Consider the following 112990-nt stretch of genomic DNA (forward strand, 5'->3'; position numbering starts at 1 on the left):
GAGCCGCCTCACGACACGCGGACCGCCGGATGTGCCAACTTGAGTAGCGGACCGGTCAGCGCTGAGTAGCGGCCGGGCTGCCGCACGCCCTCTCGGACCAATACCGTTCCGATGCGCGGATGACGCGTTCGTCGTGGGAGGCGTTTGATGACGGCAGCAGTGGGCGCGGTGGACTCGGTGGGGGCCGAGCCGGGCGCCGGGGGTCGGCGCGGGATCCGGCTCCGTGTCGACCCGGTGGACCCGGTGCCGGACGAGCCGACGGCGGTAGTGGTGGCCGGCAGCGGCCGGCACGCCCTCCTCGACGCGCTGCTGGGCGCGTCCGGACCCGCGCCGGACGTTCCGGAGAGCGCATATCTGGTGATCCATCCGGGGCTGCGGGTGGCCGCCTGGGCCTATGTGCCCGGTGCTCGCCTTCCCCAGCCGTTCGACCTGGCGGGCCCGAGGTCGGGCGGCTTCGTCCGGCCACCGCGGCGGGTGGAGCTGGCGCTGGCCGACCCGTTGCTGCGGCACTTCACGCTGATCCGGGCGCCCGACATGTCCACACTGGACGTGGCCGGCAGCCGGATTCTGCTGGACGTCGTGCGCCGCGCCGGTGCCCTTGTCCACGCCGGCGACGGCGGGCAGGACCTGGTCACGCGCGTCGCCGAGTCCGGTGCGGCGGTGTTCCAGGCGGCACCGCGCGGAGGTGACGGAGGCAGAGTGTTCGACGTCGGTCCCGACATGGCCGATGTCGCGCAGCTGCGCCGGGCGCTGGTCGAGTGGGCGGGCGCGGAGGCGCTGGCGCGAGCCAGCGTCAACCCGCCGATGCTCCCGGGCGCGTTCGGGACCGTCCGGGTCGCCGCCGGCGCGCACGAGTCCGGGTGGGCCGAGCGGCTCGACCGTGCCTGCGTGTCGGCCGCGCACACCGTGCGGCAGCGCCTCGCGATCGAGCTGGCAAACGTGCACCTGCGCGGGGTCCAGGAGATCGTCTTCGGGGTCGGCGCGGCCGGCCTGCCCGACGCGCTCGACCGCGAGATGCACGCGGTGTCGCTGCGGGCCGTCGCCGAGTGCGACGCCGCCGTCGACCGCATCCTCGACGACGCACTCACCCAGGTCCTCGGCGAGATTCCACCCGAGGGGGTACGCCGGCGTGTGGCGCTCGCCGTCCGCCGGGAGATCGCCGGCGAGGGCGACGCGTCCGACCCGGCCCGCGTCCTGCTGGTCACGAGCACGGCCGGCGTCGCCACGATCACGGGCGCGGGAGCCGTCACGGCGCTCGGTGCGTACCGCGACGAGCCCGACCGCGCGGTCCTGCCGCCGCTCGGTGTCGGCCTCTCCGGCGCCTGCTACCAGTACTGGGCCGCGCCCGACCGGGCCGACCAGGCGCACACCCGCTCGTGGCTGCAGCAGGCGGTGCGTGGTGTGGAGCTGGAGCTGCTGTCGGAGGTGACGCGGCGGTTCGAGACGGTGCGGCGGTCGCTGGGCGGCCTGCTCGCCGACGCGGTCGACCACGGAATCCTGCTGGCCTGAGGCGGCATCCGTCCGACTTGGGACGACTAAACTTGCTCATTCAGCGCAAAGCAGGACGTTGGCGTTCCTCGCTTCCGCGATCGCGGTGGCACGATGGGGGGCATGGCGGCTCCACAGGTTGCGCCGGTCGAGACTCCGGACATTGACGAGGTGCCGGTCGCGGACCGGGCATGGGTGACGATCGTGTGGGACGATCCGGTCAACCTGATGTCGTATGTCACCTGGGTCTTCCAGAAGCTGTTCGGCTACAGCAAGGACAAGGCCGAAAAGCTCATGCTCGACGTGCACCACAAGGGCAAGGCGGTCGTGTCGAGCGGCGCGCGGGAGCGGATGGAGCACGACGCCTCGCAGCTCCATGCGTACGGTTTGTGGGCCACGGTCGACCAAGCCTGAAGGGCTGTTGCGCGGACCCGCCAAGCGAGGACCGGCGCTGAACGAGGGGTAATTCGTGAGCATGTTCCGCCGGCACGGAGAGCACTGCGTGGCGACGTTCGCCCCGGACGAGGTGCGCGTGCTGCGCAAGGTGGCCTCGGAGGTCGTGGGGCTGCTCAGCGAGGGCTTCGACCACGAGGACCCGGTGGTCGAGCGGCTCTTCCCGGACATCTACCCGGAGGATCCGCACAACTCGGCCGAGTTCCGGCGGTACACCGAGGGCGACCTGAAGACCAGCAAGATCGACCAGGCCGGCGCGATCCTGGCCGTCCTCCCCTCCGACGGGGGCGGCGAGGTGCGGCTCGACTGGGACACCGCCGAGGCCTGGCTGCGGGCTCTCAACGACGCCCGGCTCGCGATGGGCGTGCGCCTGGAGATCAAAGCCGAGACAGACCTGGGCGAAGAGCTGGACGAGGCCGTCCTGCGCGACCCGACCTCGTCCCGCGTCTTCCAGCTCTCGGTGTACGCATACCTCGGCTACCTGCAGGAATCCCTGCTCAACGCCCTCACCGACTAGTCACACGCGCCGCGCTTCGCTTGAGAGGCAACTCGCGGCCGGACCCGCCTCCCGGCGGCGGCGTCAGCCGAGCAGGGCCAGCTCGCCGGCGGTCAGCCGCAGGTCGACGGCGGCCGCCGAGTCCTGGATGCTCGCCGGGCGGGAGGCCCCCGGGATCGGGACGACGACCGGCGACTTCGCCAGCATCCAGGCAAGGCACACCCGCTGCGGGCTGACCCCGTGCGCGGCCGCCACCTCGGCGAACGGGGCGAAGCGGCTGCCCAGCTCGCCGGCCTGGGTGATGCCACCCAGCGGGGACCAGGGCAGGAACGCGATGCCGAGCTCGTCGCAGAGGTCCAGCTCCGGCTCCGAGCTGCGGAAGGCGGGCGAGAACTGGTTCTGCACCGAGACGAGCCGGCCGCCGAGGATCTCCTGGGAGAGGCGGATCTGATCGGGGTTCGCGTTCGAGATGCCGGCCATCTGGATCTTGCCGGCGTCGAGCAGGTCGCGGATCGCGCCGACCGACTCCTCGTAGGGGGTCTCCGGGTCGGGGCGGTGGAACTGGTACAGCCCGATCGCGTCCACACCCAGCCGCTTGAGCGACGCCTCGCACGCCTCCCGGAGGTACTCCGGCCGCCCGTCGAGCGTCCAGCTGCCGTCGCCGGGGCGCAGGTGGCCGCCCTTCGTGGCGACCAGCACGTGCGACGTGTCCCCGCCGTAGCTGGCCAGCGCGCGGGCGATCACCGTCTCGTTGTGGCCGACGTCGTGCGCGTACAGGTGGTAGGCGTCCGCGGTGTCGATCAGGTTCACGCCGGCGTCGAGGGCGGCGTGGATCGTGCGGACGGAACGCTCCTCGTCGGGGCGCCCCTCGATGGACATCGGCATGCCGCCGAGCCCGATCGCGCTGACCTCGACGTCTCCGATACGGCGAAACTCCATGACACCCACCCTGGACCGGCTGCCGCGCGCGATCCAACAGAAGAAACTGCTGAGATTAAGCGCATAGACTGCTTAATCGTGGAGCTGCGGCATCTGGAGTACTTCGTCGCGGTCGCGGAGGAGCAGCATTTCACCCGGGCGGCCGAGCGTATGCGCGTGGCCCAGTCGGGGCTCTCGGCGTCGATCCGGTCGCTGGAGCGGGAGCTGGGCGCGCCGCTGTTCGTCCGGTCGACCCGGCGCGTGGAGCTCACCGAGGCCGGCCGGGCGCTGCTGGCCGAGGCGCGGCGCACGCTCGCCAGCGCCGACGCGGCCCGGCAGGCGGTGGCCGCGGTCAAGGGACTGCTGCGCGGCACGATCGCAGTCGGGGCGGAGCAGTGCCTGGGCGTGGTCGACGTGGCACGCCTGCTCGCCGACTTCCGCGACCGGCACCCCAACGTCGAGATCATGCTGCGCCAGGGCGCCTCGGCCGACCTCTGCGCCGACCTGCGGTCCGGCCGGCTCGACATGGGGTTCGTCGCCACCGACGGCAAGCCGCCGGAGCAGCTGGACCTGATCCCGCTCGCCGCCGAGCCGATGATGGTGGTTTGCCACCCCGCGCACCGTTTCGCGGACAGCGCGGCGGTCGACTGGGACGAGCTGGAAAAGGAGATCTTCGTCGACTTCCACCGCGGGTTCGGCGCCCGGGAGGTGACCGAGGAGGAGTGCGCCGCCCGGCGGCTCTCTCGGCGCGTGGCGGTCGAGGTCAACGACGTGCACAGCCTGCTCGACTTCGTCGGCGCGGGGCTGGGAGTGGCCGTCGTGCCGCGCCCGATCGCCCGCAAGCGGCCGGCCCAGGTGCGTGCCGTGCCGCTGACCGCCGCTTCCGCGTACACCTGGCGGGTCTGGGTGGCACTGCCCGCCGGCCGCCCGGCCAGCCCGCCCGCGGCGGAGCTGTTGCGCCAAGCACAGCTCGGCGATTGAGGGTCCCGACGCAAGGTATTCTGTGGGACGTGCTGACCATCGATCGGGCGATCGTCGACGCGATCTTCGCCCACGCCCGCCGGGACCACCCGGACGAGGCGTGCGGCGTCGTCGCCGGCCCGGTGGGCAGCGACAAGCCGGTCCGGCACATCCCGATGCAAAACGCGGCCCGTTCGATGACCTTCTACGAGTTCGACTCGATGGAGTACCTGAAGGTGTGGCGGGAGATGGACGACCGTGACGAGGAAGCGGTGGTGATCTACCACTCGCACACCGCCACGGAGGCATACCCGTCCCGCAGCGACGCGTCGATCGCCGGCTGGCCCGAGGCGCACTATTTATTGGTCTCCACGCGCGACCCGGCGGTGGAGGAGATCCGGTCGTTCCGCATCGTGGACGGGGCCGTAACCGAGGAGCCGGTCCGCATCGTTGATGCGACCGTGGATCCGCATGCCGTCCAGACGTACATGTTCGGGCAGAGCCCGGCGACGGTCGACTACGAGTGTTCCGGCCGCTGAGCACCCGCGCCGTTCACCGTTGTCGATCTTTCTCCGAGGAGTTTCCGTCATGGCCATCGAGGTTCGCATCCCCACCATCCTGCGCAGCTACACCGGCGGCGCGAAGGTCGTCGAGGGCAGTGGAGACACGCTCACCGAGCTGCTTTCCGACCTTGACTCGCGCCACTCCGGCCTGCGCGGCCGGCTCGTCACCGAAGAGGGTGGCCTGCACCGCTTCGTAAATGTGTATGTCAACGACGAGGACGTCCGTTTCCTCGGCGCGCTGGACACCAAGCTGTCCGACGGCGACACCGTGACCATCCTGCCGGCGGTCGCCGGTGGCGCGTTCGGCTTCGCGGCGGCGGCCGCGATGCTCGGCAACCCCCTCTAGGCGGCGCGCTGTGGCGCGGTACGACAGCCTGCTGGACGCGTGTGGGGGCACCCCGCTGGTCGGCCTGCCCCGGCTGTCGCCGGTGGTGCCCGACGGGGCGCCACCGGTGCGCCTGTGGGCCAAGCTCGAAGATCGAAACCCGACCGGCTCGGTCAAGGACCGCGCGGCGCTCTTCATGGTGCGCGCGGCCGAGGAGGCCGGCCGCCTCCGCCCGGGCGACACGATCCTCGAGCCCACGAGCGGCAACACCGGCATATCGCTGGCGATGGTGGCCAAGCTCCGGGGATACCGGATTGTCTGCGTGATGCCGGAAAACGTCTCCACCGAGCGGATCCAGCTGCTCCGGATGTACGGCGCTGAGATCATCTTCTCGCCGGCGGCGGGCGGCTCCAACCAGGCGGTGGCCACGGCCAAGCAGATCTCGGCCGAGCATCCCGACTGGGTGATGCTCTTCCAGTACGGCAACGAGGCCAACGCCCGCGCCCACTACGAGACCACCGGTCCCGAGCTGCTGCGCGACCTGCCGTCGATCACGCACTTCGTCGCGGGGCTGGGCACCACCGGCACACTGATGGGCACCGGTCGGTACCTGCGGGAGAAGGTCGAGAGCATCGACATCGTCGCCGCCGAGCCGCGGTACGGCGAGCTTGTCTACGGCCTGCGCAACATCGACGAGGGCTACGTCCCGGAGCTGTACGACGCTACGGTGCTCACCCGCCGCTTCTCGGTGGGCACCCGCGACGCCGTGCTCCGCACCCGCCAGCTCGTCGAGGTCGAGGGGCTGTTCGTGGGCTTCTCCACGGGCGCGGTGCTGCACGCCGCGCTCGCGATGGCCCACGAGGCGGTCAAGGCGGGCCGCCGCGCCGACGTGGCTTTCGTCGTCGCCGACGCGGGCTGGAAATACCTGTCCACGGGCGCCTACGGCGGCACGCTCGCCGACGCCGAAGACGCCCTCGAAGGTCAGCTCTGGGCTTGAGGCCGGCACCCGTTCCGGTGCCGGCCGGCCCGGCCGAACCTGGGCATCGTGCCGATCAGATCGCGCGTACCGTAAGCACGATCGAGGCGATCAGAGGGATCGTGGCGAGAGCCAGCATGATCCAGGGGAGGCGACGGCGCTGGATGGACATGAACGCGCCCACCGTCAGCCCGATGCCGGCCAGACCCACGGCGATGAACGACGGCTCGTACCAGCTGGCTGGATCGCCCCGCCACATGGCGAGCACCGCCCGCGTCGCCACCAGCAGGCCGATCAGGCCGAGGCCGCTCGCCCAGGCGCACATCGCGATGAGCTTGCTGGTCGGCGGTGCGGGGTCGTCGGAGCCGGGGAGGCGGAAGGCCCGAGACGTGGCGGCCGGGGGCGAGACGGGCTCCGGCCGGGCTTCGCGCTGGATGCGCAGGCCGAGGCCCTCGACGAAGGAACGTTCCGAATTCGACTCGTCGGCCTGGGTCGACACGTGGCTACCGTCCTGTCGCGGGGTAGGGATGCGGGCTCACCCAGTGCAACGGGCCCGTATCACTCCGCGTAACGGTGACGGTCCACAACCACAGGAATCTCATGATCCCCACGCGCAATGTCACCTTGGCGACATGTTGTATCAGTTCTTTCTGTCGCGCCCTGGTCACGGCGTAGGCTGCCCAGCGTGAACGACTCGACGGTAAGGATCTTCGGGCCAACCGCCGAGGGCCTCTCGATAGCCCAGCGTGAAGTCGGGACCGCAGGATGCGACTGACGGTGCTCGGCTGCGCCGGCAGTTTTCCGGGCCCCGAGTCCGCCTGCTCGGCTTACCTCGTCGAGGAGGACGACTTCCGGTTGCTGATCGACTTTGGTTCGGGCTCGCTCACCGCCCTCCAGCGGTACGCCGGACTGCACGCGGTCGACGCGATCCTCCTGACCCACCTGCACTGCGACCACATGCTCGACGCGTGTACCTACGTCGTGGTGCGGCGGTACGACCCGGCCGGCCCGCTGCCGCCCATCCCCGTGTACGCGCCGGCAGGTGCGCCCGACCGCATCGCCGCCGCGTACAGCCAGGAGGAGGGCCCGGTCGACGACGTGTACACGTTCTACGGCCTGCAGCCGGGCACGTTTCCGATCGGGCCGTTCACGGTCACGGTCGACCGCGTCAACCACCCCGTCGAGACGTACGGCGTGCGGCTGGAGTCCAAGGGGCGGGTCCTCGCGTACTCGTCGGACACGGCACCGTGCGAGCCGCTCGTGCGGCTCGCGCTCGGCGCCGACCTGTTCCTCTGCGAAGCGAGCTACCTCGATGGCATGGACAACCCGCCGGATCTGCACCTGACCGGTGGCGAGGCCGGTGAAGCGGCCACCAAAGCCGGGGTTGGCCAGCTGTTGCTGACGCATCTTGTACCCGCGTGGGGCAGCGAGGCGGACACGTTCGAGGCCGCCTCGGCCGCCTTCAGCGGCCCGGTAGAGATCGTCAGACCTGGATCTCGGTACGACATCTGAAGTTTGCACCACTGTTCGCCGATGCGTCAGTTGGGTGTCGCCTCCCGCACCGGCGCAAACCCCACGGTGAGCGCATGCGTATCGCGATCATCGCGGAGTCGTTCCCCCCGGACGTCAACGGCGTCGCGCACTCCGTCGTCCGCATCGCTGAGCACCTGGTCAGGCGCGGTCACGCACCCCTGGTCATAGCTCCGGCCCCGTCATCGTCGACCCGAGGCCTCACCGGCATGCACCCGTTTCCGGTGATCCGGGTACCGAGCATGCCGCTGCCGCGGTACCGCAGCCTGCGGCTCGGCCTGCCCGGCCCCAAGCTCACCGAGGCGCTGGTTTCGCACGCCCCGGACATGGTCCACCTCGCCTGCCCGTTCCTGCTCGGCGCGCGTGGCGTCGCCCTCGCCCAGCAGCGGCGGATGCCCTGCCTCGCCGTGTACCAGACCGATGTGGCCGCCTACGCGCGCACGTACGTCGGCTGGGGCGAGGCCGCGGTGTGGAAGTGGATGCGTACGGTCCACAACGGCGCCGACCGCACGCTCGCCCCCTCCACCCGCTCGGCCGCCGACCTTGTCGCACACGGGATCCAGCGGGTGTGGCTGTGGAAGCGGGGCGTCGACACCGTGCGGTTCGACCCGGCCAAGCGCAACGAGCTGGTACGCAAGGCGCTGGCCCCGAACGGAGAGGTGCTCGTCGGGTACGTCGGGCGCCTCGCCCCCGAGAAGCGGGTGGACCTGCTGGCCAAGACCTGTGACCTGCCCGGCGTGCGCGTGGTGGTCGTCGGCGACGGCCCGGCCCGCCGCGACCTGGAAAGGGCGCTGCCGAAGGCCCTTTTCCTCGGCGCCCGGCAGGGTGGCCAGCTCGCCCGGCTCTTCGCGAGCTTCGACATCTTCGCGCACACGGGACCGCACGAGACGTTCGGCCAGACGATCCAGGAGGCGTTCGCCAGCGGGCTGCCCGTGGTCGCCCCGTCCTCGGGCGGGCCGGTCGACCTGGTGACGCCCGGGGAGAACGGCACGCTCGTGCCGCCCGAGGACGGCGACGCCCTCGCGGGCGCTGTCGCCGAGCTCGCGACGGATGCCGAGCTGCGCCGCCAGTACGGCATCAACGCCCGCGCGGGCGTCGAGGGCCGCACCTGGAGCGCGGTCGGGGACGAGCTGATCGCCCACTACGAGTCGATCCTGGCCAGCCCCGGAGTCACCCGCCACGTCCGAGTCGCGGCATGAGGATCGTCAGGCTGGCGAACTTTGTCATGCCCCGCTCCGGTGGCCTCCGTACCGCCCTCCGCTGCCTCGGTGAGGGCTACCTCGCGGCGGGACACGAGCCGATCATGATCGTGCCGGGGCCCGAGATGTCCGACGAGATGACGCCGCACGGCCGGGTGATCACGCTGCCGGGTCCGGAGGTGCCGGGCAGCGGCGGGTACCGCCTGCTGATCACCGGGCGGCGGCGGCTCTCCAAGCTGCTCGACCGCCTGGAGCCCGACCACATCGAGGTATCCGACCGCTCGACGCTGCGCTGGACCGGGCGGTGGGCCCGCGACCGGGGCGTGCCGTCGATGATGGTGTCGCACGAGAGCCTCGCCGGCCTGCTGACCGTGTGGGGCGTGCCGGAGTCGATCCGCGTGGGCTTCGCCGACCTGGCGAACAAGCGCACCGCGCGGGCGTACGACAAGATCGTCTGTACGACCGCGTGGGCCGCCGCCGAGTTTCGCCGGCTGGGCGTGGAAAACCTCGTCGAGGTGCCGCTCGGCGTCGACCTGGAGACGTTCCACCCGACCCGGCGCGACCACGAGGTGCGCGCCCGGTACGCGGCCGACGGCGAGGTGCTGCTCGTGCACTGCAGCCGCCTCTCCGGCGAGAAGCACCCGGAGATCGCCGTGGACACGGTGGCCGCGTTGCGCGCCGCGGGCGTACCGGCGGTGCTCGTGGTGGTCGGCGACGGGCCGCGGCGCGAGGCGCTGGAGCAGCGCGCGGCCGGGCTGCCGGTGCGCTTCCTCGGCTTCGTCGCCGACCGCAACGACGTGGCGAACCTGCTCGCCTGCGCCGATGTGGTGGTGGCGCCGGGCCCGGTGGAGACGTTCGGCCTCGCGGCGCTGGAGTCGCTCGCCTGCGGCAGCCCGGTCGTCGTCAACGCCGCCAGCGCGCTCCCCGAGGTGGTCGGTGCCGCCGGGATCGCCGCACCCGGTACCGGCGCCGCGTTCGGCGAGGCGGTCATCCAGCTGCTGGATCGCCCGGAGAGCCAGCGGCGGGCGGCGGCGCGGGCGCGGGCCGAGCAGTTTTCGTGGCCCGCCGCGGTGGAAGGCTTCCTTCGCGCACACGGCGCCGAGGTCCGCGAGCTGGCAAGGTCCGAGGCGAGGAGCGGGGCGGCGGGTCCGGGGAGCGCGCTGTGTTGACCTTCGTCGCACTCGGCGACTCGACGACCGCGGGCTTCGGCGACCCGATGCCCGACGGCAGCTGGCGCGGCTGGGCGGCGCTGCTGGCCGACGGCCTTGCACCGCCCGGGCAGGTGGCCTTCCACAACCTCGCGGTCAGCGGCGCGCTCGCCGCCGACGTGGCCCGTGACCAGCTGCCGGCGGCGCTGGACCACAAGCCGGACGTCGCGGCGGTGCTGGTGGGCGTCAACGACACGCTCCGGCGGGGTTTCGACGTGTCCGCGATCGGCAACACGATGGACCATACGATCGGCGCGCTCCACCGGGCCGGCGCGCTCGTGCTCAGCGCCTGCTTCCCCGACCCGGGTCAGCTCTTCGGGCTACCCGCGCCGCTGGCCCGCCCGCTGTCGCGCCGGATAGCCGCGGTCAACGCGGTCACGCACGCGGTCGCGGCCCGAGTGCCCGGCGTGCACCTTGACCTCAACCTGCTTCCGCAGGCGTACGACGCTCGCATGTGGAGCGTCGACCGGCTGCATCCGGGCGAGCGCGGGCACCGGCTGCTGGCGGGCTCGTTCTTCGACCTGCTCGCCCACCGGGGCGGCCCCGCGCACCGGCGCCCCGACCCCGAGCCGGGCAACCCGCTGCCGTCCCGCGCCGCCAGCGTGTGGTGGATGGCGACGCAGGGCAGCGCCTGGCTGTACCGCCGCTCGCGCGACCTGGTCCCCTCGCTGGCCCGCATGGCCATCGCCGAGTGGTGGTACGACCTGCGTGGCATCGCCAGCCACATGGACGAGGCGATCCAGAGCGAGATCAGCACGGCGCTGGCGATGTTTTCCGACGGCGCGACCACCGGCAAGCCTGGCTGACCGCTCCCCCGCCGAGGCATGGGGCGGACGGCAGAGCGGTCGGAGTGGCACATAAGGTGTGCGCATGGGACGACCGGACGGGCGCGCGCCCGACGAACTGCGGCCGGTGAAGCTGACCCGCCAGTGGAGCATCCATCCCGAGGGCTCGGTGCTGGTGGAGTTCGGTGCGACGCGGGTGCTCTGCACCGCGAGCGTGACCGAAGGGGTGCCGCGCTGGCGCAAGGGTTCCGGCCTCGGCTGGGTCACCTCGGAGTACTCGATGCTGCCCCGCGCGACCACCACCCGCTCCGACCGGGAGAGCATCAAGGGGCGGGTCGGCGGGCGCACCCATGAGATCTCTCGCCTGATCGGTCGCAGCCTGCGCGCCTGCATCGACCTCAAGGCCCTGGGGGAAAACTCCATCGTGCTCGACTGCGACGTGCTCCAGGCCGACGGCGGCACGCGCACGGCGGCGATCACCGGGGCGTACGTGGCGCTCCACGACGCGGTGAGCTGGATGGCCAAGCGCGGGCTGCTCGCCGGCAAGCCGGCCGACGCGGTACACCGGTCGGTCGCCGCGGTGAGCGTCGGCGTGATCGACGGCCAGCCCCGCCTCGACCTCTGCTACGAGGAAGACGTCGCGGCCGAAGTGGACATGAACATCGTCTGCACCGGCGCGGGTGACTTCGTCGAGGTGCAGGGGACCGGCGAGTCCGGTGTGTTCGACCGGGCCCAGCTGGACGCACTGCTCGACCTCGGCGTCGCCGGGTGCGGCCAGCTCGCCGACCTCCAGAAGGCCGCGCTTTCGTGACCGAGCCGCTGTCCAACCGGGAGGCCGCCCACTCATGACCAAGCTGCTGCTGGCCACACGCAACGCGAAGAAGCTGCAGGAGCTGCAGCGGATCCTGGACAAGGCGCTCGGTCCACACGCGATCGAGCTGGTCGGCCTGGCCGACGTCCCGGAATACCCGGAGGCGCCCGAGACCGGCCTCACCTTCGGTGAGAACGCGTTGCTCAAGGCGCGCGAAGGCGTCAAGTACACCGGCCTGCCCACGGTCGCCGACGACTCGGGCCTCGCGGTCGACGCGCTCTCCGGCATGCCTGGTGTCTTCAGCGCCCGCTGGTCCGGCCGGCACGGTGACGACAAGGCCAACCTCGACCTCGTGCTGGCCCAGATCGGCGACGTGCCCGACGAGCACCGTGGCGCGGCGTTCGTCTGCGCGGCCGCGCTCGTGCTGCCCGGCGGCAAGGAGCACCTCGTCGAGGGGCGCCAGGCCGGCCGGCTGATCCGCACCCCGCGCGGCGACGGTGGCTTCGGCTACGACCCGATCTTCCTGGCCGACGGGCAGGACCGGACCAACGCCGAGCTGACCGCCGAGGAAAAGGACGCGATCAGCCACCGGGGTAAGGCGTTCCGCGCACTGGCAAAGGTCGTCGCGAAGACGCTCCCCGTCTCCCCCCGATAACCACCGAGGACGGCGGCACCGGCGGCGAAAGGTCCACCGCTGGTGGTTGAAGGCGAGGTTGGTGCCGCCGGCCACGATCCGGCGACGGTGAGGTTGAGGCCGATCGCCTGCAGCGCGAGCACCGCGGTAAGCGTCAGCACGTAGTCGCCGAGCCCCTGCGGCAGGAAGCGGGCCAGCTGCGGCCCGACGGCGCGGCCGTGCGCCCGGAAGGCGATGCGCCGGTTGAGCGCGAAGTTCAGCGCTTAGGTCACCCAGAACGCGACCATGACCGCGACGGCTTTGGGCAGCGGCGTCAGCCGGTGCAGGAGTGTCGGCAGCGCCAAGCCGAAGGTGAAGCCCACGGCCGCGAGGAGCAGAAACCTCGGCAGCGAATCACGTGACACAGCGGCGACGCCTCCGCGCCAGGGAAAATCCAAGAGAGGCCACCCCAGCCGCTGAAAGCTAGAGACCTTCGCGGTCAGGGTGAGCCCTTCTGGAAAGTTCAATCCGAAGGAGATGTGAGCTGCCGCGATGTCCGCGGTGGTCCGGACCGTTGCTCCCGCGGCCTCACCCTCCGCGGTGGCCGGCTTACGGGGTCAGGCATTTGACCAGGAAGGCGCAAGATCCACCTGCCTGATCTCGCCGTCGGTGACTGCCGATCAGGTGCCGGCGGCGTGAGCTTCGAGATCTTGGTGAGTTGGCGCGTTATTGGCGGGGTCAACCGGTGGTTGCAACGCCTAGGAGCTGGGCCATCTTCTCACTGGGGGTGGCCCAGGCCAAGGTTTGGCGGGGGCGGCTGTTGAGTTCGTCGGCGACGGTGTCCAGGTCGGTTTGGCTGATGGTGGTGAAGTCGGTACGGCCTTTGGGGAAGTATTGGCGTAGTAGGCCGTTGGTGTTCTCGTTGCTGCCGCGTTGCCACGGTGATCGGGGGTCGCAGAAGTAGACCGGGCAGCCGGTAGCCGTCGTGAATTGCAGGTGGCGGGCCATCTCCGTGCCTTGGTCCCAGGTCAGTGAGGCCCGCAGCCGCTCGGGTAGCCAGCTCATCGCGGTGGCCAACTGGGCGATGACATGCTCGGAGACCTTGCCGTCGGGTAACCCGACCAGGATCACGAACCGGGTATGCCGCTCCACCAGCGTCGCGATCGCTGAACCGCCGGCACCGCGGCCGCCTTCGAGCAGATCACCTTCCCAATGCCCGGGCACCGCCCGATCACCGGCCTCGGCCGGACGGGCGGAGATATTCAACCCCAGCCAGGGCCGCTGCGAGCGGACCGGCCCACCATCGACCGGCCGAGCCCGACGCCGGGCCCGCCCGGACCGTAACGCCACCTGCCGAGCCAACTCCCCGCGTAGGTTCCCCCGCGCCTGCAGATAGATCGCCTGGTAGATCGTCTCGTGCGACACCCACATCTCCGGCTCGTCCGGGAACTCCACCCGTAACCGGGCCGCGATCTGCTGCGGTGACCAACGCCGCCGCAACCACCCCAGCACCACCTCCCGCAACCGACCCGACCCGACCAGCCTGGCCCGCTTCGGCCGCCGCGACCGCAGATAACACCGGTAATCAGCCACGCTGGCTCGATACCGCTGACCGTACTGCTCATCCGCACGAACCTCCCGCGACACCGTCGAACGATGCCGCCCCAACCGCCGCGCGATCGACCCGATCGACTCACCACCAGCCCGACCCAACGCAATCTGCTCACGCTCAGCAAAAACTCAACCGCGCCGCCACCACACCACCCACCAAGATCATCAAAGAGTGTCGCAACCACCGATTGAAACCGCCATTTCGACGCTAACTTGCCAAGATCTGCCGGAGTGGGCTCCTGGGTTGAGCTGGGCGACCGCGCAGGGTGAGGCGGCACCCGCGGGCACAGCGGCAGCTCACAGCTAACTCGGGTCGGACTCTGAGAACGCTCACCCTGACCGCGAAAAGTCTCTAGATACCTTATGGGGTCGAGGCGGGCGAATCCGTCTACAACCGAGGGGCGACCACCCTCTCCCCGAAGTCTCTACAGATCCGCCGGAGCCAGCACGCGGGGTTGGGGTGAGGTGGGCGTCCGCGGAGGGTGAGGCCGCGGAACGCACCCCAAGAAAACGCTCCGCTGCGCTCCACGTTTCCCCGGGGGCCCCGCGCAACCGTCCGGACCACGACGGACAGAGAGCGGTAGCCCGGATCTGTTTCGAATTGGATCTTCTGAAACGGCTACCAGGCCGGGCCTAGGCGAGCGGGCCGATGGCCGCTTCGACCGCGGTGAGCAGGGCCCGGCCGCGCACCGTGGCGCGGGCCTGCTCCAGCACCGGGGCGAGGAACGTGTCCGGTCCCGGCTCGCCGGCGAAGTCGCGCACCATCGTGATCGCGATCTCGCCGGCCGGTGAGGGGCGGAGCGGCTGGCGCAGCTGCAGGCCGCGCACCGCGGAGAGCAGCTCGACGGCGAGCAGGCTGGTCAGGTTGTCGAGCACCCGGCGCAGCTTGACCGCGGCCGCCCAGCCCATCGATACATGGTCCTCCTGCATGCCCGAGGTCGGCACCGAGTCGACCGAGGCGGGCGAGGCGAGCCGCCGGTTTTCCGCGACGATGCCGGCGGCCGTGTACTGAGCGATCATCAGGCCGGAGTTGACGCCCGGGTCCGGTGACAGGAACGCCGGCAGGTCGCGGGACCGGCACACGTCGAGCAGCCGGTCGACCCGCCGCTCGGAGATCGCACCCACCTCGGCCGCGGCGATCGCCATGAAGTCGGCGGCGAAGCCGAGCGGTGCGCCGTGGAAGTTTCCGGTCGACTCGACGCGCCCGTCCGGGAGCACCACCGGGTTGTCCACCACGCTGGCCAGCTCGCGCTCGGCCACCTGCGCCGCGAACACCAGCGTGTCGCGGGCCGCGCCGGCGACCTGGGGGGCGCAGCGCATCGAGTACGCGTCCTGCACCGCGTGCACCATGTCGTTGCGGTGCGAATCCATGATCCGCGAGTCCTGGAGGAGCCGGTAGATGTTGGCCGCGGACACCGCCTGACCGGGGTGCGGGCGGATCGCGTGCAGCTCGGGCAGGAACGGGCGGTCGGTGCCCAGCATCACCTCGATCGCGAGCGCGGCGGTCAGGTCGGCCATCGTGAAGAGGTGGCCCGCGTCCTCGATCGCCAGCAGCAGCATGCCGAGCATGCCGTCGGTGCCGTTGACCAGCGCGAGCCCTTCCTTCGAGGAGAGAGTCACCGGCCGCAGGCCGGCGCGGTGCAGCGCCTCGCCGCCGTCGACCCGGGCGCCCGACTTGTCCAGCACCCAGCCCTCGCCGAGCAGAACCAGCGCGCAGTGGGCCAGCGGCGCCAGGTCGCCGGAGGCGCCGAGCGAGCCGTGCTCGGGCACCCACGGCGTGACGTCGTGGTTGAGCAGGTCGACCAGCGCCTGCGCGATCAGCGGCCGCACGCCGGAGCGGCCCAGCGCCAGCGACCGCACCCGCAGCAGCATCATCGCCCGCACGACCTCGCGCGGCATCGGCGCGCCGACGCCGGCCGCGTGCGAGCGGATCAGCGCGTGCTGCAGCTCGGCCCGGCGCTCCGGCGCCACGAACGTGTTGGCGAGCGCGCCGAAGCCGGTCGAGACGCCGTAGACAGGCCGGCCCTCACGCTCGATACCGTCGACGATCGCGCGGCTGCGCTCCATCGCCTCGATGGTGGACGGCGCGAGGCGGACGGGAGCCTGCGCGCGGGCGACGTCGGCGACGTCGGTGGCGGTGACGCCGGTGGGCTGGACGGTGACGGTCATCGCGAAGGCACTCCATTGTGCACGGTGTGGCGGACGAGTGGCACGCCCGGCCGGTAGGCCAGGTGCAGGTGGGACGGTGCGTCGAGCACCACAAGGTCGGCCCGCGCGCCGGGCCGCAGGACGCCGATGTCCGTGCGGCGCAAGGCTCGCGCGCCACCCGCGGTGGCGGCCCAGACCGCCTCCGCCGGGGTCATGCCCATCTCGCGTACCGCGAGGGCGATGCAGAAGGGCATCGATGTGGTGTACGAGGAGCCGGGGTTGCAGTCGGTGGCGAGCGCGACGGTCACGCGGGCGTCAAGGAGGCGCCGCGCGTCGGGGTACGCCGAGCGGGTGGAGAACTCCGCGCCTGGCAGGAGCGTGGCGACGGTCGCCGAGCCGGCGAGCGCGTCCACATCGGACTTGTCGAGATGCGTGCAGTGATCCGCGCTGGCCGCGCCGAGCTCCACCGCCAGCCGCACGCCCGGGCCGGTGCCGAGCTGGTTGGCGTGTACCCGCACGCCGAGCCCGGCCGCCTGGCCGACGGTCAGGATCGCGCGGGAGTGGTCGGCGTCGAACGCACCCCGCTCGCAGAAGACGTCGATCCACCGCGCGTGCGGTGCGGCGGCGCGGAGCATCGGCCCGCACACCAGGCCGACGTAGTCGTCCGGGCGGTTGGCGTACTCGGCCGGCACGACATGCGCGCCGAGGAACGTCGTCTCCTCCGTGAACTCGCGGGCGATGCGCAGGGAGCGTGCCTCGTCGGTGACGCTCAGCCCGTACCCACTCTTGATCTCGATCGTGGTGGTGCCCTGCCGCAGCGCCTCGCGGTGCAGGCGCTCGACGGTGTCGCGGAGATCGTCGTCGCTGGCCGCCCTGGTGGCCGCGACGGTCGTGCGGATGCCGCCGCCGGTGTACGCCTCGCCGGCCATGCGGGCCGCGAACTCGGCCGCCCGGTCGCCGGCGAAGACCAGGTGGGCGTGGCTGTCGACAAAGCCGGGGAGCACGGCGGCGCCCTCGGCGTCGAGGCGGCGGTCGGCCGGCTGTGCGTACGCGGCGCGCCCCAACCAGGCGATCCTGCCGTCCTCGATCAGCACGGCGGCGCGCTGGACGACGCCGAGCGGCCCGCGCCCGAGCGCCGGGTCGTTGGTGACCAGCTCGCCGATGTTGTCGATAAGAAGATTCATGCGATGGCGTCCTCGAGAGCCGCGGCCACGTCCAGCCACAGATGCCGTCCATCATGGACAACTTGGCGACCGTCCACGATGACGTGTGCCACGTCGGCGGCGGTGGCGGCGTAAAGGGCGCCGTGCGGGCCGGTGCCCGCCGTGCGGACGGTGTCCAGCCGCACGGTCACCAGGTCGGCGCGCCGGCCGGCGGCGATCGTGCCGGCGTCGCTCCAGCCCAGGGCCGCGTGTCCGGCCTCGGTGGCGGCGGCGACGAGCTCGGTGGCGGAGAAGTGGCCGCGCCGCTCGGTGCGCAGCCGCTCGTCCATCTCGACCGCCCGCGCCTCCTCGAAGATGTCGACCACCGCGTGGCTGTCGCTGCCGAGGCACAGCGGGCTGCCGCCATCGACGAGAGCCCGGGCGGGGCCGATGCCGTCGGCGAGGTCACGCTCAGTGGTGGGGCAGAGGCACACGGCCGTGTCGGTGTCGCCCAGCTCGGTGCGGTCGGAGTCGCTGAGGTGGGTGGCGTGCACCGCCGTCGTCTGCGGCCCGAGCGCACCCGCGTCAGCGAGCAGCTCGGTCGGGGTGCGGCGGTAACGGGCGAGGCAGGCGGCGTTTTCGGCCCGCTGCTCGGAGAGGTGTACGTGCAGCGGCGCTCCCCGCGCGGCCGCCCACTCGACCACGGTCGGGATCTGCTCGGCCGGCACCGCGCGTACGGAGTGGACGGCCGCGCCGACCCGGGCGTGCTCGGCGGGCGTGAACGCGGACACCCGCTCGGCCCAGCGTGCCGCGTCGCCGTCGCCGAAGCGCCGCTGCACACCGGCGAGCGGCTCGCCATCCACAGTGGACGTGAGGTAGCAGGTGTCGAGCAGCGTGATCCGGATGCCCGCCTCGGCGGCCGCCTCGACAAGGGCGGCGGACATCTCGTTGGGGTCGGCGTAGCGGGCGCCCTCGCTGTCGTGGTGCAGGTAGTGGAACTCGCCGACGCAGGTGATGCCGGCGAGGGCCATCTCCGCGTAAGCGGCGCGGGCGAGGGCGCGGTAGCTGTCCGGGGTGAGCCGGCCGGCGACCGCGTACATGGTGTCGCGCCAGCTCCAGAACGTGCCACGGGCCTGCGTGTGCCCGCGCAGCGCGCGGTGGAAGGCGTGCGAGTGCGCGTTGGCGAGGCCGGGCAGCGTGAGCCCGGCCAGCCTCGCCGCACCGGGGGGTGCCGCCACGCCGGGCGTGAGGCCGGTGAAGCGGCCGCCCTCCACCTCGATGAGCACGCTGGGTGCCGGCCCGCCGTCCAGCCAGGCCCACTCGGCGTGGTAGGCGGTCATGCCAGCTCGCCCAGCACCCGGGCCAGCGCGTCGATGCCGGCCTCGCAGTCGGCGTCGGTGGCGTACTCAGCGGGGGAGTGTGAGACGCCGGTCGGGTTGCGGACGAAGAGCATCGCGGTCGGCACGTACGCCGACAGCACGCCCGCGTCGTGCCCGGCGCCGGTCGGGAGCACACTCGCCGCCAGGATCTCGGCGAGACGGCCCACGAGTCCGCTGTCGAAGGCCACCTCGGGCGTGACTGACTCCTCAGTCAGGGTCACGGCCGTGCCGTCCCGCGCCGCCCGCTCGACGGCCCGCTTGTGTACCGCCTCCACGAGGGCCTGCAGGGCACCGGCTTCGGCCGCGCGTGCGTCGAGCCACCCGCGCACCAGCGTGGGCACCGCGTTGGTGGCGTTGGGCTCCACGTCGACGCGACCCATCGTCGCGTGGGCGCCGCGCAGCCGTGCCTCCTTGTTCGCGGCCAGGACCGTGTACGCGTACGTGAGCATCGGGTCGCGCCGGTCAGCCATGCGCGTGGTCCCGGCGTGGTTACCCTCGCCGGCGAAGTCCAGCCGCCACCGGCCGTGCGGCCAGATGGCACTGCCGACACCGACCGGTTGGTCGAGCGCGCGCCCCTGCTCGACGTGCAGCTCGACGAAGCAGCTGACCCGGTCGAGCAGTTCGGTGCGCCCCACCGGAGTCCGCCCCAGCGCCTCGGCCAGCGTCGTGCCTGAGCGGTCGGTCAGCGCGGCGGCCCGCTCCGGGTCGAGCACCCCGGCGAGCAGCCGCGAGCCGAGGCACGGCACGCCGAAGCGGGCCCCTTCCTCCTCGGCGAAGGCGGCGACGCCGATCCTCCCTCGGGGCTCGGCGGGCAGCCGGTCGAGCGCGAGGAAGGCGCTGACTATCCCCAGTGGACCGTCGTACGCCCCGCCGTGCGGCACCGAGTCGAAGTGGCTGCCGGTCAGGACCGCGGGACCGTCGCCGCCGCCGCGCCACGCGACGAGGTTGCCGTTGCCGTCCTCTTCGACCGGCATGTCCCGGGCGTCCGCCTGAGCCCTGAACCAGTCGCGGCAGGCCAGCTCGGCCGGCTCCCACGCGTACCGCAGGTAGCCGCCGCTGTCCGGGTCGCGCCCGATCGGGGCGAGCTGGTCCCACAGCTGACGGAAGTCGCTCATGCCCGTCCTCGCTTCGCTGCGGGCGGGCACGAGGCTCCAGACGCGCTGAGTCCCATGGTTCGCTCGCTGCGCTCGCTCACGATTCACCCATCGGGACGCGCACGCCCTTGTCCGCCGCCACGTCCGCAGCGAGTTCATAGCCCGCGTCGACGTGCCGTATCACGCCCATCCCCGGGTCGTTGGTGAGCACACGCTCGATCTTCTGGCCGGCGAGCGCGCTTCCGTCGGCGACACACACCTGGCCGGCGTGGATCGACCGGCCGATGCCCACGCCACCGCCGTGGTGGATGGAGACCCACGAGGCGCCGGACGCCGTGTTGACGAGCGCGTTGAGCAGTGGCCAGTCGGCGATCGCGTCGGAGCCGTCGGCCATGGCCTCGGTCTCCCGGTACGGCGAGGCGACCGAGCCGCAGTCGAGGTGGTCGCGCCCGATCACGATGGGCGCCTTGAGCGTGCCGTCGGCCACCATCTCGTTGAACCGCACACCGGCGCGGTCCCGCTCGCCGTAGCCAAGCCAGCAGATGCGGGCCGGCAGCCCTTGGAAGGCAACCCGCTCGCCGGCCAGCTTGATCCATCGGGCGAGGGCCTCGTTCTCCGGAAAGAGGTCGAGCACCGCGCGGTCGGTGGCGGCGATGTCGGCCGGGTCGCCGGAGAGCGCCGCCCACCGGAACGGGCCTTTGCCCTCGCAGAAGAGCGGCCGGATGTACGCCGGCACGAAGCCGGGGAACGCGAACGCGCGCGGGTAACCGCCGAGCTGCGCCTCGCCGCGGATCGAGTTGCCGTAGTCGAAGACCTCGGCGCCGGCGTCGAGGAAGCCCACCATCGCCTCCACGTGCGTCGCCATCGAGGCGCGGGCGCGGTCGGTGAACTCCTCCGGCTTCTTGGCGGCGTAGTCGGGCGCGTCGGCCAGGTCGACGTCGACGGGCAGGTAGCTCAGCGGGTCGTGGGCGCTTGTCTGGTCGGTGACGATGTCGACCTCGACCCCGCGGCGCAGCAGCTCGGGCAGCACGGTGGCGGCGTTTCCCACGACGCCGACCGAGAGCGCCTTCCGCTCCCACTTGGCGGCGGTCACCGCGGCGACCGCTTCGTCCAAAGTGGAGGCGACGGTGTCGAGGTAGCGGGTCTCCACACGCCGCGCCAGCCGCGCCGGGTCGACGTCGACGATCAGGCAGGCGCCGCCGTTCATCGTCACGGCGAGCGGCTGCGCGCCGCCCATCCCGCCGCAGCCGCCGGTGACCGTCAGCGTGCCGGCGAGCGTGCCGCCGAAGCGCTTGGCCGCCACCGCGGCGAACGTCTCGTACGTACCCTGCAGGATGCCCTGCGTCCCGATGTAGATCCAGGAGCCCGCGGTCATCTGCCCGTACATGGTCAGGCCGAGCCGCTCCAGCCGGCGGAACTCGGGCCACGTGGCCCAGTCGCCCACGAGGTTGGAGTTGGCGATCAGCACGCGCGGCGCCCACTCGTGGGTGCGGAAGACGCCCACCGGCCGCCCAGACTGGACGAGCATCGTCTCGTCGTCGGCCAGCGTGCCGAGCGTGCGCACGAGCGCGTGGTACGACGGCCAGTCCCGCGCGGCCTTGCCGGTGCCGCCGTACACGACAAGGTCTTCGGGGCGCTCGGCCACGTCGGGGTCCAGGTTGTTCATCAACATCCGCATCGCGGCCTCCTGCGGCCAGCCGCGGGCGGTGCGCTCGGTGCCCCGTGGGGCTGTAATGGTTGGCGCTCGCGCGGCGCCCAAGGCGCCGGCGCCGCCCGTCCTCGTCGCTGCGCTCCTCGGATCGGGTGTTGCCGGCCCTGGGCCGTCGATGGTCGGCATGCTCTTCCCCTCAGCTCGTGAAGACCTGGCGGCGGGTGACGGACTGCTCGAACTCCTCCAGCCGGCGCTGCACGTCACCGGGCGCGGCGTCGCAGATCGCCTGGAGCACCACCATGGCGAGCGCCATCGGCGCGGTGTGCAGGTCGAAGACGAGCTGGGTGCCGACGGCCGCGGTGAGCGTCACGTCGGCGTGCTCGGCGGCGGGGCTCATCGGCGAGTCGGTGATGACCACGGTGGAGAGGCCGGCCGCGCGGGCGTCGCGCAGCGCGTCGAGCGACTCGCGCGGGTAGCGGGGGAGCACGACCGCCAGCAGGGCCGTCGCGCCGGCCGCGTGCGCCTGCTCGAGCCGGTCGGCCAGCAGGCTGCCGCCGGAGTCGAGCACCCGCACGTCGGGCAGGACCTTCGCGGCGAAGTACGCGAAATAGGCGGCCAGCGGCGCGGCGGCGCGCAGGCCGAGCACGGGCAGCGGGCGGCTGGCGGCGAGCAGCGCGCCGGCCGTGGTGAGGGCCGCGCCGTCGGCGAGCTGGTCGGCCAGCCGGTCGAGGTGGCGCATCTCGCCGCGCACGGCCTGCTGGACCTCGCTGCCCACCTCGCGCGGCATGGTCACGCCGGTGCCGGTGAGCTCGCGCAGCCGCCGGCGGAGCGCGGGAAAGCCGTCATAGCCGAGCGCCATCGCGAACCGGGTCACCGACGGCTGGCTCACCCGGGCCAGCTCGGCCACCTCGGCCGCGGAGAGGAACGCAGCCGCCGGCGCGTGCTGCACCAGGCTGTGCGCGATGCGGCGCTGCGTCGGGGTGAGGCGGACGCCCTGGAACAGCCCGACCACCCCGTCGGGGTCATTCACAAGCCGACTCTATGCATAAGTTCATTCACCCGCAATGGCCTTGGCTTAGGTCTCGCTTAGAGGCGTTGCCCCCGGCACGTGCCATCCGGCAGCATCTGGCGGTGCTCTCAGGTCGCCGCTGGGTCCTCGTGGGTGCCGCGGCGCTGCTCGCGGCCGTGACCGCCACGGTGCTGACCCTGCGCTCAGGCCCGACGCCGGCCTGCGCCGCGCCGCCGACCGGCAGCACCGTCCACCGCGGCAAGGCGACCTTCTACGACTCCAAGGGCGAGGGTGGCAACTGCTCGTACGTGAGTGCCCCCGACGACCGCCTCTATGTCGCGCTGGGCCCTTCCGAGTACTCCGCCGGCGCGGCGTGCGGCGGCTACCTGGACGTGACCGGCCCCAAGGGCAAGGTCCGCGTCCTGATCATGGATCAGTGCCCCGAGTGCCAACCCGGCCACCTCGACCTGAGCAAGGAGGCGTTCGCCAGGATCGCCAACCCTGTCGACGGCGTGGTGTCGATCTCGTACAAGGCCGCGTCCAACCCCACCCTCCCCGGCCCGCTCAGCTTCCGGATCAAGGAGGGCGCGTCCCGGTACTGGTTCGCCGCGCTGGTGGTCAACCACGGCAACCCACTCCGCTCGGTCGAGGTCCGCTCCGGCTCCACCTGGCGCGCCACCGAACGCGCCGAGTACAACTACTGGATCTACGAGAGCGGCCTCGGCCCCGGCCCGTACACGATCCGGATCACCGACGTGTACGGCCAGCGCGCCACCGCCACCGGCATCAAGATGGCGCCCGAGCAGCTGCAGGAGACCAGCGTCCGCCTGTACGGCGCGGGCGCGGCCGCCCCGAAGGCGCCGGCGTCGCCGAAGGCCTCGAAGTCGCCGTCCGCGAAGCCCAAGGCGAGCCCCACACCCACCACCGCTCCGCCGTCGCTCGCCCCCGCGGCCGCCATCGCCGACGAACAGCTGGGCCCCGCCGAAGGCTGCTAGAGCTACCGCGACGCCGTCGTGGTCCGGACCACGACGGACAGAGCGGTAGCTCAAATCTGTAACGGGCCTGGTCCGAGAGCTGTTTCCCGCGTGGGCTGGACCCTGCCCCTGTGGGAGAGTCCATGCTGAGCGGCGTGGACGGGGATCTCCTGCCGATCGGGCAGTTTGCCAGGCTGAGCCGGCTGAGCGTGAAGCAGCTGCGGCACTACGACGAGCTGGGGCTGCTCGTGCCGGCGTGGGTGGATCCCGGCTCCGGCTACCGCTACTACCGGCGGGCGCAGGCCAGGCAGGCGCTGTCGATCGGGTTGCTGCGTTCGCTCGATGTGCCGCTGCCGGTGATCCGGGAGGTGCTCGCGGGCGCCACAGACGCCCTGACCGGTGTGCGCGCGGCGCAGGAGGCGGAGCTGGCGCGGCGGCGTCGGACGCTGGCCGCGCTGGAACGGGTCCTGGCGGGCGGCCTGCCGGCCGTGCCGGTGCGCGTGGTCACCGAGCCGGAGCGCACGGTGGCCGTTGTCGGCGAGAGCGCGGCCGGGCCCGCCGATGTGGGGCGCGCGACCTCCGCGGCGATTGCGCGGCTGATGCGGGTTGCGGCACCCGCGGGACCGCCGCAGTTGGTCGGGCTCTTTCCGATCGACCTTGAGGACACCTTTCCGGTACGCGCGGCGCTCGTCGTCGCACCCGACCGCACGCCGGAGCCGGGGTTCGACGTGGAGGTGCTGCCGGGCGGGGCGTTCGCCTGCGCGACTCACGTCGGCCCGTACGACCAGATACCGCTGACCGTCCACGCGGTCCTGGGGTGGTGCGCCGAGCGGGGCACCCGCTGCGCGGGCCGATCCGCGAGGTGTACGTGTCCGACCCCGCCACCACCGAACCCGACCAGCTTGTCACCCACCTGATGATTCCTTTGGAGGAGCGCTGATGAACCCGACTGTCGCGACCCACGGCCCCACCGCCTGCCTGAGCGTGACCGGCCAGGGCGAGCCCGGCGGCGGTGAGTACGCCGCGGCCGTCCAGGCCATCTACACCGTGGCCACGGCGCTCGGTGCCGGCTACGCGCCGCTGGAGGGCCAGTGGTGGGTCGAGGACGAGCGACCGGCACTCGAGGTACCGCGCGAGCAGTGGCGCTGGCACCTGATGCTCCCGCTTCCGGCCGCGCCGTCGGCGGGCACCCTGGAGGCCGCGCGCGAGCACAGCCGCGTGGCGTGTCCGGCGGCCTACCGCATCCGCCTCGCCACGGTCGCTGAGGGGGAGTGCGTCGAGTTGCTGCATGAGGGGCCGTTCAGCGAGGAGCCGCGGTCGCTGAAGGTCATACACGACTACATGGCCGAGCAAGGGCTGGTGCCCAACGGCCCGCACCACGAGGTCTACCTGAGCCCGCCGGACGACCCGGCACCCCGCACGCTGCTGCGCCAGCCCGTTCGGCCGGCTTAGGACTTCAACGCAAGGGAAGCCACATCATCGTCTCGTCGCGGTCGTCCCCGGGGCCCACGCGCAACGCCCCGGGCAGGCGGCCCACCTCCTTGTACCCGAGGCCGGCGTAGAACCGCTCCAGCCCCAGCCCGCCCCGCACTGTCACGTGCAGCGCCTCCCGCCCGAGGTGGCGGGCCAGGCGCTCGGCCTCCCGCATGAGCGCCACGCCGTAGCCCTGCCCCTGGCACGCGGGGTGGACCATCACGCGCTTGAGCGTGCACCAGTGGTCCTTCAGCACGAACTGGTTGTCCACAAAGATCAGCATCGCCACGAGCCGGTCGCCCTCGTACCCCGCGAGCAGGCGGTCCGGCCCGTCCTCGACGGTGGCGAAGGCGGCGTTCGCGGTCGGCACCACCTCGTCGCGCGTCACCGGCTCGACGAAGCCGACCGCGCCGCCCGCGTTTGTCACCTCCGTCCAGAGCGTCACGATCTCCTCGCGCAGACTGGGCGTGAGTGCGGGATCAAGCTCGAACCGGATGGCCATGCCTCCATCCTGCCGGCCGAACGTGTCAACCGTTTCGAGGGTTGGTTCGTCCAATCTGCATGCCGCACACCGCCGCGCGCGTGCTGCGCGCCGCCACCGCCGCGATCCTGCTCGCCGCTGCCCTGCCGGCCTGCGGGACCGACACGCCGACAAGCGTGGGTGGCAGTGCGCCCGCCACCACCCCACCCGCCACCACGCCGCCCGCCACCCAGACGCCGAGGGTGGTGGCGCCGAAGACTCAGCGGCCGGCGGACCCACCCGGCTCGGCACGGCCCGACCCGTGCGACGGGGTCGCCCGCGCCGGCAGCTTCGGACCGACGAGGCAGGAGCCGCACACGGTCGACGCGCTGTACCTGGTCCGGGTGGAGCGGAAGGCATGCACGGACGTGGTGGTGTTCCGGGTCAACGGCACGGCTCGGTTCGGGGGCCACGCCGAGTACGTGGCGAGCGCCCGCGCCGCCGGCTCCGGTGACCCGATCGAGCTGCGCGGCGACGCCGTGCTGGAGATCGTGATCTTCGCGCCGGACTTCGCCAACGCCGGTGGCGGCCACCAGCCCGGCCGCGAGCCGTGGCGGGTGGGTCAGGAGGTCGCGCAGGTGCCGAGCGGCACGTCGGCGCTGCGCGAGGTGGCGTACGCCGGGCCGAACGACGGCAGCGAGACCGTCTTTGTGATCGGGCTGCGCGAGCGCCTCCCCTTCACCATCGCGTGGCGGTCGGGCGACGGCTTCAGCGAGCTGAGCGTTTCGGTCGCCCACCGCGCGCCGGGAGGCAAGTGAGACCGAGCGGTGCGGGAGAGGGGACTCGAACCCCTACGTCCTCTCGGACACCAGGACCTAAACCTGACGCGGCTGCCAATTACGCCACTCCCGCAACGGCAAGGAGTCTACTCAGTCCAGCCCCAGGTCCTTGCGGAGCTTGGCGACGTGGCCGGTGGCCTTGACGTTGTAGAGCGCCTTGACGACCCGGCCCTCCTCGTCGAGCACGAACGTGGAGCGGATCACGCCGGTCACGGTCTTGCCGTAGAGCTGCTTCTCCCCGTACGCCCCGTATGCCGTCAGCACCGACTTGTCCTCGTCGGACACGAGCGGAAACGTCAGCGCGTCACGCTCGCGGAACTTTGCCAGCTTGGCCGGCTTGTCCGGCGAGATGCCCATCACCTCGTAGCCCGCGGCCTGCAGCGAGGCCAGCGAGTCGCGGAAGTCACACGCCTGCTTGGTGCAGCCGGGCGTCATCGCCGACGGGTACGCGTAAAGCACGACCTTTCGCCCGCGCAGCTCCTTGAGGGAGAGCGTCTCGCCGGTGTCGGTGGAAAGCGAAAAGTCCGGTGCCGTGTCACCGGGGGCAAGGCGAGGTGTCTCGGTCATGTCCCGCACCCTACCGGAAGATGGCTTATTGCCATCTCTTGGCAAGAGAGCATATGCAGAAATAAGCTCGCGAACCATGGAAGCTGTCGCGCTCCACATCTCGAACGGGGTGCTCAATGGCCCCGTTTCGGCCATTTACGGTGTGATCGCCCTCGTGGCGCTCGCGTACTGCGTCTCGCGCGGGCGGCGTGACCTCGACGACCGCCTCGCGCCGATGGCAGGGCTCGTCGCGGCGTTCATCTTCGCCGTGCAGATGCTCAACTTCCCGGTGCTGCCGGGCGTCAGCGGGCACCTCCTCGGGGGCGCGATGGCCGCGCTGCTGGTCGGGCCGTGGGTGGGCGCGCTGTGCGTATCGGTCGTGCTGGTCGTCCAGGCGCTCGTCTTCGCCGACGGCGGGGTCACCGCGCTCGGCGCCAACATCACCAACATGGCGCTCGTCGGGACCGCCGTGGCGTACCTGCTGATCGCTCTGCTCCTGCGGGTCCTGCCGCGCACGCCGAGCGGGCTCGGCATCACCGCGTTCGTCGCGTCGGTTGTCGCGGTGGTCGCGGCGTCGCAGAGCTTCGTGCTCCAGTACGTGATCGGCGGCACCACCGATCTCGAGCACTACAGCATCGGCGCCATCGCCGGGTCATGGCCGGCACGCACCTTCTCATCGGGATCGGTGAGGGCCTTATCGCGGCCGTCACCGTCGTGACCGTGGCGAAGACAAGGCCCGATCTCGTGTACGCGCTGCGCGGTCTCAAGCAGGCCCGCCCGGTGACCACGGAAAGGGTGGCGGCGTGAAGAAGACGACCTGGTTCATCCTCGGTGGACTGCTTGTCGCACTGCTGCTCGCCGGCGTGGTGAGCAACTTCGCCTCGAGCTCGCCCGACGGCCTCGACTCCGCGTCCACAAAGGGCTGCACGCTCGACGAAAACGACGAGATCACCGGCGGCTCGTGCATGGCGCAGAATGCCAAGGACAGCGAGACGGCGGACAGCCCGTTCGCCGACTACGGCATCAGCGGCATCGGCAACTCGTACGTCTCCACCGGGCTCGCGGGTGTGGCCGGCGTGCTGCTGACCTTCGCGGTCGGAGGTGGGCTCTTCTGGCTGTCGCGGAAGCGGGAGCCCGCCAAGCCGCGCGAATGAAGGGCCTCTACCTCGAGCGGGACACGCCACTGCACCGGCTCCCGCCCGAGGTGAAGATCGCGGCGATGGTGTCGGCGACCGTGATCGTGGTGATCACCCCGCGCGAGGCTCTCTGGGCCTTCGCGGGGTACGCGGTGCTGGTCGCCGTCATCGCCGCGATCGGGCGGGTGCCGGCCGGCTGGCTGGCCAAGCGCTCGCTGGTCGAGGTGCCGTTCGTGCTGCTCGCCCTCGCACTGCCGTTCCTCGCGGCGGGCGAGAAGACGATGTTCCTGGGCCTGGAGGTGTCCCGCGACGGCCTGTACGGCGGCTTCAACATCCTCGCCAAGGGCACGCTCGGCGTACTGCTGTCGCTGACCCTGGCGGCGACCACGACGACACGTGACCTGATCGTCGGCCTGGACCGGCTGCGCTGCCCGCAGATCATCACGCAGATCGCCACGTTCATGCTCCGGTACCTGTCCGTGCTCGGCGGCGAGGCCCGGCGGATGCGGATCGCCCGCATCTCGCGGGGTGACGACCCGCGCTTCCTGTGGCAGGTGCGCGGCTTCGCCGTCGGGGTGGGCGCGCTGTTCCTGCGCGCGTTCGAGCGGGGTGAGCGGGTCTACCTCGCGATGGTGGCCCGCGGGTACGAGGGGCGCATGCCAGCCGCCTGGCTCGCGGCCGGCGCCGCGACGCGCAACCAGTGGCTCGCCGCGGCTACCGTTCCGGTGGCGGCGGCGGCGATTGCGGGTACGGCGGTGATTCTGGGATGACTGAACCACTCTCGCTCGATGTGCGTGGAGTCGAGTACGCGTACCCCGATGGGCATGTGGCCCTGCGCGGGGTGGACATCTCCGTGGCCAGGGGTGAGCGGGTGGCGCTCCTCGGGCCCAACGGTGCCGGCAAGACAACGCTCGTCCTGCACCTGAACGGCATTCTCACCGGGGGTGGGGGGTCGGTCGCGGTCGGCGGCATGACCGTCGACCGCGACCGCGCCACGTTGGCGGAGATCCGGCGCCGGGTCGGCATCGTCTTCCAGGACCCCGACGACCAGCTCTTCCTGCCGACGGTCGGCGAGGACGTGGCGTTCGGCCCGGCAAACCTGGGCCTGCGCGGCGCCGAGCTCACCGCCCGGGTCGACGAGGCGCTGGCCGCGGTCGGCATGTCCGAGCACCGCGACCGCGCGCCGCACCACCTGTCGTTCGGGCAGCGGCGGCGGGTGGCGGTGGCCACCGTGCTCTCGATGCGCCCGGAGATCCTCGTGCTCGACGAGCCATCGTCCAACCTGGACCCGGCGGCCCGGCGCGAGCTGGCCGAGATCCTGCGGTCCTTGCCCGTGACGCTGCTGATGGTCACCCACGACCTGCCGTACGCGATGGAGCTCTGCGACCGCTCGGTCATCCTCGACGAGGGACGGATCGTTGCCGACGCGCCGACCCGCGCGCTGCTCGCCGACACCGAACTGCTGGCGCGGCACCGGCTGGAGCTGCCGTACGGCTTCGCCGTTACGACGTAGCCGGCTCTTCCGCGTCGTCCTGGGCGGCCGAGCGGGCCGCCTCCCGCATGCGCAGCGCGGCCGCCACGGCGACGCCGCCGCCGACCGCGATCACCGCGAGGATCACGAGCCGGGCGACCACCGGCGGCCACGGCACGGGCACCACGCCCCGGGCGAAGACCGCCGCGTTCGCCGCGCCGGCGAAGACCGCGACGCAGGTACCGCCCAGCGCGAGCGCGAAGTCGGCGGCCGGGCGCCGCCGCAGGGCGAGGATGCCGGCGGCGACCGCGGCCAGCGCCGTGGCCACCGGCCACACCTGGCCGACGAGCAAACCCACGAGCACGGGACCGACCCCGGTGGTACCGGCGTCGAGCTCGCGCGCCACCGCGTACCCGATGGCGAGCGGGCCGAGCGCGATGGCCAGGCCGGCGAGCACCGGGAGGGCCCGCGACCACAGGCCCAGCACGGCCACGCCGATGCCGACGATGATCACGAAGGCCCACCACAGGCCGGGGCTCGGCGGCGGCACCCAGTCGAGCGTGCCGCGGACCTCCATCGTGGACACGCCGTCGCGGAGGGGCACGACCCAGTCGCGTACCCGCTGCTCGCGGGAGGGATCGGCGCGGACCGCTGGCGGCGGCTCGGCGCTCATCCAGTGGATGCGGTGGTCGTGCCAGCGGGCCACCGGCTCGCCCGATGCGCGCCGCCACTCCGGCGGCTGGGTCGGGTCGGCGGTGGCCGGCGGCTCGGTGTCGCCCGCGAGCGTCTCGTTGAGGTACGTGGCGGGGGAGCGGGTGTTCTCGTACACCCCGTCGGGGCGCACCTCCAGGTACGGCTCGCCGTCGTAGCCGAGCACCTCGATCGTGCGGCCGGTGCGGTTGTCCAGCTCCAGCCGCGCACCCGCCTCCACGGCGCGGACGCTCAGGCCGGGCATCGACGGCGCCTCGGTCACGAGCGTGCGGTAGTTGGTGGCGTCCGGCGCGTCGCCGCCGTGCGCCCAGGCCGCGGCCGGGGCCGCCAGCACCATCAGGGCACCGGCGGCCGCCGCGCAGAACAGCCGTCTCAGCCGACCGCCGCCAGGATCGCCTGCGTGGTGGGCTGGACGTCCTTGCCCGCCACCCGCACGGTGGGCGTGCCGGTCACGCCATCCCCGCTGGCTTCGTCGGTCACGTGTGCCGTCCACGGCTTGTACTTCCCGTCCCGTACCGCCTGGGCGAAGGCGTCTCCGAGGCCCACCGAGCGGCCGATCTCGATCAGCTTGTCGTCGCTGAGGCCGGCGCTCCCTTCGGCCGGCTGCTGCGCGAAGAGCGCCTTGGCGTACTCCCGGAACTTACCGCCCTCCGCCGCGGCGCCGGAAGCGGCCGACGAGCGGGTGGAGTAGTCGGTGCTGGAAGCGCGGTCGAGGAACGCCACCGGGTGGTACACGACGGTGACCTTGCCCTCGGAGACCAGCTGGTCGATGGTGCCGCCGGTCTGCTGCTCGAACTGCCCGCACGCCGGGCAGATGAAGTCTTCGTAGATGTCGATCTGGACCGGCCCGCTGCCGACCTTGATGCCGGTGCCGTTTTCCACGGCGCCCGGCGGCGGCGTGAAGCTGCCAGAATCCTGGCTCGCCACCACACCCCAGCCGATCAACCCGGCGATGACCAGCACGGCGACCGCCGCAATCGACGTCCACAACGTGCGTGAACGCCGCTTTTCGCGGGCGATCTGGTCGCGCACCACACGCGCGGCCTGCTTCTGCCCGACCCTGGAACTCATTTCTTCTCCAGCCAGCTATCGATGGACAAACGGGTGAGGGGCCAGATCAGGAGGAACCCGGCGAGCGCGAGGAAGCCCAGGTCGCGCAGGATCTCGGGGCCGTACGTAGGGCTCTGGCCGGCGGCGAGCTGGCCACCGCTGCCGAAGCAGCCGCAGTCGATCTGCAGGCCACGCGCCCAGGCCTGGGTGATACCCGCGATGAACACCACCAACAGCGCCGCGGAGACGCCGGCGGCGAGCCGGGTGGCGAGGCCCACGAGGAGGAGTACGCCGAGCGCGAGCTCGACGAACGGCAGCGCGGCGCCGATCACCTTGGCGAGGTCGTAAGGCATCACGTCGTAAGCGTTGACGGCTCGGCCCGACCCGGCGAGGTCGCCGACCTTGGTGCCCCCGGCGACCAGCCAGACGGCGGCGAGGCCAAGGCGAACCAGCGTGCCGAGCCACGGTCGGGCGGTGTGCCATCTGCTATCAGATGTGGGCGAAACGGGCGGACTCGCGACGGTCACATTCATTTAGTCGTCCTACAGAGTGCGGAGGTTCCGTTAGCTGGCGAGCGCGTCGCCGAGCGTTTCAACGAGCTCGGCGCGTGCACGGGCCACCCGGGAGCGGATCGTGCCCACCGGCACGCCCTCCACGTCGGCCGCCTCCGCGTACGACAAGCCGAGCACCTGCGTGAGCACGAACGCGCCACGCCGGTCGTCAGGCAGCCGTCGCAGCAGGTCGGCCGCGCCGAGCTGGGCGGCGGGATCCGGGTACGGGCCGTCGGTGTGTGCCTGCGAGGCCAGCCGCTCGTCGAGCCTGCGGCGGCGGACCACGGTGCGCACATGGTCGGCGCAGGCCCGGCGAGCGATGCCGAGCAGCCACGTGCGGGCGGTGGAACGCCCCTCGAAGGAGGGGAGTGCCCGGAACGCCCGCAGGTAGGTCTCCTGCGTCAGATCGTCCGCGCTGCCCGGGTCGACCAGCGCGGCGACGAAACGCCACACCTCGACCTGAGTGACCCGCACGAACTCCGCCTGCGCGGCCCGGTCGCCGTCGCGGGCAGCATCCACCCACTCGTCGGCGGCGTGGCCATCACGCTGGGCGGGAATCACGGCACCTCAGGGTACGCGGGGTAGCTGGACGAAAGATGTGTGCCCCTCCGGGAACTTTTTCGACCGCTCCACCGACTACATACCCATGACCGGCTATGCGCCCCGGCTCGCTTTTGCGTGTCCGGCTCAGAAATCATGGCCGTCATGACCCGCAGTGCCCACCCCGCTCCGTCGCTCGGCGCTCGCCCGCCGTCGGGCTCAAGGTCCGTAGCCTCGCGACTCCCGCTTGTTTCCCGGCTCCTCCTCGCGCTCGTCGCCGGCGCGCTCGCCACCCTCGCGCTCCCTGCCTCCCCCGCCAGCGCGCACGCCGTGCTCGCCAGCAGCAACCCGGCCGGCAACTCCGTGCTGCAGGCCGCGCCGGCGGAGGTCGTGCTGACGTTCAGCGAGTCGGTGCGCAAGGTGCCCGACCGGGTGCGGGTGATCGGACCCGACGGGAAGCGGGTCGACCGGGGTGACGCCCAGTTCGATGGCGCGGTCGTGACGATTCCGGTGGAGCAGACCGGTGCCCAGGGGACGTACCTCGTCAGCTTCCGGGTCATCTCGGCGGACAGCCACCCGGTGTCGGGCGGGTTCACGTACTCGGTGGGCGCTCCCTCCAGCACGCCGCCCAGCGACGCGGGCGAGGAGCAGGGCGACAACACGGTCGTGGCGACCGGCACGAAGGTGGTCCGCTACATCGGGTACGCCGGGCTCGTCCTGCTCGTCGGCCCGGTGCTGGTGATCAGCCTGCTGTGGCCGTCACGCCTCTCGCGCGGCGGTCCGGCCGGCGTGATCTGGACGGGCTTGGGGCTGGTGACACTCGCCACAGTGGCCGGGATCTGGCTCCAGGTGCCGTACACGACCGGCGGCGGCCTCTTCGACGTCGACGGGAGTGGGCTGCGAGACGTGCTGTCCAGCACGTACGGCACCGCGCACCTGATCCGGCTCGGCCTGCTCGTGGCGATCGCGCTGCTGCTGCGGCCGCTGCTGCGCGGCGAGACCGGGCGGGTAGACCAGATCCTGCTCGCGGTGCTCGGCGGCGCGGCGATCTTCACGTGGCCGATCGCCGGCCACCCGGCCGCCTCGCCGGTCGCGGCGGTCTCGGTCGTGGTCGACGTGGTCCACCTGACCAGCATGGCGGTGTGGCTGGGTGGGCTGCTGATGCTGATCGCGTTCCTGCTGCGGCTGGCCAACGAGCGCGAGCTCGGCGCGATCCTGCCGATCTGGTCGCGCTGGGCTGCGCTCGCCGTGTGCGCGCTGGTCCTGGCCGGTACCGTGCAGGCGCTGATCGAGGTGGGCACGCCCGACGCGCTGGTGTCGACCACGTACGGCCAATTGATCATCGCCAAGGTGGTGCTGTTCAGCGCGGTGATATCCGTCGCCGCGTACTCCCGCAAGCTGGTCCGCGACCGGCTGGCCGGCGGCGGACCGCGGCGGCTGCGCCGCGCGGTGGGTGTGGAGCTCGGCATCACCGCGGTCGTGCTGGGACTTTCCGCGGTGCTTGTGCAGACCACCCCGGCGCGCACCGCCTCGGCGAACGAGGAGCTCGGCGGGCCCGGCTTCTACTCGGCGACGCTCGAGAGCAGCATCTTCAAGCTCCAGGTCGACGTCGACCCGGCGGCCAAGGGCAACAACTCGGTGCACCTCTACGCCTACGACAAGGCCAACAAGCCGCTGCGGGTGGTCGAGTGGAAGGGCACGGCCGCGCTGCCCGCGAAGGACGTGGCGCCGGTCGACATCCCGCTGCTCCCGCTCACCGACAACCACGCCACGGGCGAGATCACGCTGCCGCTCGACGGTGAGTGGCAGCTCAAGTTCACCGCTCGCATCTCCGACATCGATCAGGCCACGGTGACCGCCACCGTGCCCGTGAGCTAGAGAGGTCCTCCATGAAACGCGCTGCTCTCGTGCTCGGCGCCGCCGTCGCATTCCTGCTGGCGGTGGCGGCACCGGCGTCCGCGCATGTCACCGTCAACCCGCAGGAGGCGGAAAAGGGCGGGTTCGCGCGGCTGGCCTTCCGGGTGCCCAACGAGAGCGACACCGCGTCGACGGTCAAGCTCGAGGTGGTACTCCCGGAGAACGCGCCGGTCGGCTCCGTCTCGATCATGCCGGTGGCCGGGTGGACGGCGACGATGGAGCGGCGCAAGGTCGACCCGCCGGTCGACGTGCACGGCAGCCAGATCAGCGACGTCGTCTCGAAGATCACCTGGACCGCCGCGGCCGGTGGTGGCGTGAAGCCGGGCGAGTTCATCGAGTTCCCGGTGTCGATGGGGCCGCTGCCGGACACCGACACGATGGTCTTCAAGGCCCTCCAGACGTACTCGGACAACGAGGTCTCGCGGTGGATCGAGGAGCCGCAGGCCGGTGCGGAGGAGCCGGAAAACCCGGCGCCGGTACTCACCCTCGTGTCCGCGTCGTCGTCCGAGGCGGAGCCGACGGCCTCTCCCGCCGCGGCGGCCCCGTCCGATGAGGACGGCGACGGCCCGGCGCTGATCCTCGCCGTGGTGGCCCTCGTCGCCGCGCTGGGAGGCCTTGTCCTGGGCGGTCTCGCGTTTGTCCGGAGCCGCCGGGCGTCGTGACGCCTACATGCTCGTTCTCCTCATAAGGGGCATCTTGGAGGGGAAACGGGAATGCGGATCGTGCGTACGGCGGCGGGCATGCTGCTGCTCACCATCGGACTGCCGGTGCTGCTGGTCGGCGGTGCACTGTGGACAGCCATGCAGCACCGCGACGCGGAGGGTGCCTTCAGTGGCCGCGTCGAGCGCATCACCACGCCCGGCCACGCCGTCGTCGTGCCCGACCTCGACGCCCTTCTGCGCCGCGATGCCCCGTTCGCCCGCGCGGGAGACACCCGCCTGCGCGTCACCGCACGCACGGAGGCGGGACCCGCGCTTGTGGCGATCGCCCCGGCCGAGGAAGTGGCCCGCTATCTGGCCGGCGCCGCGTACGCCCAGGTGGACCGCGTCAGCCTGACCGCGGGCCCGCTCCCGGTCGGCATCACGCCCGTGGCGGGCACGGCGGTACCGGCCGCACAGCCCGCGTGGCAGGTGTCCGGCGCGGGCGGGGTGGGCTGGGCCTCGTCCGAGGTACGCGGCCAGCGCCTCGCCCTCGTCGTCATGCACCCGGACGCGCGGGCGGGGATGACGGTCGACCTGCGCGTGGAGGTACGCCCCGGCTGGCTGTCCACGGCGACGTGGGGCCTGCTGCTGGCCGGCGGGGCGCTGATCGTGCTCGGCATGGCGACGCTCGCCTGGCCGACCCGCCGGCAGGTGCCCGCCGCCCGCCCGGCGACCCTCGCCGACGTGCTGACCCCGCCCGCGCCGGTGCCCGCACAGCCGGGTGGCCACGCGCGGTCGGGGTGGGCCGCGCCGACGCCGATGCCGGTACAGCCGATCCTCGCCTGGCCGCCCCACCCGAGCGTGGGCGTGACGCCAACTCCACTGGCCGCCCCCGACCTCGGGCAAGTCGCGGCGGGGCTTGAGATGGACGGGCCGGCGCGTGGCGGCTCCCGCTCCGGCGAGCCGGAGGCCATCCAGGCGGACGACGCCGACGAGCCGGGCGAGCCGCCTGAGGCGGAGCCGGAGGCGCCCGGCCCGGACCTGCCCGGCTCGGCCGACCTGGCCAGCGCTCTCGGCGCGCTAGGGACCGGGAGCCGCTCGACCCGCCGCCGCAAGACCGCCGCCGGCCTGCCGACCGAGGCACAGGCGCCCCAGGTCCCGCCGGTCTCGCCACCCACCGAAGCTGGTATCGGTGGTCACCCGCGGAGGGTGAGGCCGCGGGAGCAGCGGTCCGGACCACCGCGGACGTCGCGGTAGCTCGAATCTGAATGGGGTACCAATGGCGAGTGGCCCTCCACATGCCGTTTGCGGAGGGCCACTCTCACCGGGGGAAACGGTGTGCTGGTGATTTTTGGGGAGCTTGTCTGTTAAGGACAGATTAGCCCACTCGGGCGTGGCTAGGTAGATCTGTCCATTTCGCACCTCGTCTGCGATAATCGAGCACCCCGCTGCGCGCCGGCAGGACGGCGATCAACACGAGCGCGAGCAGCACATACGCGTTGCGGCGGAGGAACTCGCCCACCGTGTCGGTCGGCAGCGGCGCGATGCCCCAGTCGTCGAACGAGACCACGCCGTGCAGCAGCACCAGGAAGCCCGCGGCGGCCACCCCCAGCAGCGCGAGCCGCGGCCGGAGGTCGCGTTCGCGCAGGCCGGCGTCCACCAGGACGACGAAGGCCGGCACGAACCAGTACACGTGGTGCGTCCACGCGATCGGGCTGATCAGCGCCCCGACCAGGCCGGCGAGCGCGAGCCCGGCCACCTCGTCGCCGGCGCGGGCGGCTTGGGCGGCGCGGCGGATGCCGAAGCCCGCGACAAGCGCGACAAGGCCCAGCCACACCAGCCGGCTCGGCTCGTCGGGCAGCGCGGCGCGGCCGATCAGCCCGAGCAGTGACTGGTTGGCGGTGTAGTCGGTGCGCCCCACCCGGTCGGTCGACCACAGATCATTCGTCCAGAACTGCCACGAGTCGCGCGGCGCCATCACCGCCGCCAGCAGCGTGGCGCCGGCCGCCGTCGTGATCGCGGTGATCGCGGCGCGCCACCTCCGCGCGGCAAGGAGATAGACGATGAAGATTCCGGGGTACAGCTTGAGCGCCGTCGCCAGCCCCACGCCTACGCCGGCCCAGCGCGAGTTTCTGGGAACGAGGAGGAGCAGGTCGCCGAGGACCAGCACCACGAGGAGCATGTTGATCTGGCCGAAGGTGAACGTCTCGCGGGTCGGCTCGATCACGAACACCAGCGGGATCGCGATGCCCGCCACGAACCACGGCGGCTGGCGGTGGCGCAGCGCCACGGGGTGTACGAGCCACCAGGTGGTGACGGCGATGGCGGCGGCGGTGCCGATCAGGAACATCACGATCGTGGCGCCCACCGGGATCTCGGCGAGCGGGCGGAGCAGCGCGGCGGTGAACGGCGGGTACGTGAAGTAGAGCTCCCCCTGCACCCGGTCGGGCTGGGCGTAGTCGTAGAGCGGGTGGCCGTCCGCCCACCAGCGCATCGCGCTCACATAGATGCGCAGGTCGAAGAAGTCGTGACGGTTGCCGTACCACTCCAGGAAGGCGGCGACCGCGGCAGCGATTGCCGTGACCGTGGCGATCCGGATGGCTTTCGGCATGTTCAGCAGCGTAACGGCGCTTCGGCCAGGGTGATGGACGGCCGTCGGCGCGTAGGCTGAGCGCGTGGCTGATCTTCTGGTCTGGATCGACTGTGAAATGACCGGGCTCGACCTCGGCAAGGACGCGCTGATCGAGGTGGCCGCCCTGGTCACCGACCCTGACCTGCGCGTGCTCGGCGAGGGGGTCGACGTGGTTATCCATGCCGACGAGGCGGCGTTAGCCGGAATGCCCGAAGTTGTCCACGACATGCATGAGAAGTCAGGCCTTACGGAGGAGGTCCGTCGCTCGACGGTCACCGTCCCCGAGGCCGAAGACATGATCATGGAGTACATCACCCAGTGGGTGCCGGACCCCCGCAGCGCCCCCCTCTGCGGCAACTCGATCGCCACCGACCGCGGTTTCGTGGCCCGCGACATGCCCCGCCTCGACGCCCACCTGCACTACCGCATGATCGACGTCTCGTCCATCAAGGAGCTGTGCCGCCGCTGGTACCCCCGCGTGTACTTCGGCCAGCCCGCGAAAGGCCTGGCCCACCGCGCGCTAGCCGACATCCGGGAGAGCATCCGCGAGCTGGAGTACTACCGCCGCACGATCTTCGTGCCCCTGCCCGGCCCCGACGTGGAGGCCGCCAAGGCCATCGCCGCGACCCTCTGAGACCGTCCCGCCATACCCTGTCGACGAATCGGGCCAGGGTGTGGCTATCATTGGTCGTCGCACCGCACCGGACGTCCGGCGCGGCTGCCGTGGTGGCTGTAGCTCAGTTGGCAGAGCACCGGGTTGTGGTCCCGGGTGTCGGGGGTTCAAATCCCCTCAGTCACCCCACGTATTGGATCGCCTAATACGCAGGTCAGCCCTGGTCTACGGACCAGGGCTGACTGCTTGTAAGGGGCACTTGGGGCTCGTCCCAGGGCCCCAGCGCCGGCTGCAGTCCTTCTTCGCCTGAAGTGCACCTGGAGCGCGCCAGTCGGTTCGGCACGTAGAGGTCGGCTGGGTCACAGCGCGTCGAATCGTCCAAGTCGCCGTTGAGAGAGCCTGCGGCGCGTCTCGCCGTTCGCGATCACCGTCAGGTCATTGGTGAGAGCACGACTATGGACCTGGGGTCGATGGGCCGGCGCCGGCGACGTTCGCGGTGTGATCGGTGCCGTCGGGGCTGGACAAGGGGCGGCCGGTGCTGGAGGAACTGCCGGTGTGCCGGTGGTGGTAAGCGATCAGGGACCTGGTCAAGGGCTGGCGGGTGGCTCGGTTGTGCCAGATGGGCGTGGTTGACGCGAGTAGGCGTTAGGCGATGCGGGCGCCGACGCCGCGGCCGCCGTGCAGTTGCAGGTCGAGTTGGCCTTTGAGCGTGTCGTCGACTGACTCGATGGGCTGCCGGATCGGTTTGAGCAGCTGCTCGCCCGGGCGTGGGGTGCGGTCAAACGGTCGCAGCAGCAGGCCACGATCAGCGAGCGAACGTTCCAGCTCTGCCGAGACGTAGCCCTTTGTCCGCGATGATCAACAGTCCGGTTGGGGGACGGAACAATGCAGCTTGGGGTCTGGGTCGCGGATGCTCTCAAGCTGGGCGCGGCAATGCGCCCAGTCCTGGATGCTCCCGCGTCCCACCACGTCCTGGCCATTTGTGATCGTGGACGTTCGTGGCCCTCGGAGGGGCTGTTGAGTCCACGATCCGCGAGGGGCGGGGCTTGTCCCGCGGACCCGGCAGCGGAGGTCGGGGTTTCGGCGAGCGCCAAGCTCGCCGCCGACCGGAGCGGTGCCCGCGGGAGCATGCGGTCCGCAGGTGATGCGGACGGGGCAGAAATCTTTCGGTAAGAACGGCCGCAACTACCCGTTGTAGGGGATGGCGCTGCCCTTCATGTATTGGTCCCAGCTCATGTTCCAGTCGGTCCAGCCGTTGCCGTTTTCGAGCTTTTCCTCGGTGCCCTTGACGGTGATCGGGTCGCCGATGCGGGTCTGGCCGAAGAGCCAGGCGCCCATCGCCATCGATACGTTGACGCAGCCGTGCGAGACGTTGGTCCGGCCCTGCACGCCCTCTGACCAGGGCGCCGCGTGGATGAACTGGCCGCTCCAGGTGAGGCGCTGCGCGTAGTCGATCGGCGTGCGGTAGCGGTTGGCGGGGTTGGGGTCGTCCATCGTGTCGAAGACGGTCTTGCGCTGCTTTTCGATGACCACCATCGTGCCGCTGGCAGATGGCGTGCTCTTCTTGCCGAGGCTCACCGGGATGGTCTTGATGACCTTGCCGTCCTTGGTGACGGTCATCTTCTTGGTCTTGTTGTCGACGGTCATGATGAAGGACGGCCCGATCTTGACGTCGACGCTCACGTCGGCGCGCCCGAAGTAGCCGTCGCCCATCGGCAGGCCGCCGGTCTGCATTCGGTACGAGATTTTGGTGCCGGCCTGCCAGAACGTCTTCGGGCGGTAGTGCACCTCGGTCGGGCTGGTCCAGTGCCAGATGCCCTCCTGCTGCGGCGTGGCCTGCACGAAGAGGCGGCGCTGCACGTCGTCGCGGAAGTCTTCGGGCACCGCGCGGCCGAAGCGCACGATCAGCGGCATGCCCACGCCGACCACCTGGTTTTCGCCGAGGAAGCTGGAGACCCGCACGACCTTTGTGGGCTTCGCCATCGTCGTGAACGAGCTTGAGTTTGAGGTCGGCTTACCGTCCGCGCCGGTCGCGTTGACCGTCACCGTGTACTTGGTGCCGTAGTCGAGTGCCCCTCCCGGCAGCCACGACTTGCCGTCCTCCTGCAGCGCGCCCTCGACCGTCTCGCCGCTCTCACTCTTGAGCTCGATGGAGGGGTTGCTCGCGTTTTCCAGCTGGAAAGCGATCTCGGTCGACGCCGGCACGTCCGTGGCGTCGGCGGCCGGGCTGGTGACGGTGCCGCCCTGCTTGGGGCCGCTGTCCTGCTGCTGTTCCTGGCCGCTGCCGTTCTTGCCGTCGTTCCACTGGGCGGAGGGCGAGTCGTCACTGCAGGCGGTGAGGAGGGCGAGGGTGCCGGCCAGCGCGGCCGCGCACAGGGCGCGCCACGCGGCCTGCCGGCTCGGCGTGCGTCGGTGCGTTCGCATCGCTGCCATGGTCCCCTCGCAAGTCCTCGATACCCCTGTGCTCATTACCCAGGCGCAGGGGTCAATCCTCCTCTAATGACGGGCTCCGCCAAATCCCGGTTTCATGCCGTGGCGTTGAACACTCGGTTTTGAGCCGATTTATTGGCATTTACTGCGTTACGGGTAGAGCGCTGCCCTTGATGAACTCGCTCCAGCTCATGTTCCACGCGGTCCAGCCATCGCCGGCGCCGAGCTTCTCCTCCGTGCCCGTCACCGTGACCGGGTCGCCGATCTTGCTCTGGCCGAAGAGCCACCGCGCGTTGTCGGTGGAGACGTTCACACAGCCGTGCGACACGTTGGTGCGACCCTGCTGGCTCACGGACCACGGGGCAGCGTGGATGTACTGCCCGCTCCACGTCAACCGCTGCGCGAACGCGATGTCCACCCGGTACCGGTCGGTGGGGTTGGGGTCGTCGGTGGTGTCGAAGACGGTCTGCTCCTTCTTCTCCATCACCACCATGGTCCCGCTGACCGAGGGGGTCGCCTTCTTGCCGAGGCTCACCGGCAGGGTCTTCACGACCTTGCCGTCCTTCAGGACCGTCATCTTCTTGGACTTGTTGTCGACCTTCATCTCGAACCGTGCGCCGATCTTCGCGGTCGCTTTCCGGTCCGTGTCGCCGTACCGCCCCTTGCCCATCGGGTGACCGCCCAGCGCGATCCGGGCGGTGATCTTCGTGCCCGGCTGCCAGTACTCGGGCGCCCGGTAGTACGCCTGCGTGCCGTTGGACACCCAGTGCCACGCGCCCGGCTGCGGCGGGTCGGTGCTCACGAACATGCGCTTCTGCACGCCCGCCCGGTCCTTCTTGGCGACGCCCGGGTGGAACTCGACGACCACGGGCATGGCCACGCCGTAGGTGCGGTCGTCGAACAGGTACAGGCCGGTGCCGACCCGCTTGCCCGGCTCGCCCATCGTGGTGAACGTTGTGGTCTGTGAGGCCGTGCCGCCGTCCTTGCTCGCGGTGACCGTCGCCGTGTACGTCTTGCCGTACTTGAGCGGGCTGCTGGGCACCCACGCGCTGCCGTCGTCCCGCATGGTCCCGGAGACCTTGGCGCCACCCGCCTCGGTCACCGTGACGGCGGTCACCTCGCCGCCCTCCAGCTTGACGCCGATCTCGGAGCTGACGGGCAGGTTCTTCGCGTTGGCCGCTGGCGTGATCGAAAACGAGAACGCCCCCGACACCGGCTCCTGCGCCCCCGCGCTCGGGGTGGCACCAGCGCTGGCCGCCGGCCCCGCCGTGGTCCCATCCACGAACCGGGGCGTCTCACCGCCACCCCCACAGGCGGCGAGAGCCAGCGGAGCCAGCACCGCCAGCACGGCAGCCTTCACCAACCCCCGCGTGCCCCTGCTCATGTCGACCCCGTTCGGTTAAAGGCTTGGTGTCATCGTGTGGCTCCAGGCGCCCCGGCACGCCAAGGGCGCCCGCCGGCGTGCGCGCTCGCGCGCCAGGGTTTATGGTGCACTACCCGCGCAGCCACCGGTGGCCAGTCCAGCACCCTGCCAGATCATGACGTGTGTCGCTTCCGCCACTCGGCCCGGCGTGGCTGGTCGAACCGGTTGGAACGGGTGCTGAGGGCCGTGCTAATGTTCATGCCGTTGTCAGCGAGCGCCGCTAGCTCAACTGGCAGAGCAGCGGACTCTTAATCCGCGGGTTCGGGGTTCGAGTCCCTGGCGGCGCACAAATGATCAAGGCTCTGACCTGGCGTTTTTCGCCGGATCGGAGCCCTTCCACGTTCTATTGTGGACGCGTGGGTGATCGATGGGTGATCTGTAGCTTTCGGTAGCGCCTAGCACCGACCGACATCGCCGATCATTGGGCGGCCCAGCCTGACAGCTGAGTCTTCTGGAGTCCGCTGGCCATGTGCGTTGTCGGAGCGGCGTATCCGGCGCAGCGCGGCACCCCACCCCCCCGTTGCCCTGGAGGGTCGCTACGCCACCGCGCCGCCTCGGCCGTCCGGGGATAGGGCGGTGCCTCGATCGACGGGCTCGTCGGGCCTTTGGTCCGGGTGCGTCAGCCTGTGCGGGGCAGGTCGGGTCGCCAAGCCCAGCGGCTCGTGCGCCCGCCAGCTCTCCGCGTGACGGTGCCCCGGGGTCTTCCTGCACACCCGCAGCGTCGGCACCAGCCCTCGGTGCCGTCATCGGCCTCCAGAACCCGGCACGCCAAGACCGCGCGATCGGGTTCCAGACGCTGGCCGACCACGACTAAGGCGTGTTTCAAAGTCGGTCATTGCGTCAGCCGCGCGGGCCGCGGGGTGGTTCGAGCAGATCGTCGATCTCCACGTAATTGCCGTAACGAGGGTGTCCAGATCAGCGTCCACGAAGGGCTCCAGCAGCTCGACATTGGGAAGCAACGCCGGTCCTGGGCATCCCATCTCATCAACCCGGCGGCGACACGCAGCCCGATCTTCAAGGCATCAATCATCTGTCCTGCCACAATCGGGGCGGTGGCCGACTCAACGATCATCCCCGTCCTCGGGCAGAGGAGAGGCTTGGCCTTCACCTACAACACCGATGATCGTCTGGGGTCAGGAGCCTTCAGTAACGTCTACGCGGCCACGGACGACGCCGGCAGGAAGCTGGCCGCCAAGGTCATCCAGTTCCGCGATCGAGAAGACGACCTTCAACTTGCCATGCGCGAAGTTGAGATCCTGGGCGAGCTCAAGGCGAAGCCCAACGATCACCTGGTACATGCAGTGGACATCGCGCTTGAATCTGATCATCTCGTTCTAGTGATGGCCCGGGCTGACCGCACCCTCGCCGACCTCATCGCCGAAGGTCCCGTTCCGGAGGCCGAGGTCAAGAACATCCTGATCCAGATCGCCACGGGCATGGAGAGCCTGGCACTGGCCTCGGTGGTCCACCGTGACATCAAGCCCACCAACGTCTTGGAGTTGAACGGCCAGTGGTGCCTGACGGACTTCGGGATCTCGCGTATCACCTCCCGCGCCCGGGCAGATCACACTTGGAGGGCGACCGGAACGGCCGAGTACCGCGCGCCAGAGGTCTTCCGGGATCAAGACGAGACAGTGCGGGCTGATCTGTACTCATTGGGCTGCATTGCCTACGAGCTGATCACCGGTGTACAGGCGTTTCCATACGCCGACGGTGACATCCGGATCCGGCAACTCACCGAGCAACCGGAGCTGCCTGAAGGAACAGACCCAACTCTTCGATCGGTTGTGGCGCAGCTGCTGAACAAAGAACCAGCCGCTCGACCAAGTGACGCCCGGCAGGTTCGCGAGCAGTTGGTAGCGAGCGGCAGGTTGAGTCCAGAGCAGAGCATGCTGCTGGGCGTGCGCGCGGTGGTGGATGAACGGGAAGCTCTGTCCGCGCTCGGCCAGTCACTCCAGGCGGCCAACGCCGAACGCTTCCGGCAGGCGGCGGTTCAGGTTCACGCGCTGTGGGCAAGATTCGTTGAGCTGCTGACAGAGGTCTTCCCAACCGCCGAGCCCGAGCAAATCCCCGGAGAGTTCAGGGTGAACTTCAACGGCATGAGCGTTTCGTTCCTACGTTTCGTGGGTCAGGGATTCCACTACGCGGCTGATCTTCCCGAGTTGATATTGGTGGGCGAGGTCAAGGTTCGCTCGGGCACCATCCATGGCGAAGCCACGATCGCCAACCTGTACAGCCTGTGGGTGAACGACCTTCCGCAGCTTAGGATCGCTCAGTTTGAAATAGAGGGTTACGAGTTGCCGCCTGGGCGCGATCTCGTGAAGCTACCCAGGGCAGCGAACTCGCACTACATGCCTCGGGCATACGCGGAGCATGGCCCGACCTTCGGCGAGATCGTCATCTCTGACGAACTGGCAGATGCCAACGCTTTGCTGCGATATGTCGCTGCGTACCTCCAGCCCCTGACAGGTCAGTAATCCGAGGGCTTGAACTGCGGTTGGTCGCGGGTAACCCTAGCGGCGCCCATGCCCATCTGAATCGGCCCCGCCTGGCACGTTCACAGAACTAAAGCGTAGCGTGGTCGATCGACGACTGATGGTCGAGGCGGTCTACTCGCTCCACCAGACCTCATGTTGAGACAGGTCCTCGGTGATACCGAGGACCGGTTCGTTTAGTGGTTGAACACGCCTGAAGATCCCTATACGGTCAGGGCCTCACCTTTCGGGATCGCGTGATGCCGCGTTGTGATCATGTTGGGGGTCTCGTGGCGTTTAAGAGGACGCATGACGCCGGTGAAGTACCGGATTCGCCGCTGGCGCTGTTCGCGGATCTTCCGCGAATGGGCGATGCGGTTCCGAACCTGTGGGGTCACCAGACCGGCGTGTTGAGCGAGTACGCCGACGCGCACGTGGACACGCCGGACCTGGCCATCGAGTTACCTACCGGAACGGGCAAGACCGTACCGGGTCTGCTCATCGCCGACTGGCGGCGACGCAAGCTGGTCGAGCAGGTCGCCTACGCGTGCCCGACAGTGCAACTGGCTCACCAGGCGGCCCGGGTCGCACAGCGGGAGGGTATCCCGGCGGTCACGCTTGTCGGCGGCCACAATTCGTGGCCGCTGGCCGAAGTGACCCGCTACGACGGGGCTGAGGCCGTCGCCATCACCACGTACAGCACCGTATTCAACGCAGCGCCGAAACTCGGACGGCCCGGCAGCCTGTTCTTCGACGACGCCCATGCCGGGGAACAGTTCGTGGCCGAGGCGTGGAGCGTGGAGATCTCCCGGTTCCGGAACCCGGAGATGTACGTCGCCGTAGTCGACGCCATGCGCCCGGCACTCGACGGCATGTTCTACCAGCGGCTGACCGAGGATGACCCCGATCCCCGTACCCGGCCCGACGTGCGGCTGGTGGTACCGGTGCGACGCGGCCTGGTCGCTGAGGTGGACAAGGCGCTGTCCGCAGCTACGGGCAACCTGGCGTGGCGCTTCACCATGATCCGCGCGGGGCTCGCGTCATGCCTGGTGTACGTGTCGTGGGGCGGTGTGCTGGTTAGGCCCTTCGTACCGCCGACATTCGAGAACGATCCATTCAGCGCCGCCCGGCAACGGGTGTATCTGTCGGCCACCCTCGGCCGGGGTGGTGAGTTGGAGCGGGCGTTCGGACGGGCACCGATCACCCGGCTTGCCCTGCCACCCGAAGCCGGCACTCCCCGCAACGGCCGCCGCTTCTTCGTCCTCGCCGGCCTCACCACCGACGGCACCGACAACGGCGCTGATCTCGCCCGCGCCGTCGTCCAAGCAGCGGGCAAGGCGCTTGTGCTGGCACCCACAGTGGACAAGGCCGTCGAAACCGCGAACACGCTCAACCCGGCCAAGTGGCCGGTCCTGGACAAGGACGCCGTGGCGACAAGCCTCGACCCGTTCAGCAAGGCCGACCACGCGCTACTCCCATTGGCCCGCTATGACGGCATGGACCTGCCCGACGCGACCTGCCGGCTGGTGGTCCTCGATGGCAAGCCAGACGCCGCCCACCTTCAGGAGCGGTACCTCGCTGATCAGCTTCGGGCGCGGATCGCCCTGGAGGAGCGCATCCGCACCCGAGTGGTTCAGGGTGCAGGCCGCTGCACGCGGGGACCGGCCGACCACGCCGTTGTGGTGATCCTCGGCGACACCTTGACCCGGTACCTGTCGGAGACCGGCGTACGTACCGCGCTCAGCGCCGATCTACAAGCCGAGATCGCCTTCGGCCGGGAGAACTCCCGCGTTCCGGCGGCGGAGGTCCTCGCTAATGTGGGCACCTTCTTAGCGCAAGGTGACGACTGGCGTGACAACGCCGAGCCCGAGATCGCGCGGCTACGGCGCACCGCAACCACCTCACCGCTGGCCGGTACCGAACATCTCGCCGCTTCCGTGCCGCACGAGATCGAGGCATGCCGGCTGGCGTGGCGCAGCTCGTGGTCGGACGCTGCGATGCATGCCGAGAAGGCCGCCAACGCACTCAGCGGCCACGATGAGGTAAGGCATTACCGGGCTCTCTGGCTGTACCTCGCGGCGGCATGGTTCCACGCCGCCGCAGACGCCGGCAACCCGACCGCGCGTTCCGCCGCCGAGGCCCTCGTTACCCGGGCCGCTACCGCCTCGCGCGGCACCACATGGCTGCGCGAGGTCGAGCCCGCGGACAACCAGGTTGTCCACGTCAGCGCCGACGACACCCCGGCCGTGCGGAAGGTCGCCGAGCGGCTGGCCAAGGGCGTCAAGCGCGCCAGCCACGACGCGCTGCTGGCCTCGATCAACGAGGGCTTGACCGCGACCGAGGCAGTCAAGTTTGAACCAGCGCTGTCCAGCCTCGGCGGCCTGCTCGGCGCCGAAGCCTACAAGCCACCTGGCCAGGGCCGCTGCGACTCAGCGTGGTGCTGGGACGAACGCATCTGGCTGACCATCGAAGCCAAGAGCGGCCAGGACGCCACCAAGGCTGTCGCGCTGCGCGACGTACGGCAGGCAAACACCCAGCTCCGACAACTCGCCGCCGACCGCGGCCACGCCGCACCTCCAGGCGACAGCGCCTCGATCATCGTCACCCCGCGCGGCGCTGTGGACCCGGAAGCCGTGGACGGCGCCGAGCACCACGTGCACCTCGCGGAGCCCGCAAACCTGCAGGCCATCGCCGCCGACATCGCCGCCGCTTGGGAAGAGCTGCTCGGCCAAGCACCAGGCCAGCGCGCCGATGATCTCCAGCGACTCGTTCGCAACATACTTGGCAAGTACCGCGTACTTCCCGCCCAGGTTTTGTCACGCCTCACCACCACCCCCTCAACGGGGTAGCATTCGCCGCCGGATCCGGCGAGGACACCGTGCCGTAGCTGGGCCTGGCCTCGATGTGCGGGACGGTGCTCCATGGGCCAGCGTGGACGGGATGAGGCTCCTGCCGGTGAGGTCAGCGCGTTACTCGGCCCGTGGCGAAATCGCCGCACAGGCGGGCCAGGTTACGCCGCACTGCTCGCTGCCTCCACCGCTGTCAGGCTACTGGGCGATCCCATCGCGCCCTCAATGCAGCTCTCGGCACGGCCATTACGGTTCGTGTGCCGTCGGCTGCACGTCGCACAAGCGAGCGGACGTACCGAAAGTCGCAGGCCCCGGCGAAGCATGCGGTGCCATCATGACCAGGTGATGGTGAATATCGACCCGCACTGGAGCGACCCGACCTCGTCATGGTGGGCGAAGGCACACCGCGCCGGCATGCATGTCGAGTCGTTGCGCCGCCAAGTCGACGCCTTCCGGTCCGCCAACCCCTACTCGCTCACGCCCGAGCCGACCGACGAGACCGACCGGCTCGCGTATCGGCTGCGGTTCGACCAGCACGTGCCCGTCGCCGTCAGTACCACGGTTGGCGACATCCTCAGCAACCTCCGGGCTGCCCTGGAAAGCGTCGCCTTCGAGGTCGCTAAGCGGGGCCACGGTGGAACTCTGACGCGCGAGCAAGAGGAGGCGTCGACATTTCCCATCAAGGCCACGCCGGACAAGTTCGACGCGTTCTTCACCGGTCGACGGGCCGCCCTCTACGACGATCGCGCCCGCCGCGCGTTCCGACAGGTCCAGCCGTTCGCTCATGACGAGATCGTCATCCAGAGCGGCGTCCCGCTAGACAGCTCGTACGAGGACCGCGCCCGGTGGCGTCCGCTGTACCGGCTCGATCGCCTCTGGAACATCGACAAACATCGGCGACTCGCGATCGTTGCATGGTGGCCGGACCTCATCTACTGGAGCAGTGACGGCCCGTCCAACCGCAAGATGTTGCCCGGCGACGGCACCGTGGCGGACGGCTCGATCCTGTTCTACATCCACGGACATGACGAAGGCATGGGCGACAAGGTCAGCCACGAGTTCAACCTCGTCGTACGGGACGATCCCAGCTTCAACGACGGCTCAGGTGCTACCACCGACGTGGTGAAGTTGATGACCTCATGGCATCGGCACATCGTCAACACGGTGTTCCCTCACGTGTTCACGATCATGTCCCAGCCCTAGCCCCGAACCAGGCAAGCACCACCAGCGAGGAACACCGATGACGACTGACCCGCCGACCGCTGCAGTGCGCCGCATGCAGCAGCTCTGCCGCGAACAGGCAGACGACCTCCGCGAAACTCTGGAACGCACACAAGAAACCGTCGCCGCCCCCGGTACGCCCGCCAGCCGCGACCACGCGCGGATGCTGTCCTGGACCCGCAGCACTGACCGGCAAGATCTGTGGAGCCGCGCGGCAATCAACGCGCTACACATGGCGGTAGCTGTCGGCGATCATCTTAGAGCGCTGAGCGTGCTGCTCGCGGACCCGGACGATGTGCCGATCTACACGCATGCAACCGTCGCCCGCGCCGCCGTCGAGTCTGCCGCCACGATCATGCATCTGACGGATGCCACGGTTCCAAGCGCAGTGCGGTTCGCCCGCGGCGTGGCGCTGCTCATCACCGACTCGGACGCGGCTCGCCGCGCCGCAGCCCAGGTGCCCAACATCGGACCGATGAAGGCACCCGGCCCGGCGTTCGCCGCCCAGCACCAGCGGCTGCTCGACCTCCTCGACCGGGCGAAGATACAGATCGTCAAAGGCCGAGACGGCAAGCCCAAGGGCGTGATCGTCGAACCGGGAGGACCGGAACAGCCCATCTCCGTCAAGGCCAGCGATCTGGTCCGCGGCGCATTCACCGACCTCTACGCGGTGTACCCAATGTTGTCCGGCGTCACCCATGCCATGCCATGGCGGCTGTCCGACAGCGCCGACATCACCGGGCGGCAGGCGCACTGGTCTGCGGATCCGGTCGACGTTGGCGGCTCCGTCATCCCGGCGCTCGCCGCTGCGCTACGCACCGCCGAGGCCCACGCCCGGTACCGCGGTCAGGACCAAGATTTGAGCCTCGACCGGATGCGGCGACGATACCGTGCCGGCGACGACGCACTCAAGCAACTCATGCTTTACCGCCGAGGCACCCCGAACGGCGTGCCCCTTAGCGCCTTTCGGCTCACCGGAGGCGCCTGAGCACCGCATACGCGTACATCCCCGGAGAGGTCAGCCTCTCACCGGCGGCCCTCGCGCCCGATCAGGTTTGCCACAGGCGGCCAGCAGAAAACGCCGAACGCACAAGGATTCGCCTGGTCGGCGGGTGAGACGGTCACGCTATTTCGATCAGGGTGACCGCGCCGGACGCACGGGCCGACGAGTGCGTTGAACATGAGCGTGGTCTGGGGTCGCCCAAGGATCGTCGACCACGAGTGGCCCTGGTCCGACCCTGTGTACCAGGTGCCGGAGAAGCCAAGCGGCCTGCGTGGCGACAGGATCGGGGTCAGCGTGAAGGGTGTCTGATGCGGGGCGGGGGCGGTGAACGTTGTGGCGTTCCCCGCCCCGCGATGGTGCCGGTAGGGTCGTGGTTATCCGGCGGCTCGTTTGTTGATCGGGATGATGGTGGCGCGGCGGGGCACGATGGCTGCTGTCTGTTCGGCGGCGTTGCGGGCGAGGTCGGGTAGCACACTGGTGTAGGTGTCGGCGGTGACGGTGATGGACGAGTGCCGCAGCATCGCCTGGACGACCTTCATGTCGACCCCGGCGGCGAGGGCGAGGGTCGCCGCCCCGTGCCGCAAGTCGTGCAGCCGCACGGGCGGCAGCCCAGCCTGTCGGGCGAGGTGCTGGAAGTGGTCGGTGACGTCGGCCGGGTGCAGGGCCTCGCCGGTGGGGGTGGTGAACACCAGCCCGGTCTGCACCCATTTTGGTCCGGCGGCGAGGCGTTGGTGGCGTTGCCGGGCGCGGTGTGCGGTTAGCGCGGTGACGGTGTCGGTGTCGAGGGCGACGACGGCTTCGCTGTCGTCGGTTTTGGGTGGTTCGAGGCTGGTGGCCCAGCCGTGTTGGTGATCTGCCAGCGGATGGTGATCTGTTTGCCGGGTAGGTCGACGTCGGCCCAGTGCAGGCCGCAGGCTTCGCCTCGGCGCAGGCCGCGGTAGGCGATGAGATGGTACAGCGGGTAGAGCGGGTCGTCGGCGTCGTGGGCGTGGTCGAGGAACGCCCCGGTCTGCGCCGGTGTCCACACCATGACCGGTCCAGGAAGCGCACCGGTGGTCTTCCACGCCTCGACGCGTTCGTCGGTCCACACCAGCGGCTTGGGCCGGCTGGCCGCCGGCAGCTCCACGTGAGCGGCGGGGTTGATGTCGATGAAGCCTTGCCGGATGGCGGCGTTGAGCGCGGCGCGCAGGGTGGCCCGGATGCGGTGCATGGTGGCCGGGCCGACGACACGCATGCCCTTGACCTTGTCCCGGCTGGCAGGGTCCCGGTTAGCCCGCATGGCCGCTATCTGCTCGTTGCGTTCCTCGATCGCGTCGAACAGGGCGTCGAGGTGACTGACCCGCAGCTTATCCAGCCGCATGCTGCCGAGGTGCGGGATGAGGTGGTTGGTGATGTGGCCGGTGTAGGAGCGGCGGGTACCGACCCGCAGCTTTTTGCGCCCGGCCAGCCACGTCGTCAGCCAGGTTTCCACGGTAGGGATCTCGACGGTGTCCCCGAGGTGCAACAGCCGGCGCACCTCGGCCGGGGTGGGCAGCGGCCGTTTGCGCTTGAGGGCCAGCTCGATCAGGTCGCCGACCTTGGTCAGGTCGGTCGGCTCACCGGCCTTGGCGACGGCGAGGGCTTCCCGGATCTTGCCGAGGATGGCTCCGGCCTCGGTCTGGCTCGCGTAGGTGCCGCGTCGCAGCGGGCGGCGGCGTCCGTCAGCGGCGGGTGGGAGGTCGATCTGGTACTGCCACACGCCGTGGTTGGGGTTCCAGCCGCCGCCTCGGCGCAGTTTCGGGCACCGCTGTCCCAGCCGCTTACCGGCCGCGTCCCGGCAGCCGCAGCGCTTGTACGTGGTTCCGTTCATCAGTGGTTGATCCCTTCCCAGGGGGTGTCGGGGCGACCAGCGGACCCGCCGGAATCAGCCAGTCCGCTGGTCGCGGTGGTCGACGTCGTATCCATGTCGGGGCCGCACGGGCGGTCAAGCCTGTCGCCGGCGCCCGTTGAGGCGTGCGCATTGGGAATCGGCCGGCCGTACGCGCGGCTCAGGTGTCGATGCCGACGGCCTGCAACAGGTGCGCGACCGCGACGAGGTACCGGCCGCCGACCTTGCGGACCGGGACGGGGAACTGGCCGTCACGGGCGAGCCGGTAGGCGGTGGTGCGTCCGAAGCCGAGCACGGAGCCGGCGGTGACCACATCGGTGGTGACGCCGAGCGCGCGGACCTGCTCGACAGACCACGCCCGCGCCGCGGCCATCACCGACCTCCGCGACTGTCGCTACGGCTGCGCGCGGCGAGTCCGACATCGCTTGTGTTCCGGCTGTCGGGCTTTAGTCCGAGCTTCAGGACCAGCACGTCTTCGTGCTGCACGAGCCATTGCGGGTCACCGGCGGCGATGGCGTCGCGGACGTTCTTCTGCTGGAAGAACGACGCCCGGGGGATGATCACATCGTCGCGGACGCCGCAGATGAGCGCGATGCATTCCTCGACCAGCTCCAGGCCGGCGGCAACACCGGCCGCGACGACCATGCCGGGGATGTCGATCAGCTCGCCGTGCCGGCGGTACGGGCGGGCGGTGATCACCACGTGCCCGCCCGGCCGGAGCAGGGGGAGGCAGCCGGCGAGGATCTCGGTGAACCCGTCGGCGAGTTCGGCGTGGCTGCGGTAGGCGAGGTTGTCGGCCCGGCCGTACTTGTGGTGCAGCTTGCGGACCTTGCCGCGCCGGGGGCCGGGGGTGCGGACGTGGCCGTGGGTGGATGGTCCGTACGGCGGTGAGGTGACGATGAGTGCGACCTGGCCGTGCACGTTGGACGGTAGGAGGGCCGGCAGGGTGCGGGAGTCGCCGGTGTAGATCTGGCCGGTGCCGGTCGCGCCGTCGGATTGTGCGAGTCGGATGTTGTCGGCCGCCAGGTTGGCCCAGCGGGGTTCGTACTCTACGCCGATGCCGTGCCGGCCCAGCCGCATGGCCTCCACGATGGTGGTGCCGATGCCGGCCATCGGGTCCAGCACCAGCTCGCCCGGGGCGGTGTAGGTGCGGATGGCGTAGCGGGCGATGGTGGGCAGCATCTTGCCCGGGTGCTGCATCGACTCCGGCGTGTACCGGCCGCGTCGCAGGTCCCGCGAGGCGGTCTGCCCGGTCAGCCACACCGAGCCGGGCGAGCCGTCCGCGAACAGCGGCGCCAGGTCGAGGCCGGGTTCGATACCGGCGGCCTCCCCGGCGCCGTTGAGGTCACCACGGCGCGGGCCGGTCGCGGACGGGTCGGGCAGGGTGGGCGTGTCAGCCACGGGTGGCCTCCTCGGTGGTGCTGGTGGTGCCGGCGAACGCGAGCAGGTCGCGAAACGCCGGCAGGTGCCGACCGTGGCGCAGCCGCCGGTCCGGCTCGGCGGCCGGGTTCGGGTCGGTGCGCGGGTCGCGCTCGGGCAGCGGGACAAGCAGGAGCGGGATGTGCTGGTGGTAGAGCAGTCCGGCGGCGCGGGCGGCGGCGATGACCGTGGAGCGGTGACCGACCGTGCCAGGTTCGGGGCCTTGGGCGGTCAGCGCCGCGAGCAGGTGCCCGCCGGGGCGCAGCAGTCGCCGCCATCCGGTCATGGCGTGGGTGAGGCCGTGCGGGTCGAGGCTGTTCGCTCCGGCCCGGGGCAGCGTGAGCATGATCAGGTCGGCGCCTCGCCCGGAACCGGACACCACCCGACGCGGCCGGTCTACGCGAGCCGGCGGGGTACCACCTGGAGCCGGGTGACCCCGCGACGGGTGACGAGCTTGGCCGGGGCGCGGCGAAGGTAGCGGGCCGCCGCCGCGACGGTGGGGTGCCCATCGAGGTCGAGCACCACGGAGCCGACGCGGGTGTAGCGGCGGATCAGGTAGGCCAGGTCCACCGGGGACAGGCCGTGCCAGTCCGGCACGCCCGGCCGGGCGAACCCGGCGCGGCGCGGGCCGGACCTGGCGGCCAGGAAAAGGCCAACCGGCACCGGCTCCGACCGGGTGACCGGCGGGGCGGCGCGGTTGGTGAAGGGGTTGTTCGGCATGGGCGTGTGGGCCACGTCCGCCGACAAGCGCTGACACTAAGGGATTACAAATTCGGCCCCCCGAATTGGAAACCGGCCGCCCCGCCGCCTCGTTCCGCCTCGCCGGCGACCCCTTGAACAAGATCACAGTCTGGGTTGAACAAGATCGTTGGCAGGTTGAACAAGATCCACAAGCCTTGAACAAGATCGATATCGGCCGTCGTGCGGTTGAACAAGATCGCGCCGGGCGGGCAGGAATTCCGTAGGTGGACTTTCGAGCCGGCGTGTGTTCAAGGTGCCGAAGTCTCGGTGCTCGGTACCCGGGAACGATCGACGGCGGCCCCTTGAACACGCTGCTCAGCGGCGGTGTGGCCGGTGACCTCGGTCGCCTCGCCGGACGGTCTGACGCATCGACGCTGATGTGCGGTGTTCGGGGTAATCGCGCGGTGTCGAGGGTTGAACAAGATCACGGTGTTCAAGTTCTGTTCAAGGCCAGTGGTGGCGTGGTGGCACACCGCCGAACCGGCGCTTCGCCGGAACGGCAGATGCCATCACGAGGGGATCACCATGGACCACCACACCGACCTGCACCCGCCCGCTGCCGAACCTGCTGTTGAGCCTGTTGGTGGGGTCGCTGCGGCCGGGAGGGAGACGCTGCTGGGCGACATCGAGTACCGGTTCCGGCTGGCCGGGCAGGGGCCGAAGCCGCTGTCCGTGGACGGCCGCGCCCTCGGCCACGGCCTGCCCCGCCGCCGGATCGCGCTGCCGGAGTTGTCGGCGATCCTGATGCACCCGGCCTGCGGCTACGCCGCCCGCGACGCCGTGTGGCGGTTGCTGGTTGAGCGTGCCCGCACCGGTGACCCGGCCTGGCGGGCCGGTGCGGTCGGGGTCGCCATGCCAGGGCTGCGGTTCAAGGCGTACCTGCTGGCCAAGCTGTTCCCGACCGCGGATGTGCAGGCGGCCATCGTGGAGCATTTCCTGCGGGCGTTGAACCGGGTCGACCTGGCAAAGCCGGGCGTGGTCGGCAACCTGCTGACGACGGCGTTCTCCAAGGCGCGCAGCGAGCTGCGCGAGCAGGAACCGGCCAGCTCCGGCACGCCGAACTTCGCCCCCGGCTCGGTGCTGCCGCCGGCCCCGTATGGCCACCCGGACCTGGTACTGGCCCGCGCCGTCACGGCCGGGATCCTCACCGCCGAGGACGCGGAGCTGATCGCGGTGACGTACCTGGAAGAGGTTTCCCTGACCGCATATGCCGAACGGCTCGCTAAGCCGCGGTGGAACCTCTACAAGCGCCGCACCGCCGCCGTGGCGCGGCTGAAGGCCGCGATCGAGGCCGGCGAGTTGTCCGACCCGTACGCCGACGTGATCAACGAAGCGACCATGACGCTCGTGCTGGACGTGCCCACTACCCGCAAACGCCCGTGAACACCGCCGAAGACACGGTCAAAGACATGGCCTCTGAGCTGCGGTTTTCCAATTCGGCCCGCGCATTTGTAATCCCTTAGTGCGGGACAACTCCCCGCGCTGGTGACCAACCGACCGGACCCGCTGACGGCGCTGACATCCCGCACGGTCCCGGCCCACCGCCCCTTTTCTGGTGAGGAGGACGGGCTGCGCCGGTCGGCACCAGGTCACCACGAAGCGCTCACGTCCCGGTTCTGCCTTCGCCACACCACACGCGCACCCAGCAACCGGCCCTGCCCTGCGTAGGGCGGTCTGTGGCGCGCACCGGAGGTGCTCCTTCCATGACCCGCAAGGTTTTCTCGCGCCGCTGCCGGCGCGAATCCACGCGGGGACAGCCCCACCGGCTGCCCCCGTGTTTGGGACTGCTGGATCGGGCCGTACGCCTGATTCCGATCCTGCTCCTGGCCGCCGTCCTTCCCGCCGTCCTGCTGGCGTGGCCGGGCACGGCGTATGCCGCCGAGCCGGCGGATCCGCCGACCGAGCCGACGGTGACCTCGCTCGACCAGGTCATCGACAACGTTCGGCTGTGGCTGCTGGGCATCCTTGCCGCCTACGCCACGTTCTGCCTGGTCGTCGCGTTCTTCCGGTACACCAGCGGTGAGGCCGACGAGGTGGCCAAGGCCAAGATCGGGTTCCGGTCGGCCGCGATCGGCTATGCCGGTGCGATCCTGGCGCCGCTGCTGGTGACGATCATCGGCGGGTGGCTGTGATGAACCAGCCTCGCCTCGTCTTGTCGCACCGGACGGTCCGGCTGCTCACGCTCGCCCTGCTGGGCGTCGTGCTCGCCGGGTTCGCCGCGGTCGTGACGGGTCCGGTGCTGGCCGAGCCCACGCCATCTCCGGCGCCCGGAAGCGGTGCCCCGGACCCAGGGGTGCGGCCGTCCCCGAACCCCACCCCACCAGGCGGCCCGTCCCCGAACCCGGCCCCGTCCCCGATCGGACCGCCGCCCACTAACCAGCCGTCCCCGTCCCCATCGCAGACGCCCGCCCCGGCGCCCGGCCCGACACCGACGGGCTGGAGCCCGCCGTCCAACGAGGAGTACGGCGACCCGGGCCTGTTCGACATCCCCGGCCAGGTCCGCAAGGCCATCGACGAGTTCTTCGCCTGGGCGGTCGAAAGCGCACTGAACCCGGTGCTGTCCGCACTCGGCGAAACAGTCCTCAGCACGCCGGATCTGACCGACGACGAGCGGGTCCGCACACTGTGGACGACCAGCTTCGTGGTGGCCAACGCGCTGCTGGTGTTGTTCATGCTGGCCGGGGCGTTCCTGCTCGCCAGCCGCGAAACCCTTCAGACCCGGCACGGGCTCAAGGAGATTCTGCCTCGACTGGCTGTCGCCGGTGTGCTGATCAACACCAACCTGGTCATCCTCGACAAGGGCATCGAGGCAACCAACGCCGTCACGGCCGCGATCGCCGGCCAAGGCGTCAACGGCAAGACAGCCGCCGACGCGATCGCCCAAGCGCTCGGCGAGGCAAGTTCCGGAAACAGCTTCCTACTCACCCTGCTGATTCTCGGCGTGCTGGTCATGGCCGTCGCGGTCGTGTTCACGTTCGTGCTGCGTGTCGCATGCCTGGCGATTCTGGTCGGCATCGCCCCTCTGGCACTGCTGTGCCATGCCTCGCCCCTGACCGAGCAACTGGCCTTGACCTGGTGGCGGGCGGTCGGCGCCTGTCTGGGCATCCAGATCGGCCAAGGCATCGTCCTACTCGCCACGGTCCGTGTGTTCTTGGTCCCGGCCGGCGACACCGTCACCGGACCGGGCTTGCTGATCGGGATACCGACGCCGAGCCGGCTGATCAGCATCCTCGTGGTCGCGGCCATGCTGTGGCTGCTGATCAAGATCCCCGGCTGGACGCGCCACATGGTGCTCGGCCCGCTCGGCAGCAGCCGCGGCCTGCTCAGCCAGCTGCTGCACATGTACGTGATGGTCAAGACCCTCGGTGCGGCGGCCGGTCTGGCGCGCGGCGCGACCACGGCCGCTCGAGCGGCGGGGACGGCCGGGGGACGGCCGGGGACGACGCCTCGCCCCGGCGGTGGCCGCCCGTCCCCGACCGGCGGTCCCCGGCCCCGCCCTCGCCCGGGTCCGTCCCGGCCGTCCCCGTCCCCGGCGGGACCGGCGGCGTTCAGCCACGCCCCTGCCTCTCACACGCCGCTGTCGTCCCGGGCCGGGACGAACGCCGCTCCGGTGTTCAGCCATGCGCCGTCCCCGTCCCCGTCTCCGGCGGGGTCGTCCCCGTCCGTGGCCGTCCCCGGCGTGCAGTTCTCCCGCCCGTCTCCGGCCGAGGCGCCTAGCCCGGCGCCGGGCACACGGGCGGCGCGGGTGGCGTTCAGCGACGCGGCCTCAGCCACGCCGAGACGCGCCGGGGGTGGCCCGGGCCCCGGGGTGACGTTCTCGGCTGCGCCAGCGCCGCAGAGCGCGCCGCGCCGGCCGCCGGCCCTGGTCACACCCGTGTTCTCCTCCGCAGCCGGCACCCAGGCAGGTCGGCCGCGTGGCGGGGCGTCTCCGGCCAGCCGGCCCACCGCCGCCCGAAGGGCCGCCCCTGTGGCTGGCGCGGCCGGCACCGCCGGGACGCGCACCCCGAGCGCCGGCATCCCCTGGCCGACTCCACCGGCGCGGCGGGCGGCGCCGTCCCCACCGCCGTCCCCGACGGGACGGCCACCGGCCACCCCGTCCCCAAGATCGTCCCCGGCGTCAGGTCTGTCCCCGGTCTTCCGCGCGGCTCGTCCCGCGCCGTCCCCTCCGTCCCCGCCGTCGTGGCGCCGTCCCCAAGATCGAGGTGAGCAGCGATGAACCGCCGTACCGATGAGGCGCCGCTGCGGGCGCGGGTACCCGGAGACCTTGAACGCCCGGATCGCCTGGCGTTCGGCCTGACCGGCCGGCAGTTGGTCATCCTGGCCGTGACGGGTCTGCTGCTGTACTCGGCGTGGACGGCCGCGGCGACAATCGTGCACCCGTTGGTGTTCGGCGCCTTCACGATGCCGATCGCCGCATCGGCGTTCGGGCTCGCGGTCGGCCGCCGGGACGGGATCAGCCTCGACGCCTGGGTCCTGGCCGGGTTGCGGCACCGGCGCAGCCCGCGCCGGCTCGTGCCGGTCGAGGGTCCGATCACACCGGCCCCACCGTGGGTGAACACGACGGCCGGTGCGGGTGACCGGCTGCCGCTGCCCGCACCTTTGCGCCTGCCGGCGAAGGGCATCACCGAAGGCGGGTTGATCGACCTTGGCGGCGACGGCACGACCGGCTTGGTGGCCGCATCGACGGTGGCGTTCGGGCTGCGGACAGCAACTGAGCAGAACGGCCTGGTCGCCGGGTTCGCCCGCTGGCTGCACAGCCTCGATGGGCCGGCGCAGATCGTGGTGCGGGCGCAGCGGGTCGACCTGACCTATCTCGCCGACCGCTATCTGGCCGCCGCGCCAGGCTTGCCACACCTGGCGTTGGAGCAGGCCGCCCGCGCGCACGCCGCCTTCCTCGACGACCTTGCGACGCAGCGGGAGCTGCTGCACCGGCAAGTCACCGTCGCCGTGCGCAGCCGACGCGGCCCGCACCACACCGCGCACGCCGCCACTGAAGCGGTGCGCGCCCTGGTCGGATGTGAGGTCCCGGCCCGCGTCTTGGATGGCCCGGACACGGCGGTGCGGCTCGCGGCCAGCCTCGACCCGAGCGGCTCCGCCGCGGGATCCCGCTTCGCGGACGGGAGTGACGGCTCGTGGTGAACCTCTTCTCTCGCGTGTTCCGCCGCGCCAACCGCGACCACGACGGGCGGGGTATGGGATTCCTGCCCGGCTCGCCGGACGCGGTGCAGGTCGATGGCCGGTTCGTCCGCGTCGGTGACGGCTACACCACCACCCTCGCGGTGACCGGCTACCCGGCCGAGGTCGGCCCCGGCTGGGCCGAGCCAATCCTGGCCTATCCCGGCCTGGTCGACGTGACCTTCCACATCGAGCCGATCGCGCCGGCGGTGGCCTCCGACCGGTTGCGCAAGCAGCGCGGCCGGTTCGAGTCCAGCCGCCGGCAAGAAGCGGCGAAAGGCCGCCTGGATGACCCGGAGCTGGACACCGCGGCAGCCGACGCCGCCGAGCTAGCGATGCGGGTCGCCCGGGGCGAGGCGCGGTTGTTCCGACTCGGCATGTACCTCACCGTCCGCGGATCCAGTCCGCAGGACCTGGCGGACCGGGTGGCCGAGGTCAGGTCGCTGGCGGCGTCGTTGCTGCTGAACACCGCACCGGTCACGTGGCGGCAGCTTCAAGGCTGGATCACCGGCCTGCCCCTGGCGTTCGACGGGTTGGGGATGAAGCGGGTCTTCGACACCGACGCCCTCGCCGCAGCCTTTCCGTTCACCTCGCCGGATCTGCCCGACACCGCTGGGGACACCGGCATGGGCGTGCTGTTCGGGCTGAACCTGTACTCGGCCGGCGTCGTGGTGTGGGACCGGTGGGCGCAGTCCAACTTCAACGCCGTCATCCTTGCCCGCTCCGGTGAAGGCAAGTCCTACCTGGCGAAGCTGGATCTGCTGCGCAACCTGTGCCTCGGGGTGGAGGCGTTCGTCATCGATCCGGAAGACGAGTACCTGCGCCTGGCCGACGCGGTCGGCGGCACCGTGATCCGGCCCGGCAAGCCGGGAGTGCGGATCAACCCGCTCGACCTGCCAGCCGGCGACGACGACGCCTTCTACGACCGGATCCGGTTCATGCACACCCTCCTGGCGGTGATGGGCACCGGTGACACCACCGCCAGCGCACCACTGCCCGGCGACGAGGCCCGCTCCCTGGACATCGCGGTACAGGCCGCCTACCGGGCCAAAGGCATCGACTCCGACCCGCGCACCTGGCGGCGGCCCGCACCACTACTCGCCGATGTGATGGCCGAGCTGGAGAACCTCGATGACGCCGGCCGGCGGGTCGCCGCCCGCCTGCACCCGTACGTGGCGGGCAGCATGAAGGGCCTGTTCGACGGCCCCACCACCACAGTCCCGGCTGGGCATCTGGTGGTGTACGCGCTCAAGGACCTGGCCGAGCAGCTCCACCCGGTCGGCACCCTACTCACCCTCGACACCATCTGGCGCACCGTGCGCGGCGCCACCGCCGCCGGCAACCGGCCGCAGGTGTTGCGGATGGTGTTGGTGGACGAGGCGTGGAAGCTGCTGTCCTCCGGCCGGGGCGGGGTGTTTCTGGAGACTCTGGCCAAGTCCGCCCGCAAGTACGGCGTCGGGCTGACCGTGGTGACCCAGGACGCGGCGGATGTGCTGTCGACCAAGGTGGGCCGGGCCGTGGTGTCCAACGCGGCCACCCAGGTACTGCTACGCCAGGCGCCCCAGGCCATCGATGCGGTGGCCGAGGCGTTCGGGCTCACCGACGGCGAGCGGGCGTTCCTGCTGTCCTGCCAACGCGGAGACGCGCTGCTCAGTGCGGGGCCGGCGCGGGTGGCCTTTCACGCCCAGGCGTCCGACGTCGAGCACGAACTCATCGTCACAGGCCCTGCGACTGGCCCAGCCGCCGGTCCGCGTGTTGGCGCGGGCCGCCGCCGCTGACTCCACCAACCCCTTGCTGACTGGAGCCTTCGATGCTGCCTGCTCTGTCACCAATGCTGTTCTATTCCGGCCCGCCGTCGGTGAGTCCGCCTGCGCCCACGCCAGCTGCGTCCGCGTCGCCGCCGGACCCGATCGTTGGCGGGTGTGTGCCGGGCCAGGGCGGGGTGCCGGACTCGGTCGTGGGTGAGGTGCTGTGCGGCACCTGGGGCGATGACGTCGCCGGGGTGTGGCACGCGGTCTGGGATCGGTGGCCGCTGCTGCTCCTCGCGGTCGCGGCGCTGCTCGGCGTGCGGCTGGGCTGGGCCGTCTGGCGGCGGCGGGTGTGGCGTGTTCACGCCGCGCGGGCGCGGTGGCTTCAGATTACCCCGCCGGTGACCGCGACCCCGGCCGCGACTGTCGGCCTGTGGCGGCTGCTCGCCACGGCGCTACCGGCGCCGGGCCGGTGGAGTTGGCGTCCGGCCCGCCTGGTGTGGGAGGTCGTCGCCGACCCGGACGGGATGCGCGCTGGGCTGTGGCTGCCGCCCGGGATCAACCCGACCGCTGTGGTGCGGCTGCTGCAACGCGGCTGGCCCGGCGTGCGCGCCGAGCAGACCGCCCCGCCCCGCACGCCGACCGGCAAGCAGGTGGTGGCGCTGCGGCTGGTGCCGACGCAACCGCAATGGCTGCCCCTCGTGGGGGATGCCGCCCCGCCCGTGCGGCGAGGCATCGATGCCGGGGCGCCGGAGGATGACCGGCTCCGTGCGGTGTACGACGGCCTGGCCTCGGCCGGCCGGACCGGCGGCGGGCTGCTACAGGTCCACATCAGCCGAGCACCAGCCCACCGGATACGGGTGCTGCGCCACGCGATGACCAACCCCGACCGCGCCCGCCACCGTCCCCGAGGCGCCGCAGCTCGCGCCGCCGGCCTGCTCGCGCGGGCACTGCGCGTCGGGACTCTGACCGTCTTGGATCTCATCACGCCTGGGCCGGCCACACCTAAGTCCCCGTCCGGAACGACGACCGACCCGTACACCGCCGAGTTGGCCCGGCAGGCGCGGGCAAAGTTCGCCGACGCGCCGCACCTACTCGTCGCTGTCCACGCCATCGCCACCGGCCCGACGAAAGCCGCCGCACGAGCGGCAGCCGCCGACATCACCTCCGGGTTCGGGCTGCTGTCACCACACTTCACCCGCCGCCGCATGCGCCGCGGCGCGGTCACAGCAGCCGAACGGTGGGTACCCGCGAAACGGATGAGTCTCGCCTGCGTCACCGAAGCCGCCGCCCTGGCCGGGCTCCCCGCCGAACCGGCCGCCTACGGCCTACCCGGGGCAGCCTCTCGCCGCCGCGTTCCCACCCGCGACACCTTCCGCGCCTCCGGCGGGAAGGTCGACAGCCGCCGTCGAACGTCAGCTCCGTCCGAAGTGGACGGCCACATAGGGCGCGGTGGGGCACCGATCGCGCGGAGCACCCCATGAACGACATCAACCACAAGGCTGCTCGGGCCGGCTCCCGCCCGGCGGGCAGGTTGAATCTGGTGCCGCTCGATGAGCGATATGGCCTGGGCGGCAAGGTGATCGGCGTCGCCAACGCCGGCCCGCAGGTGCGGGTCGGGATCTCCCTCGCAGACTGCCGCTACCACCTGCACGTCCTCGGCCCGACCGGAACCGGCAAGACCACCCTGCTCATGCGGATGGTCCTCGACGATGTCGACGCCGGCCGTGGAGTGGCCGCGTTCGACCCCGCCAAGGGTGACCTGATCCGCGATCTGCTCGCCCGGCTGCCGAAGTCGTGTGGCGACCGGCTGGTGCTCATCGATCCGGACGAGCGCAAGGCGCCGCCGGCGATCAACCTGCTCGACCCCGCCGTGCACGGCGGCACCCCGCACGACGTGGCCGCCAACCTCACCGCCGTCATGGCGAAGGTGTGGCACCGCTGGTGGGGACACCGCACCGCCGACATCTGCTACCACGGCCTACTCACCCTCGCCCACCTCGAAGGCGCCACCCTCGCCCAACTACCCCGGCTGCTGTCCGACGCGGCATGGCGGACCGCCCGCGTCAACGTCGTCACCAGTGCGCTGAACGCGTGGGAGGGCAACACCCTCGGCGAGTTCTGGGAAGGGTTCAACGAGCTGCCCGCCGCGCAACGCTCCGGCCTGGTCGCACCCCTGCTGTCGAGGCTGCGGCTGGTGTTGGCCCATCCGATGGCCAACAGCCTGTTCGGGGTGCCGGCGACCACGTTCTCCTTCGCGGACATCCTCGACGGCGGCGTCCTGCTCTGCCGGCTGCCCAAAGGCGTCATCGGCGAAGACGGCACCCGCCTGGTCGGGTCGCTGCTGCTCGCGGGGCTGTGGCAAGCCACCACCGCCCGCGCCCGCATCCCCGAAGACGACCGCCCCGACGCCATGGTCGTACTGGACGAATGCCACAACTTCCTGCACCTGCCGATCGGGATTGATGACGCCCTTGCCGAGGCCCGCGGCCTGCACACCTCGTTCGTGCTCGCGCACCAGTACCTCGGGCAGCTGTCCGGGGACATGGCCGAGGCGATCGACGCCAACGCCCGCAACAAGGTCTACTTCGCCCTCGCCCCGCGCGACGCCATAGACCAGGCCCGCCACCTGCGGCCCTACCTGGACGACGGGGACCTGATCCGGCTCGGCGGCTACGAGGTCGTCCTGCGCCCAGTCGCCGGTGGCCGCGTCGTGCCGCCAGTCACCGCCGACACCGAACCCCCACCGCCGGCCGAGCCCGGTCGCGTCGCGGTGCTACGGCAGGCGGCCCAGGAGCACACCGGCCTGCCACTTCCCGACCGGCGGCGGCTGCTCGGCGAGACCGCCACCGGTGTGGTCACCGACGACGAGGCCCTGTCCGGCGACGAGCTGACGCAGCCCGCGGTCGAGCCGCACAACTTCCCACCCAAGGGTGCTCAACCCGAGCGTTCACCAGTGCCCCTCAAGTGACCACTCACGAGGCGGCTCGCGAGGTAGCTCAGGGCCACGAACACGCGGGTCAGAACGCCCCCATGAACACGGCATACGCGCACGTCGACCCGGATGAGGAGGACTGGTGGACCGGAACCGACTGATAAGAGATATCACTCCTACTGGTAGTCAACCTGCTGGCACAACCAGCCCACGCCTGACGGCGTCCGTCGTAGCTGGCGAACTGGCCCGGCTCACCCCCGGGACCGGCTCCTGCTCGAGCTACTCGACCAGCACCAGACCTTCACCACCGACCAGCTCCACGCCCTGGCCTTCTCCTCCCTGGGCCGTACCCGCAACCGGCTGTCCACCCTGTACGCCCGGGACATCCTCGACCGGTTCCGGCACTACCAGCGCCCCGGGTCGCAAGCCTGGCGGTGGACCCTCGGCCCGGTCGGCGCGGCCCTCGTCGCGGCCGGACGCGGTGAGGCCATGCCGCGCCCGGCGGCCGTGCGGGACGCCACGATGCGCCTGGCCATGTCCGGCACACTGGGACACCTGCTCACGGTGAACGGGTTCTTCGTCGCGCTGACCGGGCACGCCCGCACCACGCCCGGCGCCCGGCTGGCGCGGTGGTGGAACGAAGCCCGATGCCGTGAGGCGACCGGCAAACTCGTCCGCCCGGACGGGCACGGCGTGTGGTCGCAATCCGGGCGGGTGACGCCGTTCTGGGTCGAGGTCGACCTCGGCACCGAACCCTTGCGGCGGGTCGCGGGCAAACTCGGCGGCTACGCCGCACTACCGCCGCGCCGCGCCTACCCGGTGCTGTTCTGGCTCACCAGCACCACACGGGAAGCGAACCTGCACGCGCACCTGTCCCGGGCGGGATGCCGGAAGGGCTGAGCGTGGCGACCGCCGCCGCCGACCACGCCACGGATGCGGGCGGTCCGGCGGGTCCGGTCTGGCGGGTCGTCGGCCGGTCCGGGCGGGTTAGCCTTGCCGACCTCGGCGCCCCGGTCACCGATGGTGGCGCGCCGTGGGACGGGTAGCGCTATGGGTCGCGGTCGGCGCGGCTATGGCGCTGGTGCTGCTCGCCGGTACCGCCGCCGGAGTCGTCTCGTCAGTGTTCGGCGGCGGCGGCGGCGCCGGTTGTCTCGGTGCCGTGACCGCGCCGGGTGCCACCCCGGCCGGGCTATCCGGCGAGCAGGCCCGTAACGCCTCGGTGATCGTGGCCACCGGTCAGCGGATGCGGGTACCGGTGCGCGGGTGGGTGATCGCCGTCGCCACCGCGCTCCAGGAATCCGGGCTCGTCAACATTCGGGGTGGGGACCGGGACTCGTTGGGGCTGTTCCAACAGCGCCCGTCGCAAGGGTGGGGCACCCCGGAACAGATCATGAATCCGGCCTACGCCGCCACCAAGTTCTACGAGCGCCTTCTCATCGTGCCCGGGTGGGAACGGCTACCGCTCACGGAAGCGGCACAAGCGGTGCAACGCTCGGCATACCCGGACGCGTACCAAAAACACGAGGCGCGGGCTACCGCGATCGTCGCCGCGTACACCGGCGGCACTCTGCCCGGGTGTGACGATTCGGCCGTCAGCGCCTCGGGGTGGACCCGCCCCGTGGCGGGCACGGTCAGCTCGGGGTTCCGTACCGCCGACCGGCCGGAACATGACGGCGTGGACATCATGGCCCCGAAGGGGACCGTGATCCGGGCCGCGTCCGGCGGGGTGGTCGTGCGGGTGCGGTGCAACATCGGCGACAACTCGTGGGAACCAACCGGCGGGCCGATGCCGTGCGACGTGGATGGAAGCCCGACCACGGGCGGGTGTGGCTGGTACACCGACATCCGGCACGCCGGGGACATCACATCCCGGTATTGCCACATGGTCCGGCAACCGGCCGTGAGAGTCGGTCAGACCGTGATGGCGGGACAGCCGATCGGCAACGTCGGAAGCTCCGGGAATTCGTCCGGACCACATTTGCACTACGAGATTCATGAAGGCTATCCGGCCACCGAGAACAATGCGATAAACCCCGTTCCATTCATGCAATCCAAAGGCGCCCCGCCGTAAAGCGGTGAAGTGATTCTTCACACAATCACAGATAGCGGCATAACCCGAACCGTCACCATGCCGCGCGTCCGACCGGCCACCGGTCGGACGCGCGGCGCGCGTTCCACCGGCCCCGGAATCGGTCACCGCGCAACCGGCCCCACGGTCCCGCAACAGCCGAGCCTATGCAGCCCTACCAGAGGCAACGCAACGGCCGGCAGCGATGAATACAGGGCCGTCAAATGGCGTTCTGGTGCGACTTTCCGCCGAAAGGAATGGAGACGAAACCAGGGGGCGTCGGAAACATTGGAAAGAGTCTTGCGCATCGGGGTTGACAACTACCCGGCATCGAGCGTCCATGGACGTGGGCAACCAAAACCGCCCGGCGAAAACCGCAAACAAATAGCGCACCACGCGCACGCGAAATCGCCATTGCCGACCCCTATGTGTACGGAGGTTTAATCGCCATGTCCGAAAACACCACCACCGCCGAAACCGTCGCGCGGACCCTCGCCAACCACCCCGACGGCATCACCGTCCGCGACCTCGCCACCCAGGCCGGGGTCGGCCAGTCCACCGCCGCCAAAGCCCTCGCCGCGATGCAAACCGCTGGCACCGCCACCCGCACCCCCGGCCCCGCCACCGGCAACCGCAAGGGCGCCGACATCTGGCGCCCCGCGACCGGTGACGCCACCGCCACGCCGGACGAGGCGCCCGTGGCGGACGACGCCACCGCTACCCCGGACGAGGCGCCCGTGGCGGACGACGCCACCGCCACCCCGGACGAGGCGCCCGTGGCGGACGACGCCACCGCCACCCCGGGCGGGGCGCCGGTGCCGACCGGGCCGCGTCAGCCGGACCTGAAGGTCCTGATCATGGCCGGTGTGCTGGGTGACCACCCGGACGGGGTGGACGCGAATGTCGCCATTGCCGAGAGCGGTCTGGCCCCGGCGACCGGCGACACGATCCTCGCTGCGATGGAGGTTGCCGGTGCGGCAAAGCGGCTGCCGGTCGGTGACGACGGTATCGAGTTGTGGGTGCGTGGCGACGGTGACCTCGCCACAGTGAATCCCGCGAACGCCCCGACGCACACCACGTGCCCGACGTGCGGGCACACCCGCCGCATCCGCCGCCCATCGGCCACCGGCCGCCGGTCCGGCGGGACGGGCCGCGCCACCGGTGAGATCAACACCGACGGGTCGATGAAGCTGGCCAAGGGTGAACTGGAGCGCCTGGTCGAGGCGTTCATCCGCGACCTCGGCCCCGGGCACGAACTGACCCCGGTCACGGTCGGGCGTGAGTTGGGCGGGCGTAGCTCGGGCGCGTGCGGCAACGCGATGGACAAGCTGACCGGACGCGGGGTGCTCGTGCTGACCAGCGAGGCACCGCGCAAGTTCACCCTCGCCGACAACACCCCGCCACCGTCGGCCGAGGTGCTGGCGCACATGACCAGCCACCGCCCCGCGACCACCGACGACGAGGCCACCGACGACGACGCCACCGACGTGGCCGCCGCCGGCGAGGCGCGCGCCGCGTAACGCCACCCCGGGATCGGTCCGGCCCGCGCGGGTCGGACCGATCCGGTGCCTGCCCTTGCTTGCGGACTCGATGAACGGAGACCAGTCGTGAAGATCGTTGCTTTCCGGCGGACGGTGCTGGCGCGGTGCGTGTGCCCGGTGTGCCACGAACCGGCCCGCCCCTACCCGCCGCACCAATGGACACCGGCGAACGGGCCGCGCCCGGCATGGTCCCATGTGGACGATGAACCGCTGTGCTCCGTCGTCGGGCCGGGCGGCTACCGGTCCGCGCGGCGCGGGTGCGTGCTGACCGCGCTACGCCCCGCCCGCGCGTCCCGGTCGGCCCGCCACCGGTCGCGCGTCGCCCGTGCCGTGGCCCGTCGCACCGTGCGACGCCCAGTCGGTGGACCGCCGCCCGACAACGGCGAGGTGTACCTCGTGGCCGGAGGTGACATGGTGGCCGTATTCGACTCGCCGGACACGGCCGGCGTCATGGCCGTCACGATGACCGGGGCGAACCTCGAACCGGTCACGCTGCGGGTGACCTCGGCGCAATGGGAACGGGCGCGCGCCGTGTTGCGCACCGAGCAACCGCATATCCGGATCACCGACGCCCGGTCCAGCTGCGCTGGCGGTGAACCGTGACCGGCCCCGCCCCATACCCGCACGAGCTTCCGCCGATGCTGGCCGCGCGTCCCCGCGACGCGCGGCGCGGCCTGCCCATCCCGCCGGTCAACCTGCACCGCGACCCAACCGGCGGCGGGTCGCATGTGGACTTCACCACGGTCAACACCACCGTTTCCACCCAACTCGCACTTGATCGACGGTGCTCACTGTGCGGTGGACCGATGGGCTATTGAGTATACCGAGGCTGTCCGTATCGCCTCGGTCCGATCGCCGCCGTTCAGGAACGCCTGACGCGCCACGACGCCAGCACATCGCGAATACGCCGTCTTCGAGGCAGCCCGAACCGTTCGTCCAGCAGGAACGGTTGTCCGGACAGGACAGCGGCCCACCGCAACCCGAAGTTTTCGCGCGGATCAAGAAGTATCCGTTGCGAAAGCACAATGCCTGACAGCAGGGCATCCTCGGGGACACAATCCCTAACCCATGCCACCAGTAGCTCAAAAGTGACGCGTCGGTTTTTGGCCGCGGCAGCCCGCAAACGGTGGACGACGGGGCCGAGGGTCTCATCGACCATCAGGGCGCCCTGAATCGCGTCGTAATTGGCGGCCACGGCGTCGCGCCAGAAGCCAGGGTTGGTGTCGGGATGGTTCCCGAAGCGGCGAAGCCTCGCAGCGAATTTTGGATCTTCTAGCAATTCCCGAAGCCGAAGCTCCTCATGTCGCGAGACGGTCATTTGGACTATCAAATGCTGTTCGGCGAAGATGGAAGCGCCACAGACCCTGGCCAGGTTGGTGAGATGGTATTCGGTGTGCAGATCGAGGCGTCTGAGCAACTCCTCGGCGTGGTCGACGGCCGCCCACCTAGGGCCATCCCGCTTAGGGTCGTCCAGAGTTGCGAAGCTGCGGTACTTGGCCAGTTCCTCGCGCATCGATCCTACATAGCGTGGTTGCGGTTCAGTAGAACGACAGGCGTCCGCGATCTCCACCAGGGAACTGGTCACTCCGTCGGCGGCTTCCAGCAGCTGCGGCGGCACAACTTTCGCTATCAGCACGTCGCGCAGCACAAGGTAGCGGGCCTGCGATGGCGGATGCGACGAGGGGCGTACGACGTAAAAGGATCTTTCCACCAGGTCGAGGGTTTCGAACAGTAACCGGACTCCACAGGCCATCGCAAGCAGCTCGAATTGATCGGTGGCGTCGAGTGTGCGCCCGTAATACGGCGCGAACATGGTGGAAGCTGCGGCGGTGTCCGCTTCCACCTCCTGCCGCTCACTCATGCTAAGAGTGTCTGTATGAGCTGCCTCGGCGACGGAGCCTGGCGGAGACAGGTGATCAAGGTCTATGTGCGCGAACTCGTGGTGAACCAACAATCGTTCGGCATAGTGCGTGATACGCGCGGCAAGGTGCGCCTGCGACGGCGAACTATTTACCGAAGCCGCCAGTAGGAACCTCCCGCCCATCCGCGCCGCTCCGAAGTATACCTTGGCAAGCCGGATTAGGGTGGGCACCGGAACAATTTCGTGAGGCGGCTCCTCCTGCTCGGGTTCGCCCACCAGGAGGTTCACGACCATGAGTTTGGCGAGCAGGTAAAGGGCGTCTGCCACCGCCATGTCGATGGCGATGAGGTTGGCGCTCGCCATGGGGACGGTCATCGCACTCCATGACCGTGGTGGCAGGACCGCAAGGTGGGTGCGGGCAAGCTTCTCTCGCGTCTCGGGGTGCGACTGCCGATGATCTTCGACAACCGTCCGATACAGCAGGGAAGCAAGCTCCTGTGGCATCGCTTCGAATTCGAGGGTCAGCAGCTCTGCGGCTTGCTGTTGATCCGCGATGAAGCCCCGTGCGACGCGGTCTTTTAGCCGCTCCTGCAAGGCGGCATGGACCGCCGCCCTCGCCTCGTCGGTCAAGTCGGGCAGGTTGAGCAGCGAGAGTTGATCCGCGAAGGCCCGCGCTGCGGAGATATCGGCTTCGGTCATGCGCCCACTTGGCAGAACGCCGCCAGGCCCATCTTGGCCACCAGAACGGAGAAGATGTAGACGGTGTCGCGGTCGAGTATCGTCGCTACCGCGTCGGCGACGCTGGCTGCCTCCACCAGCCTGTCGTAACGCTCGCCGCCATCGAGCAGGACCCGTGCGCCGCCGCTTTGACAGATCATCTGCTGTAGATCCTTGGCATGCTGCTGGAACCAGGCTCTACCGAGCCGGGCGTAAGCCTGGACGTCTCCGGGGCCAAAATCTTTGGGCCCCAAAGCCTTACCCAGCATTCCGTACAGTTCGTTGTCGTCAAGATCGATTAGCCGCTCCAGCTCGTCCGCCATGCGTGCGAGTGTAGAGCCTGCTGTCGATTGCCCGTCCGGCGCAGGCCGAGCCGCCACTGAGCCATTCCGGGTGAGCCTCCAACTAGCCAGCAAGGGCGCTTGTCCAGAATGGGGTATGACTAATCCACTTCGAGCGACGGCGACCCACAGTGCACCGCAAACAGGCACTTCAAACGGCAAGACCTGAGCCCAAGATCTCGTCTGGCTGCGTCGACGAATGCTTGCTCGGCGACGAGAACCTCAAGCACAGGTTGTCCGGGAGAGAGTGCCCGCGGATGTTGGGGATCACCTGCACCTACCGGACCATGTTCATCCCCGAGCGCGGGTTCGCGGTGTACCTATCGGCCCCGTTCAAAACGGTGCGCGCGTACATGTATGGCCCGGACGTGCGCCTACAGCCCGCGTCCGGCACCCGGTAGGGCACGCCCGGCGGCGGGCGGCAGATTCGCCGCAGAAACCTCGATAGATCGGCCCGGATCGACTGGATGCGTCCGTAGAGGCAGGCGACATTGTTGGTGACGGCGCGGCCGGGGGTCGCAAGCAACCCGGCCCGCCGCCCACCCCGATTACCGCGACGAAAGGAACGGCACCGTGGCACACGAACTGGAAACCTTCGCCAACGGCCAAACCGCCTTCGCCTCCGCCCGCCTGTCCGCGTGGCATCAGCTCGGCACCGTCACCGACTCGTGCATGACCGCGCAGGAGGTCATGGAAACGGCGTGGCTCGGCGGCTGGGAGGTCCGCAAGATCGCCATTCAGGGCATCGAGATCACCGACAAGGGTGTGACGAAGGTCGACTGCCCCGACAAGTACATGACCGTCCGCACCAACCCGGTCACCGGCGCCACCGAGTACCTCGGCGTGGTCGGCGAGGACTACAGCGTGGTCCAGAACGAGCAGGTCGCCGAAACCCTCAACCTCCTCGTCGACGAGTCCGGCGCCCACTTCGAGACCGCGGGATCGATGCGCAAAGGCCGCTCGGTGTTCGTCACCATGAAGCTGCCCACCGCGATGCAGATTGCTGGCATCGACGACATGGACCTGTATCTGGCCGCGACCACGAGCCATGACGGGACCGCCTCGCTGCGCCTGGACGCGACCCCGGTGCGGATCGTCTGCCGGAACACGCAGCGCCTGGCCTACGAGCGGTCGCGCGGCTCGTACACCTTCCGGCACACCTCGAACGTCAGCTCGAAGATCGCCGAGGCGCGGCAGGCGCTCGGGCTGATGTGGCAGGCGTTCGAGTCGTTCGAGACCGAAGCCGAGAAGATGATCAACGAGGCGTTGACCATGGGCGAGTTCGAGAAGATCGTCGCCGACCTGTGGCCCCTCGCGGACGACGCCTCCGACGCGGCGAAGAACAACGCCAAGCAGCGCACCGCCACGCTGCGGTACCTGATCCGGGACGCGGACACCCAGAAGGCGATCAAGGGCACCCGGTGGGCCGGCTACCAGGCCATCACCGAGTACCTCGACCACTTCGCCCCGGCCAAGACCGACACCGTCCGCGCCACCCGGGCGCTGACTGGTGCCGGCGCCGACATCAAGGCCCGCGCGTTCGAGCTGCTGGCAGTCTGAGATGGCCAGACACGAGAGCCGGCGCGCCAGCACGGCGCCCGGCCCCGGCGCCGGGGAGCACCCCGCCGCCGGGACCGCACCAGTACCGACCGAGCCCGCCGTCGCGCCGACCGTGACGGCGACGCACCCTCCAGCGATCACCGTCGAGGCGTTGATCGCGCTGGCCAACGAGGTGTGCGGCCTGTACGCACGGGCCGAGGTCGCCCGCGCGATGGCCGGCCACGCGGCCAGCGAGGCCGAACATGCCACCTTGACCGCCCACGCCGGGCAATGGGACGACCTGGTCAACGACCGATGGACGGCGCTGGTTGCCGCGATCCAGACGGCGTTGCCGGACGCGGCCCGCATCGAGCCGTTTATGCCGGTCCGGCCGCTGGGCAACGGCCACGTCGAGCTGCACGCCCACGACACCTCGGCCCGCCGCCTGGTCGTGCTGCTGTCCGGTGTGCAAGCGCTCGCCGTGGGCGCGCACTTGACCGCGTACGGGGCGGTCAGCCTCGACCGCACCGGCCAGAAACTCGACCGCGGCCTGCCGTCCGCGAGACCGGCGCCGCCGTTCACCACGGCCGCGACCACGCCGGCCGCACCGACCGATCCCGCTGAACCGACGGCCGCCCAGCCGTGACCGCCGCCTCGTAGGCCGCGCCGGGGATTTCGTCCCCCGGCTCCCCGGCAACCCCTTTCGAGACACGCTTTGGAGCACCGGATGAATCCCGATCGACTGTTCGACCTCGCCGCCGAGTTCGCACAGGCCACCGGCAACGCCGAACGCCACAACGCCTACGCGGCCTGCGCCACCGGCGACGAACACACCGAACACACCAAGAAAGCCTCCACCTGGACTGCCCTGGCCGCCCGCCGACGCGAGGAACTCCGCACCGCGCTACGTGACGCCACGCACGGCGCGGTGCGGGCCGTGCCCGACCACGAGCTACCCGTCGCCACCTGGCGACGAGGCCGAATCGAGGTCCGCGCCGTCACCACCGACGGCACCCGCGCCGTGCGGGTGCGGTACACCCCGGGGCAGGCCCTGGAAACCGGAGCCGCGCTGATCGCCTGCGCGGCCATCACGGACGAACGGATCGGCGGCACGCTCACCCGCACCCTCGCCGCCCTCCCATCCCACCTCCACACCCCGCCCACCCAAACCGAGCCCATCGGCGAGGAACCGACCACCGCAAAGCCCACCGGCGCCGGGAGGGAAGGCAGGGATGCGTAGCCTTCCGCGAGGCTGGCGCGGGCCGCGCCCGTACCCCCGGCTCGACCTGACCGGCGTCCGCCTCCCCGACCTCGTCCTCGTCGGTACCGAAGGCCGCGCGGCCATGCTGAAAACGGCGCGGGAGCACGGCTACCGGCACCGCACCGTGACCCCGGCGTTGACCCGCTTCAGCCGGGTGTACGTCATCCAGCTCGGCGGCAACCCGCAGGCCGGCACCGTCGTGCTCGCCACCAAAGACGGCCGGGAAGTGGTCGTGAAGCTGCCGGTCGACGTGCGGTTCCGCATCGTGCCCGTCACCCGCACCGAGACGATGCTCGCCGCCATCGCGGCCGACTACCCGTCCGGCACCCCGACCGCCGCGCTGGCCGAGGCGTTGTCCGCCGTGCTGCACGTGTGCGACCGGCAGTACGCCACCGGCCAGAGCGTCATACCGGTCCAGGTGATCACCGAGGCCCTCGCCACGCCGCTCAACGCCCTGCTGCGCCCGTGGGACGACGAGGCGGACACCGCCGCGGCCGAGCCCACCGCCTCATGAAGGAGACCTGCTGATGCTTGCTTCCCCACCGCACCCCGACGAGCCGATCACCGCCGTCTGCGCGGCCACCTACTACGCCGACCTGATCCCGGCCTTCGCGTTCGTGTTCCGCGTGAACAGCACCGGCACCCGGTTCACCGTCTACGCCACCGAGCAACACCGCTGGCTGATCAACAGCACCTACACGCTGACCATCTCCGAACACAACTCCAAACCGGACCGTGTGCCGCTGTGGCTGTCCACCGACGAGGCCGCGTTCCTGCGCCACTGCCTCGGCCTGCTCGGGCAGCGCTGGCAGGACGCGATCACCGAAGCCGAGGCCGGCGCGCAACACCCGGCGACCGGCGAGCAGGCGAGCCCGGGGCACGTGAACGTCGAGCCCACCCCGGCCGGCTACCAAGCGATCGCCGGACGGTTCCGCAACGAGCTACACCGGGTCCAGGACCTGGTGCGCCGCCTCGACCAACTCCAGCCCACCACCACACCGGACACCGGGACGGACACGGCGACCGACGCGGATGCGGATGACTCATGACCGCCGACGACCCCGCACGCATGCTCACCCGCCAGGTCCGGGAGTTGACCGTCAGACGAGCACGGCTGCGCCGCCGCCGCGCCGAGGTCCCAGGCAATCCATCGCAGGTCCGCTACCTGGACGCGGCGATCCGCCGGCTCGACGACGAGATCGACCACCGGCGGGACCACCGGGCCATCGTCGCCTCCACCGGCAACTACCAGCCGTGGAGCCACCACCACTTCCGTCTCGGGGACTTCGCCCGCATCGGCGGCGCCTGGTACCCGGTGCTGCACGCCGGCTGGACGGCGCTGACCGTGCCACCACTGGACCTGCTCGGCGAACGCCGCTACAACCCCAACCCGGAACAGGGAGTCGACACGGGCAGCGTCGCCTACGTCCGGGTGTACGGGCGCCGCCGAGGCAGCCGGGTCCTGCATACCCCGCCGCCGCCCGAAGGCACAACGTGTACCTGCCGCGTCACGATCCCGACCTTCAATCCGGAGTTCGTGCCCGAACGGGAGGCCGGCCCGTGCACGCAGCCGCCGGTGGCGCGGCTGACCATCCGGCACGACGGCACCGCCTGCGGCTGCCACGGCATATGCCTGCTACCCGATGCCGACTCCGCCGACGCCGACTCCGCGTTGCGTGCGCCCTGGGTCGAGGTCGTCCTGCTCTGCGACGCCCACACCCACGAGCACACCGCCACCAACGGCGCGACCGAAACGGCCGCGATCACCTTCGAGGACCTGACCTGAACACATCTGGCCGGATGCACCGAGAACCGGCCCACCCCCTAACCCGCTGACCGAGTGGAGTCCACAATGGATCTGAATGACACCGCGCGGCTGCGCCAGCCCCGCGACGCCGTGGAGTGCCGCCTTGGCACCGTCACCGACATCACCTACGCGCCGCACTCCGCCTACATCCGGCGGCTGCGCCTGCGGTTCCCGACCGGCGACGAACGCACCTACACCACCGACGAGATCACCCCGGCAACGCGCGACGACGACCGAGCCGCCCTGGAAACCGCGTTCATCGACGCGTGCGCCGTACTGCGGCACGCCTGCCGCATCGCGCACGACTACGACGAGGCGCTCAGTACCGACATCATCGGGCTCCTGCTGGCCCTCTACGAGGCGGCCCGGACCCGGATCGGTCTCACCCTCGACCCCGCACGCCTGCCCGAGTACGGCGACCACCCGCACGCTGACGCCCCGCCGCAGGGGCAGCCATGACCACCACCCCAAACCCCGCCGAGCCGCCGTCGGTCGAGGTGATGTACTGCCGGCGCTGCCGCCGGGCGGTCAACACCCGCACCGGGCCGAGCGGCGTCACCTACGTGCACGCGGTCGAGGTACGCGGCGAAACCGTCGATCACCGCCCTGACCCGGCACCGGTCACCGAGATCAGCGATCCGCTGATCGAGTGTGACTTCTGCTCCGCACCGGACGCCGCGTGGATCTACCGGTGCGCCGACCAACGCACCGACGTCCGTAGAGTCACCGCCCGAGTGGTCGACGCCGCCGACTACCAGGCCCGGCACCACGCGGCGCGGACCCGCCGCACCGAAACCGAACACGGCATCACGCAGGCATGGGGCGAGCGATGGTCGGCCTGCGCCGGCTGCGCGGACCTGATCGAGGCGCGGGACCTGTACGGGCTGATCCGCCGGGTGGTCGAGGCGATGCCAGCCAAGCTCACCCGAGGCAACCGCCTCGTCCGGGTCCGCGGCCACCTGCACGACACCTACACGGCCGTTTTCGACACCCTCGCCCCCGGCCGAGGCCGCATCGAGCCCGGCCACCCGCTCGGCGTGTGGCCCGCACCACCGGAAGGTGCACCATGACCGCGCCGAAGCGACCCGACCAGCGGGGTCCGGCGTACACGCATGTGAAGGCGGTCCACCATGCCGGTCCGGTGTGTGGGGCCGACGACGGGCCGGTCACCCGGGTGACTGAGGACCCGCACCTCGTCACGTGTCCCGACTGTCCGGACCTGGCGTGGATCGAGGCCCTGCCGGACGACGCGACCGCCGGTGACCCTCGGGTGATCGAGTTGCTGCGCGAAGCGAAGCGGGGTGCGTTCCGCAAGATCGACGGTGTGGTGGTGGACGCCACCACCGCCGCCGCGATCCTGACCGTGTACGACGCGTTGAAACCGGCCACCCGGGCGAAGCTCGTCGCGCTGCGCATCGACCGGATGGCGGCCGTGGCGTGGCGGTTGCTGCGCCCGCACGTGTAACACCGGAGCTGTGTGGAGCAGGGGCCGGGGCGGTGGCCGGCGGGTCACACCCGAGGGTGCGCGCAAGCCCCCCTTGCCACCTCGCCCGCCTTCCGGGTCACCCGCGGACCGCAACGAAGCCGCACGTCCCGGAGCCGGGCGTGTGGCCGATCCTACGGCGAGACGAGTTCCTGCACGCCGCTACGCGGCCGAGGGCCGGACAACGGGGCGGGGCGGCACGTCAGCCGCGCAGCGGCGCCGACCTTCGGAGAGGATGTCTGCGTGGCCAGACGCACCATCGACGGACGGACCGCCCTGGACCGGTCCGGCGTGGCCGCGCACCTGCGCGTCGCGTACACGACGGTCAACAACTGGCACCGCCACCGCACCCGATTCGGCTTCCCCGACGGGTTCACCTACGACGGTGCGGAGTGGTTCTGGCTCAACGACATCGACCGCTTCCACACCGCACACCTGAAGGCCAAACGCGCCGAGCTGACCAAGGTCGACCGACGCGGGCGGCCCGACGACCTCGTCGGCTCCGGGACAGCGGCGAAGATCCTGGGCTACCGCTCGTACCGCAACCTGCCCGACACCCTCTACAACCAGCCCGACCGCATCCAACAGCTAGCCGACGGGCGCGTCCGCCGCCTATGGTTTCGGCGCACAGTATGGGCGGTCGCGGACGCCCGCACCGGCCGCCAGTCCACCGGCCGCACCCCCGGCACCACCGGCGCCCGCAAACCCCACCCCTACGCCGACGACCCCCGCCTCCAAGCCGCCCTCGCACTCCTGACCGAAGTGGGCACCAGCGGCCAGAACCGGCGCGGCCTCGGCGTCGAACTCGCCCGGCGGCTCGGTGTCGGCGAACGCACCGCGCAACGCCTCCTGACACAGGCCCGCCTCGTCGCCGATGGACCGCCAGACAACACGCCACAGGCTACCGCCCCGCCAACCGGCACCGCCCATCCCACACCCACCGCACACACGGCTACAGCACGGTCCCGCCGCATGCCCGGCCAACCGGGCGCCCGACCGTAGGCGCTGGCGGCGGGGCCGGATTTTCTGTGACTACCAGCGATAAGTGACGGGTGGGGCGCCGACATCCGGGGACGCGGGCACTGGCCGCCAGCGAAGGTTGGCGAGCTTTGCCAGCCGTGGTTGGCGAGGATCGCTGAAATCAAGCTGGAGGTGACGGGATCGCTGCCGGCGACATGCGGTCGGGCTCATACGGGAGGTCGCTGAGGCAGATCACGCGATACCGGGAACGCCGACTAGCGTCTTATGCGGTTTTCGGTCCGATACGCAAAAAAAAGCCCGATGCGTCCGCAACGGGCTCGTGCTCAGAGCTGGCAGGACGAAACGTCGTGCCGTCTCTCCCACACGTGACTGCTATCCAGTTCGTGGTGCACAAGCCAGCCGACTCCTCCGCTGATGGCGCCCCACAGGGCTGCCTTCACCAGAAACCATCCAACTGACCTGCTGACTCGGGCGACACGGGAAAGCCGGTCGCGTTGCTCCTCACTCCCACCACCAGTGATGTTGTCACTGAGCGGCGGTACATCAATTCGGTACGGGCGACCAACGTGCTGATCGTTTCCGTCCATGGGATGGCTGCACTCGGATTTCCTCGTCAACGGCACTTGCCGTGAGGTCCCGGGCACAGCCCCCGAGCCTTTCGAGAGCCGATTTAGCTGGCCCCAGGACCCGAGTGGTGCGGCAAGTGATCCGTTGAGGACGGCACATGCCTTGGTGCGATTCAGGTTGTACAGACAGCATAGCTCACCAAACCACCACCGCCCGGCAGGTCGCCCACGCCGGCGCCACCTGGAGCCGGTACGCACCCGGCGACCACAACACCTGACCGTCGCCGTCGACTTAGGAAGGGCTGCTGACCATGACCAGCACGTCGAACACCGAGGACGCCAACGCCGAGGTCGGCGAGCGGCGCTGGCTGACCCGCGGCGGCGGTGGCATCGGCACGGCCAGCCTTGCCCAGCCTGCTCACCTCCACCCTCGGCGCGGCCGCCGCGGTGCTCGGCGTCGCCGCCACTAGCCGCACAGCCGCCATCCGCAACGTAGCCCGGCCACCGGCCGAAACTTGCACCGCCGGACGAACCCGTGCACCCACCTGCGCCGCAGCGATCTCCTCGCCCCACCAGCGCATTCGTCGCCCGAATGGGCTAGCCCGTTCGTGCAGGCGGTGCAGCCGCGCGCGACCAAATCCCGTCTCGCTCGTTGCTACGCAAGGGACGGAAAGGCGCACCAGGGTGCGCCTCGTCTGCTTGCTGGGGGGAGGAGGTGAAGAACGTGGACAACTGGGCGGCGGTCGCCATCACTGAGTCAGCCCGGGTGGTTCGGCACGCGCTTGGGAGCTGGGGCCGAACCACCCGGCTCTGTGTCCTGGCCTTGGCATTGGCCTTGGCCGTGGCTGCCGTGGTGACCGCAGCGCACAGATAGGACCGCAATGCGGAACGAGCCAGGGAGTCAAAAGTTACGGGCGACTCCCTGGCTCGCCGTGCCGAAATTTCGCCATTGAAGATGGCCGGTTGCCGCTGGTCACGAAGCGCAACGGCCCGAGCCGCAGGCTCAGCGATCTCGCACCAATGGAATACGCGCGCCTACCGGTCTACTCGCCCTCTCGCTGCGGCTCAACGTGCAAGTACGGCCCGGCAGCTAGACATCTACTTTCGCACCCGTCGGGCGCCACCTCGACCGCCGACACCCTCCGCCCTCACCTCGGCCAGCTCAGCAAAGGCCTCGACGCTCTCCTCGGGTGCCTGGCCGATGAAATCGACGCCGCCGCGCTGAAACGCCCGTAGGAGGTCCCACCCGCCGCTGTGACTTTCAGCCGTACTTGTCACCAGCGGGCGGCGATGAGCTGTAGTCGCGGATGATGTTGTCAGCGGTGGTTGTCACCGGGATTCAGGGATAACTGTCACCAATCGACGTTTTCAAGGTTGTTGTCACCGCCTCGACGCGTCGCGTCGCATCTACGGCAGCGATCCGCTTCGATGTTGTGGTGGCGCCGATCGAGCAGGGCGTAGCTGCGTCTGATCAGGTCGTGACCGTCAGTCCCGCCGGGCTGTGGTCGGATCGTTTGCTCCTGGGATGAGCTGGCGGTGTTGTGCGATGGGCTGGCCGACGTCCGCGGCGAACTGGACCTGGCGGCGGACTGGCCTCGCCGGTGGACGGCGGCGATAGCTGGCCGCCATCGACGGTCGTGACGGAACCCGTCCTTGGGTCGGATGGTTCCCAGCGCTTTTGACCGCAACTCCCAGTGTTGATTGGCCGGTTGTGGGGTGTAGGCGTAGGGGCTGCTTCACAGCCTGGAGATGTTCCACAGGAGCACGCTGCTGTCCTGGCCGAGGCCTGCGAGGGCCGCGAGAGTGCTGCCGTCTGGGCTGAACGTTAATTGGAACGCGACGAATGCTTGTCCAGTCAGGGGTTCGCCGATCTGTCGCCAGTCGCTGGTGTCCCACAGCCGTAGTGCGCCGGACATAGCGATGGTGGCGATGCTGCGCCCGTCAGGGCTGAACGCCACGCCATGCGTTGCTGCGCCGCCGTGTCCGACGAAGAGTTGGCCGATCTGCCGGCGGCTTGCCACGTCCCACAGATGTACTGTGCTGTTGTCGTCGAGCGTTGCGAGGGTATGACCGTTTGGGCTGAACGCTACACCTGTGATGCGCTCACCGAGGCTGGCAACGGGCTTGCCCTTTCGCCGGCTGCTGGTGTCCCACAACTGGGCGGCCTGGTTGTTGGCGGTGGCAAGGGTGCGACCGTCCGGGCTGAACGCGACGTCCCATACGTAGCCGCTATGGCCGGTGAGAGGTTTGGCAATCCTGGTTTCCAGGTCCCACAGCAGTGTCTTGTCCGAGCCGGCGGTGGCGAGGGTGCGCCCGTCGGGGCTGAACGCGACGCTGTTGACGATGTCGGTGTGGCCGGTCAGGGGGTGTCCGATCGGCCGGCGGGTGGCGAAATCCCACAGACGCACGGTCTTGTCTCTGCCGGCGGTGGCGAGGGTGCGTCCGTCGGGGCTGAACGCCACGCCACAGACCTCGTCGGTGTGGCCGGTCAGGGGGTGGCCCAGCTGCTGGCGGGTGGCGAGATCCCATAGGCGCACGATCTTGTCTGGGCCTGCGGTGGCGAGGATGTGACCGTCGGGGCTGAACGCCATATCTTCCACGGGTCCGGTGTCAACGGGAGGCGTTATTTGTTGACCGGTGGCGATGTCCCGTAGTTCGGCCATACCGCCGATGTCCGCGGTAGCGAGGGTCCGCCCGTCCGGGCTGAACGCTACGCCGAGGCAGAAGCCAGCGGACAGTTCGCGAAGCTGTCGTTTGCCTGCGATGTCCCACAGTCGAACTACTCCGCTGCCGAGATCACTTATCGCGAGGGTACGTCCGTCGGGACTGAGAACCCCGGGTGTCTCGTGTTCTGGACTACGGGTGGCGGGTTGGTCGATCTGCCGGTGGCTGATGGTGTCCCAGATTCGGATCGTGCCGTCGGTGCTGGTGGTGACGAGGGTGCGCCCGTCCGGGCTGAACGCGACGCTGAAAACGGCATCTGTGTGACCGGTGAGTGGCTGGCCGAGCTGTTGGTGGGTGGCGGTGTCCCAGAGCCGCACGGTCTTGTCGTCTCCTGCGGTGGCGAGAGTGTGTCCGTCTGGGCTGAACGCCACGCCTAGGACATCGCCGGTATGACCGGCGAGAGGACGACCGATTGGTTGGCGGGTGGTGATGTCCCAAAGCCGCACCACGCCATTCTCACCAGCGACGGCCAGGGTTCTCCCATCGGGCGCCGACGCTAGACCGCTGACCGCGCCGCCGCCGCCGCCGACGCCGGCGCCGGCGTCGGCGAACGGTCCGCCGAGCTGTCGGCTGGTGGCGACATCCCATAGCTGTACGCCGCGGGACCCGCCAGTTGCGAGAACGCGCCCGTCTGGGGTGAACGCCAGACCAGGGCCGAGCTGATAGTCCGGGCCGACCGGAAGCAACGACGGTCCGCTGAGGAGGTTCGTCGACGCGGACGGAGTTGTGGCGGGACGGTCCGGGACCTCGCCGGGGGAGGCCGCCGGCGAAGGTTGGCTGTGGGTCGGTGTCGTCCGCGGGTGACCGACGAGGCCGGGTGGGTTGACACGGACTGATATCCGCACGGTGTGGATCTCGCCGCTGCGTATTTCGCGTACGTTGATGTTGGCACGGTTGGAGCCGACCCGGGGGCCAGGGTCACGACGAACGAGGTGTTGCTGCTGTCGATGCTGATCCAATCGGCGGCGCATTCGGCTAGCCAGTTCGAGGTGCCGTGCACCTCGATGTGCTCGGGCGGCAGGGTTTCGTCCGGCCGTACGTCGGTGATGTCGATGCGGTAGGCGGACAGCCGGAACCCGCTGGCGGTGTGCGGTCTGCGACCGACTGCGACCGGGCGTCGGGCGATCAGGATGTCGCCGTCGCCGTCGAAGCGACGCTGCGGGATGACCGGTCCTTCGACGGTCATCTGCCGATGGACGTAACGGTAGAGGTCGGAGACAGAGATGTGGTCCGCGTCAGGAATGCCGGCTGCGCCGCGGATACCGTGCAGCAGGTGGGCGGTGAATCGGCTCAGGCCGCTGGCGTGGTCTGCGTCTCGGGTGCGGTCTCGGGGGCGGCCAGCAGCCATGATGTATCGGCCTCGGCCGGCAAGTTCGGCGACCATGTCGCCGGTCTTGAACGCGCCGCTGTAGCAGCAATCGAGCACGATAACGATCGCGGCCGCTGGGCAGTACCGCATCATCCGGTCGACCGTCTCGGCGTTCACCGTGGTGGCGAGCTTGCGGTCGGTGCGGGTGTTGCGGCCGCAGAGTAGGAGTGACCCGTTGTCGTAGGCGGTCAGGCCGTGTCCGCTGTAGTAGATCAGCAGCATCTCGTCGCGGGTGGCTGCGGCGAAGAGTTGTTCGAGTGAGGCCGCGATGTCGTGGGAGTCCCGTTCGGTCAGCACTGACACGTCGGGCGGGGTGAATAGGCCGGTGACGGGGTCGGTGAGCGCCTCAGCTAACCGGGACACGTCGTTGAGTGGCCCCTTGAGGTCCGGGAGATTGGCCGGGTCGCTGGGATAATGCCAGTTCCCGATGAGTAGCGCCCGGTAGCGTCGCTGGCTCATTGGTCGCCTTCTCGCACCTGGATCGCCTGGGCCAGCTTCGCGAACGTCGCGTCGTCGACGGCCGTGCCTTGTACGACGATCCGCTCCCGCCGTCCGTCGATGGTCCACGCCACCTCGATGCGGCGGGTGCGATCACGTGACAGCCACGCCTTCCAGCACTGCACTGCGGCCGTGAACGCCTGCGCCGAGCCCAACGCCAGGATCACGGCCTCTACCGCGCCCTTGTCACCCGTCGCCGGAATAGACTCGCGCCTCACGCCACCGGTCTCCCTGGCGAGGTCGGCCAGAAGGTCTAGCTCCTGCGTGATCCACCGCTCATCGTCCGCGTCGAACCGGTCGCTGTGCATGGACAACATCAGCTCGACCGCATCTGGGCCTTCACTCATGGGTTTCGTCCTCCGGCGACGTTCATGACACCCGACCGAGGCCCACATTCTCGCCGCCACTCGCGTCGGTGTGCCATCCTCCCGTTGCGAATCGTAGATGTCCGTCCGAAACTCGACAGAACTGGCACATCTTCAGGATCGTGTTGAAACCGGCGAGGGTGGCCAACGTGATCACGATGACAGGCGCCACCGCAGCGAGTTGGATCCTGAGCCACTTGGCGGCGGGTGCCGCCGGTCGGAGCATATTGTCACCGGCCGCTCCCGCCAGCCGATTTCATGATTTCGGCTCAGGCCGAGGCGCTCTGAACTGCGGGAAAGTTAGCGACACGTCGATCGAGCTGCCTGGCCTGCCAACTGCCGCTGACAGGACATGTGCTCAATGGCCAACGCAGCGTTGGTGACAGTCATCGCTGAAAAGTGACAACTACGGTTGACCGTCACAGCCGCCCAGCAACTCTTGGTGCCCGGAGGCGCCAACGGCCCGGTGCGCCATCTATCGCTTGCAGCCGCCACCTAACGCTGGCAGTCACAATTTCGCCGTAGAAACCTCGACCGAACCGTCCGGATCGGCTTGATCGGTCCGTGGAGGTAGGCGCCAATGTTTACGACGGCAGCACCCGTGGGGCCGGCCGTTTCTTGGGAGCCGAAAACCGGTGCACCACCACCAGATCGGCGGAAGGAGTGTCCACAGTGGCACATCTGCTCGAACTCCTCACGATCAGGTTCAGGCGTCGGCGTGTCGAGGCGCTGCCGTGACCGCCGGAGGGGATGCCGTGGGCGTTCACCGGTTCGGATTGATCCTCGACCGCCCGCCGGACCGCTCGCAGGCCGCCTTGGTGGTGGACACCCATCCGGATCTCGACGTGCGCCCCTCCCAACAGCACGTGACCGTGCGGCGCCGCAGCTCCAGCCTGGCCGCCGCCGTCGTGTCGGCCATCGTTGACCTGGAAGCGTTCGACCTCAACCCGGTCCGGGTGCGCGCCGATGACTGGGTCACCCTCGCTGACATCGGCGAGCGGATCGGCCGGTCCCGGGAGATGGTCCGCCAGTGGTCGACCGGCCAGCAGGGACCGGGAGGCTTCCCGCCACCGGTCAATCCGGGCCGGGACACCAAGTTCTACTCCTGGACCGAGGTCGCACTCTGGCATCGCGCCCACCGGGACTTCTACCTGCCCCGCCCGGACGGCCTGCTGGTGGTGGCGAACCTGCTCCTACAAGCCAAGCGACTCGTGCCGCTCGTGCGCGACAAGCAAACCCTGACCGGCCTGCTCAGCCCTACCAGGAAGGCCATGGCGTCCAGCCGCCACGCGCAAGGGAAGGACTGACCACGCGATGAAGGCAGAGGTGTACCACAACGTTGCGGTCGACGACGGCGGGCGTCATCTCGGACTCCTCGATGGCTACCTGCCGGGGCATCCGGTGACGCTCGTGTTCTCCACCCAGATCCCGGAGTGTAACGACCTGGACGCGTGTGAGCAGCTCTACCGGCTACTCAACGTCGGTCACGACCCGGACTTCGGCGAGCCCGACCCCCGCGCCACGCAGTACCGGGCACGCGGCAACCGGTCGCTGTCCATGGGCGATGTCGCCTGCATCGACGGACGCTGCTACGCCTGCGCCCGCTTCGGCTGGCAACGACTGGACCACGAACCGTCGATCGTGCACGTGACCGGCATAGCCGGCACGACCCCGATCGGCGAGCAGGGCTAACCCGCGCACGGCGAACAGCGCCAACCACCCATCCACAGTGGAGCGTGCCCCGATGCCGGCGCGCCAACGTTTCAAGAGAGGGAGCAGAAGATGGCCGTGCAGACGCTGGAGGAGTTCATCGCCACCTATGGCAACCCAGACAAGCCGCCGCCGGTGTTCGAGCCTGGTCCCGAGGCGGCGCAGTGGCCCACGATTCTGGTCAAGGCTGGCGACAAGGCCGCCATCGTGCAGTTCATGAACGTCGGCGCCGACAGCGACGGCCAGCACCTGTGCATCGACGTGCACGCCTTCGTCGCCGGACGGACAGCGCGGGCCAGCGTGTTCGGCATGGAGTCCGGGCGGCGCCTGGAAGGCTTCGCCGACACCGACGCCGCCGGGACCTCGCACGGCGTGCCGGCGGCCCGCCTCGTCGCCGTGCTCATCGGCGCGCAGACCGAAACCGGCGGGCAGTGACATGGCCGACCTGACCCGCCTGCACGAGCAGATCACCACCGTCGAGCGGCAACTCGCCGCCATGAGAAGTCAATCGGCCGAGGGCACCAGCACGCGGCGCATGGCCGCCCGGCGGGCCGAGGTCGCCAAGCAGCAGCGCTACCTCGACGGGCTCCGCGAAGCGCTCACGCTCCTCACCACCGGCGAGGCGAACCAGGCGGTCATCGAGATATCCGCGCATCCGTCGACCTGGGCTACCGTGCTCCGGCTGGCCATCACCGGCAAGACGGCCGATCAGACCACCATCGGGCGCGGCGTGAACAGCGGCACCATCCGGCTCAGCGAGGCCGCGGCATGGAGCGCCGACAACAACCGCGCCATCGAGCCGATCATCCAGGCCGTGCAGGCGGCCTGCCAGGCCAAACCCCACTGGCGGCGCTGGTTCCCGGACGCGCTGTTCAACAACCTCGCCGGCGCGAGCGAGCGTGCAGCCGACAGCTGACAACACCTGGTGCGACCACCGCCACCGCGCCCCGAGCCGAAGGGCGGACGCCGGCACTGCGATGGACGGGTCGACCAGATGGGGTCGTCGGAGCGCTCCTGGCCGACGGGGGGCAGCGCAGGAATGCTCCGACGACTCCCACAATGGATGGTGATACCTCCCCGAGGCGGGAGGACACAACACCCGATCACCCGTACCGGCCGGTCCGCCACGACACCGGCTGCACGGTACCGGCCAGCGTACCGACACCGGCCCCACCACGCCTCAGACGACCGGACGGGGACCGGTACACCACACGTCCGCCACCCGACCGGGTCGATACGTGTGCGGGATAAGCTCGGCGACAACCCGACTCCGCGCCCGGCGACCGCTTGCGCCGTGCGGCCTGGGAACACCCCAACCGTCTCGGACCTTCGCCCTGCGCCGCCGCAGTCGCCCGACTAGAGTCGGGCGACATGCACACCCCTGGTCGGTTGGCGTGCCGGGTCGAGGAACACGGCGACACCATCCATCTGATCGCGATGGGCGACCTGGATCACGACACCCGCGACACGTTCGAGGCCGCCGTCCAAGCCGTGCTGACCAAGCAGCCGGGCACCGTCGTGTTGGACCTGACCGCCGTGCCGTTCCTGTCATCCGAGGGTGTCAGTGCCCTGATCGACGCAGACCGCCGTGCCACCGACACCGGCGTCACGCTCACCATCACACCGAGTCCGTTCCTACGGCGCCGCCTCGACATGTTCGGCCTCACCGGCGTACTCACCCTGACCCCCGACACACTCATCTAAAGGCAGAGGCTCCATGCGGCAGCCCACCGACGATGACCTCCATGCCACGCGGCGTCACGCGACAGTGCGCCTGACCCCGCAGCCTCGGCAATCCGCCGACTGGGCCGTGCAACGGCTGCCCACCAGCCGGAGCGAGCGCGGACGGCGATTCGGCGCATAGCACGCGCACGAAGGGCGCCGCCGGTCACGCTGACCGGCGGCGCCGCACCCCCCTTTGTGGAATCAGTCGTCGTCTTCGTCGCGGTCCTCGTGTGCGGCGGAGACCGCAGGGACTTCGAGCAGGTAGTGCAGGGCGCCGTTGATGTCGGTGTCTCGGCTGGCGGCGGTGCGGGCTAGCACGTCGTACGCCTCGTCACTGATTTCGATCTGCCGGGTCGCGGGTGTCGGGTTGGTCATCGCGGTCCTCCATGGGCCGGTCCGGGTCATGCCCGGGGGGATTCCCGGGCACCCGCGCCTATCCATGCCCACCTCCGCGCGCCGATCAAGCCGGGCCCGGCCGGCACACCGCCGGCCGGCTGTGGAGGCGCCCGGCGTGCCCGTCAGTGTGGAGTGGTCGTGGTGGATGCCCGGTCGGTGGTGTCGGCGGCGCGCAGCAGCGCGGCGGCGAAGGCGCGGGCCTGGTCCGGGCTGAGGCTCAGCTGGAGCGGGAAGTCGGTGGGGACGGTGACCTCCACGTAGGGGCGTTCGAGGTCGGCTGGGTCGGTGCCGATCCAGCCTGGTGCCTTGTCCCAGAACGCGGTCCGTACGGACGTCTCGACCAGCGCGCATCCTTCGTCGTACATGGGCACTGTTTCGGCCGGTCCCCGGTGCAGCAGGGCGCGGTGCGGTTCGGTGTCGTAGTGGCGGCAGTCCACGCACCAGGGCGGGCAGTGCGCCGGGTGCGGCGCCCGCGCCGCAGCCGGCGGCAGCGTCAACTTGTCCACGGGCGGCCTCCTCAAAGTTGCGAGCCGGATGGGGGCTGCGTCACAACGTTAGACCGGTGTGGTGGGGCGGGAACCGTTGGCTGAGCGCGTCTCCTGGCGTAGCGCGGCCAGCAGCTCGGACACGCGGTTGTTGCGGATGGAGTGGCCGTTGCGGCGCAGCCGGTGGGCCAGGGCGTCCCGGCTGACCGTGTGACCTTCGCGGGCCAGCTCGTCACGGGCGGCCCGCGCAGCCGGTAGCAATGGCACGAGGTCCGCATCCAGTTCCGCGCCCTGGTCCGGCTCGTGTCCCACGTCGTCGTACTCGTCGTCGGGGTCGGTTTCGTCGTTGTTGGCGTCAACATCGTTCCTGTCGGGTTCGGCGCTGAGAACGTCGTCCCGGTCGGCAACCGTTTCCGGGTCCGCCACACGGCGGCCGTCGTGATCAGATGCGTTCTCCGGCTCGGGCGACGCGGCCGGCGAGGCATCACCGCCGGTGATCGGCGTCAGCTCGGTCGGCTCGCCCGGTGCTGACTGGCCCGATGGTGGCCCGGTCGATGCGGGCGCCGGTGCGGTGATGGCCGGTGCCAGCCGGTCTGCCCACGCACCGTAGTTCACCAGGGCTGCGAGTTCGCCGGCGAGCCGGTCCAGGTCGAGAGTGCGGACGGCGATCTCGGCCATGCCCGGGTCACGCTGGTCGGCGCGGATCACCTCCTCGACGGCGTTGGCGATGGCGGGGCGCCGTTGCTCGGCGCGGATCGCCAGTTCGGCGGCCCGCAACGATTCGAACAACCCCAACGGCCGCCACCTGCCGCTGTCGACGTCAACGCGGCCTTCGCGGGCCAGTTCCGCGGCTCGGGCGGTCCAGACCGGATGACGCATCCGCCGCCACAGTCCGTAGTCCGGGGCGGTGTCGGCGAGTTTCCCCGCCGCGCGTAGCGCGTCTCGGCGGCGCGCGGCCGAGTGCAGCAGCCACAGCGCGTATGCCGAGCCGGACAGCACCCCGAACCCGGCCGACCAGTACAGGTGCGGCCAGTGCCCGGCTACCAGGATGCCGACCGCCACCATGGCGACGACGGTGGAGAAAGTCCGGAACCCGTAGGCCCGTTCGCCGAGTCGCATCCGCTGGTCGGCCATCGCGGAAAGAGTCATGGCCAGCAGCTCCAGACACAGGGCAAAGGGCAATACCGCCGCAACCCTCGCTATCGCCGGCACGCCCGGTGGCCAAGGTGCGTGGGTAACCGCGACCCAGGTCTGGCCGATCACCGCACCGGTCGCGGCCACGGCGTAGAACCAGTACGCCAACCGTGCCGGCGACCAACTCGGCCCCGCCTCGGCGGGCGGCATCGGCACGGCGGCAGCTTCCCGACCGTGCGGCTTGCTCGTCGTCTGGGACACAGCCGTCACCCCCGCTCGGCGCCCTGGTCAGTGACGGCCGCGAGCCGCAGCCGGTCCTCGCAGCGCAGCCGGGCCGGGTTCATGGCCGCGCTCCGCTGATCGGGGCGGCAGGCCGGAGTTGGCGTTCGGCGACGCGGCGGGTCGCCTGGGACGGTTCGGCGTCGCCCAGGTCGGCCAGGCGCTCCTCCAAGCGGCGTAAGGTTCGCCGCACGGCGTCGGGCCTCTGTTGGCGGCCGTGGATGCGCATGATCCGCTGGTACAGCTCCTCGTTGACCGGGTCCAGCTCGACCGCCTGTTCCAGGGCGGCGACGGCCTGGTCCGGGTGGTCGGCCTCGAGGATTTCGGCGATGCGCGCGTACACGGACAGGATTTGGTGCCGGTAGGTGGTGGCGTAGTCGACAGCCCAGGTGTGGTCGCGGCCGTCGGCGAAGTCCCCGCCGTACAAGTCGGCGGCCTGCCGCAGCGCGGCGAGGGCCGCCGTGTCGTCCTCGGCGGTGTTCGCCTTGTCGATGGCGGTGAGCATCTGCCACAGGTCCACGGCCACGGTTTCGGGGTCGAGGCGGTACCGGCCGGTGGTTTGGTCGTAAACGACGAACATCGGTTCGTCGCGACCGGTCGACGTACGTAGCACTCGCCGGGTGGTGGTGATGTCGGTGCGGACCCGTTTCACGGCGATGTCTTTGTCGGTGTTGGGGTGCAGGGCGGCGGCGAGCTGGTCCAGGGTGCGCCCGGCCGGGTGCGCGGCCAGTAGGGCAAGGGCGGTGTAGGAGCCGCTGCGCATCCCGGTGGCGATCGGCCCGGTGTCGGTGGCGACGGTGACCGGGCCGAGCAACCGCAGCCGGACCAGGGCGGAGCCGTCGCCCGGCTGGACGGGCACCGGTTCGGCCGGCTCGGTGGGTGCCGCGGCTGGTGCCGGCTTGGTGGGCGGGTCGTCGACGTCGGTGCCGGGCTCCGGGCGGGCCAGGGCGTCGGTGAGCATGCCGAGCACACTGGCGAGGTCGGCCGCGCCGATGGTGGACAGCCGCACGACCGGGCTCGGCTCCTCGCTCGTGGCGGCGCCGTCGGGGTCGACGTCGACGGTGGGGAAGCCGTCCAGGGCGCCGAGGATGACCGGGTGCAGGTCCAGGGCGGCGCGGTGGGCGGCGACTGCCCGGAGCCGGGCGGCGTGCCGGTCGGTGGCCTCGACGAGCAGCACGTACGGCGGTTGTATCTCGGCGTGGTCGGTGCGGGCGTTGAGGTCGGTGATGGTGTCGGCGTCGAAGGTGTCCAGCAGCCGCCTGCGGCCGATCATCTCTTCCTCGGCATGCGTCACGGCGGCGGCGGTGTCGGCGAGCACGATGAGCCGCTCTCCGTCGAAGGCGGTGCCGTCGGGGTCTAGGCCCACGGCCGGCGCACCTTCGGGTAGCAGCCGGGATAGCAGGTCGGCGGTGGTCACCACGACTGGGCGGGCGTCGACGGTGTCGGTTGTGCCGGTGGACAGAGCGGCGGCGAGCAGGGCACGGGCGGCCGGGACGGCGCCGTCGCCGTGCAGGGCGAGGCCGGTGCCGGGAAGGTCGAACAGGCTTACCTCGGCGCCGTTGGCGTCGAGGCCGATCGGGGCCGGCGGCGCCGGTTCGGCGGGCCGGTGCTCGGTGTTGGTGCCGAGGTGGCGGCTGCCGATCGTGTCGACGCGGGCGAGGGACGGCGGCACCGGGGCCGGCTGCGGTGCGGTGCTCACTGGTGCGGGGAAGGTGAGCCGGGCGCGGCGGCGTCGTTGTAGGCGCAGCATGGCGGCGACGGCGGCGATGGTGGCGGCTAGGCCGAGGCTGACCCATCCCTCGGCGGGCAGCGTGATCCCGGTGTCGGTGTCGTCGGCGTACGGCTGGGCATCCGCCTCGCCGGTCGTGGCGCCCGGCGAATCGGCGTCTGTGGGCGTGGCCGACGTGGATGGGCTCGACGCCGGGCCGCTGGGCGCCGGCGTACTCGACGCCGAGGTGCTCGGCGCGGCCGTGTTGGGCGCCGGCGTGGCGCTGGCCGGTGGGGTGGACGGCGGAGTTGACGGGGCGGCGCTCGGGCCACCGCCCGGTGCCGGCTCGGTAGCTCCGGACCCGCCGGGCGCGGGGTTACTCGGTGGTGGATCGGCCGGGGCAGGGCCGGCCGGTGCCGGTGCGGACTGGCGGGCGGGTAGCGCGAGTACCCACCCCACATGGATCTCGTCGGGGTCGGTGAGGGCGTAGCCGTTGGCCTGCACGTGCCCCCGGTTGAGCTTGTAGATCTCCCGCCACCGGAAGGGGTCGCCGAGCTTGCGCTCGGCGATGTCCCACAGGTTGTCGCCCTTGGCTACGTGGTGGATGCCGCCGGGGGCGTCGCGCGCCCACGCGGGAACGTCCGGGTCGCCAGCATCGGTGGTGACCACGGTGATGCGGGTGATGAGGTCGGCGGACACGGTAACCGCTGACCGTGGGCCGGCGTTGGTGATGACGTACCCGGCGGGCAACGCGTTCGGCGCAGCGGGGGCGACGGCGACGGCCGGGTTGCGGGCGGCGGCGTCAGCTGTCCCAGTGGTAGTGCCGGTGACCGTGCGGGCGGCGTCGAACAGCACCGCGCCGACGATCGCACCGACGAGGACGGCGGCGACCCACTGGATCGGGCCACGCCGCCCCGCCGGTGCGTAGGGCAGGCCCTGCCGGGCGGCCGAGACTGGGGCGGACGCCTCGATGATTTCAATGGCGGTGTCGCGCAGGAACTGCAACCACAGCACCCAGCCGATCGAGGCCAGCAGCCCGACAATCATCTGATCCGACCACGGGCTCGTGACCGCGCCGTACAGGTCGGTCAGGCCGGGGAACGCGCCGGCATGGGGCCAGCCGATCCAATCAAGCGGCCAGCCCGCCGAGGCGACCAGCAGCCAGGGCACCCCGACAGCGAAGCCCGCAAGCACGCCGAACGCCAGCAGGGCGCGCACTAGCCGGGCGAGGAAGGCGACAGCGCGGAACATGGCGCGGGTACTCCTCTCCAGACGCTCGGGTCAGGTGGTGGGACCGGTGACGCCCTGCACAGCGGTCGCCGTGGCCGAGGCCGACACGGCGAGCTGCCGCACACCGACGATCTGCAGCAGCTGCGTGTCGCTGGTCCGCCGCACCGTCACGGTGACGGTCGTTACGGTGGCGGTGGCCTCGCCTTCGACGCCGGCCGAGGTCAGCCACGCCCGCGCCGCCGAGGCGGCGCGGTCCGGGTCGAGCTCGGCGACGTTGCTGGTGCGGTACTTGTACAGATCCAGTTCCTGCGCCCCGGCCCGCGCCGCCGCCTGCGCGATGTCCAGAGCGCGGACCTTCTCCGACAACGCCAGCCCGGCGTCAAGGACCAGCCCGGCCACCGCGAGCAGCGCAATCGTGATAAGCACCGCGAAGGGGGTCACCTGACCGGCGTCACCGCCGGTACGCTCGCGCAGCCTTCGCCACGCCCAGCCGGTCCGCGACCGGAGGACGCGGGCTATCGACCAACGTTGGCCCGCGTGGCGGCTCATGAGACGGACCCGACCACGACTATGACGAGGGCGGCGGCGAGCACGAGCGCGGCGACCGCTGTCCACAGCACTTGCGGTGGGGGCGGTCCAGGCGTAGCTGCTAATGCCCCGGCCAAGTCGAACAGAGCGCGCTGTGTCTGCGGATCGTCGTTGAGGAGCGCCCGGTAGTCTTCGCCCCACTTGGGATCATCGACGCTGGCGGCGACATCGGCGAGATACGCGGCAAACCTGGCCTCAGCCTCAGCGCTAGCCGGGACGGCCGGCGGCTCGGGAACAGTGGAAGTCATCGTCGGCTCCATTCACACAAACGCAGGGCCGTGGTGACGATCAGTTGATGCGGCTGGGCGGCCAGACCGGTCAGCATTCGCCAATCCGAGAGCTACGCCGCGCCATGCGTCGACAGGCGAGGTCGCCGATGCCTGCACCGTCCGGGAGCCGGGGACGGACAGCAATGCGAGATCGGCTAGCGGGACCGTGCACGAGACAGTGACGGTGACCGCGCCGCCGGGGCGTAGCCCGCCGGTCGAAACGGTGACGGTGACCTGTCGGCAGGTGACACCTCGGGCGGCGAGGGTGTCCCGGGCAGTGCGGTCGGCCTCCACGCGGGCGGCAGCCTCGCTGCGGGCGATGGAGGCGGACCGGGCCGCGGCGCTGGCAGCGGCCTGCAGGTCGATCTGCGCGGACACCAGCCGTCCACACAGGACGACGAGCATCAGCACGGCGACGAGCAGCGGGGTGACCAGCACCGCTTCGGCAGTGCTGGACCCCGCGTCACCAGCGGCGGTCAGGCGCCGCAGCCGGCCAGTCAGCCCAGCGCGTACTCGTGCCAGCATCACTGCGTCCCTTCGGTTCCGGTCGCGGTGTCGGGCACGAACCGTTCCACCGGCCGGACCACGACGGCGCGAACCGTCCAGTTGATCCCGGGGACCACGGTGGCGGCGGTCCCGACGATCTCGACGCGAACCTCGGTGGCGGTGCGGGTGACCGATACCGACGGGTTCTTGAGCACGCCGTCACCGATCGCGGCGAGGGTCTGTCCGCCCGCGTCGTGGCCGGCGGCGGCGCTTGATTGGTAGGCGGCGGCAGCGTTCGCGGCACGGGTCGCGGCGGCCTGGGCGACGTGCGTGGCGTGCCACGCCACCCCTGCTTGGAAGACGAACATGACGATGAGCAGCAGCAGCGGCATGGCGATGACCAGCTCGGCCGTGGCCGTGCCGGAGTCGGGGCGGGCGGTCAGGCGCGGCCAGCGGGCGCGCAGCCGCCTGGCCACGCCGAGCGCTGGGGAGGGTGGGCGCTCGACGCGGTGACTTGGGGACGCGCTTGTCACAATCATTGACGGTCACAAATTGATGCTGTTGGCCTTGCCGATGACCTTGAGCGCGATGATGCCGACGACCACCACGGCCAGGCTCACCAGCAGCGCGGTGACCAGGACGGCCTCGGTGGAGTAGCCGGCGTCCTTGGTGTCGCGGACCGCTTGCCAGCGGTGCCGCAGTTCGGCGGCCAGGTAGGCGAGGAGAGCGGACATGGCGGTGTTCCTCCAATGCGGTTCGCCCGGCGCGAGAAGAGTCGGGTCTTTCGGATTCGTGAACTCGCGGCACACCTACAGCCCGCCGAGTACGGCGGCCAGTGCGGGATAACCGAGGAAGATCAAGAAGCCGGCGAACAAGGCGACGATGGGCATGGCCATGCGTTCGGTGGCGGCGTTGGCTTCGCCTTCGGCGTCGGTGAGCCGCCGTTCCCGCATGGATACCGCTCGGGATCGCAGCGAGGCGCGTACTTTGGCGCCTTCGGTGCCGGCTAGCCCGACGGTGGCGGCGAGTTGGACCAGCTCGGGCACCGCAATACGCCGGCCGAGGATCGCGAGGATGTCCCACGGCGGTACGCGGGCCAGTCGGGCCTCGGCCAGGGCGTAGCGCAGTTCGGTGTAGGCGGGCCCGGACCCTACTTTGGCGGCCTCGTCGAGGGCCTGGTCAACCCCGGAGCCGGCGGCCAGGCTGATGACCACGAGGTCCAGGAACGAGCTGAGCGCGTCGCGGAACGCGGCCCGGTACTTGGCCGCCTCGCTGCGCACCGACAGTTCCGGGGCCAGGAACCCGGCCGCACCGAGCACCAGCGACCCGCCGACGGGCAGTCCGAGTCCGGGGTGGACATCCGCGAGGTAGAACAGGGTCGCGGCCGCTGGGGGAGCAGCAGCCCGAAGACGGCGGCGGTTGCCTGCTCGGCCAGGTGCACCTCGACCGGCTTGTCCAGCGTGCCTAGGTCCCGCCGGGTACTGGCGGTGGGTAGCCCGACCCGGCGTAGCCACTTCACCGCCGGTCGACCCCACCGCGCCGCCCAGCCATGGACCTGTTCAGCCTCGACGGCGGGCAGTGGGGTGAGCCCGTACGGGGCGTCCAGGGCCTTGTCCAGGCGCGGCGGGCGCGGGAACAGGCCCACCACGATCAGCCAAAGCCCCACGCCAGTGCCGGCCCCGAGCAGCAACACCAGACCGGTCACGACGGCACCACCTCCGGCTCGTCGGCCGAGTCGCCGACCCCGGCCAAGATGCGAGTGATGTCACGGTCGCGCATGAGCACGGTCAGCCACCAAAACGCCAGACCGAAGCAGGCTCCGGCAACCAGCAGCACCAGCTGCCCGGTCGGGGTGTCGAACGGGCGTAGGTAGCCCCGGTTGAGCAGGGCGAGCAGGCCGGCCATGGCGAGGGTGGTTCCGACGATCACCCGGGCGGAGGTGCGGTTGCGGCGGCGGCCGGCGGCGACCCGTTGCCGGGAGGCCACCTTCGCCCGCGCGGAGGCGGCCAGCTCACCCAGCACCTCACCGAGCTGCCCGGCACTGCCCCGCGCCGCCATCAGCAGCCCGGCGACGACAAGGTCGGCAGTGGGGTCACCCAACTCGGTGGCGAACGCCTGCAACGCGTCCCGCAGCCGCCACCCGCGTTGCAGCCGGACGGCGAGCCGGGTCACCTCGTCACGGATCGGCTCCGGCGCTTCGATCGCGGAGGCCATCAGCGACTGCTCCAGCCCGGAGGCGCCGGACAGGTTGTCCCGCAACGCCTCGGTCCACACCGCGACGGCATCGACCCGGGCAACCCGCCGGGCATGGCCCCCGTCCGGGCCGATGATCTGCGGCAGCACCCAGGCCGCGACGGCGGACAGGGCAGCGGCCACCGGCCAGCGGGTCACCACACCCACCAGCACGCCAACCGCCAGACATCCGGCCAGCCGGCGCCGGTCGACCGGCCCACGGGCCGAGGTGAACCTCGACCACCACGAGGACGACTCATCCACGCCCGGCGGGTCCGGGTCGCGTCCGGTCAGCCCGACCGCGACCAGCAGCAAACCAAGCCCGGTGCCCAGCCCGAGCAGCGCCGCGACAGGCAACGTCAACACCATGCCAGCCACCCCCGGCCGTGCGAGCGAGCCGGGCCTGTCATTGCTGGCCCCACGTCGTCGTGGTGTCCCACCAGCCCTGCCGGCGTTGCAGCAGCCCCGGGTCGAAGCCGTGGTAGACCAGCTTCTCCATCAGGCCGGTGGACGGCGGCGCCCCGGGCACCGCCCGCCCATCCGGTCCAGGCCGGAAGACCTCGTTCGAGGCGACCTGCAGGCCGTCCGCGTCGACGACCTCGCGGACGCTGGTAACGAACCGCCGCCCGTCGAGGGTGAGCCGAAGCTGGATGACCAAATGCAAACCTTCGGCGATGTGCAGGTTCGTCGTCGCCTGCTCCAACCGTTCGGGACTTTGCGCGGCGTACAGGGCGAGCTTGCGGAACACGCCGACGCTGGACGAGGCGTGGATCGTCGACATCGAGCCGTCGTTGCCCTGCGACATAGCGTTCAACAACGGGATCACTTCGTCACCGCGGACCTCGCCCACGAACACCCGCGACGGCGACATCCGCAGCCCGTTACGGAACAGCATCGCCATCGTCACGGCACCTTCGCCTTCGACGTTCGCGTCCCGGGCCTGCATCGCGACCACGTTCGGGTGACGCTGCTTGTCCGCGTCGAAGCCGAGCTCGTAGGTATCCTCGATCGTGACCAGCCGCTCGTATGGCGGGATGGCGGAGGCGAGCCCGCGCAGGAACGTGGTCTTGCCGGCATTGGTCGGCCCACCCGCGACCATGTTCAACCGAGCCGCCACCGCCGCCCGTAGAAACTCGGCCAGGGCGGCGTCGATCGCGCCGAGCTGGAGTAGCTCGGGCAGGGTCATGGTCATGAACCGGTGCCGCCGGATCGACAGCGAGGGCCGCCTGGTCACGTCCATCACCGCGTTCAACCTGGACCCGTCCGGCAGCTGCAAGTTCAACATCGGTGCGGCACGGTCCCAGCGCCGCTCCTCATTACCAGTCCGCGCCGCCAGCACACGAACCAGCTCGACCATTTCCTCGTCGGAGTCGGCGATCGGGGCGACGCGTTGCTCCTGGTTGCCGGTGAAGGTGACGAAGACCTGGTCGCAGCCGTTGGCGACGATGCCCTCCACGTCTGGGCTGTTCAGCCACGGCTGCAAGCCACCGGCGCCCAGCAGCGTGTTGGTGACCGTGCGGGAGATGCGGGACTCGACCTGAGGATGCAGTCGCGCCCGGCCGCCGTCCATTTCGTCGGTGCCATACACGTCGAGCGCCTCGGTGACCAGGCGGCGGGTCAGCGCGTCCCGCTCCTGCGTGGGCATAGGCGTGCCGGTGGCGGTCTCGTGGGCGCGGGTGGCGCGGGTCAGCTGCTTGGCCACATCCTGGCGGATGCGGCGGACCAACGCCGCCTCGCCGCTTGGGTCGATGTCGCCGGTGGCCGAGTCGGGGTAGCCGTCCGGTCGGTGACCGTTGACCGTGCGCAGGCTTGCCTTGGCGACCGGGAACGCGGCGAACGGCTGGCTCATCGGCGGGCCTCCGTCCTCGAGCGCGGGTCTTGACGGGCCGCGGTGCGCAGGAGCGGCGCCAGGTCGCCCAGCAGTCGATCCACGGCGACCAGCAGCGGCAGACGCCGCCACCGGCGCCCTGGGGCGAGGTCACCGTCGAGGACGCCGGCCGCCCGCCGATCGTGCGGCAGCGGCCCGGTGACCATCAGCAGCTCAGGGTCACGTGCCAGTTCGTCAGCCACGTAGCGGGTCAGCCAGTCTGCGACCTCATTGGCCGAGTACGCCCCGCCCGGGGTCAACGCGACCACCAGCCGGCCGACGGTCAGGTCAACCAGGTCGGCCAGTTGCTCCCTGAGGTGGGCCAGTTCGTCGGCGCGGGGGCGGGCCAGCACCATCACTACGTCTGAGGCGGCCAGCAGCGGCCGGGCCGGCGAGCCGGCATCCAGCCGGCCGCAGTCGGCCACGACCAGGCGGTCCGGCGGATTGAGGGCGGCCTGGCCAGGTCGGGTCAGCTCCGGTAGCGCGGCCCGGGTCTGCGCCCCACCGGCCGGGGCGACCACCACCTCCACCGCCTGGTCGCGCACGTGCAACTGCTGCGCGCCGGCGGTGAACACTTCGCTGGTGCCTGCCTTCGGGCCGCGTGCGGCGGCGGCGAGGTCGACCACGCTCGGCCGCGCGGTCAGCCGGTGGCGGTGCATCAGGTCACCACCGGATGGGTCACACTCCACCAACACCGGGCGGGCCTGTGCCGGCGCGGCGAGGGCGGCGGCGAGTGCGGTGGTGGTGGCTCCGCCGTGTCCTTTGACGTAGGTGATCGTCAACAGCGCCATCTGTTAGCTCCCGTCCGGTGCGGCCTGCATCAGCACCACCGCACCCGCCGACGCGGCCGCAAGCCGGGCACCGTCCGAGGCGTCCAACAGCAGCGTGATCACCGTGGCGCCCTGCCCATCCCCGGTCAGGTCCACGCCGAGCACTACAGCTGGCAGCCGGGCTGGTGGCGTCGAGTTGCTGGCGCCGCCGCCTGGGGCGCTGTTGCTCGATGGGTTGGCCGCCACGTACACGGCGACTCGGGCGCCCGCGGCTAGCCCTTGCGGATACTGGCCCGGCTTGAGCGCCACCGAGGCGGTCACCTTCCCCGACGGTGGGAAGGCCGCATCGCCCATCAGCGCTGGAGTCAGCAGGGTGCCGGGGAGCAGCGGCACCACAGCGGTACGGCCGATCACCTGGCTAGCCTGCGCGGCCGGGATCAGCGGCACGTTCGGATCGCGGGCGGCCGACACCTGCCTTAAGTCAGCGGTAGTGAATGCTTGCCCCGCCGCGACCGGCCGCGCTACCGCGAGCACCTGGATACGGTCACCCAGCTGGACCGCGCCGTAGGCATAGGCCAGCACGCACACGATGACCAGGAGCCCACCGAGCGCGATGAACGGCATCCGGCGACGGCGCCTCGCCGCTCGCCACGGTCCCCGTCCGGCGCGCGGTGGCGCCACCGGTGGGCGTTCGTCAAGGTCTGATTTTGGGCGCACGGAACCTAGCGCCATCACCGTTCCCTTCGTCCTGGCGCCTCTACGCGAGCTTGATCGGTTAGCTGATGACCGCCTGCGACTCCTGCACCGGCACCCGGATCGAGCCGGTAGTGGTCAAGCCGGGAATGGTCCCGGACTGGCCCGCGCCGGCCCAGGTCACCTCCCACGCGATGGTCACGGTGACCGTGAACCTGTTGCCCGGCGTGCCTACAGACGAACGCCGATACGCGTAGCCGCAGTCCGGCGAAGACGCCGCCGGATCCGTGCCCGGCCTCCACACGGTGCCGGGACCGTGACAGACCACCGAGCCACCATCGCCCATGGACCACGTCGCCTTCACCGGCCGCGCGGTCGCGGTCACCGAGACCCCAGGCACGGACGCCGTCGCCGACCGCTCGCTCCACGACGACCGGTCCAGCGCCAACCAGATCGGCAGATTCACTAGCTGATCACCCGGAGGGTTCAACTCGATAACCACATTCGGTAGATCCAGTCGCGCCCGCGCCTGCCGCGCCAGCACCTCCGGCGAGACCACCGGCGGCGCGCCCGCAATCCACACCGGACCACCAAGGCCAACGGTGGCAGTGCCGTCCGTGCCGTAGCACGTGCGCTGGTACCAGCCACCCTCACCACCAGGCTGTCCGCCCAGCGCCGCGATGGTGCCGGCCGAAAGGTCGGCCGGCTTGTAGTAACAGCCGTCACCGCCGGCCAAGGCCCCGTCACGCTGGCACGGGATCACTTGACCCGATGGGTTGCGGCACTTCCCCTCGCCACCTCGACCGCCCTTGCCGCCACGCGTGCTGCCATCACCACCGGTGGTACCAGCGGTAACCTCGCATCCGGGCTTATGCGGATTCTGCGCGCAAGTTGCGTGCCCGAAGCCGTCTGCGTGTGCCGCCGTCGGCGATACGAGACCCAGGCCGCCGAGAATCAGGATCGCAGCGGTGTACCGGATGGCCCTCAACATGATCCGATCGCCCCTGCATCAAACTTGTTGACCTTCCACGTGTTGCCGACAAGCCTCACCGAAGCGGTGATACGCCGGCGGCCTCGCGGATCCTCCTTGATCAGTTCCCCGGTCGACTTCTTGTGCGTGGTCCAGTTAGTGGAGTCTCCGCAGTCGACCACGTCCACCTGGGTGGGGTTGTCCGATGGAGACACCGACTCGACGCGTGGGGTCGTCACCGGCGCGCCGCGCGTTACGACGCCCGTCTCCCGGTAGGTCACCAAGGCTCCGACGATCCCGCGGAGCGCGTCACCGTCGGCGTACTGCCGCAGCTCCGGAGCGTCCGGGTCGGGGACTTCGCCTGCCTTCGCCATGGCCTGCCACATCGCGTTGTAGGCCGCGATCGCTTTCGCCTCCGCCGTAGCCCTCGGCGAAGTCGACGTCACCGCAGGCTGCGGCGACGGGCTGGTCGCTCCATCAGGAGACTCGTCCGAGCCACAACCCGCTGCGGCCAGAACGAGCCCCACCGCGAGGTTGGCGATTACTGCGTGTCGGTACACCGGCCGCTTCCTCCCCGATCCTGAACGGCATCGCCAGACGCCCCACTACGCCTCGTACGCCACGAGCCGGGCGACGGTCTGACCTCGTTCTTAGCACCGCACCCCCGACTTCCTTCTAGAGCCGTACGTCACCGAAGGGCGTAGGGGTACGTCCCTCGGACCGGATTGACGTACGTCCCTCACGTACTCATCCACACATGACCGCAGGGCGCAAACCCGCGCAATTCGGGACGGCCAAGTGTCAACTAACCGACACAACGGGCGGGCTTGATCACCGATAAACTGCCACGAAAAGTGGTCGCGAGAAAGGCCACCGCGATGAGCGACCACAGGGCACCCAGTGATCACCTCTTGGGGCTACTCGGCCAGAAGGCCGCCCACGAGATCGTTCGACTCTTGGGCGCGGCCCACGGGCCACTTCCGTTCGGAGTCATCATGGATCGCGTTCCGAACGCCACCCGACTGCTCCGCTCTCTCGCCATTGAAGGGTTCGTTCGCCGACAGGGCACCTGGGACCTTCCGGCGTCCAACGACACACTGTTCGAGTTGACGACCCGGGGCCGCGAGTTGATCGAGCAGCTTGACCGGCTAGAGACCTGGGCCCGCGAACGCGCCACGCGACAGACAAGCCGACCCGGCCCGCATTCGCCTTGGCGAATCCCACCTCCACAAAATGCGGATGTCGAGAATACGGAATAACTGATCCATCTGGTTCAAATGGTAAAGATTGGGTCTTTCCGTTTGCGTCTGTCAGATCGGACAACTTGGATGGAATCCATTTGGTGACTGTTTGCAAATTGCAATACACTGGCCTCGATCGCCGTGGCGACGCGGCTCGGTCGGGGGAGGTGAGCTGCGTTGCCAGAGATCTGGGACGAACTTCAGGCCATATACCGCCGAAAGCGTGCGCAGCACGTCCTCTTCGCGTTGGAGCGTGGTCCACGGCGCTACACCGACATCCAGACCGACGTCACCATGGCCACCGGTAAGGCCCTACACTCCCACACCCTCAGCGACACCCTGAAGTGGCTGCAAGAGCACGACTACATCGAGCACCACCAGTACGACGACAACGCCGACTACCGGCTCACCACCAACGGCCAAGACCTCGTTCGCATCCTCGGCGAGATCAACAGGATGTACCGACGCCGCCGGACTCGCGACGACTGACGCCGGGGTCAATGTCGTTGCGGGTCGTCTGGCCAGCGCGCCCGCCACGGTGTGCTACGCCACCGGCCTACGAGGTGTGGAGGGGATCATGGCGGCGTTGGGGCGACTGGGCGACGTGAGCGGCAGCACGAGCAGATCCATGGCCGGTCCCCACGACAGGTGAGAGCGGCCGACCTGGCGCCAGCCCGCGCGTTCGTACATGCTGCGCGCGGTAGACCGCGGGTCCGACGCCAAGACGGCCCAAGGTTCTGGCCGGTCGGCGAGTAGCAGCCGGATAAGTGACCGCCCCACGCCTGTGATGCGGTTTGCCGGACGCACCATCCATTCCATCACCGCGAACTTCGCTGCATCTCGCACCTCGGCCGGCGGCTCGTCGTCGGTGTTCTTCCACCAGCGGCCGGCGGCCATCGTCACGCCATACGCCGCCCCTGCCAGGTGCTCGTTGACGAATGCGGCCGCGAGCGTAAATCCGTCAGCGTCGAGGTCACCGGGGACCGTTTCGGCGAACTCGGCAACCTGCTCGGGCCCTTCCTCGTACGGCGGCTCGGCGTATACGACGGCGTACAGGTCGACGAGTTGAGGCAACCACAATCGGGCCTTCTCACCGTCGAGGAGTGCGTACGTCAGGTCCACGCACATCAGCTTAGATGCCTCCGCCTTGGACCAGCCGAGCCCGAAAGTCCTCGGCCTCCGGGCGCCCTCGCTCGACGGCCGGGACTGCGGCCATCACCCTGTGGGCGACCTCTTGCAGGACGGCGTTGTGCTGGTCGGCGGGGAGCTGATCGAGCATGTCGGCGGCATGGCGTAAGCCGCCCGGGATGTCGCCGCCCTTGATGAGGCAGGCCGCCTGGTGCAGCCCCACCTGCGTACGCAGCCGGGCTTGGCTGGTCGGATACAGAGTGAGCGCTCGCTCCTGTGCCTTGGCAGCCTCTGCCAGCTCACCCGTAAGCGTGTGGACGTACGACTGGGTGTGGCGTAGCCGGTGCTCTGGCCACCCGAACAGCGACTCCACGTCGTCGGCATCCTCGGCCGGCATCCCTTCGGTGGCCTCCTCGACCAGGCGCACGGCGGCGGTTGCCTCGGCGTGGCGGCCGGCGATCGCCAGGGCCTGGGCGCGGCCAGCGTACAGACCGGCGACTGCGGCGGTGGCTCGGCTACCCACCATGGACACCGCCTCGTCAGCCAAACTGAGGATTTGCGGCAACGGTCGGCGCTCGTAACCGCCGCTGGTGACCGCCCATGATCGGGCCAGGATTCGGGTGTCGGTGTGGCGTGAGTCGTCGGCGTACCGACGGGCTGTCCGCCACCAGCGGCGAGCAAGTCCAACCTGCGCCGTGGCCACGAGCGACATTGCCATGAGCACCGACAACTGCGCGGCGACCCGGTATAGGTCGACACTCGGCCGCACTGCGACGAGGTGCTGCAGGACGGTCAGGTCGGTGCTGAGCTGGTCGATCAGCTCTGCTTGTGACGTGGTGTAGAAGTCGTGGGCAAAGTCGTCGGCGATCGCCGCCCAGTCGCCGGCGTCCGCGTCGATCGCTTGTCCCAGGCCATGCCGGAGTGCTTCGAGGGCAACCGCCGGTGTCGCGGTGCCGAAGGCGAGTCCGGTCATCGCACCGAGGACGGTGCGGCGCCGCATCGCGTCTTCCTCCCTAACCCGCATGTTCTTGCCCGCGCTGGCGCGGAAGCGGGCAAGTAGCTTACCTCCGGCGCCGAGCGCCTCGTCAAGGTATCCGACGGACTCCTCGGACAGCCCGCCGTGGCCGCGTTCGACGCGGCCGATGTTCGAGTAATCCACCCCGGACAGGTCGCCCAGGCCCGTAGCGACAGCCGGCGTTGTTCTCGGAGGCGCCGGAGCATCTGCCCAAAGCCTTCCACCTACGTCGTCTCCCGATGGGTAGTCAGCTGTGGTGCCACAACGTGGCACGAGCAGATCAAGATGTTGCCGTCGAATTGAGGGGTAGGACCAGGGCGTGCATCCATGGCCCGTCGTCGGCCGGCTGGACGTTGACAGCGTGCTGCCAGCCCCAGTGTTCGTAGATGCGGCGTGCGTGGGCGTCGGGCTCGGACAACAGGGTGGCCAGCGGCTCCGAGCGCTCGGCCAGCAGCTCTCGCATGAGAGAGCTGCTGATCCCCTGCCCGCGCCATTCCTTGGCCACCACTAGCTCGATGACGGCGAACTTCGGTGGGGCCATCACCTCGGGTGATGGTGGCGGTTCTGTGCGGCCGCCCCACCAGCGGCCGGCGTCGAAGGTGAACCCGAAGCTGAATCCGACCAACTCACCGCCGGCTCGTGCGGTGATGAGCTCGAATCCCGGCGCCGTCTTCTGGCGGTGTGTGCGGTCGAGGAACCGGTCCCTGCTAAACAGTGGGCCGCCGTTGTACGGCGGTTCGCTGTAGACGACCTCGTACAACACGGCAATGTCGGCGAGCATGGCGTCGACGTCGGCTCCGCCGTGGCGGGTAAGGACAACACCGTCGGCGGTCACTGTGCCGCCGTCCCGGCGGGCAGCGCCAGTATCTCGCGGAGGCCGGCGACAGTGGGCCTCGTGCGCTCTGAGCTGGGGACAGCGTTGTACACCTTGTGGCCCACGCCGAGCACCATAGCCGTGCGGTGTTCGGGAGGCACGGCATCGATGACCGCGAGGGCGTGGTTGGCGCCATCGTCCAGGTGTCCGTCGAGGACGAGGCACCTGGCGGTGTGCAGTTGCACTTGGGCCCGGGCTCGTACCCGCCCGATCGGGTAAAGCGTAAGCGCGCTCTCCTGGGCGGCCCGTGCCGGGGCGGTATCCCCGAGGTAAGTGTGGACATAGCTCGTGGAGTGCCACATCCGAGTCTCGGGGTACCCGTATATCGTGCCTTGGTCTTGAGTGACGTCGCCGGGCAGGCGTTCGTACAGGTCGGCCAGTTGGCTGACGGCGGTGCGGGCCTCATCGGCGCGGCCGAACAGCGCGAGGGTCTGCGCCTGCGCGCCGAGCGCTTCGCCACTGCCGGAGTATGCGGTCGTGCCGCCGATCGCGAGGGCCTCACCGGCGCGTGCCAGCGCAGCTCGGAGCGGACGGTGGTCGTACAAGGCGTGCATCGCGTCGTGGCCCCGAACCCAAATGCGGACGGCGGGGTCGCGGGAGGCGTCTGCTGTCTGGCGGGCCGCTCGCCACCACAGCCGGGATTGCTGGAACTCGCCCACGTTGACGAGGCTCATCGCCATGACTGCGGCGAGCAGGGCAGCACTACGGGACAGCCCCTTGTGCACGATGTCTTCCTCGTCCGGGACCAGGTTCAGTTCGCCTTGGAGGTCGGCCAGCTCAGCTGCCAGGTTGCGGATCAGGGCCGCGGGCTGCTCGGTGAAGTACGCGACGCCGTAGTCGTGTGCGATTTGCTCCCACTCGTCTACATCCAGGTCTCCCGGCTCACGGCCCGTCACGGAGGAGACCAGCCCATGTCGGATGGCGTTGAGCGCCGGGCCAGCAGTCCCTGCGGCGAGCGCAGTGACGGCTTGCTGGATGAGGATGCGACGCCGCACCAAATCCTCCGGGTCGTGTCGTGCGCCGCGTTGTGCCGGTCCGCGGCGGCCCTCGTGTCCTGAACTGGCACGGTACGCCTCTACCAGCTCTCCGTCGGCTCGTAGGGCGCTGTCGAGGTAGGTGACCGACTGCTCCGACAGCCCGCCCTGCCCCTTTTCTGCCCTGCCGATATTCGAGTGGTCGACGCCGGAAAGGCTCGCAAGCTTGCGCAGCGAGATGCCGCGTTCCTCGCGTAGCCGGTGCAGCATCTTCCCGAAGTCTTCCACCGACGTCGCCTCCCGATGGCGTGGTCAGGTGTGGTGCCACGTGGTGCCACACGCACCCTCTGTCAAACGCGTGATGCGCATGTGACGCTACGCACGTCTCGCGGCGAGGGAAAGTCCACAACAGAGGGCTTTGTCCCGGCGCGGGATATCCAGAACCGGCGTGGCGGCCACCTCCTCGCGGGCCACCACGCCTCCAGTGCCGGCGCGGTGCCTCGAACGGCCTCCTGTCGCCGGCCTGGCCAGGCCGGACCCGGCGACGCTCCCACCTTGCGTTGGGTCTGATGGTTGCCCCGAGCAAGCGGAGGTGAGAAATGGTGGTGAGCCGTTGGCGGAGTCTGCACTTCAGTGACCCCCGCTCGGCGATCGGCGCGGACGGGCGGGCGACTGCATACCCGCACCGCAGCGGTGCCTACCCGCCTCCCGAAGCGACCTCGCCCGCTGCATCGGCATACCTGACCACCGGCACCGAAGAGGCGCTCGACTGGACGGACACCGACGCGGCTCCGGACTGCGATGCGGCCACCGCCGGTAACGGGGATGGGGGTCCTGAGGTGGACAACCCAAAACGGGATCATCTGGCGCCGGGCGTGTTGCTGCCGCATCCGCCGGTGGCGGCGACCGACTTGTCGCGCCCGAGTGCGGCCCGCGTCTATGACTACTTTTTGGGCGGCTCTCACAACTTCCGGGTGGACCGTCAGCTCGCCGAGCAGGTGCTTGCCGTGGCGCCGTGGGTCCAGGATGTCACGCACGCCAATCGCCGGTTCCTCCGGCGGCTGGTGCAGTACTTGGTCACCGAGGCCGGCGTCACCCAGTTCCTCGACATCGGCTCGGGCATCCCAACGGTGGGCAACGTTCACGAGATCGCGCAGCAGTCGGCGCCGGGCGCCCGGGTTGTCTACGTGGACGTTGATCAGGTGGCCGTGGCGTACAGCCGGGCGCTGCTCGAAGGCAACGACCAGACGTTGGTGGTACAGGCGGATCTGCGCGACGTGGGGGTGGTGCTGGCCGAGGCTGGGAAGTTGCTCGATTTCTCGCAGCCGGTCGCGGTGTTGATGGTGAGCGTGCTGCTGTTCCTGGCCGATGATCAGGGATCGTATGAGCTGGTGCAGCGGTATGTCGAGCCGTTGGCCGCTGGCAGCTTCCTGGGTATTTCGCACGTCACCGATGAACACGTTACGGGGGCGTTGCGCGAGCAGACCGAGGCCGTGACGGCCGCCTACGCGGCTGCCGGTACGCCGGTCGTCGCTCGCACCCATGAACAGATTGCAGCGTTCTTCGCCGGCTTGGAGCTCGTGGAGCCCGAGGTCGTCGCCTTGGACGACTGGCGGGCCGGCGCCGATGTCCAGACGAGCGATCCGGCAATCGCCACGCTCAGCCTGGGCGGTCTAGCCCGCAAACCTGGTCGTAGCGTCCGGTCGGAAGGAGCTTGATGAGGAGCCGTTCGATGCTCACCAAGCGGATGCCGCTCATCGCTGCGGCGCCGTCCCACAACCAGCACGTAACTGCCGAAGACTCCAGCAGCTTGGCCCGGGGGACGGCGGGTAGACCAGCCTGGTCCATTGAGGACGGTCGCCGTGGAGCGCCAGCGGTAGTGCTGCATTGGACTGGGCGCGAGTCGAAGGCAATGCGCCTGGCGATGCGGCTCAACCAGCGGGCGTTTGGTGCCCTGCTTGGCGTGTCACTGCCGACGGTGGCGCGGTGGGAGTTGGGCCGGGCCGCCGTGAGCCCCTACGGCCAGAAGGCCTTGGACGCGCAGCTACGTGACACAGCGGACGATGTGATCGAGCGCTTCGAGGGCCTCCTCAAGGAGACCGATGCGGCCATCACGGCGCACGGTTCCGGGAAGGGCCGCCGTGTTTGACGCCACGCACGTCTTCGGGGCCGTCCTCAAATGCCTGGACTGCGCCGAAGCCTGGCCCTGCCCCGGCTACCAAGACCTGGTCTGTTCCGTGTTCGACGACGACATGGACCTCGTGGCCGAGTTCATGCGCTTCTTCCTGCCGGATGCCAACCGGGTGCTAGGCGGCCTGTCACAGGGGGCTGTGCAGGAACGGGTGGTCGGCTGGTGCGAGAAGCGGCGCCTGCGGCCCGCAGCCCTTGGCCCGCCACGGCCCCCGGCTGGCGCCCTTCTGACCGCGCGCAGCTCACGAAGCCTCGTGGCCGCGAAGGGGGCCGCCTAATGATCCCCACACCGTAGGCACGTCGTTCCCTCGAAGCGTCCCCTGTCGTCGGTGACGGGTACTCGTCGCGCGAAACACCAAACCCGGCGGCAGGGGACGTGAAGCCCCGGCGCCATACCGACCTCAGCCTCTGTGGCGCCGGGTGCGGAAGTGGGGAGGCCGGCGCGTGCGCCGCCTCGCCAGCTGGCCCCCGGCCTCCTCACTTCCCTCGCCCCTCAACGAACGATGCTTGGAGGAACCGGTGAAACCACGCTTCACCCGCAGGCTACTCGCCCTGGCCTTGGCGGTCGTGGTCGCCGTGAGCGCAGGCGCTTGCGGCAAGGATGAACCGGCGACCGGAACGGTCGTCGGGCAGCTGGTCAAGGTCACCTACCTGACTAGCTTCGGCAATCTGGGCCGGGACAGCTTCGCTCGGGTGGCCGAGCGCAAGGGCTTCTTCCGGGAAGCCGGCCTGGCCGTCACCATCCAGAACGGCACCGGCACGGACGGCGTGATCAAGGTCGGCACCGGTAAGGCCGACTTCGCCGCGGTGGATTTCGCCGGCGGCACGCTTCAGGTGGCCAAGGGCGACCTGGACGTGCGGGCGGTGGCGCTGATCCACACCAAGACGTTGGCCGCCATCATGGCCAAGAAGTCGAAGAACATCACCACCCCGAAGGCCCTCGAAGGTCAGATGATCGCTGATTTCCCGGCCTCGGTGGTGAAGCTGCTGTTCCCGGCCTACGCCCAGCTGGCCAAGGTCGAGGCCAGGAAGGTCCGCTTCCAGGACACCGACCCGAAGACGCTGATCTCGGCCATCAACGCGCCCGATATCGACGCCATCAGCCAGTTCGTGGTCGGCAAGCCAACCGTCGAAGCGGTAGCCGGGTCCGACGTCACGATGATCCCGTACTCGGACTATCTCACCGACCTGCCTGGCAACGCGCTTTGGTCCAGCGGTCGGCTGCTGCGCGAAAACCCCGATCGAGTGGCCCGCTTCCGGGCGGCGCTGATGAAGGGCTTGGCCTACACCATCGAGCACCCGGACGAGGCCGGGACCATCCTGCACGAGGCCGACCAGACGGTAAGCGCCAAGCTGGCCGCTGGCGAGGTGCGGCTAATGGCCTCCTACGTCGGCTGGCAACAGCACAACGACCCCGGGCAGCGTGAAACCGCGCTGGCCAAACTCGGCTACATCGACCAAGACCGGATCGCCCGCACCATCGCTATCCTGCAAGGCGCCGGTGCTATCGATGCCGGGTTGGTGCCGGACCGCCTGACGATGTGGGGCCTGCCGCCGAGCCCGCCACCGCAGTTCGTGACACCGCCGCCGACGACCGCTTCCACTGGGCCTACTCCGGGCACGAAGGGTCCAACACCGTGACGGCCGCCGGGCTCGTCGATGCACCGCGCCCTGGCTGGTCCGGCTGGCTGGCGCCGTTCACCGCCGCCCTCGCCACGGCGGCCGTCATCTGGGGCGTGCAGGCGCTGGTGGTGCCGGCCCGCCAAGCGCCGATCGGTAGCCCTGCGGCGGTAGCACCCGATGCGCCCCTGCCCCGGAGCACAGCAGGCGCTATCCCATGACGAGCCGCCGCCACTGGCTGGACCTGCTAACACCGCCTGCGCCCGTCAACGCGTGTACCGGCCCAGCGGTGCCGGAGCTGCCGGAGATGGCGTTTTGGGCCAGCTGGTGGGCGACCCGTAAGGCGTGGCCGGGCGTCCTTTCACACCAACTGGCTGCCCAACCAGAACAGGAAAGCACTCCGGCTTTCCGAAGGACGCCCGGCCACCCTCAAGAACTTGCCGCCCAGACGGCGGCGAGCGCCTGGCCACAGCCGTGACCAGACGACCCAACCCCTTTACCCCCCAAAGGATTGACGTGACGAGAACCAGAAGCCGCGTACTCGCTGCGGCAGCCGTGGCACTGGCGATGCTGATGGTTGGCACCGCCACCCCCGCCACGGCGGCCACTGGCGACCCGGACGGCCCGGTGACGCCCATGATCGTGGGCGGGCAGCCGGCCAGCCAGGTGTACCGCGGAGTCGGCTCGCTCCAGTACCAGAACAAGGACAACCCGACCTTCCACGAGTGCGAGGTCAACCTCTGGGTACCGCCAGAGGTGGCTGCGCGTGCGGGCAGTCGGCCGGTTCTGGCGCGGCACGCGGTGACGAACGCCCACTGCGTCACCGAATACCCCACCGCGACGCTGGAAGACCCGCGCAGCTTCCACATGCGGTTCAACAGCAACGACCGGCTGGCCGGTGGCATCGAGACCGGTGCTTGGAAGAGCAAGGTGTACCCCACCTGGTCCTGGGGCGCGAATCCACCCGGAACGGTGCAGGGCGACATCGCGGTGCTGTGGCTGACCAAGCCGGTCTACACCATCCCGTCGATCCTGCCGCCGTACCCACTCAAGCGGGTACCGATGGGCCCAGCTCGCATCCTCGGCTGGGGCTACACGGCCTACCCATGGGATCAGCCGGACGCGCCCCGCCAACTGTCCGAACTGACCACGTCCATCGTGGACTCGTCGTACTGCGCGGCAGCGGCGATCGACGCTGGCGAGGTCTGTGTGGCCGACCTTAACCATCCGGACCGGGCTGCCTGCTTCGGTGACTCCGGCGGCCCGGTCATGGTGAAGGTGCCGCACACGCGCTCGTCCTGGTACCTGATCGGCACCGCCTCCCGGGAAACGGCCGTGGCCTGCGCCGGCCCGGTCGTTTACACCTCGATCCTGTACTACCGCGACTGGATCAACCAGACCATCAACGGCACCTACAAGCCCCTCGGGGTGTCATTGCCGACCGATCCGATCAAGCCGCCGGACTACCACTGGGCCGGCCGCTAAGCACCCTCACCCGCTCGTAAATCCGGTTCTGGCTCCGGCGGCACGGCACGGGAGTTGGGCGGCTCCCGCCGCCGGGGCCAGAACCCCTCGAACCTGTAACTGCTAGGCGGGGAGGCAACCGTGATGGCACCCAAGGCTCGCGGCAGTTCGCCGCCGCTGGTCCGGGAGGACGAGTTGGTGCGGCTGCGGCACGTCTGGGTCGTGTTCGTGCTGACCCATGGCACCCATCCGGCCATCAAGCAGACGGTCCTGGAAGCGGCGGCCCAGGCCGGTCGCCGGGTGCCGGGACCTCGGAAGGCATTGGAAGGCTGATGGACGGCGTCGACTACGTGATGAGCGAGCACCCCGGCTGGATACCAGCGCGGGACGGCGCGGCCCGGCTGCGGGTGCTGCCGATGGCCGACGGTGGCCGCTGGCTCGTCCAAGCCACCGACGAATCCTTCGCTCTACACGAGCTGGCAGCCAGCGCCGCCAAGCCGGCCGTGGACGTGTTCCGGCTGCCGCCAGAGGCGATCCGGGAGATGCCGCAGCTGGCCGGGGCCTTGGCTGGGCTCGGCGCGGTCGGCCGGTTCCGGACCAGCGATCTGTGGGAGGCGATCGGTACGGCCACCATCCGGCAGATGCACAAGGCCAGCCATGGTGCGAGGCTGTACCGCCAGTTCTGCCAAGCGCACGGCGAGCGGCTCGAGTTGCCCACCGGGGAAACCTGCTGGCTGTTTCCGACACCCGAGATCGTCCTGGGCCTCAAGCCCAAACACTTCGAAGCCGTCCGCTTGGGCACCAAGCGGGGGGTGCTGCGGGATGCCGCCACCGCCTACCGCCGCCACCACACCGACTGGCAGACACTGCCGCCGCTACGCCTGGTCGAGGAGCTGCGCCGCATTCCCCGCGTCGGTCAGTGGACCGCTCACGCGGCGGTCAGCGACTTCAGCAACGACTGGGCGCTCTACCCCGGCGGCGACCAAACCCTGCGCACCTGGGCCCGCCGAGCCGCACCCGACTACGACTGGCCCACCAGCGAACGCGCCTTCCACAACTTCTGGCGCATGCTCACCCGCACCCACCTCGGCGTCGTCACCGCCCTGACCCTGGCCTGGGGCAACCGCCATGCCACCGACGGCTGACCCCTCAAACGGCCGGTGGAATGGCCACAGCGTCCTCGCCCTGCGGACTGCCGCTGGCATGCCGGGCCGGGACTTCGCCCGCACCCTCGGACTGAGCTGGCCCTACCTCAAGTCCTGGGAAAACGACCCCGCCGCCGTCATCGGCACCATAGCCGAAGCCGCCCTGGACACGTTCCTCACCCACACCGACAAGCAAACCCGGGCCGCCTTTCACGCCCTGCTCGCCCAGACCGGCTGCCCCTGCCACCCCCAAGCCGAAGCCAGCCACAGCCCCGCACCGCAGGTCTTCGCACCGACCATCCTGCCTACCGGAAGGAGCCACCAGACACCATGACCAGCACCGTCCACCACGACCCGCTACACAACCGTGGCCCGATCAACCTGCACCGGCCGCACTTCGTCGGCATCGGCGAGCCCGCCATGGCGGCACTGGCCCACATCTGCGCACAGCGCGGCTCCCTGGTCACCGGCTCACACCACACCGACAACCCCGCCCTGGCCGCGCTGCGGGCCGCGCACTGCCGCATCGAGCTCGTCCCGGACGCGATCCACGTGCACACCGCCACCTGCGTCGTCTACAGCACCGCCGCCGCCGACAGCCTCCCGGTGCACTCCGCGCGCGCCGCCGGCATCCCCGTCGTCCACCACGCTCAGGTCCTGGCCGCCCTCGTCGACGGCCGTCACCTCCTGGCCGTCGCCGGCACCCACGGCAAGAGCGTTACCACCGGCATCCTCGCCCAGGCGCTGACCAAACTGGGCGCCGACCCCACCTACGCCATCGCCGCCGACCTGGACGCCCCCGGCTCCGGCGGCCACCACGGCACCGGCCGCCTCATGGTGGCCGAGACCGACGAATCCGACCGCTCCTTCCAACACTTACACCCCGACCTGGCCGTCATCACCGGCATCCACCACGACCACCCCGACACCTACACAGACCTGGCCGACCACATCGACGCGCACACCGCCTTCGCCGCCAACATCCGCCCCGGCGGCATCCTGATCGTCAACGCCGACAACCCCGCCACCCTGGAAGTCGCCGGCCGCCTACGCGAGCAGAACCAACCCGTCACCATCGCCTCCTACGGCAAAGCCGACCACGCCACCGTCCGCATCCTCGGCATGCGCCGCACCGACCGGACCATGCGGGTCGACGTGCGCCGCGGCGACCAAGAGGTCGAGTTCGCCCTGGCTACACCGTCCATCGTGCACGCTCACGACGCGGTGGCCGCGCTCGCAGCCCTGGCCGAGCTGGACTATCCGCTGGACGAAGCATTCGTCGCGGTGTCCGCGTTCACCGGCGTCGACCGCCGCTTCACCGAACTCGGCGAAGGCGGCGGCCGGCTCGTCATCGACAGCTACGCCGCCCACCCCGACCAAATCAGCGCCGACCTGGACACCGCCGACGCCCTCGCCGGCAACCACAACGTCCTGGTCGTCTTCCAACCCTCCGGTGAGCGGGTCGCCGCGTTCGCCGACCAGATCGCCGGCGCCGTCACCGCCGGCGCCGACAAGATCGTCCTGCTGGACATCCACGGCCATCCGGCCCCCGGCTCCGGCGTCACCCGGCAGACCGTGGCGGACGCCATCAGCGCGGCGGGCGGCACCAGCTACCACGCCGCACCCGGCGGCCTGATCGACCTGGTCACCACACTCACCGAGCCCGGCGACATCGTCGTGACCATGGGCACCGGCGACGTCACCCACCACGCCCACGCCATCCTCAACCACCTACGCCAACGCACCACCCTCGGCCGAGTAGGCGCGCCGATCTGACCCGATACGGCGCGAAGAACGAGGCCCGGCGGGCGCCCTCGCAGGCCGGGTCCGGCTCGCATTCCGCCATCGGGCCGCTGGCCGTGGAACGTCGTACGGCTAAACGGCTTCCCGAAGCACGGGTGGTCCGCTCGCCCTTGCACCTCCGTTCGACCCAATCGGCAACCACCGGAGGCATGATGGCCACGCAAACGACCGCTCGGCCGATGCACGAACGGTCCGTGCCGGCCGCCGGCCGGACAGCGTCCTTTGTGGATACTCCTTCGAAGCTTGTCGCGAATCACACCCATGGCCTTCCCCTGAGCACCGCACAGAGCCCCTTGGCCTGCGGCCTCAGACGTGAACCCGTAACGGACTTCGCAGCGCCACAGCGCTCGGATCTTCACCGGAGGAGCCCCCAAGATGACCATCACCACCGGAACCGGCGAACGTACGCCCTCGCCGGCCTCCAATGCGGACACCGACGTCTTCGCCGCAGTGGCCGCCGCAGAGTCGCTACTGTCCGCGCTCGGCCTCAACGGCGATACCGAACACACGCTGCGGACGGCTGAACGCATGGTCGCGTCCTACCGCGACCTGTTGACCCCGAGACCGTTTGAGGCCACCACCTTCTCCAACCACGAGCTGCATCGAGACTTGGTTATCAGCCGGTCGGTGCCGTTCACATCGCTGTGCGCACACCACGTACTGCCGTTCATCGGT

General features: G+C 70.3%; 110 protein-coding genes, 3 tRNA genes and 8 pseudogenes (1 of these 121 running past the window's edge). 71 read left to right on the forward strand and 50 right to left on the reverse strand.

From position 1 onward, the window contains the following. The first annotated feature begins 147 nt into the window (after positions 1-147). The 3 genes from Phou_RS43030 to Phou_RS43040 all read left to right on the forward strand — a co-directional run bounded on the left by Phou_RS43030 (position 148) and on the right by Phou_RS43040 (position 2458). On the forward strand, positions 148-1509 hold the full coding sequence (locus Phou_RS43030; protein ID WP_173069521.1) for a hypothetical protein: 1362 nt from the start codon (positions 148-150) through the stop codon (positions 1507-1509). A gap of 102 nt (positions 1510-1611) precedes the next feature. Continuing rightward, positions 1612-1902: an ATP-dependent Clp protease adapter ClpS gene (gene clpS, locus Phou_RS43035; protein WP_173039686.1), complete on the forward strand. Its 291-nt coding sequence runs from the start codon at positions 1612-1614 to the stop codon at positions 1900-1902. A 61-nt stretch (positions 1903-1963) separates the two neighbouring features. Next, positions 1964-2458 (forward strand): DUF2017 domain-containing protein, encoded by a 495-nt coding sequence (locus Phou_RS43040; protein ID WP_173071376.1) that lies wholly within the window; start codon positions 1964-1966, stop codon positions 2456-2458. Positions 2459-2521: 63 nt separating this feature from the next. On the opposite strand, the gene Phou_RS43045 is transcribed toward Phou_RS43040, so the two are convergent. After that, the gene (locus tag Phou_RS43045; protein ID WP_173069523.1) at positions 2522-3376 is read right to left on the reverse strand and encodes an aldo/keto reductase; all 855 of its coding nucleotides are present in this window, start codon (positions 3374-3376) and stop codon (positions 2522-2524) included. A 78-nt stretch (positions 3377-3454) separates the two neighbouring features. Between Phou_RS43045 and Phou_RS43050 the strand changes: the two genes are divergently transcribed. From Phou_RS43050 to Phou_RS43065, 4 genes are read left to right on the forward strand one after another with little or no spacing between them, the layout of a single operon-like run. Continuing rightward, positions 3455-4336, forward strand: a complete 882-nt coding sequence (locus Phou_RS43050) for a LysR family transcriptional regulator (RefSeq protein WP_173069524.1) — start codon at positions 3455-3457, stop codon at positions 4334-4336. A gap of 29 nt (positions 4337-4365) precedes the next feature. After that, positions 4366-4854, forward strand: a complete 489-nt coding sequence (locus Phou_RS43055; protein WP_173069526.1) for a M67 family metallopeptidase — start codon at positions 4366-4368, stop codon at positions 4852-4854. 49 nt (positions 4855-4903) lie between these two features. Beyond that, positions 4904-5224 carry a MoaD family protein gene (locus tag Phou_RS43060; protein WP_173069528.1) on the forward strand — a complete coding sequence of 107 codons (321 nt, stop codon included), beginning with the start codon at positions 4904-4906 and terminating at the stop codon, positions 5222-5224. Positions 5225-5234: 10 nt separating this feature from the next. Further along, positions 5235-6200, forward strand: a complete 966-nt coding sequence (locus Phou_RS43065) for a PLP-dependent cysteine synthase family protein (protein ID WP_173069530.1) — start codon at positions 5235-5237, stop codon at positions 6198-6200. 55 nt (positions 6201-6255) lie between these two features. Here the strand turns inward: Phou_RS43065 and Phou_RS43070 are convergent, their stop codons facing one another. Next, entirely contained in the window at positions 6256-6678 is a 423-nt protein-coding gene (locus tag Phou_RS43070) for a hypothetical protein (RefSeq protein WP_173069532.1), read from the reverse strand. 266 nt (positions 6679-6944) lie between these two features. On the opposite strand from Phou_RS43070, the gene Phou_RS43075 reads away from it, so the two are divergent. The 6 genes from Phou_RS43075 (at position 6945) to rdgB (ending at position 12367) form a co-directional block, all read left to right on the forward strand. Then, on the forward strand, positions 6945-7691 hold the full coding sequence (locus Phou_RS43075) for an MBL fold metallo-hydrolase (RefSeq protein ID WP_173069534.1): 747 nt from the start codon (positions 6945-6947) through the stop codon (positions 7689-7691). 74 nt (positions 7692-7765) lie between these two features. Further along, a complete protein-coding gene (locus tag Phou_RS43080) occupies positions 7766-8908 on the forward strand; it encodes a glycosyltransferase family 4 protein (RefSeq protein WP_173069536.1) in 1143 nt (380 codons plus the stop codon). Then, entirely contained in the window at positions 8905-10077 is a 1173-nt protein-coding gene (locus Phou_RS43085) for a glycosyltransferase (RefSeq protein ID WP_173069538.1), read from the forward strand. Before Phou_RS43080 ends, Phou_RS43085 begins: the two co-directional genes overlap by 4 nt. Continuing rightward, a complete protein-coding gene (locus tag Phou_RS43090) occupies positions 10071-10922 on the forward strand; it encodes an SGNH/GDSL hydrolase family protein (RefSeq protein ID WP_173069540.1) in 852 nt (283 codons plus the stop codon). The genes Phou_RS43085 and Phou_RS43090 overlap by 7 nt, the downstream gene beginning before the upstream one ends. 64 nt (positions 10923-10986) lie before the next feature. After that, positions 10987-11712: a ribonuclease PH gene (rph, locus tag Phou_RS43095; RefSeq protein ID WP_173069542.1), complete on the forward strand. Its 726-nt coding sequence runs from the start codon at positions 10987-10989 to the stop codon at positions 11710-11712. 34 nt (positions 11713-11746) lie between these two features. Beyond that, positions 11747-12367 (forward strand): RdgB/HAM1 family non-canonical purine NTP pyrophosphatase, encoded by a 621-nt coding sequence (rdgB, locus tag Phou_RS43100; protein ID WP_173069544.1) that lies wholly within the window; start codon positions 11747-11749, stop codon positions 12365-12367. Between the two features lie 242 nt (positions 12368-12609). On the opposite strand, the gene Phou_RS43105 is transcribed toward rdgB, so the two are convergent. The 8 genes from Phou_RS43105 to Phou_RS43140 form a co-directional block, all read right to left on the reverse strand. Then, positions 12610-12750, reverse strand: coding sequence for a hypothetical protein (locus Phou_RS43105; protein ID WP_173069546.1), 141 nt, complete (start codon positions 12748-12750; stop codon positions 12610-12612). A 313-nt stretch (positions 12751-13063) separates the two neighbouring features. Continuing rightward, positions 13064-14044: an IS30 family transposase gene (locus Phou_RS43110; protein ID WP_443094375.1), complete on the reverse strand. Its 981-nt coding sequence runs from the start codon at positions 14042-14044 to the stop codon at positions 13064-13066. 525 nt (positions 14045-14569) lie between these two features. Beyond that, positions 14570-16105: a histidine ammonia-lyase gene (gene hutH / locus Phou_RS43115; RefSeq protein ID WP_173069548.1), complete on the reverse strand. Its 1536-nt coding sequence runs from the start codon at positions 16103-16105 to the stop codon at positions 14570-14572. Continuing rightward, positions 16102-17268, reverse strand: coding sequence for an imidazolonepropionase (gene hutI / locus Phou_RS43120; protein WP_173069550.1), 1167 nt, complete (start codon positions 17266-17268; stop codon positions 16102-16104). The genes hutH and hutI overlap by 4 nt, the downstream gene beginning before the upstream one ends. Next, positions 17265-18566, reverse strand: coding sequence for a formimidoylglutamate deiminase (locus Phou_RS43125; protein WP_173069552.1), 1302 nt, complete (start codon positions 18564-18566; stop codon positions 17265-17267). The genes hutI and Phou_RS43125 overlap by 4 nt, the downstream gene beginning before the upstream one ends. After that, positions 18563-19720, reverse strand: a complete 1158-nt coding sequence (locus Phou_RS43130) for an allantoate amidohydrolase (RefSeq protein WP_173069554.1) — start codon at positions 19718-19720, stop codon at positions 18563-18565. The genes Phou_RS43125 and Phou_RS43130 overlap by 4 nt, the downstream gene beginning before the upstream one ends. A gap of 76 nt (positions 19721-19796) precedes the next feature. Beyond that, positions 19797-21434 carry a urocanate hydratase gene (hutU, locus tag Phou_RS43135; protein WP_246274780.1) on the reverse strand — a complete coding sequence of 546 codons (1638 nt, stop codon included), beginning with the start codon at positions 21432-21434 and terminating at the stop codon, positions 19797-19799. Between the two features lie 112 nt (positions 21435-21546). Then, the gene (locus Phou_RS43140; protein ID WP_173069558.1) at positions 21547-22380 is read right to left on the reverse strand and encodes a MurR/RpiR family transcriptional regulator; all 834 of its coding nucleotides are present in this window, start codon (positions 22378-22380) and stop codon (positions 21547-21549) included. A 101-nt stretch (positions 22381-22481) separates the two neighbouring features. Here Phou_RS43140 and Phou_RS43145 point away from each other — a divergent pair, with 101 nt between their 5' ends. From Phou_RS43145 to Phou_RS43155, 3 genes are all read left to right on the forward strand, one after another. Next, positions 22482-23354, forward strand: coding sequence for an expansin EXLX1 family cellulose-binding protein (locus Phou_RS43145; RefSeq protein WP_246274488.1), 873 nt, complete (start codon positions 22482-22484; stop codon positions 23352-23354). 134 nt (positions 23355-23488) lie between these two features. Further along, the gene (locus Phou_RS43150; RefSeq protein ID WP_218579577.1) at positions 23489-24250 is read left to right on the forward strand and encodes a MerR family transcriptional regulator; all 762 of its coding nucleotides are present in this window, start codon (positions 23489-23491) and stop codon (positions 24248-24250) included. Between the two features lie 22 nt (positions 24251-24272). Next, positions 24273-24785: a GyrI-like domain-containing protein gene (locus Phou_RS43155; RefSeq protein WP_173069562.1), complete on the forward strand. Its 513-nt coding sequence runs from the start codon at positions 24273-24275 to the stop codon at positions 24783-24785. 4 nt (positions 24786-24789) lie between these two features. Here Phou_RS43155 and Phou_RS43160 read toward each other — a convergent pair whose 3' ends face one another. Next, the gene (locus tag Phou_RS43160) at positions 24790-25308 is read right to left on the reverse strand and encodes a GNAT family N-acetyltransferase (RefSeq protein ID WP_173069564.1); all 519 of its coding nucleotides are present in this window, start codon (positions 25306-25308) and stop codon (positions 24790-24792) included. 59 nt (positions 25309-25367) lie between these two features. On the opposite strand from Phou_RS43160, the gene Phou_RS43165 reads away from it, so the two are divergent. After that, a complete protein-coding gene (locus tag Phou_RS43165; RefSeq protein ID WP_173069566.1) occupies positions 25368-26084 on the forward strand; it encodes an AMIN-like domain-containing (lipo)protein in 717 nt (238 codons plus the stop codon). 10 nt (positions 26085-26094) lie between these two features. Here the strand turns inward: Phou_RS43165 and Phou_RS43170 are convergent. Together Phou_RS43170 and bcp are read right to left on the reverse strand one after the other, a co-directional pair. Beyond that, positions 26095-26178 (reverse strand) — tRNA-Leu (locus tag Phou_RS43170). Positions 26179-26195: 17 nt separating this feature from the next. Beyond that, on the reverse strand, positions 26196-26672 hold the full coding sequence (gene bcp, locus Phou_RS43175; RefSeq protein WP_173069567.1) for a thioredoxin-dependent thiol peroxidase: 477 nt from the start codon (positions 26670-26672) through the stop codon (positions 26196-26198). Between the two features lie 76 nt (positions 26673-26748). Here bcp and Phou_RS43180 point away from each other — a divergent pair. The 4 genes and pseudogenes from Phou_RS43180 to Phou_RS43195 all read left to right on the forward strand — a co-directional run bounded on the left by Phou_RS43180 (position 26749) and on the right by Phou_RS43195 (position 29300). Continuing rightward, positions 26749-27458, forward strand: a pseudogene (locus Phou_RS43180) (energy-coupling factor ABC transporter permease). Then, the gene (locus tag Phou_RS43185; protein ID WP_173069569.1) at positions 27455-27805 is read left to right on the forward strand and encodes a PDGLE domain-containing protein; all 351 of its coding nucleotides are present in this window, start codon (positions 27455-27457) and stop codon (positions 27803-27805) included. Before Phou_RS43180 ends, Phou_RS43185 begins: the two are co-directional and overlap by 4 nt. Continuing rightward, positions 27802-28557, forward strand: coding sequence for a cobalt ECF transporter T component CbiQ (gene cbiQ / locus Phou_RS43190; RefSeq protein ID WP_173069571.1), 756 nt, complete (start codon positions 27802-27804; stop codon positions 28555-28557). Before Phou_RS43185 ends, cbiQ begins: the two co-directional genes overlap by 4 nt. Next, positions 28554-29300 (forward strand): energy-coupling factor ABC transporter ATP-binding protein, encoded by a 747-nt coding sequence (locus Phou_RS43195; RefSeq protein WP_173069573.1) that lies wholly within the window; start codon positions 28554-28556, stop codon positions 29298-29300. The genes cbiQ and Phou_RS43195 overlap by 4 nt, the downstream gene beginning before the upstream one ends. Here the strand turns inward: Phou_RS43195 and Phou_RS43200 are convergent. Genes Phou_RS43200 through Phou_RS43215 form a run of 4 tightly spaced genes read right to left on the reverse strand, consistent with a single transcriptional unit; the run spans position 29290 to position 32131 of the window. Then, on the reverse strand, positions 29290-30306 hold the full coding sequence (locus Phou_RS43200; protein WP_173069575.1) for a hypothetical protein: 1017 nt from the start codon (positions 30304-30306) through the stop codon (positions 29290-29292). The genes Phou_RS43195 and Phou_RS43200 overlap by 11 nt on opposite strands. A gap of 35 nt (positions 30307-30341) precedes the next feature. Continuing rightward, a complete protein-coding gene (locus Phou_RS43205) occupies positions 30342-31040 on the reverse strand; it encodes a DsbA family protein (RefSeq protein ID WP_173069577.1) in 699 nt (232 codons plus the stop codon). Next, complete coding sequence (locus tag Phou_RS43210; RefSeq protein ID WP_173069579.1) at positions 31037-31552, reverse strand: MauE/DoxX family redox-associated membrane protein; 516 nt, start codon at positions 31550-31552, stop codon at positions 31037-31039. Before Phou_RS43210 ends, Phou_RS43205 begins: the two co-directional genes overlap by 4 nt. 30 nt (positions 31553-31582) lie before the next feature. Then, on the reverse strand, positions 31583-32131 hold the full coding sequence (locus tag Phou_RS43215; protein WP_246274490.1) for a sigma-70 family RNA polymerase sigma factor: 549 nt from the start codon (positions 32129-32131) through the stop codon (positions 31583-31585). Positions 32132-32275: 144 nt separating this feature from the next. Here Phou_RS43215 and Phou_RS43220 point away from each other — a divergent pair, with 144 nt between their 5' ends. From Phou_RS43220 to Phou_RS43230, 3 genes are read left to right on the forward strand one after another with little or no spacing between them, the layout of a single operon-like run. After that, the gene (locus Phou_RS43220; RefSeq protein ID WP_173069581.1) at positions 32276-33988 is read left to right on the forward strand and encodes a copper resistance CopC/CopD family protein; all 1713 of its coding nucleotides are present in this window, start codon (positions 32276-32278) and stop codon (positions 33986-33988) included. Positions 33989-33999: 11 nt separating this feature from the next. Then, on the forward strand, positions 34000-34689 hold the full coding sequence (locus Phou_RS43225; protein ID WP_173069583.1) for a YcnI family copper-binding membrane protein: 690 nt from the start codon (positions 34000-34002) through the stop codon (positions 34687-34689). Positions 34690-34740: 51 nt separating this feature from the next. After that, on the forward strand, positions 34741-35925 hold the full coding sequence (locus Phou_RS43230) for a hypothetical protein (protein WP_173069586.1): 1185 nt from the start codon (positions 34741-34743) through the stop codon (positions 35923-35925). 121 nt (positions 35926-36046) lie between these two features. Here Phou_RS43230 and Phou_RS43235 read toward each other — a convergent pair whose 3' ends face one another. Further along, complete coding sequence (locus tag Phou_RS43235) at positions 36047-37279, reverse strand: glycosyltransferase 87 family protein (protein ID WP_173069588.1); 1233 nt, start codon at positions 37277-37279, stop codon at positions 36047-36049. A gap of 64 nt (positions 37280-37343) precedes the next feature. Between Phou_RS43235 and orn the strand changes: the two genes are divergently transcribed. Together orn and Phou_RS43245 are read left to right on the forward strand one after the other, a co-directional pair. After that, a complete protein-coding gene (gene orn / locus Phou_RS43240; protein WP_173069590.1) occupies positions 37344-37934 on the forward strand; it encodes an oligoribonuclease in 591 nt (196 codons plus the stop codon). Between the two features lie 92 nt (positions 37935-38026). Continuing rightward, positions 38027-38102 (forward strand) — tRNA-His (locus Phou_RS43245). Positions 38103-38474: 372 nt separating this feature from the next. Here Phou_RS43245 and Phou_RS56105 read toward each other — a convergent pair. The 3 genes and pseudogenes from Phou_RS56105 to Phou_RS43255 form a co-directional block, all read right to left on the reverse strand. Then, positions 38475-38781, reverse strand: a pseudogene (locus tag Phou_RS56105) (IS982 family transposase); the annotation flags it as partial. Positions 38782-39098: 317 nt separating this feature from the next. Beyond that, positions 39099-40337, reverse strand: a complete 1239-nt coding sequence (locus Phou_RS43250) for a L,D-transpeptidase (RefSeq protein WP_173069592.1) — start codon at positions 40335-40337, stop codon at positions 39099-39101. A gap of 148 nt (positions 40338-40485) precedes the next feature. After that, a complete protein-coding gene (locus tag Phou_RS43255; protein ID WP_173069594.1) occupies positions 40486-41727 on the reverse strand; it encodes a L,D-transpeptidase in 1242 nt (413 codons plus the stop codon). A 253-nt stretch (positions 41728-41980) separates the two neighbouring features. Between Phou_RS43255 and Phou_RS43260 the strand changes: the two genes are divergently transcribed. From Phou_RS43260 to Phou_RS43280, 5 genes are all read left to right on the forward strand, one after another. Then, positions 41981-42053: transfer RNA gene (locus tag Phou_RS43260), tRNA-Lys, on the forward strand. Between the two features lie 810 nt (positions 42054-42863). Next, on the forward strand, positions 42864-44243 hold the full coding sequence (locus tag Phou_RS43265) for a serine/threonine-protein kinase (protein WP_218579578.1): 1380 nt from the start codon (positions 42864-42866) through the stop codon (positions 44241-44243). Positions 44244-44500: 257 nt separating this feature from the next. Then, complete coding sequence (locus Phou_RS43270; protein WP_173069597.1) at positions 44501-47089, forward strand: hypothetical protein; 2589 nt, start codon at positions 44501-44503, stop codon at positions 47087-47089. Positions 47090-47431: 342 nt separating this feature from the next. After that, positions 47432-48292, forward strand: a complete 861-nt coding sequence (locus Phou_RS43275) for a hypothetical protein (RefSeq protein WP_173069599.1) — start codon at positions 47432-47434, stop codon at positions 48290-48292. Positions 48293-48329: 37 nt separating this feature from the next. Next, positions 48330-49298 carry a hypothetical protein gene (locus tag Phou_RS43280; protein WP_173069601.1) on the forward strand — a complete coding sequence of 323 codons (969 nt, stop codon included), beginning with the start codon at positions 48330-48332 and terminating at the stop codon, positions 49296-49298. A 389-nt stretch (positions 49299-49687) separates the two neighbouring features. Here the strand turns inward: Phou_RS43280 and Phou_RS43285 are convergent. From Phou_RS43285 to Phou_RS55920, 4 genes and pseudogenes are all read right to left on the reverse strand, one after another. Continuing rightward, a pseudogene (locus tag Phou_RS43285) lies at positions 49688-51162 on the reverse strand (tyrosine-type recombinase/integrase). A gap of 178 nt (positions 51163-51340) precedes the next feature. Further along, complete coding sequence (locus Phou_RS43290; protein ID WP_173069603.1) at positions 51341-51553, reverse strand: helix-turn-helix transcriptional regulator; 213 nt, start codon at positions 51551-51553, stop codon at positions 51341-51343. Further along, positions 51553-52497: a TRM11 family SAM-dependent methyltransferase gene (locus Phou_RS43295; RefSeq protein ID WP_173071380.1), complete on the reverse strand. Its 945-nt coding sequence runs from the start codon at positions 52495-52497 to the stop codon at positions 51553-51555. The genes Phou_RS43290 and Phou_RS43295 overlap by 1 nt, the downstream gene beginning before the upstream one ends. Before the next feature lie 76 nt (positions 52498-52573). Then, a pseudogene (locus Phou_RS55920) lies at positions 52574-53319 on the reverse strand (hypothetical protein). A 546-nt stretch (positions 53320-53865) separates the two neighbouring features. Between Phou_RS55920 and Phou_RS43305 the strand changes: the two are divergent. The 12 genes and pseudogenes from Phou_RS43305 to Phou_RS43360 all read left to right on the forward strand — a co-directional run bounded on the left by Phou_RS43305 (position 53866) and on the right by Phou_RS43360 (position 67625). Next, positions 53866-54723 carry a hypothetical protein gene (locus Phou_RS43305; RefSeq protein WP_246274499.1) on the forward strand — a complete coding sequence of 286 codons (858 nt, stop codon included), beginning with the start codon at positions 53866-53868 and terminating at the stop codon, positions 54721-54723. Positions 54724-55043: 320 nt separating this feature from the next. Beyond that, complete coding sequence (locus Phou_RS43310; protein WP_246274501.1) at positions 55044-55472, forward strand: pilin; 429 nt, start codon at positions 55044-55046, stop codon at positions 55470-55472. After that, complete coding sequence (locus Phou_RS43315; protein WP_178135015.1) at positions 55472-57556, forward strand: TrbL/VirB6 family protein; 2085 nt, start codon at positions 55472-55474, stop codon at positions 57554-57556. Before Phou_RS43310 ends, Phou_RS43315 begins: the two co-directional genes overlap by 1 nt. Further along, positions 57553-58479 (forward strand): PrgI family protein, encoded by a 927-nt coding sequence (locus Phou_RS43320; RefSeq protein WP_173069605.1) that lies wholly within the window; start codon positions 57553-57555, stop codon positions 58477-58479. Before Phou_RS43315 ends, Phou_RS43320 begins: the two co-directional genes overlap by 4 nt. A 53-nt stretch (positions 58480-58532) precedes the next feature. Continuing rightward, positions 58533-60293 (forward strand): VirB4 family type IV secretion system protein, encoded by a 1761-nt coding sequence (locus Phou_RS43325; protein ID WP_173071388.1) that lies wholly within the window; start codon positions 58533-58535, stop codon positions 60291-60293. A gap of 146 nt (positions 60294-60439) precedes the next feature. Then, positions 60440-61747 (forward strand): hypothetical protein, encoded by a 1308-nt coding sequence (locus Phou_RS43330; protein ID WP_173069607.1) that lies wholly within the window; start codon positions 60440-60442, stop codon positions 61745-61747. Further along, complete coding sequence (locus Phou_RS43335) at positions 61744-63234, forward strand: type IV secretory system conjugative DNA transfer family protein (RefSeq protein ID WP_246274503.1); 1491 nt, start codon at positions 61744-61746, stop codon at positions 63232-63234. The genes Phou_RS43330 and Phou_RS43335 overlap by 4 nt, the downstream gene beginning before the upstream one ends. Positions 63235-63412: 178 nt before the next feature. Beyond that, positions 63413-64244 (forward strand): annotated as a pseudogene (locus tag Phou_RS43340) (replication-relaxation family protein). Further along, positions 64232-65269, forward strand: coding sequence for a M23 family metallopeptidase (locus tag Phou_RS43345; protein ID WP_173069609.1), 1038 nt, complete (start codon positions 64232-64234; stop codon positions 65267-65269). The pseudogene Phou_RS43340 and the gene Phou_RS43345 overlap by 13 nt, the downstream one beginning before the upstream one ends. 446 nt (positions 65270-65715) lie before the next feature. Beyond that, on the forward strand, positions 65716-66786 hold the full coding sequence (locus Phou_RS43350) for a hypothetical protein (RefSeq protein ID WP_173069611.1): 1071 nt from the start codon (positions 65716-65718) through the stop codon (positions 66784-66786). A 432-nt stretch (positions 66787-67218) separates the two neighbouring features. Beyond that, a complete protein-coding gene (locus Phou_RS43355) occupies positions 67219-67410 on the forward strand; it encodes a hypothetical protein (protein ID WP_246274505.1) in 192 nt (63 codons plus the stop codon). Continuing rightward, positions 67407-67625 (forward strand): hypothetical protein, encoded by a 219-nt coding sequence (locus Phou_RS43360; RefSeq protein WP_173069226.1) that lies wholly within the window; start codon positions 67407-67409, stop codon positions 67623-67625. Before Phou_RS43355 ends, Phou_RS43360 begins: the two co-directional genes overlap by 4 nt. Positions 67626-67669: 44 nt before the next feature. Here Phou_RS43360 and Phou_RS43365 read toward each other — a convergent pair whose 3' ends face one another. Next, positions 67670-69367 carry a phage exclusion protein Lit family protein gene (locus tag Phou_RS43365; protein ID WP_173069613.1) on the reverse strand — a complete coding sequence of 566 codons (1698 nt, stop codon included), beginning with the start codon at positions 69365-69367 and terminating at the stop codon, positions 67670-67672. Further along, positions 69364-69708, reverse strand: coding sequence for a hypothetical protein (locus Phou_RS43370; RefSeq protein WP_173069615.1), 345 nt, complete (start codon positions 69706-69708; stop codon positions 69364-69366). Before Phou_RS43370 ends, Phou_RS43365 begins: the two co-directional genes overlap by 4 nt. A gap of 275 nt (positions 69709-69983) precedes the next feature. Between Phou_RS43370 and Phou_RS43375 the strand changes: the two genes are divergently transcribed. From Phou_RS43375 to Phou_RS43430, 12 genes and pseudogenes are all read left to right on the forward strand, one after another. Continuing rightward, positions 69984-70127, forward strand: coding sequence for a hypothetical protein (locus Phou_RS43375; protein ID WP_246274507.1), 144 nt, complete (start codon positions 69984-69986; stop codon positions 70125-70127). 172 nt (positions 70128-70299) lie between these two features. Continuing rightward, positions 70300-71286 carry a DUF932 domain-containing protein gene (locus tag Phou_RS43380; RefSeq protein ID WP_173069617.1) on the forward strand — a complete coding sequence of 329 codons (987 nt, stop codon included), beginning with the start codon at positions 70300-70302 and terminating at the stop codon, positions 71284-71286. Position 71287: 1 nt separating this feature from the next. Beyond that, entirely contained in the window at positions 71288-71911 is a 624-nt protein-coding gene (locus Phou_RS43385) for a hypothetical protein (RefSeq protein WP_173069619.1), read from the forward strand. Positions 71912-71992: 81 nt separating this feature from the next. Next, positions 71993-72505 (forward strand): hypothetical protein, encoded by a 513-nt coding sequence (locus Phou_RS43390; RefSeq protein WP_246274509.1) that lies wholly within the window; start codon positions 71993-71995, stop codon positions 72503-72505. Further along, positions 72498-73040, forward strand: a complete 543-nt coding sequence (locus Phou_RS43395; RefSeq protein WP_173069621.1) for a hypothetical protein — start codon at positions 72498-72500, stop codon at positions 73038-73040. Before Phou_RS43390 ends, Phou_RS43395 begins: the two co-directional genes overlap by 8 nt. Before the next feature lie 13 nt (positions 73041-73053). Continuing rightward, a complete protein-coding gene (locus Phou_RS43400) occupies positions 73054-73575 on the forward strand; it encodes a hypothetical protein (protein ID WP_173069623.1) in 522 nt (173 codons plus the stop codon). Then, positions 73572-74312, forward strand: a complete 741-nt coding sequence (locus Phou_RS43405; RefSeq protein ID WP_173069625.1) for a hypothetical protein — start codon at positions 73572-73574, stop codon at positions 74310-74312. Before Phou_RS43400 ends, Phou_RS43405 begins: the two co-directional genes overlap by 4 nt. Positions 74313-74378: 66 nt before the next feature. Continuing rightward, positions 74379-74792 (forward strand): hypothetical protein, encoded by a 414-nt coding sequence (locus tag Phou_RS43410; protein ID WP_246274512.1) that lies wholly within the window; start codon positions 74379-74381, stop codon positions 74790-74792. Further along, positions 74789-75403 carry a hypothetical protein gene (locus Phou_RS50770; protein WP_178135012.1) on the forward strand — a complete coding sequence of 205 codons (615 nt, stop codon included), beginning with the start codon at positions 74789-74791 and terminating at the stop codon, positions 75401-75403. The genes Phou_RS43410 and Phou_RS50770 overlap by 4 nt, the downstream gene beginning before the upstream one ends. Continuing rightward, on the forward strand, positions 75400-75798 hold the full coding sequence (locus tag Phou_RS43420) for a hypothetical protein (protein ID WP_173069629.1): 399 nt from the start codon (positions 75400-75402) through the stop codon (positions 75796-75798). The genes Phou_RS50770 and Phou_RS43420 overlap by 4 nt, the downstream gene beginning before the upstream one ends. Before the next feature lie 261 nt (positions 75799-76059). After that, positions 76060-76677, forward strand: a pseudogene (locus tag Phou_RS43425) (hypothetical protein); the annotation flags it as partial. A gap of 997 nt (positions 76678-77674) precedes the next feature. Further along, positions 77675-77833, forward strand: coding sequence for a hypothetical protein (locus tag Phou_RS43430; RefSeq protein WP_173069631.1), 159 nt, complete (start codon positions 77675-77677; stop codon positions 77831-77833). Between the two features lie 1266 nt (positions 77834-79099). Here the strand turns inward: Phou_RS43430 and Phou_RS43435 are convergent. The 3 genes and pseudogenes from Phou_RS43435 to Phou_RS43445 all read right to left on the reverse strand — a co-directional run bounded on the left by Phou_RS43435 (position 79100) and on the right by Phou_RS43445 (position 82301). Further along, positions 79100-80773, reverse strand: a complete 1674-nt coding sequence (locus Phou_RS43435; protein WP_173069633.1) for a WD40 repeat domain-containing protein — start codon at positions 80771-80773, stop codon at positions 79100-79102. A gap of 554 nt (positions 80774-81327) precedes the next feature. Continuing rightward, positions 81328-81915, reverse strand: a pseudogene (locus Phou_RS55925) (caspase family protein); the annotation flags it as partial. Continuing rightward, entirely contained in the window at positions 81912-82301 is a 390-nt protein-coding gene (locus tag Phou_RS43445; RefSeq protein ID WP_173069635.1) for an effector-associated constant component EACC1, read from the reverse strand. The pseudogene Phou_RS55925 and the gene Phou_RS43445, both read right to left, overlap by 4 nt. 773 nt (positions 82302-83074) lie before the next feature. On the opposite strand from Phou_RS43445, the gene Phou_RS43450 reads away from it, so the two are divergent. The 5 genes from Phou_RS43450 to Phou_RS43470 all read left to right on the forward strand — a co-directional run bounded on the left by Phou_RS43450 (position 83075) and on the right by Phou_RS43470 (position 85733). Further along, positions 83075-83626 carry a hypothetical protein gene (locus Phou_RS43450; RefSeq protein WP_173069637.1) on the forward strand — a complete coding sequence of 184 codons (552 nt, stop codon included), beginning with the start codon at positions 83075-83077 and terminating at the stop codon, positions 83624-83626. A gap of 7 nt (positions 83627-83633) precedes the next feature. Next, positions 83634-84011 (forward strand): hypothetical protein, encoded by a 378-nt coding sequence (locus Phou_RS43455; protein WP_173069639.1) that lies wholly within the window; start codon positions 83634-83636, stop codon positions 84009-84011. Between the two features lie 90 nt (positions 84012-84101). Then, positions 84102-84464 carry a hypothetical protein gene (locus Phou_RS43460; protein ID WP_173069641.1) on the forward strand — a complete coding sequence of 121 codons (363 nt, stop codon included), beginning with the start codon at positions 84102-84104 and terminating at the stop codon, positions 84462-84464. A 1-nt stretch (position 84465) separates the two neighbouring features. Next, positions 84466-84945, forward strand: coding sequence for a hypothetical protein (locus Phou_RS43465; protein ID WP_173069643.1), 480 nt, complete (start codon positions 84466-84468; stop codon positions 84943-84945). Positions 84946-85400: 455 nt separating this feature from the next. Then, entirely contained in the window at positions 85401-85733 is a 333-nt protein-coding gene (locus tag Phou_RS43470) for an STAS domain-containing protein (protein ID WP_173069645.1), read from the forward strand. Between the two features lie 222 nt (positions 85734-85955). Here the strand turns inward: Phou_RS43470 and Phou_RS43475 are convergent, their stop codons facing one another. From Phou_RS43475 to Phou_RS43550, 16 genes and pseudogenes are all read right to left on the reverse strand, one after another. After that, entirely contained in the window at positions 85956-86129 is a 174-nt protein-coding gene (locus Phou_RS43475; RefSeq protein WP_173069647.1) for a hypothetical protein, read from the reverse strand. 143 nt (positions 86130-86272) lie between these two features. After that, on the reverse strand, positions 86273-86656 hold the full coding sequence (locus Phou_RS43480; protein ID WP_246274514.1) for a DUF6907 domain-containing protein: 384 nt from the start codon (positions 86654-86656) through the stop codon (positions 86273-86275). 48 nt (positions 86657-86704) lie between these two features. Beyond that, the gene (locus Phou_RS43485) at positions 86705-87979 is read right to left on the reverse strand and encodes a DUF4153 domain-containing protein (protein ID WP_173071395.1); all 1275 of its coding nucleotides are present in this window, start codon (positions 87977-87979) and stop codon (positions 86705-86707) included. Positions 87980-88109: 130 nt separating this feature from the next. Next, a complete protein-coding gene (locus Phou_RS43490; RefSeq protein WP_173069649.1) occupies positions 88110-91007 on the reverse strand; it encodes an AfsR/SARP family transcriptional regulator in 2898 nt (965 codons plus the stop codon). Between the two features lie 30 nt (positions 91008-91037). After that, positions 91038-91427 carry a pilus assembly protein TadG-related protein gene (locus Phou_RS43495; RefSeq protein ID WP_246274516.1) on the reverse strand — a complete coding sequence of 130 codons (390 nt, stop codon included), beginning with the start codon at positions 91425-91427 and terminating at the stop codon, positions 91038-91040. 104 nt (positions 91428-91531) lie between these two features. Then, positions 91532-91822 carry a hypothetical protein gene (locus Phou_RS43500; RefSeq protein WP_173069653.1) on the reverse strand — a complete coding sequence of 97 codons (291 nt, stop codon included), beginning with the start codon at positions 91820-91822 and terminating at the stop codon, positions 91532-91534. A gap of 12 nt (positions 91823-91834) precedes the next feature. After that, positions 91835-92368, reverse strand: a complete 534-nt coding sequence (locus Phou_RS43505; protein WP_173069655.1) for a TadE/TadG family type IV pilus assembly protein — start codon at positions 92366-92368, stop codon at positions 91835-91837. Beyond that, positions 92368-92772: a TadE family protein gene (locus Phou_RS43510; protein WP_246274785.1), complete on the reverse strand. Its 405-nt coding sequence runs from the start codon at positions 92770-92772 to the stop codon at positions 92368-92370. Before Phou_RS43510 ends, Phou_RS43505 begins: the two co-directional genes overlap by 1 nt. Before the next feature lie 102 nt (positions 92773-92874). After that, a complete protein-coding gene (locus Phou_RS43515) occupies positions 92875-93063 on the reverse strand; it encodes a hypothetical protein (protein WP_173069659.1) in 189 nt (62 codons plus the stop codon). Between the two features lie 75 nt (positions 93064-93138). Next, a pseudogene (locus Phou_RS55180) lies at positions 93139-94034 on the reverse strand (type II secretion system F family protein). Then, entirely contained in the window at positions 94031-94930 is a 900-nt protein-coding gene (locus Phou_RS43525) for a type II secretion system F family protein (RefSeq protein ID WP_371872267.1), read from the reverse strand. The pseudogene Phou_RS55180 and the gene Phou_RS43525 overlap by 4 nt, the downstream one beginning before the upstream one ends. Before the next feature lie 37 nt (positions 94931-94967). Continuing rightward, a complete protein-coding gene (locus Phou_RS43530; protein WP_173069664.1) occupies positions 94968-96410 on the reverse strand; it encodes a TadA family conjugal transfer-associated ATPase in 1443 nt (480 codons plus the stop codon). Continuing rightward, the gene (locus Phou_RS43535) at positions 96407-97219 is read right to left on the reverse strand and encodes a hypothetical protein (RefSeq protein ID WP_173069666.1); all 813 of its coding nucleotides are present in this window, start codon (positions 97217-97219) and stop codon (positions 96407-96409) included. The genes Phou_RS43530 and Phou_RS43535 overlap by 4 nt, the downstream gene beginning before the upstream one ends. 3 nt (positions 97220-97222) lie before the next feature. Continuing rightward, the gene (locus Phou_RS43540) at positions 97223-97822 is read right to left on the reverse strand and encodes an SAF domain-containing protein (RefSeq protein WP_173069668.1); all 600 of its coding nucleotides are present in this window, start codon (positions 97820-97822) and stop codon (positions 97223-97225) included. Positions 97823-97973: 151 nt separating this feature from the next. After that, entirely contained in the window at positions 97974-98882 is a 909-nt protein-coding gene (locus Phou_RS43545) for a hypothetical protein (RefSeq protein WP_173069670.1), read from the reverse strand. Beyond that, on the reverse strand, positions 98876-99388 hold the full coding sequence (locus Phou_RS43550; protein ID WP_218579579.1) for a hypothetical protein: 513 nt from the start codon (positions 99386-99388) through the stop codon (positions 98876-98878). Before Phou_RS43550 ends, Phou_RS43545 begins: the two co-directional genes overlap by 7 nt. Positions 99389-100279: 891 nt before the next feature. On the opposite strand from Phou_RS43550, the gene Phou_RS43555 reads away from it, so the two are divergent. Continuing rightward, positions 100280-100591, forward strand: coding sequence for a winged helix-turn-helix transcriptional regulator (locus Phou_RS43555; RefSeq protein WP_246274520.1), 312 nt, complete (start codon positions 100280-100282; stop codon positions 100589-100591). 54 nt (positions 100592-100645) lie between these two features. Here Phou_RS43555 and Phou_RS43560 read toward each other — a convergent pair whose 3' ends face one another. From Phou_RS43560 to Phou_RS43575, 4 genes are all read right to left on the reverse strand, one after another. Then, positions 100646-101224: a GNAT family N-acetyltransferase gene (locus Phou_RS43560; protein WP_246274521.1), complete on the reverse strand. Its 579-nt coding sequence runs from the start codon at positions 101222-101224 to the stop codon at positions 100646-100648. Positions 101225-101234: 10 nt separating this feature from the next. Beyond that, positions 101235-102230 carry a hypothetical protein gene (locus tag Phou_RS43565; RefSeq protein WP_246274522.1) on the reverse strand — a complete coding sequence of 332 codons (996 nt, stop codon included), beginning with the start codon at positions 102228-102230 and terminating at the stop codon, positions 101235-101237. 295 nt (positions 102231-102525) lie between these two features. Then, positions 102526-103080, reverse strand: coding sequence for a GNAT family N-acetyltransferase (locus tag Phou_RS43570; RefSeq protein WP_173069673.1), 555 nt, complete (start codon positions 103078-103080; stop codon positions 102526-102528). Further along, entirely contained in the window at positions 103077-104381 is a 1305-nt protein-coding gene (locus tag Phou_RS43575; protein ID WP_173069675.1) for a helix-turn-helix domain-containing protein, read from the reverse strand. The genes Phou_RS43570 and Phou_RS43575 overlap by 4 nt, the downstream gene beginning before the upstream one ends. Positions 104382-104692: 311 nt before the next feature. Between Phou_RS43575 and Phou_RS43580 the strand changes: the two genes are divergently transcribed. The 10 genes from Phou_RS43580 to folE all read left to right on the forward strand — a co-directional run. Then, positions 104693-105811: an SAM-dependent methyltransferase gene (locus tag Phou_RS43580; RefSeq protein WP_173069677.1), complete on the forward strand. Its 1119-nt coding sequence runs from the start codon at positions 104693-104695 to the stop codon at positions 105809-105811. A gap of 14 nt (positions 105812-105825) precedes the next feature. Further along, positions 105826-106242 carry a helix-turn-helix domain-containing protein gene (locus Phou_RS43585; RefSeq protein WP_173069679.1) on the forward strand — a complete coding sequence of 139 codons (417 nt, stop codon included), beginning with the start codon at positions 105826-105828 and terminating at the stop codon, positions 106240-106242. Then, positions 106235-106561, forward strand: a complete 327-nt coding sequence (locus Phou_RS43590; RefSeq protein ID WP_173069681.1) for a hypothetical protein — start codon at positions 106235-106237, stop codon at positions 106559-106561. Before Phou_RS43585 ends, Phou_RS43590 begins: the two co-directional genes overlap by 8 nt. A 241-nt stretch (positions 106562-106802) precedes the next feature. After that, the gene (locus tag Phou_RS43595; protein WP_173069683.1) at positions 106803-107924 is read left to right on the forward strand and encodes an ABC transporter substrate-binding protein; all 1122 of its coding nucleotides are present in this window, start codon (positions 106803-106805) and stop codon (positions 107922-107924) included. A gap of 495 nt (positions 107925-108419) precedes the next feature. Next, entirely contained in the window at positions 108420-109388 is a 969-nt protein-coding gene (locus tag Phou_RS43600; protein WP_173069685.1) for a S1 family peptidase, read from the forward strand. 120 nt (positions 109389-109508) lie between these two features. Next, a complete protein-coding gene (locus Phou_RS43605; RefSeq protein WP_173069687.1) occupies positions 109509-109700 on the forward strand; it encodes a hypothetical protein in 192 nt (63 codons plus the stop codon). After that, the gene (locus tag Phou_RS43610; protein ID WP_173069689.1) at positions 109700-110512 is read left to right on the forward strand and encodes a DNA glycosylase family protein; all 813 of its coding nucleotides are present in this window, start codon (positions 109700-109702) and stop codon (positions 110510-110512) included. Before Phou_RS43605 ends, Phou_RS43610 begins: the two co-directional genes overlap by 1 nt. 58 nt (positions 110513-110570) lie before the next feature. Continuing rightward, positions 110571-110846 (forward strand): hypothetical protein, encoded by a 276-nt coding sequence (locus Phou_RS43615; protein WP_173069691.1) that lies wholly within the window; start codon positions 110571-110573, stop codon positions 110844-110846. After that, entirely contained in the window at positions 110843-112288 is a 1446-nt protein-coding gene (locus Phou_RS43620) for a UDP-N-acetylmuramate--L-alanine ligase (protein WP_173069693.1), read from the forward strand. Before Phou_RS43615 ends, Phou_RS43620 begins: the two co-directional genes overlap by 4 nt. A 402-nt stretch (positions 112289-112690) precedes the next feature. Beyond that, on the forward strand, positions 112691-112990 hold the start of the coding sequence (folE, locus tag Phou_RS43625; protein ID WP_173069695.1) for a GTP cyclohydrolase I. The gene runs 309 nt beyond the window's last position; the window shows 300 of its 609 coding nt (coding positions 1-300); it begins with the start codon at positions 112691-112693; its stop codon lies beyond the right edge, outside the window.

This window comes from Phytohabitans houttuyneae (assembly GCF_011764425.1).
GTDB classification, from domain to species: Bacteria; Actinomycetota; Actinomycetes; order Mycobacteriales; family Micromonosporaceae; genus Phytohabitans; species Phytohabitans houttuyneae.

Bases quoted from the DNA above. Each gene is read 5' to 3' on its own strand.
- Phou_RS43615 (WP_173069691.1), top strand. From the start codon at position 110,571: ATGCCGGGCCGGGACTTCGCCCGCACCCTCGGACTGAGCTGGCCCTAC.
- Phou_RS43125 (WP_173069552.1), bottom strand. From the start codon at position 18,566: ATGACCGCCTACCACGCCGAGTGGGCCTGGCTGGACGGCGGGCCGGCA.
- Phou_RS43565 (WP_246274522.1), bottom strand. From the start codon at position 102,230: ATGCGGCGCCGCACCGTCCTCGGTGCGATGACCGGACTCGCCTTCGGC.
- clpS (WP_173039686.1), top strand. From the start codon at position 1,612: ATGGCGGCTCCACAGGTTGCGCCGGTCGAGACTCCGGACATTGACGAG.
- Phou_RS43320 (WP_173069605.1), top strand. From the start codon at position 57,553: ATGAACCGCCGTACCGATGAGGCGCCGCTGCGGGCGCGGGTACCCGGA.
- Phou_RS43620 (WP_173069693.1), top strand. From the start codon at position 110,843: ATGACCAGCACCGTCCACCACGACCCGCTACACAACCGTGGCCCGATC.
- Phou_RS43500 (WP_173069653.1), bottom strand. From the start codon at position 91,822: ATGACTTCCACTGTTCCCGAGCCGCCGGCCGTCCCGGCTAGCGCTGAG.
- Phou_RS43410 (WP_246274512.1), top strand. From the start codon at position 74,379: ATGGATCTGAATGACACCGCGCGGCTGCGCCAGCCCCGCGACGCCGTG.
- Phou_RS43230 (WP_173069586.1), top strand. From the start codon at position 34,741: ATGCGGATCGTGCGTACGGCGGCGGGCATGCTGCTGCTCACCATCGGA.
- Phou_RS43405 (WP_173069625.1), top strand. From the start codon at position 73,572: ATGACCGCCGACGACCCCGCACGCATGCTCACCCGCCAGGTCCGGGAG.
- Phou_RS43200 (WP_173069575.1), bottom strand. From the start codon at position 30,306: ATGGTGCTGGCGGCCCCGGCCGCGGCCTGGGCGCACGGCGGCGACGCG.
- Phou_RS43515 (WP_173069659.1), bottom strand. From the start codon at position 93,063: ATGTCCGCTCTCCTCGCCTACCTGGCCGCCGAACTGCGGCACCGCTGG.
- Phou_RS43505 (WP_173069655.1), bottom strand. From the start codon at position 92,368: ATGCTGGCACGAGTACGCGCTGGGCTGACTGGCCGGCTGCGGCGCCTG.
- Phou_RS43220 (WP_173069581.1), top strand. From the start codon at position 32,276: ATGACCCGCAGTGCCCACCCCGCTCCGTCGCTCGGCGCTCGCCCGCCG.
- Phou_RS43130 (WP_173069554.1), bottom strand. From the start codon at position 19,720: ATGAGCGACTTCCGTCAGCTGTGGGACCAGCTCGCCCCGATCGGGCGC.
- Phou_RS43535 (WP_173069666.1), bottom strand. From the start codon at position 97,219: ATGGCGCTGTTGACGATCACCTACGTCAAAGGACACGGCGGAGCCACC.
- Phou_RS43475 (WP_173069647.1), bottom strand. From the start codon at position 86,129: ATGACCAACCCGACACCCGCGACCCGGCAGATCGAAATCAGTGACGAG.
- Phou_RS43205 (WP_173069577.1), bottom strand. From the start codon at position 31,040: ATGAGTTCCAGGGTCGGGCAGAAGCAGGCCGCGCGTGTGGTGCGCGAC.
- Phou_RS43280 (WP_173069601.1), top strand. From the start codon at position 48,330: ATGACGACTGACCCGCCGACCGCTGCAGTGCGCCGCATGCAGCAGCTC.
- Phou_RS43445 (WP_173069635.1), bottom strand. From the start codon at position 82,301: ATGAGTGAAGGCCCAGATGCGGTCGAGCTGATGTTGTCCATGCACAGC.
- Phou_RS43225 (WP_173069583.1), top strand. From the start codon at position 34,000: ATGAAACGCGCTGCTCTCGTGCTCGGCGCCGCCGTCGCATTCCTGCTG.
- Phou_RS43355 (WP_246274505.1), top strand. From the start codon at position 67,219: ATGGTGGCCGTATTCGACTCGCCGGACACGGCCGGCGTCATGGCCGTC.
- Phou_RS43395 (WP_173069621.1), top strand. From the start codon at position 72,498: ATGCGTAGCCTTCCGCGAGGCTGGCGCGGGCCGCGCCCGTACCCCCGG.
- rph (WP_173069542.1), top strand. From the start codon at position 10,987: ATGGGACGACCGGACGGGCGCGCGCCCGACGAACTGCGGCCGGTGAAG.
- Phou_RS43530 (WP_173069664.1), bottom strand. From the start codon at position 96,410: ATGAGCCAGCCGTTCGCCGCGTTCCCGGTCGCCAAGGCAAGCCTGCGC.
- Phou_RS43060 (WP_173069528.1), top strand. From the start codon at position 4,904: ATGGCCATCGAGGTTCGCATCCCCACCATCCTGCGCAGCTACACCGGC.
- Phou_RS43235 (WP_173069588.1), bottom strand. From the start codon at position 37,279: ATGCCGAAAGCCATCCGGATCGCCACGGTCACGGCAATCGCTGCCGCG.
- Phou_RS43385 (WP_173069619.1), top strand. From the start codon at position 71,288: ATGGCCAGACACGAGAGCCGGCGCGCCAGCACGGCGCCCGGCCCCGGC.
- Phou_RS43325 (WP_173071388.1), top strand. From the start codon at position 58,533: ATGGGATTCCTGCCCGGCTCGCCGGACGCGGTGCAGGTCGATGGCCGG.
- Phou_RS43210 (WP_173069579.1), bottom strand. From the start codon at position 31,552: ATGAATGTGACCGTCGCGAGTCCGCCCGTTTCGCCCACATCTGATAGC.
- rdgB (WP_173069544.1), top strand. From the start codon at position 11,747: ATGACCAAGCTGCTGCTGGCCACACGCAACGCGAAGAAGCTGCAGGAG.
- Phou_RS43335 (WP_246274503.1), top strand. From the start codon at position 61,744: ATGAACGACATCAACCACAAGGCTGCTCGGGCCGGCTCCCGCCCGGCG.
- Phou_RS43075 (WP_173069534.1), top strand. From the start codon at position 6,945: ATGCGACTGACGGTGCTCGGCTGCGCCGGCAGTTTTCCGGGCCCCGAG.
- Phou_RS43045 (WP_173069523.1), bottom strand. From the start codon at position 3,376: ATGGAGTTTCGCCGTATCGGAGACGTCGAGGTCAGCGCGATCGGGCTC.
- Phou_RS43485 (WP_173071395.1), bottom strand. From the start codon at position 87,979: ATGCCGCCCGCCGAGGCGGGGCCGAGTTGGTCGCCGGCACGGTTGGCG.
- Phou_RS43370 (WP_173069615.1), bottom strand. From the start codon at position 69,708: ATGGCGGACGAGCTGGAGCGGCTAATCGATCTTGACGACAACGAACTG.
- Phou_RS43585 (WP_173069679.1), top strand. From the start codon at position 105,826: ATGCTCACCAAGCGGATGCCGCTCATCGCTGCGGCGCCGTCCCACAAC.
- bcp (WP_173069567.1), bottom strand. From the start codon at position 26,672: ATGACCGAGACACCTCGCCTTGCCCCCGGTGACACGGCACCGGACTTT.
- Phou_RS43080 (WP_173069536.1), top strand. From the start codon at position 7,766: ATGCGTATCGCGATCATCGCGGAGTCGTTCCCCCCGGACGTCAACGGC.
- hutI (WP_173069550.1), bottom strand. From the start codon at position 17,268: ATGAATCTTCTTATCGACAACATCGGCGAGCTGGTCACCAACGACCCG.
- Phou_RS50770 (WP_178135012.1), top strand. From the start codon at position 74,789: ATGACCACCACCCCAAACCCCGCCGAGCCGCCGTCGGTCGAGGTGATG.
- Phou_RS43160 (WP_173069564.1), bottom strand. From the start codon at position 25,308: ATGGCCATCCGGTTCGAGCTTGATCCCGCACTCACGCCCAGTCTGCGC.
- hutH (WP_173069548.1), bottom strand. From the start codon at position 16,105: ATGACCGTCACCGTCCAGCCCACCGGCGTCACCGCCACCGACGTCGCC.
- Phou_RS43420 (WP_173069629.1), top strand. From the start codon at position 75,400: ATGACCGCGCCGAAGCGACCCGACCAGCGGGGTCCGGCGTACACGCAT.
- Phou_RS43390 (WP_246274509.1), top strand. From the start codon at position 71,993: ATGAATCCCGATCGACTGTTCGACCTCGCCGCCGAGTTCGCACAGGCC.
- Phou_RS43305 (WP_246274499.1), top strand. From the start codon at position 53,866: ATGGACCACCACACCGACCTGCACCCGCCCGCTGCCGAACCTGCTGTT.
- Phou_RS43255 (WP_173069594.1), bottom strand. From the start codon at position 41,727: ATGAGCAGGGGCACGCGGGGGTTGGTGAAGGCTGCCGTGCTGGCGGTG.
- Phou_RS43460 (WP_173069641.1), top strand. From the start codon at position 84,102: ATGGCCGTGCAGACGCTGGAGGAGTTCATCGCCACCTATGGCAACCCA.
- Phou_RS43375 (WP_246274507.1), top strand. From the start codon at position 69,984: ATGTTGGGGATCACCTGCACCTACCGGACCATGTTCATCCCCGAGCGC.
- Phou_RS43250 (WP_173069592.1), bottom strand. From the start codon at position 40,337: ATGCGAACGCACCGACGCACGCCGAGCCGGCAGGCCGCGTGGCGCGCC.
- Phou_RS43350 (WP_173069611.1), top strand. From the start codon at position 65,716: ATGTCCGAAAACACCACCACCGCCGAAACCGTCGCGCGGACCCTCGCC.
- Phou_RS43165 (WP_173069566.1), top strand. From the start codon at position 25,368: ATGCCGCACACCGCCGCGCGCGTGCTGCGCGCCGCCACCGCCGCGATC.
- Phou_RS43490 (WP_173069649.1), bottom strand. From the start codon at position 91,007: ATGTTCCGCGCTGTCGCCTTCCTCGCCCGGCTAGTGCGCGCCCTGCTG.
- Phou_RS43465 (WP_173069643.1), top strand. From the start codon at position 84,466: ATGGCCGACCTGACCCGCCTGCACGAGCAGATCACCACCGTCGAGCGG.
- Phou_RS43400 (WP_173069623.1), top strand. From the start codon at position 73,054: ATGCTTGCTTCCCCACCGCACCCCGACGAGCCGATCACCGCCGTCTGC.
- Phou_RS43545 (WP_173069670.1), bottom strand. From the start codon at position 98,882: ATGTTGAGGGCCATCCGGTACACCGCTGCGATCCTGATTCTCGGCGGC.
- Phou_RS43155 (WP_173069562.1), top strand. From the start codon at position 24,273: ATGAACCCGACTGTCGCGACCCACGGCCCCACCGCCTGCCTGAGCGTG.
- Phou_RS43455 (WP_173069639.1), top strand. From the start codon at position 83,634: ATGAAGGCAGAGGTGTACCACAACGTTGCGGTCGACGACGGCGGGCGT.
- Phou_RS43290 (WP_173069603.1), bottom strand. From the start codon at position 51,553: ATGGCCGCGGCGCGGGCGTGGTCTGTCGAGCAGGTCCGCGCGCTCGGC.
- Phou_RS43030 (WP_173069521.1), top strand. From the start codon at position 148: ATGACGGCAGCAGTGGGCGCGGTGGACTCGGTGGGGGCCGAGCCGGGC.
- Phou_RS43310 (WP_246274501.1), top strand. From the start codon at position 55,044: ATGACCCGCAAGGTTTTCTCGCGCCGCTGCCGGCGCGAATCCACGCGG.
- Phou_RS43315 (WP_178135015.1), top strand. From the start codon at position 55,472: ATGAACCAGCCTCGCCTCGTCTTGTCGCACCGGACGGTCCGGCTGCTC.
- cbiQ (WP_173069571.1), top strand. From the start codon at position 27,802: ATGAAGGGCCTCTACCTCGAGCGGGACACGCCACTGCACCGGCTCCCG.
- Phou_RS43085 (WP_173069538.1), top strand. From the start codon at position 8,905: ATGAGGATCGTCAGGCTGGCGAACTTTGTCATGCCCCGCTCCGGTGGC.
- Phou_RS43365 (WP_173069613.1), bottom strand. From the start codon at position 69,367: ATGACCGAAGCCGATATCTCCGCAGCGCGGGCCTTCGCGGATCAACTC.
- Phou_RS43270 (WP_173069597.1), top strand. From the start codon at position 44,501: ATGCCGCGTTGTGATCATGTTGGGGGTCTCGTGGCGTTTAAGAGGACG.
- Phou_RS43610 (WP_173069689.1), top strand. From the start codon at position 109,700: ATGGACGGCGTCGACTACGTGATGAGCGAGCACCCCGGCTGGATACCA.
- Phou_RS43540 (WP_173069668.1), bottom strand. From the start codon at position 97,822: ATGCCGTTCATCGCGCTCGGTGGGCTCCTGGTCATCGTGTGCGTGCTG.
- Phou_RS43040 (WP_173071376.1), top strand. From the start codon at position 1,964: ATGTTCCGCCGGCACGGAGAGCACTGCGTGGCGACGTTCGCCCCGGAC.
- Phou_RS43195 (WP_173069573.1), top strand. From the start codon at position 28,554: ATGACTGAACCACTCTCGCTCGATGTGCGTGGAGTCGAGTACGCGTAC.
- Phou_RS43430 (WP_173069631.1), top strand. From the start codon at position 77,675: ATGACCAGCACGTCGAACACCGAGGACGCCAACGCCGAGGTCGGCGAG.
- Phou_RS43525 (WP_371872267.1), bottom strand. From the start codon at position 94,930: ATGGTGTTGACGTTGCCTGTCGCGGCGCTGCTCGGGCTGGGCACCGGG.
- Phou_RS43580 (WP_173069677.1), top strand. From the start codon at position 104,693: ATGGTGGTGAGCCGTTGGCGGAGTCTGCACTTCAGTGACCCCCGCTCG.
- Phou_RS43470 (WP_173069645.1), top strand. From the start codon at position 85,401: ATGCACACCCCTGGTCGGTTGGCGTGCCGGGTCGAGGAACACGGCGAC.